Annotated in this window: 87 protein-coding genes and 7 tRNA genes (2 of these 94 cut by a window edge); 64 read left to right on the top strand and 30 right to left on the bottom strand. The window is 44.2% G+C overall.

The genetic code is table 11. The features are described 5' to 3' along the window. The 15 genes from pgm to DXX93_RS12435 form a co-directional block, all read left to right on the top strand. A protein-coding gene (gene pgm / locus DXX93_RS12505) for a phosphoglucomutase (alpha-D-glucose-1,6-bisphosphate-dependent) (protein ID WP_116008387.1) crosses the window boundary here: on the top strand, window positions 1-1,637 show its 3' portion. It extends 10 nt beyond the left edge of the window; 1,637 of the gene's 1,647 nt are visible here — the last part of the coding sequence; its start codon lies off the left edge, out of view; its stop codon occupies window positions 1,635-1,637. A 16-nt stretch (window positions 1,638-1,653) separates the two neighbouring features. Further along, entirely contained in the window at window positions 1,654-1,980 is a 327-nt protein-coding gene (locus tag DXX93_RS12500) for a hypothetical protein (RefSeq protein ID WP_116008386.1), read from the top strand. 373 nt (window positions 1,981-2,353) lie between these two features. After that, a complete protein-coding gene (astE, locus tag DXX93_RS12495) occupies window positions 2,354-3,427 on the top strand; it encodes a succinylglutamate desuccinylase (RefSeq protein WP_116008385.1) in 1,074 nt (357 codons plus the stop codon). Between the two features lie 520 nt (window positions 3,428-3,947). After that, window positions 3,948-5,144 carry a thiamine pyrophosphate-dependent dehydrogenase E1 component subunit alpha gene (locus DXX93_RS12490; RefSeq protein ID WP_116008384.1) on the top strand — a complete coding sequence of 399 codons (1,197 nt, stop codon included), beginning with the start codon at window positions 3,948-3,950 and terminating at the stop codon, window positions 5,142-5,144. 2 nt (window positions 5,145-5,146) lie between these two features. After that, complete coding sequence (locus tag DXX93_RS12485) at window positions 5,147-6,124, top strand: alpha-ketoacid dehydrogenase subunit beta (protein ID WP_116008383.1); 978 nt, start codon at window positions 5,147-5,149, stop codon at window positions 6,122-6,124. A 14-nt stretch (window positions 6,125-6,138) separates the two neighbouring features. Beyond that, window positions 6,139-7,794 carry a dihydrolipoyllysine-residue acetyltransferase gene (locus DXX93_RS12480; RefSeq protein ID WP_116008382.1) on the top strand — a complete coding sequence of 552 codons (1,656 nt, stop codon included), beginning with the start codon at window positions 6,139-6,141 and terminating at the stop codon, window positions 7,792-7,794. A 481-nt stretch (window positions 7,795-8,275) separates the two neighbouring features. Further along, entirely contained in the window at window positions 8,276-10,111 is a 1,836-nt protein-coding gene (locus DXX93_RS12475; protein ID WP_116008381.1) for a protein kinase domain-containing protein, read from the top strand. Between the two features lie 68 nt (window positions 10,112-10,179). Continuing rightward, window positions 10,180-10,563 carry a VOC family protein gene (locus DXX93_RS12470; protein WP_116008380.1) on the top strand — a complete coding sequence of 128 codons (384 nt, stop codon included), beginning with the start codon at window positions 10,180-10,182 and terminating at the stop codon, window positions 10,561-10,563. A 236-nt stretch (window positions 10,564-10,799) separates the two neighbouring features. Then, window positions 10,800-13,802: a TonB-dependent receptor domain-containing protein gene (locus DXX93_RS12465; protein ID WP_116008379.1), complete on the top strand. Its 3,003-nt coding sequence runs from the start codon at window positions 10,800-10,802 to the stop codon at window positions 13,800-13,802. A 128-nt stretch (window positions 13,803-13,930) separates the two neighbouring features. After that, window positions 13,931-15,169: a M14 family metallopeptidase gene (locus DXX93_RS12460; RefSeq protein WP_116008378.1), complete on the top strand. Its 1,239-nt coding sequence runs from the start codon at window positions 13,931-13,933 to the stop codon at window positions 15,167-15,169. Between the two features lie 212 nt (window positions 15,170-15,381). Then, window positions 15,382-18,213: a TonB-dependent receptor domain-containing protein gene (locus DXX93_RS12455; protein WP_116008377.1), complete on the top strand. Its 2,832-nt coding sequence runs from the start codon at window positions 15,382-15,384 to the stop codon at window positions 18,211-18,213. Window positions 18,214-18,681: 468 nt separating this feature from the next. Then, window positions 18,682-19,872, top strand: coding sequence for a M14 family metallopeptidase (locus DXX93_RS12450; protein WP_116008376.1), 1,191 nt, complete (start codon window positions 18,682-18,684; stop codon window positions 19,870-19,872). A gap of 382 nt (window positions 19,873-20,254) precedes the next feature. Next, window positions 20,255-21,682 carry an SLC13 family permease gene (locus tag DXX93_RS12445; protein ID WP_116008375.1) on the top strand — a complete coding sequence of 476 codons (1,428 nt, stop codon included), beginning with the start codon at window positions 20,255-20,257 and terminating at the stop codon, window positions 21,680-21,682. A gap of 43 nt (window positions 21,683-21,725) precedes the next feature. Further along, the gene (locus DXX93_RS12440) at window positions 21,726-23,405 is read left to right on the top strand and encodes an N-acyl-D-amino-acid deacylase family protein (protein ID WP_116008374.1); all 1,680 of its coding nucleotides are present in this window, start codon (window positions 21,726-21,728) and stop codon (window positions 23,403-23,405) included. A 168-nt stretch (window positions 23,406-23,573) separates the two neighbouring features. Beyond that, window positions 23,574-23,831: a hypothetical protein gene (locus DXX93_RS12435; RefSeq protein WP_116008373.1), complete on the top strand. Its 258-nt coding sequence runs from the start codon at window positions 23,574-23,576 to the stop codon at window positions 23,829-23,831. A gap of 39 nt (window positions 23,832-23,870) precedes the next feature. On the opposite strand, the gene DXX93_RS12430 is transcribed toward DXX93_RS12435, so the two are convergent. The 3 genes from DXX93_RS12430 to cmoA form a co-directional block, all read right to left on the bottom strand. Then, window positions 23,871-25,214: an anti-phage deoxyguanosine triphosphatase gene (locus DXX93_RS12430; protein ID WP_116008372.1), complete on the bottom strand. Its 1,344-nt coding sequence runs from the start codon at window positions 25,212-25,214 to the stop codon at window positions 23,871-23,873. 343 nt (window positions 25,215-25,557) lie between these two features. Further along, window positions 25,558-26,523: a tRNA 5-methoxyuridine(34)/uridine 5-oxyacetic acid(34) synthase CmoB gene (gene cmoB / locus DXX93_RS12425; protein WP_116008371.1), complete on the bottom strand. Its 966-nt coding sequence runs from the start codon at window positions 26,521-26,523 to the stop codon at window positions 25,558-25,560. Beyond that, complete coding sequence (gene cmoA, locus DXX93_RS12420; RefSeq protein ID WP_116008370.1) at window positions 26,524-27,267, bottom strand: carboxy-S-adenosyl-L-methionine synthase CmoA; 744 nt, start codon at window positions 27,265-27,267, stop codon at window positions 26,524-26,526. 108 nt (window positions 27,268-27,375) lie between these two features. Here cmoA and DXX93_RS12415 point away from each other — a divergent pair, with 108 nt between their 5' ends. From DXX93_RS12415 to ruvB, 5 genes are all read left to right on the top strand, one after another. Further along, window positions 27,376-30,231 (top strand): diguanylate cyclase domain-containing protein, encoded by a 2,856-nt coding sequence (locus DXX93_RS12415; protein WP_181902216.1) that lies wholly within the window; start codon window positions 27,376-27,378, stop codon window positions 30,229-30,231. A gap of 157 nt (window positions 30,232-30,388) precedes the next feature. Beyond that, window positions 30,389-32,170: an aspartate--tRNA ligase gene (aspS, locus tag DXX93_RS12410; RefSeq protein ID WP_116008368.1), complete on the top strand. Its 1,782-nt coding sequence runs from the start codon at window positions 30,389-30,391 to the stop codon at window positions 32,168-32,170. A 152-nt stretch (window positions 32,171-32,322) separates the two neighbouring features. Beyond that, complete coding sequence (gene ruvC / locus DXX93_RS12405) at window positions 32,323-32,853, top strand: crossover junction endodeoxyribonuclease RuvC (RefSeq protein WP_116009941.1); 531 nt, start codon at window positions 32,323-32,325, stop codon at window positions 32,851-32,853. A 134-nt stretch (window positions 32,854-32,987) separates the two neighbouring features. After that, the gene (gene ruvA / locus DXX93_RS12400; protein WP_116008367.1) at window positions 32,988-33,608 is read left to right on the top strand and encodes a Holliday junction branch migration protein RuvA; all 621 of its coding nucleotides are present in this window, start codon (window positions 32,988-32,990) and stop codon (window positions 33,606-33,608) included. A 65-nt stretch (window positions 33,609-33,673) separates the two neighbouring features. Continuing rightward, window positions 33,674-34,678, top strand: a complete 1,005-nt coding sequence (ruvB, locus tag DXX93_RS12395) for a Holliday junction branch migration DNA helicase RuvB (RefSeq protein WP_116008366.1) — start codon at window positions 33,674-33,676, stop codon at window positions 34,676-34,678. 128 nt (window positions 34,679-34,806) lie between these two features. On the opposite strand, the gene DXX93_RS12390 is transcribed toward ruvB, so the two are convergent. Further along, window positions 34,807-35,676, bottom strand: a complete 870-nt coding sequence (locus DXX93_RS12390; protein WP_116008365.1) for a tetratricopeptide repeat protein — start codon at window positions 35,674-35,676, stop codon at window positions 34,807-34,809. Window positions 35,677-36,415: 739 nt separating this feature from the next. Here DXX93_RS12390 and ybgC point away from each other — a divergent pair. The 18 genes from ybgC to DXX93_RS12300 all read left to right on the top strand — a co-directional run bounded on the left by ybgC (window position 36,416) and on the right by DXX93_RS12300 (window position 47,827). Further along, window positions 36,416-36,826, top strand: coding sequence for a tol-pal system-associated acyl-CoA thioesterase (gene ybgC, locus DXX93_RS12385; RefSeq protein ID WP_116008364.1), 411 nt, complete (start codon window positions 36,416-36,418; stop codon window positions 36,824-36,826). Then, window positions 36,816-37,493, top strand: a complete 678-nt coding sequence (gene tolQ, locus DXX93_RS12380; RefSeq protein WP_116008363.1) for a protein TolQ — start codon at window positions 36,816-36,818, stop codon at window positions 37,491-37,493. The genes ybgC and tolQ overlap by 11 nt, the downstream gene beginning before the upstream one ends. A gap of 14 nt (window positions 37,494-37,507) precedes the next feature. Next, window positions 37,508-37,930: a protein TolR gene (gene tolR, locus DXX93_RS12375; RefSeq protein WP_116008362.1), complete on the top strand. Its 423-nt coding sequence runs from the start codon at window positions 37,508-37,510 to the stop codon at window positions 37,928-37,930. 3 nt (window positions 37,931-37,933) lie between these two features. Continuing rightward, entirely contained in the window at window positions 37,934-38,878 is a 945-nt protein-coding gene (tolA, locus tag DXX93_RS12370; protein WP_258872659.1) for a cell envelope integrity protein TolA, read from the top strand. Between the two features lie 119 nt (window positions 38,879-38,997). Then, window positions 38,998-40,347 carry a Tol-Pal system beta propeller repeat protein TolB gene (gene tolB / locus DXX93_RS12365; protein ID WP_374188945.1) on the top strand — a complete coding sequence of 450 codons (1,350 nt, stop codon included), beginning with the start codon at window positions 38,998-39,000 and terminating at the stop codon, window positions 40,345-40,347. A 42-nt stretch (window positions 40,348-40,389) separates the two neighbouring features. Beyond that, complete coding sequence (pal, locus tag DXX93_RS12360; RefSeq protein WP_116008360.1) at window positions 40,390-40,938, top strand: peptidoglycan-associated lipoprotein Pal; 549 nt, start codon at window positions 40,390-40,392, stop codon at window positions 40,936-40,938. Window positions 40,939-40,978: 40 nt separating this feature from the next. Further along, a complete protein-coding gene (ybgF, locus tag DXX93_RS12355) occupies window positions 40,979-41,746 on the top strand; it encodes a tol-pal system protein YbgF (protein WP_116008359.1) in 768 nt (255 codons plus the stop codon). A gap of 146 nt (window positions 41,747-41,892) precedes the next feature. Further along, window positions 41,893-41,968, top strand: a tRNA-Lys gene (locus DXX93_RS12350). A 54-nt stretch (window positions 41,969-42,022) separates the two neighbouring features. After that, window positions 42,023-42,098 (top strand) — tRNA-Lys (locus DXX93_RS12345). Window positions 42,099-42,163: 65 nt separating this feature from the next. Continuing rightward, window positions 42,164-42,239, top strand: a tRNA-Lys gene (locus DXX93_RS12340). Between the two features lie 45 nt (window positions 42,240-42,284). Continuing rightward, window positions 42,285-42,360 (top strand) — tRNA-Lys (locus DXX93_RS12335). A gap of 146 nt (window positions 42,361-42,506) precedes the next feature. Then, window positions 42,507-42,582 (top strand) — tRNA-Lys (locus DXX93_RS12330). A 902-nt stretch (window positions 42,583-43,484) separates the two neighbouring features. Further along, window positions 43,485-44,525: a quinolinate synthase NadA gene (gene nadA / locus DXX93_RS12325; protein ID WP_116008358.1), complete on the top strand. Its 1,041-nt coding sequence runs from the start codon at window positions 43,485-43,487 to the stop codon at window positions 44,523-44,525. 127 nt (window positions 44,526-44,652) lie between these two features. Beyond that, window positions 44,653-44,740 (top strand) — tRNA-Ser (locus tag DXX93_RS12320). A gap of 31 nt (window positions 44,741-44,771) precedes the next feature. Beyond that, window positions 44,772-44,862, top strand: a tRNA-Ser gene (locus DXX93_RS12315). A gap of 93 nt (window positions 44,863-44,955) precedes the next feature. Beyond that, window positions 44,956-46,026: a hypothetical protein gene (locus tag DXX93_RS12310; RefSeq protein WP_116008357.1), complete on the top strand. Its 1,071-nt coding sequence runs from the start codon at window positions 44,956-44,958 to the stop codon at window positions 46,024-46,026. Window positions 46,027-46,097: 71 nt separating this feature from the next. Beyond that, window positions 46,098-47,173 (top strand): IS3 family transposase gene (locus tag DXX93_RS12305; protein ID WP_116008356.1). Its coding sequence is split into 2 segments (ribosomal slippage): window positions 46,098-46,347 and window positions 46,347-47,173, totalling 1,077 coding nucleotides; the frame shifts between segments, so codons are not numbered across the junction. Between the two features lie 99 nt (window positions 47,174-47,272). Further along, window positions 47,273-47,827, top strand: a complete 555-nt coding sequence (locus DXX93_RS12300) for a hypothetical protein (RefSeq protein WP_116008355.1) — start codon at window positions 47,273-47,275, stop codon at window positions 47,825-47,827. Here the strand turns inward: DXX93_RS12300 and DXX93_RS12295 are convergent. The 3 genes from DXX93_RS12295 to DXX93_RS12285 form a co-directional block, all read right to left on the bottom strand. Next, the gene (locus DXX93_RS12295) at window positions 47,810-48,427 is read right to left on the bottom strand and encodes a hypothetical protein (protein WP_116008354.1); all 618 of its coding nucleotides are present in this window, start codon (window positions 48,425-48,427) and stop codon (window positions 47,810-47,812) included. The two genes, DXX93_RS12300 and DXX93_RS12295, sit on opposite strands and share 18 nt — an antisense overlap. Next, window positions 48,427-50,247 (bottom strand): NACHT domain-containing protein, encoded by a 1,821-nt coding sequence (locus tag DXX93_RS12290; RefSeq protein ID WP_147302687.1) that lies wholly within the window; start codon window positions 50,245-50,247, stop codon window positions 48,427-48,429. The genes DXX93_RS12295 and DXX93_RS12290 overlap by 1 nt, the downstream gene beginning before the upstream one ends. 315 nt (window positions 50,248-50,562) lie before the next feature. Further along, window positions 50,563-51,789, bottom strand: coding sequence for a MerR family transcriptional regulator (locus DXX93_RS12285; protein ID WP_181902215.1), 1,227 nt, complete (start codon window positions 51,787-51,789; stop codon window positions 50,563-50,565). A 192-nt stretch (window positions 51,790-51,981) separates the two neighbouring features. Here DXX93_RS12285 and DXX93_RS12280 point away from each other — a divergent pair, with 192 nt between their 5' ends. The 6 genes from DXX93_RS12280 (at window position 51,982) to DXX93_RS12255 (ending at window position 60,815) form a co-directional block, all read left to right on the top strand. Continuing rightward, on the top strand, window positions 51,982-52,488 hold the full coding sequence (locus tag DXX93_RS12280) for a hypothetical protein (RefSeq protein WP_147302686.1): 507 nt from the start codon (window positions 51,982-51,984) through the stop codon (window positions 52,486-52,488). Window positions 52,489-52,703: 215 nt separating this feature from the next. Then, complete coding sequence (locus DXX93_RS12275; RefSeq protein WP_116008350.1) at window positions 52,704-54,200, top strand: TolC family protein; 1,497 nt, start codon at window positions 52,704-52,706, stop codon at window positions 54,198-54,200. A 20-nt stretch (window positions 54,201-54,220) separates the two neighbouring features. After that, window positions 54,221-55,900 (top strand): efflux RND transporter periplasmic adaptor subunit, encoded by a 1,680-nt coding sequence (locus tag DXX93_RS12270; RefSeq protein ID WP_116008349.1) that lies wholly within the window; start codon window positions 54,221-54,223, stop codon window positions 55,898-55,900. After that, window positions 55,897-59,061 carry an efflux RND transporter permease subunit gene (locus DXX93_RS12265; protein WP_116008348.1) on the top strand — a complete coding sequence of 1,055 codons (3,165 nt, stop codon included), beginning with the start codon at window positions 55,897-55,899 and terminating at the stop codon, window positions 59,059-59,061. The genes DXX93_RS12270 and DXX93_RS12265 overlap by 4 nt, the downstream gene beginning before the upstream one ends. A gap of 118 nt (window positions 59,062-59,179) precedes the next feature. Next, entirely contained in the window at window positions 59,180-60,085 is a 906-nt protein-coding gene (locus DXX93_RS12260; protein WP_181902214.1) for a PepSY domain-containing protein, read from the top strand. Next, window positions 60,072-60,815 carry a hypothetical protein gene (locus DXX93_RS12255; RefSeq protein WP_116008346.1) on the top strand — a complete coding sequence of 248 codons (744 nt, stop codon included), beginning with the start codon at window positions 60,072-60,074 and terminating at the stop codon, window positions 60,813-60,815. Before DXX93_RS12260 ends, DXX93_RS12255 begins: the two co-directional genes overlap by 14 nt. A 2-nt stretch (window positions 60,816-60,817) precedes the next feature. Here DXX93_RS12255 and DXX93_RS12250 read toward each other — a convergent pair whose 3' ends face one another. Next, window positions 60,818-62,227 carry an aminotransferase-like domain-containing protein gene (locus DXX93_RS12250; protein WP_181902213.1) on the bottom strand — a complete coding sequence of 470 codons (1,410 nt, stop codon included), beginning with the start codon at window positions 62,225-62,227 and terminating at the stop codon, window positions 60,818-60,820. An 82-nt stretch (window positions 62,228-62,309) separates the two neighbouring features. Between DXX93_RS12250 and DXX93_RS12245 the strand changes: the two genes are divergently transcribed. From DXX93_RS12245 to DXX93_RS12230, 4 genes are all read left to right on the top strand, one after another. Further along, window positions 62,310-63,308, top strand: coding sequence for a threonine dehydratase (locus DXX93_RS12245; protein ID WP_116008344.1), 999 nt, complete (start codon window positions 62,310-62,312; stop codon window positions 63,306-63,308). 111 nt (window positions 63,309-63,419) lie between these two features. Next, window positions 63,420-63,599, top strand: coding sequence for a DUF2986 domain-containing protein (locus DXX93_RS12240; RefSeq protein ID WP_116008343.1), 180 nt, complete (start codon window positions 63,420-63,422; stop codon window positions 63,597-63,599). 226 nt (window positions 63,600-63,825) lie between these two features. Next, window positions 63,826-65,109 (top strand): FG-GAP repeat protein, encoded by a 1,284-nt coding sequence (locus DXX93_RS12235; RefSeq protein ID WP_116008342.1) that lies wholly within the window; start codon window positions 63,826-63,828, stop codon window positions 65,107-65,109. A 233-nt stretch (window positions 65,110-65,342) separates the two neighbouring features. After that, entirely contained in the window at window positions 65,343-68,555 is a 3,213-nt protein-coding gene (locus DXX93_RS12230) for a beta-galactosidase (RefSeq protein ID WP_116008341.1), read from the top strand. Between the two features lie 75 nt (window positions 68,556-68,630). On the opposite strand, the gene DXX93_RS12225 is transcribed toward DXX93_RS12230, so the two are convergent. Then, window positions 68,631-69,353: an SDR family oxidoreductase gene (locus tag DXX93_RS12225; RefSeq protein WP_116008340.1), complete on the bottom strand. Its 723-nt coding sequence runs from the start codon at window positions 69,351-69,353 to the stop codon at window positions 68,631-68,633. 125 nt (window positions 69,354-69,478) lie between these two features. On the opposite strand from DXX93_RS12225, the gene DXX93_RS12220 reads away from it, so the two are divergent. Then, window positions 69,479-70,381: a LysR family transcriptional regulator gene (locus DXX93_RS12220; RefSeq protein WP_116008339.1), complete on the top strand. Its 903-nt coding sequence runs from the start codon at window positions 69,479-69,481 to the stop codon at window positions 70,379-70,381. A 149-nt stretch (window positions 70,382-70,530) separates the two neighbouring features. Here DXX93_RS12220 and maiA read toward each other — a convergent pair whose 3' ends face one another. The 4 genes from maiA to DXX93_RS12200 are packed head-to-tail and all read right to left on the bottom strand — an operon-like array spanning window position 70,531 to window position 74,460. Next, on the bottom strand, window positions 70,531-71,184 hold the full coding sequence (maiA, locus tag DXX93_RS12215; RefSeq protein ID WP_116008338.1) for a maleylacetoacetate isomerase: 654 nt from the start codon (window positions 71,182-71,184) through the stop codon (window positions 70,531-70,533). 17 nt (window positions 71,185-71,201) lie between these two features. Beyond that, complete coding sequence (gene fahA / locus DXX93_RS12210) at window positions 71,202-72,524, bottom strand: fumarylacetoacetase (protein WP_116008337.1); 1,323 nt, start codon at window positions 72,522-72,524, stop codon at window positions 71,202-71,204. Window positions 72,525-72,583: 59 nt separating this feature from the next. Beyond that, window positions 72,584-73,918: a homogentisate 1,2-dioxygenase gene (hmgA, locus tag DXX93_RS12205; protein WP_374188930.1), complete on the bottom strand. Its 1,335-nt coding sequence runs from the start codon at window positions 73,916-73,918 to the stop codon at window positions 72,584-72,586. 26 nt (window positions 73,919-73,944) lie between these two features. After that, entirely contained in the window at window positions 73,945-74,460 is a 516-nt protein-coding gene (locus DXX93_RS12200; RefSeq protein ID WP_116008336.1) for a MarR family winged helix-turn-helix transcriptional regulator, read from the bottom strand. 329 nt (window positions 74,461-74,789) lie between these two features. Here DXX93_RS12200 and DXX93_RS12195 point away from each other — a divergent pair, with 329 nt between their 5' ends. Next, window positions 74,790-75,038, top strand: coding sequence for a hypothetical protein (locus DXX93_RS12195; protein WP_116008335.1), 249 nt, complete (start codon window positions 74,790-74,792; stop codon window positions 75,036-75,038). A gap of 13 nt (window positions 75,039-75,051) precedes the next feature. Here the strand turns inward: DXX93_RS12195 and DXX93_RS12190 are convergent, their stop codons facing one another. Beyond that, window positions 75,052-76,101: an AraC family transcriptional regulator gene (locus DXX93_RS12190; RefSeq protein WP_116008334.1), complete on the bottom strand. Its 1,050-nt coding sequence runs from the start codon at window positions 76,099-76,101 to the stop codon at window positions 75,052-75,054. A gap of 188 nt (window positions 76,102-76,289) precedes the next feature. Between DXX93_RS12190 and DXX93_RS12185 the strand changes: the two genes are divergently transcribed. The 3 genes from DXX93_RS12185 to DXX93_RS12175 all read left to right on the top strand — a co-directional run bounded on the left by DXX93_RS12185 (window position 76,290) and on the right by DXX93_RS12175 (window position 78,206). Further along, window positions 76,290-77,465, top strand: coding sequence for an alkane 1-monooxygenase (locus DXX93_RS12185; protein WP_116008333.1), 1,176 nt, complete (start codon window positions 76,290-76,292; stop codon window positions 77,463-77,465). A gap of 128 nt (window positions 77,466-77,593) precedes the next feature. Continuing rightward, window positions 77,594-77,866, top strand: coding sequence for a hypothetical protein (locus tag DXX93_RS12180; RefSeq protein ID WP_116008332.1), 273 nt, complete (start codon window positions 77,594-77,596; stop codon window positions 77,864-77,866). Further along, window positions 77,856-78,206, top strand: coding sequence for a DUF6176 family protein (locus DXX93_RS12175; RefSeq protein ID WP_116008331.1), 351 nt, complete (start codon window positions 77,856-77,858; stop codon window positions 78,204-78,206). Before DXX93_RS12180 ends, DXX93_RS12175 begins: the two co-directional genes overlap by 11 nt. Before the next feature lie 35 nt (window positions 78,207-78,241). Here DXX93_RS12175 and DXX93_RS12170 read toward each other — a convergent pair whose 3' ends face one another. Both DXX93_RS12170 and DXX93_RS12165 read right to left on the bottom strand, forming a co-directional pair. Next, entirely contained in the window at window positions 78,242-78,751 is a 510-nt protein-coding gene (locus DXX93_RS12170; RefSeq protein ID WP_116008330.1) for a DUF6436 domain-containing protein, read from the bottom strand. Between the two features lie 42 nt (window positions 78,752-78,793). Next, a complete protein-coding gene (locus tag DXX93_RS12165; RefSeq protein WP_116008329.1) occupies window positions 78,794-80,257 on the bottom strand; it encodes a methyl-accepting chemotaxis protein in 1,464 nt (487 codons plus the stop codon). A 255-nt stretch (window positions 80,258-80,512) separates the two neighbouring features. On the opposite strand from DXX93_RS12165, the gene DXX93_RS12160 reads away from it, so the two are divergent. Next, window positions 80,513-82,153, top strand: coding sequence for a response regulator (locus DXX93_RS12160; protein WP_181902212.1), 1,641 nt, complete (start codon window positions 80,513-80,515; stop codon window positions 82,151-82,153). 97 nt (window positions 82,154-82,250) lie between these two features. Here DXX93_RS12160 and DXX93_RS12155 read toward each other — a convergent pair whose 3' ends face one another. Next, window positions 82,251-82,505 (bottom strand): hypothetical protein, encoded by a 255-nt coding sequence (locus DXX93_RS12155; RefSeq protein ID WP_116008327.1) that lies wholly within the window; start codon window positions 82,503-82,505, stop codon window positions 82,251-82,253. A gap of 15 nt (window positions 82,506-82,520) precedes the next feature. Next, complete coding sequence (locus tag DXX93_RS12150) at window positions 82,521-83,576, bottom strand: hypothetical protein (protein WP_116008326.1); 1,056 nt, start codon at window positions 83,574-83,576, stop codon at window positions 82,521-82,523. A 677-nt stretch (window positions 83,577-84,253) separates the two neighbouring features. Between DXX93_RS12150 and DXX93_RS12145 the strand changes: the two genes are divergently transcribed. The 6 genes from DXX93_RS12145 (at window position 84,254) to DXX93_RS12120 (ending at window position 95,982) form a co-directional block, all read left to right on the top strand. Continuing rightward, complete coding sequence (locus DXX93_RS12145; RefSeq protein ID WP_181902211.1) at window positions 84,254-87,292, top strand: ExeM/NucH family extracellular endonuclease; 3,039 nt, start codon at window positions 84,254-84,256, stop codon at window positions 87,290-87,292. 33 nt (window positions 87,293-87,325) lie between these two features. Beyond that, complete coding sequence (locus DXX93_RS12140; RefSeq protein ID WP_116008324.1) at window positions 87,326-87,955, top strand: hypothetical protein; 630 nt, start codon at window positions 87,326-87,328, stop codon at window positions 87,953-87,955. 557 nt (window positions 87,956-88,512) lie between these two features. Beyond that, window positions 88,513-90,057, top strand: coding sequence for a methyl-accepting chemotaxis protein (locus tag DXX93_RS12135; protein ID WP_116008323.1), 1,545 nt, complete (start codon window positions 88,513-88,515; stop codon window positions 90,055-90,057). Window positions 90,058-90,477: 420 nt separating this feature from the next. After that, a complete protein-coding gene (locus DXX93_RS12130; RefSeq protein WP_116008322.1) occupies window positions 90,478-93,576 on the top strand; it encodes an efflux RND transporter permease subunit in 3,099 nt (1,032 codons plus the stop codon). Between the two features lie 132 nt (window positions 93,577-93,708). Continuing rightward, window positions 93,709-94,815, top strand: a complete 1,107-nt coding sequence (locus DXX93_RS12125; protein WP_116008321.1) for an efflux RND transporter periplasmic adaptor subunit — start codon at window positions 93,709-93,711, stop codon at window positions 94,813-94,815. Window positions 94,816-95,286: 471 nt separating this feature from the next. Further along, the gene (locus tag DXX93_RS12120; protein WP_116008320.1) at window positions 95,287-95,982 is read left to right on the top strand and encodes an SIR2 family NAD-dependent protein deacylase; all 696 of its coding nucleotides are present in this window, start codon (window positions 95,287-95,289) and stop codon (window positions 95,980-95,982) included. Here DXX93_RS12120 and DXX93_RS12115 read toward each other — a convergent pair whose 3' ends face one another. The 4 genes from DXX93_RS12115 to DXX93_RS12100 all read right to left on the bottom strand — a co-directional run bounded on the left by DXX93_RS12115 (window position 95,983) and on the right by DXX93_RS12100 (window position 99,340). Next, window positions 95,983-96,501 (bottom strand): GNAT family N-acetyltransferase, encoded by a 519-nt coding sequence (locus tag DXX93_RS12115; protein ID WP_116008319.1) that lies wholly within the window; start codon window positions 96,499-96,501, stop codon window positions 95,983-95,985. 179 nt (window positions 96,502-96,680) lie between these two features. Continuing rightward, on the bottom strand, window positions 96,681-96,986 hold the full coding sequence (locus DXX93_RS12110) for a putative signal transducing protein (RefSeq protein ID WP_116008318.1): 306 nt from the start codon (window positions 96,984-96,986) through the stop codon (window positions 96,681-96,683). Between the two features lie 126 nt (window positions 96,987-97,112). After that, the gene (ilvN, locus tag DXX93_RS12105; protein WP_116008317.1) at window positions 97,113-97,610 is read right to left on the bottom strand and encodes an acetolactate synthase small subunit; all 498 of its coding nucleotides are present in this window, start codon (window positions 97,608-97,610) and stop codon (window positions 97,113-97,115) included. Beyond that, entirely contained in the window at window positions 97,610-99,340 is a 1,731-nt protein-coding gene (locus DXX93_RS12100; RefSeq protein ID WP_116008316.1) for an acetolactate synthase 3 large subunit, read from the bottom strand. The genes ilvN and DXX93_RS12100 overlap by 1 nt, the downstream gene beginning before the upstream one ends. Window positions 99,341-99,957: 617 nt before the next feature. Between DXX93_RS12100 and DXX93_RS12095 the strand changes: the two genes are divergently transcribed. Beyond that, window positions 99,958-100,533 (top strand): DUF4136 domain-containing protein, encoded by a 576-nt coding sequence (locus DXX93_RS12095; RefSeq protein ID WP_116009938.1) that lies wholly within the window; start codon window positions 99,958-99,960, stop codon window positions 100,531-100,533. A 228-nt stretch (window positions 100,534-100,761) separates the two neighbouring features. Further along, the gene (locus DXX93_RS12090; protein WP_116008315.1) at window positions 100,762-102,321 is read left to right on the top strand and encodes an HD domain-containing phosphohydrolase; all 1,560 of its coding nucleotides are present in this window, start codon (window positions 100,762-100,764) and stop codon (window positions 102,319-102,321) included. An 89-nt stretch (window positions 102,322-102,410) separates the two neighbouring features. Here the strand turns inward: DXX93_RS12090 and DXX93_RS12085 are convergent, their stop codons facing one another. The 6 genes from DXX93_RS12085 to DXX93_RS12060 form a co-directional block, all read right to left on the bottom strand. Next, window positions 102,411-105,518, bottom strand: coding sequence for an efflux RND transporter permease subunit (locus tag DXX93_RS12085; RefSeq protein ID WP_116008314.1), 3,108 nt, complete (start codon window positions 105,516-105,518; stop codon window positions 102,411-102,413). Further along, on the bottom strand, window positions 105,518-106,699 hold the full coding sequence (locus DXX93_RS12080; protein ID WP_116008313.1) for an efflux RND transporter periplasmic adaptor subunit: 1,182 nt from the start codon (window positions 106,697-106,699) through the stop codon (window positions 105,518-105,520). The genes DXX93_RS12085 and DXX93_RS12080 overlap by 1 nt, the downstream gene beginning before the upstream one ends. Window positions 106,700-106,727: 28 nt before the next feature. After that, window positions 106,728-107,453: a TetR/AcrR family transcriptional regulator gene (locus DXX93_RS12075; protein ID WP_116008312.1), complete on the bottom strand. Its 726-nt coding sequence runs from the start codon at window positions 107,451-107,453 to the stop codon at window positions 106,728-106,730. A gap of 526 nt (window positions 107,454-107,979) precedes the next feature. Further along, window positions 107,980-108,576 carry a PEP-CTERM sorting domain-containing protein gene (locus DXX93_RS12070; RefSeq protein WP_147302685.1) on the bottom strand — a complete coding sequence of 199 codons (597 nt, stop codon included), beginning with the start codon at window positions 108,574-108,576 and terminating at the stop codon, window positions 107,980-107,982. 185 nt (window positions 108,577-108,761) lie between these two features. Next, window positions 108,762-109,364: a 5'-deoxynucleotidase gene (yfbR, locus tag DXX93_RS12065; protein ID WP_116008310.1), complete on the bottom strand. Its 603-nt coding sequence runs from the start codon at window positions 109,362-109,364 to the stop codon at window positions 108,762-108,764. Window positions 109,365-109,430: 66 nt separating this feature from the next. Further along, the gene (locus tag DXX93_RS12060; RefSeq protein ID WP_116008309.1) at window positions 109,431-110,648 is read right to left on the bottom strand and encodes a pyridoxal phosphate-dependent aminotransferase; all 1,218 of its coding nucleotides are present in this window, start codon (window positions 110,646-110,648) and stop codon (window positions 109,431-109,433) included. 294 nt (window positions 110,649-110,942) lie between these two features. Here DXX93_RS12060 and DXX93_RS12055 point away from each other — a divergent pair, with 294 nt between their 5' ends. Next, window positions 110,943-111,545 (top strand): hypothetical protein, encoded by a 603-nt coding sequence (locus DXX93_RS12055; protein ID WP_116008308.1) that lies wholly within the window; start codon window positions 110,943-110,945, stop codon window positions 111,543-111,545. Between the two features lie 134 nt (window positions 111,546-111,679). After that, entirely contained in the window at window positions 111,680-113,002 is a 1,323-nt protein-coding gene (locus DXX93_RS12050) for a hypothetical protein (RefSeq protein ID WP_147302684.1), read from the top strand. 191 nt (window positions 113,003-113,193) lie between these two features. Here DXX93_RS12050 and DXX93_RS12045 read toward each other — a convergent pair whose 3' ends face one another. Beyond that, window positions 113,194-114,900, bottom strand: coding sequence for a proline--tRNA ligase (locus tag DXX93_RS12045; protein WP_116008306.1), 1,707 nt, complete (start codon window positions 114,898-114,900; stop codon window positions 113,194-113,196). Window positions 114,901-115,083: 183 nt separating this feature from the next. After that, on the bottom strand, window positions 115,084-115,343 hold the end of the coding sequence (locus tag DXX93_RS12040; protein ID WP_258872658.1) for a Kelch repeat-containing protein. The gene runs 892 nt beyond the window's last position; 260 of the gene's 1,152 nt are visible here — the last part of the coding sequence; its start codon lies beyond the right edge, outside the window — the gene reads right to left on this strand; the stop codon is at window positions 115,084-115,086.

Here is a 115,343-nt window from a genome sequence, read left to right as displayed (position 1 = left end):
ACGAACGAGCAGGTCAGGCGTCACTGCCAGCAGATCGCATTAATATCGCCAAGGTGGTATCCGATTACTTTTTTGTGCAGCCAGATATCGACATAGCAAGCCAAAAGGTAAGCTTTGGGACATCGGGTCATCGCGGCAGTTCACTCAAAGCCAGTTTTAATGAATATCATATTCTGGCGATTTGTCAGGCGGTAGTCGAATATCGCAAAGCGCAGGGGTTTACTGGCCCACTTTACTTGGGAAAAGATACTCATGCCTTGTCTGAACCCGCATTTAATACCGCGCTCAGCGTACTGATTGCCAATGATATTGAGGTGGTTGTTCAACAAGACTTAGGCTATACACCTACACCCGTTATCTCGCGTTTGATCATTAGCCATAATAAAACACAAGACACAGTAGCAGATGGCTTAATTATCACGCCATCACATAATCCGCCGCAAGACGGTGGTATTAAATACAACCCTCCACATGGTGGCCCCGCAGAAGGCGAAATTACCAAACAAATCGAGTCGCGCGCGAACGAAATTTTAGCGGCTGATCTAGAAGATGTGCTCGATTTACCGCTAAGCGAAGCAATGGCGTCTGAGCGCTTAGTCAAACGCGATTTTATTACCGAGTATGTTGAGCAGCTTGACCAAGTGCTTGATATGCAAGCGATAGTGAAAGCTGGTGTTGCCATAGGTGTTGATCCGCTTGGCGGCTCAGGTATCGATTATTGGCCAGCGATTGCCGAGCGCTATGGTGTAAATATTAAGGTTGTCAATGAAGCCATTGACCCGAGCTTTGCTTTTATGCCGCTCGATAAAGATGGCAAAATTCGCATGGACTGCTCTTCTCCTTATGCGATGGCGGGTTTAATCGCTTTAAAAGATGATTTTGATATTGCCGTAGGGAATGACCCCGATTTTGATCGTCACGGTATTGTCACCAAATCAGGCGGGTTGATGAACCCTAATCACTATTTAGCGGTATCCATTCACTATTTGATGACCCACCGCAACTGGCCAGCAACGGCCAAGATTGGTAAAACACTGGTATCAAGTTCGCTGATCGATCGCGTTGCTAAAGATTTAGACAAGCAACTCTCGGAAGTGCCTGTTGGCTTTAAGTGGTTTGTCGATGGCCTGCATCAAGCTGACTATGCCTTTGGTGGTGAAGAAAGTGCGGGGGCGTCGTTTATTGCGCGCGATGGCAGTTGTTGGACAACAGATAAAGACGGCTTCATTATGGCGCTACTGGCGGCAGAAATGTTAGCCGTGACAGGTAAAGACCCTTACCAACAATACCAAGCCTTGGCGGAAAAGTTGGGGACACCAAGTTATGGCCGTGTCGAAGCTGTTGCCAATGCTCAACAAAAAGCGGTATTGACGCAACTGCAGCCGGAATCAATTACTGCGACTGAACTTGCTGGTGAGCCAATTGTCAGCAAACTCAGCCATGCGCCGGGCAACAACGCGGCAATTGGTGGCTTAAAAGTCGAAACCGAAAATGGCTGGTTTGCGGCGCGCCCATCAGGTACCGAAGAGATTTACAAAATCTACGCTGAAAGTTTTATTGATGAGCAGCACTTAGCGCAAATTATTGCTGACGCACAAGTGATGGTCAGCGATGTCTTCGCTAATGCCGGTATCTAAGTAAGGCAGGTATCTAATGTCGCCCAAGCTTTCAGCCTTTGCAGAAATTATTGCCAAAGCCAACGACGCACTGATGGCGAAACATCAGCGCGTCGATACTTTAATGGGTATTATTGACAAAGCGTTGCGCCAGCAGGGGATGGCCGCAGATGCCATCACTATTGATGCGCCTTCACTCGATAAGAAAGTGGTGTTCTTACTGGCGGATGTAGAGCCAGAACACGTCGAAGTGGCATATGGAAACAAGGCGGGTGATATTTTTCGCAAGGCGCGCGTTGAATTAACAAGTTTAGATGTTGAGCAAGTGCAAGAGATGATGGAAGGCTACTTCTTTAGCCATTAACGCTACTTCGTTTATACCTTACGGCGCTTTAATTGACAGTATTCACTATAGCGCTAAAAATACCGCGTAAACTTTTCCGCTCGAAAACTTTACTACCGAACATGAGTCATTTAGTCAGTCAGCTTTCGTCGTTATTGGCTATCGCCTACAATACGTGCCGAAATATACGATGAAGCCAGTTAACTTGGCCTTTACTTGATTGCTTTAAGCGAGTGCTGTTAGCCAATGACGCCAAGAATTAATTGATACAAAAGACTAAACGTGAGCGTGTCACTCAACGCCCGTTTATCAAGGCTTAATTCGACACAAGCAAAGCGCATAAACATTATCCAGAATCATTACCTAAAAACACTATCATAAACTGCGAAAAACAATGCCAACAACAAGCCAACAATTACTGCAAAAAACCGGCGATTTTCTCTCGCTAACACGCCAACATGAATGGTCACTACCAGAGACTTTTAGCTTTGAAGTAGCGCATCAAGCATCAAATACTAAGTCATTAGTGTCTGTACTGGATACCGGAATTATTACTTTTGAGCCATTGGGCAGAGCAACCCAGAAAGACATTATTTTATCGAGCGCAGTGCATGGCAATGAAACTGCGCCGATTGAGATTTGTGCTGATATTATTGCTCAACTTATTAAAGGAGAGTTGCCATTGGCAGAGCGCGTCATGTTTCTGTTTGGTAATCCGGCATCAATGAACATCGCCAAGCGCTTTGTCGAAGAAAATTTGAATCGTCTATTTTCCGGTGCGCATAGCGAAGGTGATGTGCAAAACAAAGAACGCGATCGCGCCAAGGTATTAGAGCAAGCAGTAACCAATTTCTACACTGATTTGGCTGCCCATAACCTTCAAGCAGCTGGCGAGCGCGAGCGTTACCACTACGATTTACACACTGCGATTCGTGGCTCAAAGAACGACAAGTTTGCGGTTTATCCATTTCGTCATGGTAAGCCTTGGAAAAAATCACAACTGTGCTTTTTACAAGCTTGTGATGTCACCACCATTTTGCTTTCCCATTCACCTACAACGACCTTTAGCTATTTTTCATCGAATAACTTTGGTGCTGACGCCTTTACGGTTGAATTGGGTAAAGTGATGCCGTTTGGTGAAAACGACATGACCAAATTTACCAAAGTTAGAGATACGCTAACGCGTTTTGTGTCGGGTCAACCACTTGCACTTGCCGCTTACGATGGAAGCGCATTTGATATTTTCGAAATTGATCAAACCATCAATAAATACACCGAAGGTTTTACCTTGCACTTTGCTGATGATGCTGAGAACTTTACCGACTTTCCTGTCGGTTATGTCTTAGCGACTGATGGTGATGTTGAACACAAAGTGCGTACAAAAGGGGAGGCAATTATTTTTCCCAATGCCAATGTCGCCCTTGACCAACGAGCGTTGTTAACCGTAAAACCGACAACGCTAGACTAGCATTTCAGCACTTACCAGTACTCTAGAAAAAGCCCCAATTTATGGGGCTTTTTTTCATGTTTGACCGTCACCACTCGTTTGCTTGATGGCACGCAAGTGTAAACATTTCTGTTCAAATATTCCGCTCCAAATTACTTCTGCAAAGTCACCAGCTTGAATGAAAGTTTACGTAAAGGTAAATTTTTAGTCATTACAACAAGCGTCACTACTAAGCCCAAACGCAACCCAATACAACTAGAGTGCAACTCAACCATAACTCGGGTACAGCCCAAAAAAATAATATGGGTGCACAGTAATAAGGGGAACGGTAAAGCCTTGTGAAGTGAGTAAGTAAGTTGACTCAAGACTAATAAAAATAGACAGCGACTTACTTAGGCTAACTAAACATTGACAAGTCAACATGTACTTGAGGTTTAGTCGATATTGCAAGGCCATCGCTATACTTATTAAAGCGGCTCAGTAGTGACATGCAAATTATCGCGGGGATTATTGCGATAATTTGCCTAATCAAGAGAACAATATGAACGCTAGAACCAACAAACCTGAAGCGTATACAAATGGGGCAGAGGTGCACACACCAAGCTTTATTGATGGGCATTCGGTCGACATCCCAATTTTAAAGCTACTAAAAGAAGACGGCTCACTGTATCCCAATGCCGAGTTACCTGAACTTGACCAAGCAAAAGCAGAAAAAGTATACCGCGCTTTTGTTTTTCACCGTGTGCTCGACGAGCGGATGACCGCTGCCCAGCGTCAAGGGCGTATCAGTTTCTACATGACAGCGCTTGGCGAAGAGGCGACGACTGTTGGCGGCGCTGCAGCGCTTGCCCCACAAGATATGATCATGGCGCAGTATCGCGAACAAGGCTGCTTGATTTATCGCGGTTTTGCCTTAACCGACTTTATGAATCAAATGTTCTCTAACGAGAAAGACTTGGGTAAAGGTCGGCAAATGCCCATTCATTACGGCTCTAATAAATTGAATTACATGACGATTTCTTCGCCGCTTGGCACGCAGATCCCGCAAGCCGCCGGTTATGCCTATGGCCAAAAGCTGCAAGGCAAAGATGCCGTGACTATGTGTATGTTTGGCGAAGGTGCGGCTTCCGAAGGGGACTTCCATGCTGGCCTCAACATGGCGGCGGTGCATCGTGCGCCCGTCATCTTCTTTTGCCGCAACAATGGGTATGCAATTTCGACCCCGTCAGATGAACAGTACCTAGGTAATGGCATCGCATCACGCGGTGTCGGTTATGGCATAAAAACCATTCGCATTGATGGCAACGATGTGTTGGCGGTAATGAAAGCGGTGCAATTTGCGCGCAATTATGCACTCGAACAACAGGCGCCGGTGTTAATTGAAGCCATGTCTTATCGTCTCGGCGCGCATTCTACCTCTGACGATCCATCGGGCTATCGAAGTAAGGAAGAGGAAGCTAAATGGCAAGCACACGATCCCATCGCGCGTTTTAAAGCCTGGCTAATTCACCAAAAGTGGTGGGATGAAGCGCAAGACAAAGCTCTATTTGAATCCTTGCGAGAAGAAATTCTGGCGGCGGTAAAAGTTGCCGAAAAAGTCGCGAAACCACCGGTTGAGGACTTAGTCACAGATGTTTATGACCAAGTGCCTAAGCACCTTGAAAAACAGTTGTCCGAATTAAAAGAACACATCAACAAATACCCAGAAGCATATCCGTTTACCGCAGGGAGGTTTTAACCGTGGCGCAAATGAATTTATTGCAGGCGATCAATAACGCGCTTGATATCGCCATGGCGGAAGATGATAGCACCTTGTGCTTTGGTGAGGACGTTGGCCACTTTGGCGGCGTTTTTCGTGCAACCTCTGGTTTGCAGGAAAAATATGGCAAAGAGCGCTGTTTTAACACGCCACTAGTTGAACAGGGGATTGTCGGTTTTGCCAATGGGCTAGCAGCGCAGGGCAGTCGGCCAATCGCGGAAATACAATTTGCGGATTATATTTTTCCAGCGTTTGATCAAATTGTGAACGAGTCGGCAAAGTTTCGTTACCGCAGCGGGAACGAATTTAATGTTGGCCGAATGACTATTCGCACGCCGTATGGCGGTGGTATTGCCGGTGGTTTGTATCACAGCCAATCGCCAGAAGCTTATTTTGCCCATACGCCAGGCTTGAAAATTGTTGTACCACGTAATCCATACCAAGCGAAAGGCTTACTATTGGCGTCGATTCGCGACAATAACCCAGTGATCTTCTTTGAACCCAAGCGTCTTTATCGCGCTTCAGTCGGTGAAGTACCAGAAGACGACTATCAATTACCGATTGGCAAAGCTGAAGTGATCAACCAAGGGAACGATATTAGTTTGTTAGGCTGGGGGGCACAGATGGAAGTGATTGAAAAAGCGGCCGAGCTCGCTGCTAATGCCGGTCTTTCATGTGAAGTCATTGATTTGCGCTCAATCCTACCTTGGGATGTTGAAACCGTTGCGCAATCTGTTATGAAAACAGGCCGTTTATTGATCAGCCACGAAGCGCCTATTACTGGCGGTTTTGCTGGCGAAATTGCTGCTACCATTCAGCACGAATGTTTCTTGCATTTAGAATCGCCAATAGCGCGAGTCTGTGGTGTTGATACACCATACCCCTTGTCATTAGAAAAAGAACATATGGCCGATCATCTAAAAATTTTTGAAGCCATTAAACGCAGCGTGCATTACTAAAGGTAGGATAGCAAATGAGCATAGATTTTATTTTACCGGATATTGGCGAAGGCATTGTCGAGTGTGAACTAGTTGAATGGTTAGTGGCAGAAGGCGACAAAATTGAAGAGGATCAGCCGATTGCTGATGTCATGACAGATAAAGCACTCGTGCAAATACCTGCCATGCACGCGGGGGTTGTTGACAAACTTTATTACCAGCAAGGTGAAATTGCTAAGGTGCACGCGCCTTTGTTTTCAATGACTCCGGTTGCGATGACTCCGGCTGGCAGCAAGGAGTCGAGTGTTACTGAAAAAGTTGATGAGCAAAAGTTGACTAAACAAAGCGCTATTGGACAAGAGCTTGCCGAAACACTTGAACCAAAGATAGCCGAAACAACTCAAGATTTTATTCTGCCCGATATTGGCGAGGGGATTGTCGAATGTGAGATCGTCGAATGGCTTGTTGCCGAAGGCGATACGATTGAAGAAGATCAGCCTGTCGCCGATGTCATGACAGACAAAGCGTTAGTTCAGATCCCAGCTATCAGCGCTGGTACTGTCGCTAAACTTTATTACGAGAAGGGGGATATTGCGAAAGTTCATGCCCCCCTTTTTGCGATAACCATAAACTCAGCGGTTAATATCGAGAGCGCCAGTACTCAAAAAGCCGTGCCAGATGCAGAGGCTTCATCAAATTCTGCTAGTCAAGTATCAGAGGTTACGCTTGGCACTAGCGGTACGCCTGATATAGGCGATACGAGCACTGCGCGAGAAGAAATGACTGCTCGCAATGGTCACAAAGCGCTAGCTAGCCCTGCGGTGAGACGTGTTGCTCGCGAGCTGGGTATTAATATTCACCAAGTCTCTGGCTCTGGCAAAAAAGGGCGTGTGTATAAAGAAGACGTTATTCGATTTAGTCAGCAAGCAACATCACAAGAAACTCCTGAAAACAAAGCCACCGCAAACGAACTGACGCTAAGCGCAGGAAAGCGCACTGAACCCATTCGCGGGATTAAAGCGGCAATGGCAAAAGCCATGGTGGCGTCTGTTGCTACCATTCCTCACTTTACTTACTGTGAAGAAATTGATCTTACCGAGCTAATTGCACTGCGCCGAAAACTTAAAGCGCAATATGCTAAGCAAGATATTAAGCTCACTATGATGCCATTTTTTATGAAAGCCATGTCGATGGCATTGGCAGAGTTTCCTGTAATGAATAGCCAAGTGAACGATGATTGCAGTGAAATCACCTATTTTGATGATCACAATATTGGCATGGCGGTAGATGCAAAAGTAGGGCTACTGGTGCCAAATGTAAAACAAGTGCAGAACAAATCAATTCTAGATTTAGCGGCAGATATTACACAACTCACTGACGCTGCACGAGCAGGGCGAGTATCACCTGAGCAGCTATCTGGTGGAACCATTACAATCTCAAATATTGGTGCCATTGGTGGCACCGTTGCAACGCCAATTATTAATAAACCAGAAGTTGCTATTGTCGCCTTGGGCAAAGTACAAAAACTGCCGCGTTTTAACGAACAAGGTGAAGTAGCAGCCAGAGAAGTGATGCAAATCAGTTGGTCTGGTGATCATCGCGTGATTGACGGTGGAACGATTGCTCGCTTTACGAATTTGTGGAAGCGCTACCTAGAAGATCCTCCTCAAATGCTGGTCAATATGAACTAACCTAGGTGTTTTAAACTTGGTCGTAGAAGATGTATGACGATTGAGTTAGAGCGAGGAAGCCAAGCATTGGTTTTCTCTCTTCTATAGCTATTTTGGAGTGAGCGTAAACTGCTCCTAATAATCGAACCTGACGTTAGTTGACGTTAGTAAAGCACAATGGTGACGTTATGCTGTGTTGCGTTTGGGCAAAAAAACGCCTTACCTTGTTAACAATACGTGTCAGCAAGATAAAGCGTAAAGCATCGGTAACGCACTAGTTAAGACAGAAGCATGCGCACAGATATATGTCCAAAAAGAATTAGAGCACGACAGAAAGCGCTATTCTTTGTGGTTGGGAAAGCATTTCATCCAACGGTTGTCATCTTAGTTGCAGTTTGTGACAAAATGATGTCAGTTAGTGTGTATTTTTATGACATGCAACTGTTGGCTAAAACAGGCATGATGACCTTCCGAGTTTAACGCTAATTGATCGTAAATTGCTGTGACAGAAAAGAAATTACAACATTTCTACATTGCCGAAGAACAATCTATTTATTTACTTAGTCACAAAGATGCGACCAAGTTAAAAACATGGGTGGAACTTTGCCAACAACAGCTAGAATTACTGGGCTACAGTGATATCCAGCTGATTGGTAAAGGTGCATATGGTTTTGTTTTTGCTGGTAAAGATAAAGTAAGCCATTCGGTAGATGAAGATTGTGTCTTCAAGTTTTCTCGGCTGACGTTACCTCAACATGTGCAAGACAGGTTTGAGGAAGAAGCGCATATGCAGCGTCAAATCGATCATCCGCAGGTTCCCAAAATTATTGAATATCGCAAGATAAAGCGTCAATCAGTGGTGCAGATGGCGCGTGCACCGGGGATTGATTTAGAGCAGTATTCCTTAAAACACGGCCCATTACCCGCTGAGCAAATAGTGGACTTTGCCATACAGTTGATTGAATTGCTCAGGCATATACGCAACAATAGCCAACAGGGTCAAATCAGGCCAATCGTCCACGGTGATATAAAGCCTTCAAATTTAGTGTTCGACGAAGCAACAGGCAAATTACAATTAGTTGATTGGGGATCTGCGGTATACGCGCAAGTAGATGCAATCGGGCAAAGCACGGCCACCAATGTCATGGATTTAATGAGCGGTGATTTACAGCATACCAATGCTAGGCTAGGTGACATCTACTTTATTGGCCCTGAACAACTCAATGGCGGTTTATCAAGCCCGCGTTTTGATGAACAAGGGGCCGCGGCAACCCTATACGCCTTGGCATCGGGTCAATCGAGTCGGTATGGCAAACAAATTATTCCAACCACGAGCTTAGGCTTGCCTAAGCCGCTAGCGCAAGTACTTGATGGTATGCTCAGTGATGACGCTCAGCTGAGACAAAAAGCTGGCGACTATTTTATTAACCAATTGCGCTTTTTCCGAAATTTAGTCCTGGCTGAAAACCCTACTCACCTTGCAATCGAGCCACTGATCCCGGTTTGGGTAAGAACGAGTTCAGAGCTTATTGATACTGTGGTCTACGGCTCTCGCAAGTCGTTTTTAAGAGCGCAAAGCGATGATGATGCGTTAATGGGGATAGATGATGCTCAACTTGAAAAGTATTATAAAAATTACCTCAGCGGTATGGGCGACAATGAAAAGGCATTTATTGCGGCAGTTAGCCGGCTAGGCAGTTTCCCTGTGGTCGGCGGGCTTGCAGTGCGTTGGCAAAAAGAGGGGGTATATATTGATTCCAATTTAACCTTGTTTGATCCGGCGCTCAAGAAGTCCTTTCAAAGTGCCGTTAACAATATGATTAATTTAGCGCAGGGCATTTTTCGCATTGGTATGTTTAAAAGTTGCTTGTTTAATGCGCGCACAACGTTACACGTTGAGCGAGAGTCTGAGCAGCTGCCGTTTGTTGCTGATACCAGTACTGCGATTCCATTTGACATTAGTGATGTGCCAGAGCTGGATGACGTCACTAAGCTACATTCCTATTTTGAAGATGGTAAAGACCCTGATGAGTATCTGCACCTACCGGATGAAATCATGGCTGAGCTCGCTAAATTAAACCTTATTCACCACACTGGTTGTATTATTTTTGAAGTACTGCCAACCCACCTGAAAATTCATAGTTATCTCATGCTGTTGAACCACGAAAAACACGCAGAATTTAAGCAACATCTTAATAACATACTAAAATTGTTACCAAGCATTAATGGTTTGGGCATATCTGGCTTTATGAAGCTACCTTATAAAGACACGCGTTTTTTCGAACACATTAGCCAGTTGCCAGACAAATTTTACCCCAAAAACCCGAAACTCAGTTGATTGGCTGCTCGACGTTAGGCCATCGAGTAGCGCAGCTATTAACTGATAACAGCTAAAAGGAGCCACAAATGGAGGATTCCTCCTTAGGTACTATCGCTTGGTTAGATCTTACAACGGTACATACCGAGCAAACATTGGCGTTTTATCAACAAGTTGTGGGCTGGTACGCGCAAGCTGTAGAAATGGGGAGCTATCAAGATTTCGCCATTTCACCGACAGAGCATGGTGAACCTGTTGCTGGTATATGTCATGCGCGCGGGTCAAATATTGACCTGCCACCAGTTTGGCTGCCTTATTTTTTAGTTGCCGATGTCGAAAAAGCGGTAACAAATGTGACCGCGCTCGGTGGTAGTTTATATACGCCGATCAAAACCATGGGCAAGGATAGGTTTGTGGTGATTAAAGACCCAGCTGGTGCTGCATGTGCACTATATCAAAAAGGCAAAGAATGAGAGTAGTAGCCCAAAAACTTGATAAGGATTATTCAAATAATTTAGAACACCCATAACCTGATGGTATGGCTTGATAAATTATTCTTATTAGAAAAGTACTTCCTTGTCATCTAATTTTAAAAAAACGAATAAAAATAAAGCAATTTCTTTAATTTTAATTAGATAAGAATTGCACTGCGTTAAAAATCAATAACTAAGAACTCTACAAGAGCGAACAAATGGTGGGAAAGTATCACATGTTTAAGTTAAAGAAAGTCTCAGAATCCTTGTTGCTGGCGCTCGCCAGTTACAGTCTGGCTTCAACTTCGAGCTATGCACAAGAAGCACCGCAAGAAGAAGAGGTTGAACGTATCTCGATTGTTGGTTCAAACATCAAAGGCAGTACCATGACAAGTGCTTTGCCAGTGACTGAGCTAGATGCAGAAGATATTCAAACTACTGGTGCACTTGATGGTGATGAGCTATTGCGCTCTATTCCTCAAATTGGTGCCGTTGGCTTTACATCAACTCGCGGTGGTAACACAGGCGTTAACGCAGCGCGCGGTGATGTTGGCTCTATTAACTTGCGAAGCATTGGTGAAGGTAATACGCTGGTATTGCTAAACGGTCGCCGTATGGTCAACCACCCAATCACACAAACTAGCTTCGGTGTTCCTGTTACTTCGATTAACTCAAATACACTTCCTGTTTCTGGCTTGTCGCGTGTTGAAGTGCTTCGCGATGGTGCTGGTGCACTTTACGGTGCAGACGCGGTTGCAGGTGTTGTCAACTATGTGACCAAAGAAGATTATGCCGGTGGCGAGTTTAAAGTGCGTTACGGTGCGGAAGAAAGCACTAGCCGAAATGATTTCTCATTGTCTGCTAGCAAAGGCTTTGAGTTGAATGACGCGCAAACTTACTTCCTAATCAGTGCTCGCTATGATCGTAAAAAGGGCTTGTTAGCGTCTGAGAAAGACTATGCAAGCAATCAAGACTTACGCTCACGTGCACCCGAAGCGTTCCAAAGTGTGACAGGTTTTGACAACCGCTCGACATTGGAGCCATTAGCTTCACTTAATTTCCTAGGTTTAGGTTCATTTCGCATCCGTCCAACCGAATTTATTCGCGACAACGGTAGCCTGCGTGATGCGTCAGAGTGTGGTGGCCGCGGCGTAACTGCTGAACAGGCGGTTCTAGGCGATGTGTGTTTACAATCTGGTGGTAGCCATGACCGTGCGCTGCGTCCAAACCGCAATGAAGACCGCACACTAGTGCCAGATATTGACCGTTTTAACCTTTACACTAGCTTGACCCACGAATTCGATAACGGTGTCGAGTTTTACAACGAATCAACCTACTATCGCTCAGAGGCCGAGCGTCAGTGGGAGCAGTCGGCTATCTTGAGTAACGGTACTTTTGTAGTGCCAGCAGAAAGTTACTACAACCCATTTGGCCCAGTCACATTTGCTGATGGCCGCGTTAACCCTAACCGTATCCCCGGTTTAGATACGAGTGTTGTCCCTGAAGAGGGGTTAGCATACACCTTGCGCATTCGACCCACCGATGTTGGCCCACGCGAAGTTGAAGTTGAAAGCACAAGCTTCCGATTCTTGAACGGCTTACGTGGCACTTGGGAAGACTGGGACTGGGATACAGGTATTCTTTACAGTGAAGCTGAAACAGAAGATACAGGTTATAACCGCATTAGTTCGCCATTGTTCTTAGCGCAATTAAGTTTAGATACCCCTGATGCTTACAACCCATTTACGGGTGTTAACCCGGGCGTGCTATCAAGCATTCAAGATTTTAGCCCAAATCCGCGTTCAAGCATTGACCCATTTATTGTGAGCGCAACACGTAACGCAAAAACCAAACTAACACTTATTGATTTCAAAGCGTCAAACCCATTCTTCTATGAATTACCTGCAGGTGATGTGGGTATCGCATTCGGTTTAGAGTGGCGTAAAGAAGAACTCGACGAAGATAACAGCGATATTTTTGACGGTTCAGATCCTTTTGTTGAAGGTAACTCAAATCCAACCAATTTAAGTAGCCTTGAAGGTAGTAGTGTTCGCCCTGACGTTTTTGCAGAACGCAAAGTGTTTTCTGCCTATGCCGAGTTAGCGATTCCAATTTTAGCTGATTTGCCTGCAGCCTACAGTTTAGATGCTCAGCTCGCCGTGCGTTACGAAGATTTTGACGATGTCGGTAATATTACTCGCCCTAAACTAGCGCTTTCATGGTTCCCTGTTGAGAACTTCCAAGTGCGTGGTGCGATTTCTAAAGGTTTCCGTGCACCAAACTTAATTCAGTTGAACTCGCCGGGCACTTCTATTACCACAGGTGTTGATGATTTCGCCGAAGGTATTGCATTGGGTACTGGTGATATCAATGGTGAATTTGATGGCCAAGATATCGGTAACGGTAACTACCTGCTTGAAACGTCAGGTAACCAAGATCTAGCACCTGAGAAAAGTGAGAATGTGAGTTTAGGTGTTACTTTTACACCAACGAATAACGTTACATTAACGTTTGACTGGTGGGAAGTGGAAACAGAAGGCACCGTCGGTGTACTTTCCGATGAAAATGAATCTCGCCTAGATGCGGTATTACGCGCAGAAGGTTCATCTAACCCGCGCGTTATTCGCGGTGCACCAGATGCAGATAACCCATTAGGTGCTATTACACAAATCGTCCGTCGCTACGAAAATTTAAACACTCGTACGGTCACGGGTTACGACGTAAGCGCACTTTACAGCATGGACACTGCTATTGGTGAGTTCACCTTTAAGTTAAACGGCGCGCGTACGTTGAAGTTTGACCAAACTGCGGGTGGTGACGCTGCTAGAATCGTTAACTTCGGTGCTGATGAAACCGTATTAGGCTCTGCAGTGGGTAATATTGTTGGTACCAGCAACATTCCTGAGTGGCGCGGTACAGCTTCTATTAACTGGAAAAGTGCTGATGCACTGTGGAATGCGGGTTTATTCGTAAACTACGTTGGTGAAGTGGATGAAACAGGCATTTCTATTACGGTAGGCGATGAGCGTGTGTTCTACACGATTGACGATCACACAACAGCGAACTTCACCTTAACGCGCAAAGAGTTCATGAATAACGAGAACTTGAATGTTACTTTCGGTATTAATAATATCTTTGATCAAGATCCACCGTTAGCGGATACCACATTTGGTTACTCAGGTGAATTGCACTCTAACCGTGCTCGCTACTTTTACTTAGGCGCTTCATACGGCTTCTAATTGACAGTAGATACGAGGCAAAATAGCCTGGCGCTTGCGTCGGGCTATTTTTTTATCCCGCCAATGTAGTATCCAACTACTGCCAATTAGCGAGCAGTTACCATCTAATCTATACACGAGGTGTCGCAATGACTATTCGATCTCACTTAAACGTTTTTTCACGGCTATTTTCCATCGGTGCGGCCATGTTATTACTGTCTCTCAGTAGCTTGGCATACGCACAAAAACTCGACCAACCACAAAAACAAACCCAGCAGCAACGTGACGTATACAGTTTTGCTCAAGACGGGCTGTACTTTAGTAACCAAGCTAAAGGCACACGTTTAAATAAAGTCACCCGATTGGCACAAGATCATTATCAAATGACGATAAGCTCGGCTTTTGTGCCAACCAATACCAGTAGCTTTTTTGCCTTTCAATTGTGGTCGTTAACCAGTAAGAAAGTTAAGCTGAGTTTGAAATACACTGAGCATAAGCACCGTTATGTCCCTAAATTCAGCGTTGACCGCAGGCAGTGGCAGCCAATTTCAGGTTTAATCATGAGTGAGGGGGATACTGTGGCGACATTTGATGTTGACGTATCACCCACTAAACTGTGGCTTGCGGCTCAAGAAATTGAATCGGCGCAAGATACCTACGACTGGTTAGATGCGCTAATGGCAGGCAAACCATTTCTGAAAAAACAAGCTGTAGGTAAATCTGTGCAGGGACAAGATTTATGGATGGTTGCCGCTGAGCAAGAGAAGGTTAAACCGTCATTAGTGTTGATTGCTCGCCAGCACCCACCGGAGATTCCAGGCGGTACGTTTGCGTTTAAAGCCTTTTACGAAGAAGTTGTGGGTAACAGTGAACTAGCCCAGCTATTTAGAACCGCTTTTAACATTTATACGTTTCCTCTGTTAAATCCTGATGGTGCAGACGGTGGCTTTTGGCGACACAATGCTAATGGCTTTGATCTGAACAGAGATTGGCAAGCATTTTCGCAACCTGAAACACGTGCCGTTCGCGATTTTGTGACACAAAAAGTTGCGAAAGAGGGCAAACAGCTAGTATTTGGCGTCGATTTTCATACCTCGTTTAATGGCCCGTATTTATTGATCCTCAACGAACAAAATGAAGCTAATGCCAACACGGCGATAATTCCGCAAGTGATCAAAAATGCCCAGCAAAATGCCCCGATAATGGCGCAATATCGCCGAAGAGAGCAAAACTTACCTTATTGCTACAACTGGTTTTTTAATGAGTTTGGTGCGGAAGCCGTGACTTACGAAGAAGGGGATGAAACGGATCGCCGTGTTATTTATGCAAGAGCCAAGCTTTACGCCCAGTCGCTAATGAAGGCTATGTTGAGTGAGCAAGCACGTTAACAGACACTGTCGTTGTGGCTTTGATGCGATGTAGGTTATATCGATTTTATGAGTTGTGTATAACCTATGGTTATGGGTTAGCAAAAAAAATGTAGTAGTGAAGTCTTTCCTTCTACTTTAGCTTAAAAAGCAATAACAAAAATATAACATCAGTAAAATTCAATACCAAAAAGGTGTGAATTTGTAATGTTGGCACAAGTGGGAAAGTACACATGTTTAAGTTAAAGAAAGTCTCAGAATCCTTGTTGTTGGCGCTCGCCAGTTACAGTTTGGCAACCACTTCAAGCTATGCTCAAGAAGCACCGCAAGAAGAAGAGGTCGAACGCATTTCAATTGTTGGTTCGAATATTAAAAGAGCGTCAGATATTGGTGCTTTACCCGTTACTGCGATGACAGAGCAAGATATTGAAAATACTGCCGCCATCACAGGCGATGAATTACTGCGCTCAATACCGCAAATTGGTGAAGTAAACTTTGGTGCTTCAACCGGTAATGGCGGTGTCAATGATGCGCGTGGTGACGTGTCGTCAATAAACTTACGCGGCGTGGGTACAGGTAACACGCTAACCTTACTAAACGGCCGTCGTTTAGTCACTCACCCTGGCACTCAGTCAGAAAATTTTGTACCAGTATCCACGGTCAACTCAAACACTTTGCCGGTTTCTGGCTTACGTTCACTTGAAATTTTGCGTGATGGTGCCGCTGCCATTTATGGCTCTGATGCGGTAGCTGGTGTAGTAAACTATGCCTTGCAAGATGATTACGAAGGTCACAAGCTGAATTTGTCATATGGTCAATCTGAGGGTACCCCGCTAGACGAGCTAACGTTTAGCTATTTGACGGGTTTTGATTTAAACGATAAAACACATATTACCGCTTCTGTCGCGTATTACAGCCGCGATGGCATGATGGCAAGTGAGCGACCTTATTCTCGCAGTCATGACCTGAGAAATTTTCCGGGCTTACCAGAAGAGTTTGTCGGTGATACTCAATTAGATAACCGCACAACTGCAACACCTTGGGGTGATTTCGTTTCTGACTCTCTGGGTCGTTTCCACTTACAACCCGCAGATATGGACCCTCAAGATTGTGTTGTCGATCTAGCTGGTGGTGTTTGTGCCGACAGTGGCAGCTTCCCGCGTGATTTACGATTTGACCGTGGTACAACGCGCTCACTGGTTTCGGACGTAGATCGTTTTAACTTTTACACATACATTACTCACGACTTGGGTAATGACATGGAACTTTTTGCCGAGGCTATATACTACGAAGCCAATGCAGAGCGTACCCGTGAACAAACGCCTAATTTAACCTCTCAGCGATTCACTGTTGCCGCTGACGCTGCTTTTAATCCATTCGGTGAAGAAGTACTTGTGCGTAGCTATCGCCCAATAGACGCAGGTCCTCGAAATATTGAAGTCGATGACACCAGCTACCGCGCCTTATTTGGTTTAAAAGGTGAGTGGAATGATTGGTACTGGGAAACCGCAGCGTTTTATTCTGCAGCGGAAACGAACGACAAAGCGAATCGCGTTAATGCCATTTTGTTCCAAGAAGCTATCAATAGCACCGATCCTTCGACAGCGTATAATATTTTTACCGGTGGCGACGTTAACAACCCTAATGAAGGCGATTCGACGTTAAATCCACAAAGTGTTATTGATTCCTTTATCACGACTGTGCGTCGTGACTCAGAAACTGAGTTAGCATCAATTGACTTTAAAGCAAGTAATGAAGCTTTATTCAGCCTACCTGCGGGTGATGTGGGTGTGGCATTTGGTTTAGAGTACAGACACGAAGGATTTGAGGACGATCGTGATCCATTACTTGATGGTAGCAGCCCGTTTACTAATTTAGTCACAGGCGCGACTCGCAATGATGCCAGTAGCGTACTTGGCAGTAGTCCAACGCCTGATTCTAAGGGTAGCCGCAATGTTGCATCGGCATTTGTTGAATTTATTGCACCGCTAATTGATAGTGATGAACAGTACTTAGAAATGCAATTAGCTGCTCGTTACGAAGATTTCTCAGATGTTGGCGGCAGTGGCTTGAAGCCTAAAGTGGCTTTATTCTGGGTTCCAGCTGATTGGATTAGCTTACGTGCTTCATATGCTGAAGGTTTCAGAGCTCCAGGGCTACCTCAGGTAACTGCCGAAGGTGTGCCAAGAGCCAATACAATTTATGACCCAGTGCAAGACAGAAGCTACTCAGTGGTTGACGTACGCAGCGGTACAACTGACCTTGAGCCAGAGGATGATGAAAACACCTCATTTGGTATTGTGCTAGAGCCAACAGAAAGCCTGACAATTACTGCTGACTGGTGGAAAATCGAACAGGAAGACCTTGTCGGTATCTTACCCGGTGCATCTCATTTAGCATTAGACTTTGTGCGCCGCTCTCAAGGTTCAACTAACTCGGCTGTTGAGCGAGATCCAGTGAGTGGCGATGTCGTCCGCATTAACAATGAGTACTTGAACTTAGGTAAGCGTGAGATCTCAGGTATTGATTTCAGTGTTATTTACGACGTAGAAACTAGCTTTGGTGACTTTGAATTCACGGTCAATGCTGCTCATTTGAAGAAGTTTGATCAAGAGCCAAGTGACATCGACAGTGAGTTAATTGCCTTTAATGAAGCTGGCGGTTTCCCACAACCAATTGTGATTCAAGGGGCTGGTGATTTGCTTAAACAGAATGGCCGTCCTGAGTGGCGCGGTAGAGCATCAATCAACTGGCGTTATGAGCAATGGGGTGCGGGTATTAATTCAAACTATGTTGGCTCAGTGATTGATACCTCAACAACGGCTACCGTTGATGGTGAAGTTGTTGAGCTACCTGTCGATAGCATGACAACGACAAATGTATATGTTGATTACCGCATTGAAGGCAGTGATACCTTGCTTGATGGCAGTAAGCTCCGCTTCACGGTTCGCAATATTTCCGATCAGGAGCCACCATTAGCTGATGAACTTGCTCATGGCTACTTTGGTGCATTGCATTCGAACCGCGGCCGTTACTTTAACTTGAGCTACTCGAAAGAGTTCTAAAAAAACGGCGAGTTAGACTAGGAAGCGGCCTTGCGAGTAATTGCAAGGCCGCTTTTTTATCCCCTAAGTGGGCAACTTCCTGTTACCACTTCATGTCTTAACGAGATGTCGCGACGAGTAATTGATCTCATTGAAAGGTGGGGGAATAAGGTTTGGCAATGCCGTTGTCAGTATTTTTTATAGCTAAAGGTTATGGCGCGGCCAATAGAATGTACTAGGGAAACTTCTCCTTGTACTTTAGTTTAGAAGTCATTTAGAAGACATAGGCGGCATTTTTACTTTAGCCATTGAAAATGCCACAGCCAATATAGTGTTATGCTCGTTGTTTATGCTCGAGCACAACACTCAGGCGGTAGCCATCGAGCCAGTTTGGCTGGCTAATAATAAACGATTAACATGACTTGAGAGTTGGCACTGTCGAGCCATGTTTTTATCTACCAAGAGATATAAAAAATAAAAGGTAATACCATGAAAAAACTATTACTGACTTGCTCATTGATACTTTCAACTAGCGCACTTTTTGGCTGCGGCAGCCTAGAGACAACTAATAGCAATGTTGCCAGTAGTAATGAGCAAGCTTGTGACTTTGGTGATGTTAAGTTGCTGGCGGATTTCCCAACGTCGAGAATGGATGAATGTCGACGAGTTGGTACCCGTAATTTTGAAATATTGCTTAAACCAGAAAACAGACCGATAAATTCTAGCCCTTGGTACGCGTTTCGTGCTGTTGCTGAGCAGCCGACAACCATTAATATTACGATGAAAGTTGACGGTGATGTTCATCGTTATTTGCCGAAACTCAGTACCGATCTAAAAGCATGGTCGCTAATTGATTATCAAGACAATGGTGATTTGCGCTCTTTTAGCATCGATGCAACAGCCAAACCCAGCTACATCGCGGGTCAAGAAATTATTGATAATCAGTATTACGTCGATTGGGCTAAAAAGCTTCAAGCGATGACTGATATTAGCCATGAAGTACTTGGCAAATCCATTCAAAACAGGCCAATCTACAAACTCGAAAGCAAAGCTGAGACAAACCAATGGTTAGTGTTGCTAGGGCGTATGCACCCACCCGAATTGACTGGCGCATTGGCCTTATTTCCGTTTGTCGAAACTTTATTGGCAGATAACGCTCTCGCCAACGAATTTCGCCGCCAATACAATATTTTACTAATTCCCAATATTAACCCAGATGGTGTGTATGCTGGCAATTGGCGCCACAACATGAATGGTGTTGATTTAAACCGAGACTGGAATAAATTCAAGCAACCTGAAGTTCAACAAATTGATGCTTACCTAGAGCAGTTAGTCGCTGATGGCCAAAAAATAGTGTTTGCCGTTGATTTTCACTCAACACGACGTGATATTTTTTACACTATGCCCTCAGATTACGGGGTGGAAAACCCTTACTTTGTTGAGCATTGGCTAGGCGAATTAGATCGACAAATGCCGGAGTTTGACGTCATCCAAAAGCCGGGTAACAACCCAAACGCTGGCGTTTCCAAGCAGTACTTTGCCGATAAATTTGGTGTGCACGCCATCACTTATGAAATGGGCGACAACACCGATCGAAAATTCATTACTCGTATCGCTGATAAGGCTGCCTCGACATTAATGTCGGTGATGCTTTCTGATCAAAATCACAATAAGCGTTAGGTGATAGCTTCCAAGCGCTATAGCTACTAACTACTGAATAACGTAACTGGCCGTTTTACCATGAGTAAAATGGCTTTTTATTTTGTTAACTTTGTTGGTGGAGTTGTTTAATGTTTTGTCTTGAATACCTCAGAGCGATATCACCTATCACATTGGTTGGTGACTTGCTTAATGTAAGGTATGACCAAAAGACATGAGGTGATACGCTAATCGAGTGAGTCGTTAACCCAAGCAGGTGATGTTTTGCCACAGAAGCAGAGACCTGAGCATTACTTGTTAACACTTGTTCGATTTTTAGAGAGAATAGTTGTGATAACAATTAAGCGCTGCAACTAAAGCGTTTATCCATTAATAATAATGACAATTTTCAAAGGCTAGAAGTATGCGAAATATTGGCTTGGTTTTGGGGATATTGATATTTCTCCTAACGCTCGTCACTCCTGCACCTGCTGGGATGAGTGAAGCGGCTTGGTTAACCGCAGGTGTGGGTTTGTTGATGGCGTTTTGGTGGGCAACCGAAGCCGTCCCTGTGCCAGTAACCTCTTTGGTCCCGATAGTGCTGTTCCCATTACTTGGGCAAGCCAGTGTTAAGGAAATTACTGCCCCTTACGCGCACCCCGTGATTTACTTGCTCTTTGGTGGTTTTATTATTGCTACGGCGTTAGAGCGTTGGCACCTGCATCGCCGTTTAGCGCTTAATGTATTAACCCGAGTTGGTAATCACCCAAGTGCAATCGTTGGCGGTTTTATGGCGGCAACGGCATTCTTATCAATGTGGATCAGCAATACAGCAACTACGATTATGATGATTCCCATCGCACTCTCTATTGCTCATGTCATTACCAATAGTGATGAAAAAGGTAATAGTTTCACTATTTGTCTCGTATTAGGTATTGCCTATGCCGCCAGTATTGGTGGGTTAGGGACTATTATTGGGACACCACCCAATGCCATGTTAGCCGCCTTTATGTCAGAAAACTATGGCGTGGAGATTGGTTTTGTGCAGTGGATGACGTTTGGTGTACCTGCGGTATTACTCTTGGTGCCAGCGGCGTGGTTTGTGCTAACGAAAATCGCGTTTAATTTTAAGTTTAACGCCAGCCAAGAAGCGAACGATTTAGTCGTTAACGAGCTTAACGCCATGGGTAAAATTTCTACCCCAGAAAAGCGCACTGCGTTGGCATTTTTGGTGGTTGCGCTGGCTTGGATCACGCGCCCTTTGTTACAACAGCACCTTGGTATTACCGCATTAAATGACACCATTATTGCAATTGCTGGCGCCGTTATGATGTTTCTTATTCCCGCTGGCGATGACAAAGACGAGAGTGCGCGATTACTTAATTGGCAAACGGCTGAGCGTATTCCTTGGGGCGTGTTAATTTTATTTGGTGGCGGATTAAGTTTAGCAAGCATGGTAAGTAAAAGTGGTCTTGCCGCGTGGATTGGTGATGGTTTGGCTAGCCTAACCGTATTCCACTTACTGATTTTGATCACTAGCATTGTCACGATTGTCATTTTCTTAACTGAATTGACCAGTAACACGGCGACAACAGCGGCATTACTGCCAATTTTAGGTGGTATAGCGGTTAATGCTGGCTTTGATCCTATTTTACTGACGGCTCCAATGGCGCTTGCGGCAAGCTGTGCCTTTATGTTGCCTGTGGCGACAGCGCCTAATGCCATTGTTTTTGCCACGGGTGAGATGTCGATCGCACAGATGGCGAAAGCAGGCGTTTATCTCAATATCGCCGCCATAGCGGTCATTAGTTTATTGTCATACGCTTTAGTAGCGAAGATATTTATCAATTAATAACAGAACTTTTTAGTCTACTTATTTGAACAGTGGAATTAGCATGCTAGATAACCATACACAAAAGCACAAAGTGCTTTTCAATAACACACTTAATCGTAAGGTGTTAAAACGCACAAGTATCGCACTCTCTTTATTGGCCGGATTGACGTTAGCGGCTTGTAATAAGCCAGCACAACAACAAGCTATCAGCGCGAATGAAGGCGCGCCTGCTGTGCTCGAAAACTATGATGTATTGATTATTAACGGCCAAGTTTACAGCGGTGAAAATAAAGCACCTCAACAGCTAGCTGTTGGCATTCGCGATGATCGTATCGCTTACCTAGCCGAGCAAGTGCCACCACTGACATCAGCCGAAACCGTAATCGATGCCACAGGAAAAATGGTGACGCCTGGCTTTATTGACCCACATACCCACAGTTTAGGGGATTTAAAATCTGATAGCCGAAACAGCAATGTTAACTATCTAACGCAAGGCGTGACTACCGTGTTTAATGGCAATGACGGTGGCGGCACTCCTTATGTGAGTGATTTACTGACAGAGCTAGAAGGCAAAGGTATCGGCACTAACAATGGCAACTTTGTTGGCCACGGTACCGTGCGAAAATTAGTAATGGGACGCGAAGATCGCAAACCAACAGAGGAAGAGCTGGCAAAAATGAAAGCGCTTATTTCTGATGCGATGCAACAAGGGGCATTTGGCTTGTCTACCGGCTTGTTCTACGTGCCGGGCACTTATGCAAACACCGAGGAAGTGATTGAATTGTCAAAAGTGGCGGCACAATATGGCGGCGTTTACGAAAGCCATGTGCGTGATGAAAGCACTTATAGCATAGGTGTAAAAGGAGCGATTGCCGAGCTTATCGAGATTGGCGATAAGGCCAAAATCCCTGTTCACATCGCGCACATTAAAGCGCTTGGTGTCGATGTGTGGGGGCAAAGTAAAGACATTATCGACATGGTCGAAGCGGCTCAACAAAGGGGGCAAATCGTGACCGCGGATCAATACCCGTGGCGTGCTTCAAGTACCCGTTTACAAAATACGACTGTGCCAAGGTGGGCGTTAGAGGGGCAAGAAGCAGACGTTCAAGCGCGCTTAAACGATCCTGAGCTGCTGCCTAAACTAAAAGCGGCGATGAAAGAGAACATTCGACGTCGCGGAGGCCCTGATTCTTTACTGATTGTCACGACCCCACACGAAGGTTTAAGGGGCAAAACGATAGCTGATTTAAGTACCCAGTGGGAAATTAGCCCAGTTGAAGCAGTGCTAAGAGTTTTACGTAAAGGCGTGGTCATTAATCCAACCCGCGTTGCTTCGTTCAATATGAACCCAGAAGACATTAAAGCGTTTATGACGCAACCTTGGGTGATGACATCATCTGACGGCACCGACGGCCATCCACGCAAATACGCAAGTTTCCCTGAAAAATATGCCAACTATGTGGTTAAGCAACAGCTTATGCCCGTTGAAACCTTTGTGTACAAAAGCTCTGGGCAAGTGGCGGATACCTTTGGCATTCGCGAGCGCGGTTATTTAAAGGAAGGTTTCTTTGCCGATATTTCAATAATAGACCCAGTAAAATATCGCCCTAAAGCGGATTTTAGCCAATGGAATGTATTAACCCAAGGCGTTGACTATCAGTGGGTAAATGGCGAAATGACTATTGACCAAGGTAAGTACACGGGTAAGCTGCCAGGTAAAGGCTTGCGTTTTCAAAAATAGTTTTCAAACATAGGCTTTCAAAAAAGCGCTTGCCAAATTTTCATCGCCTTAATTACATCGCTTTAACTACATCGCTTTAATTACATCGCGTTAGGCCGCTCAAAATTGAGTTTTCCGCCGCGTTTGCTATAAGTAAATGACATCCAAATGTATATGGAGCAGATGATTATGGCAGCATGTAGCGGAACAGTTCAAAGCAATGGTACGGGTCGGGCATCTGGAAAGTGGAAGGCCTACTCAAAAGCTTTAAATCACTTTATGAGTAACGGTCAGCAACTTTGTTCGACCAAACAATGTCAACAGGGAAACTGTACTTTTCATGTCAGTGCCGCGCAGTTTGAAGCGATAGAAGTACAAGATCCCCAGCAGGTTGGTAACAAAGTGCAAATTAGCGTGCGCGGTGAGGGCTCGTGTACTTGCAGTTAATTTAACTGCGACAAAATAATGAGCTATTGACGCGCATAGTTAGCTATGTGCGTCATAGTTATCACCAGCGCTGATGGGTAAAAACAAGGTTTGATAGAGCCTTGTGGCATAACCGTCCGTCATTCCCGCGACATAATCAGCGATAACACGATAAGCATTTTCACCTTTTTCTTGTGCGAGGCGCCAACGTTTGGCGGTGCTAGTTGGCAGTAGGCGTTCAGGATCTGAAGAGAGCGCCTCAAACAACTCCATCACCACCTGTTGACCGCGATATTCAATACGTTGAATAGCGGGCAGTTTAACGACAAATTGCAGAACAAAATCTTTAAATATTTGTAATACATGTGCTTGCTCATCAGGTAGCTTGGCATTGAATTTCAGCAAAGGCTCACTAAATTCACCCGTTTGTGTTTCAACAGGTAATAACTCAATGGCCGTGATTAAATAGTTTACTAGACCACCAATGGCATCTTTTTGTAAGTAGTGATGCTCGGAAAACAGTTTGTTGGTTAGCTGTTCACTATAATCGCTGAGCCAGTTATCACCAATACTGCGCAGTGGCATTATCACATGATCATCAAAATCGTTACGGTTAACGACACCCGTGACGATAGCGTCTTCTAGATCATGAATGCCGTAAGCAATATCGTCAGCTAGCTCCATAATGGAGCAATCTAACGATTTAAAGCAGGTTTTGCTGTGCTGATTATCGCGCGGCACTATGGTTTGAAACAGGTCTCTATCGGCTGGCGATAAAGGCGCTAACACCCAATCGATAATATCACTATCATCTTGATACAAGCCTTTAGGCGGGTGCCAGTGGCGAGCTTGTAATTGGCGATAATGCACAGGTGCTAAGTTCGGTATTTTGTGCACTAGGTTGTCGAGTAATTGCGGGTATTTGATCAAGCCCAACAAGCTTCGGCGCGTCAAATTCATGCCGTGTTGTTCACTAAATGGCTCTAATCGGGCGACAATACGCAGGGTTTGGCCATTGCCCTCAAAACCACCGTGCTTTCTCATCATGTAATGCAGCGCCACTTCACCGCCATGACCAAAGGGCGGATGACCAATATCATGAGCTAAGCACAAGGCTTCAATAAGTGTGTCATCATCGGGGAAAAGCGCGGCTGCCAGCTCAGGATATTTTGAGCGCAATTGAGCGGTAATGCCCGAGCCAATTTGAGCGGCTTCAAGTGAATGGGTTAAGCGAGTGCGATAAAAATCACTTTGCCCTGAGCTGATCACTTGTGTTTTAGACTGCAAACGGCGAAAGGCCGCTGAGTGTAAAATTCTGGCGCGATCTCGTTGAAAAGGACTGCGATGATCTTGCTGGCGTTTTTGGGCACTTGGTAAACGGCGTGCTAACCAATCTTGGTTCATAGCGCTCCTTACGACACTGGCGAGTAAGTTCTGTCAAGTTGAGTGAATTCTGTCAGGTAATGATGAAAGAAATCAAACCGTAATAGCTCTAGAATGACTTTTTGGCTGCCAAATTGCAAATGAGGGTGAATATAAATCTGATAATTGACAATACCTTAGCAAGACTATGTAAGAATATTCTCGCTTGGTGGGTTTGCTGACCATGTCATTTTTATCATCTACAAAAATAAAGCCGCGCTATCGCGGCTTAGTGATTGGTCAGTAATGAAACGATTGTGAAATAGTTGCGACTAACGTTTAGCGCAGGTAACAGAGGAGCAGGTTACTTCTAGATTTTCGAGTGCTATTTATTGGCAATAAAAATAGCCCGCTTGGGCGCAGGGTAACCCTCAATCGTTTTGCTGGCATCGTTAGGATCAAGGAAATCTTTTAATGATTCGGTGTCAATCCAATCGGTTTTTCGCTGCTCGGCGACATCCGTAATGTCTGTGTTGACCATGCGCACATTGCTAAAACCACAACGCTCTAGCCAAGCACACATTGCTTTACCACTGGGTAAAAACCAGACATTGCGCATTTTGGCGTAGCGCTCACCCGGCACCAGTACGGTATTTTCATCACCATCAACAATTAAAGTTTCTAGCACCAATTCGCCGCCTTTCACCAGTTGGGCTTTAAGTTGGTAAATAAAGTCGATGGGTGAGCGGCGATGATAAAGTACGCCCATGGCGAAAACCGTATCAAAAGCGTTTAATTCTGGCAGCTGTTCAACACCCAGTGGTAATAAATGCACGTTGTTATCTTGAATAAAGTGTTGAACGGCATTGAACTGGGTGACAAAAAGCTGGGTTGGATCAACACCAACAACGAATTTTGCGCCAGCACCTCGCATTCGCCACAGGTGGTAGCCACTGCCACAACCAATATCGAGTACGTAACGGTCTTTCAAATCGCTAGTATGGGGGGCAAGGCGATCCCATTTAAAATCTGAGCGCCACTCAGTATCGATATGTAATCCGTGAATGTGATAAGGGCCTTTGCGCCATGGTTTCAGCCGTTTAAGCATATGTTCAAGGCGTTTAAGTTGTCCGGCTTCAATTTCCTCAGGCAGGCCAACGGTCACGCTGTCTTTAATATTGACATGCTGCGTCTGAGTTACAGGTAACTGCTCTAGCACCTTTTGCCATTGCGCGTATTCGCCATGTAAGTGATTTTTTTGCCAGTCTGTTAACTGTGCTGGCAATGTATCTAGCCAATGGCTTAAACGATTGCCCGCTATTGCTTGGTAGAATGCATTGTAGTGGCTCATTTATAACTCACCTTTAAAAGCAACGATGGATAAGAAATTAAAACACTGGAACCACTGGCTAATATGAACAAACCCCGCGTCAGATAAACGCTCCGTGTGATCCTCTAGTGAGTCAGGGCGCATCACGTTCTCTAGTGCGGTGCGCTTTTGAGCAATTTCCAACTCGCTATAACCGTTTGCCCGCTTAAAGTCGTGGTGTAAATCGATTAATAGCTCATTTGTCTGGTCATTTCGATGAGTAATTTTCTCTGATAATACTAATAACCCACCGGGTTTAAGGCCTTGGTAGATTTTGTTGATAAGCGCTTGGCGTTTGTCTTTTTCAATGAACTGCAGAGTAAAGTTTAGTACCACCATCGACGCATTTTCGATGGCGATGTTTTCAATATTGTCATTGAAAATCTCAACGGGTGTATTGCCTTTAAAAGCGGCAACGTGCATTTGGCAGCGCTCAACCATAGCTTGAGAATTGTCAACGCCAACAATTTTCGCATTGTTCGCTGTTATTGCTCTGCGCATAGCTAAGGTTGCGGCACCCAAAGAGCAGCCGAGATCATAGGCCGTTGAGTCGTCTTGTACATAGCGCTGACTTAATCGGCCAATAGTATCAATGATGGTGTTATAACCCGGAACAGAGCGGCTGATCATATCAGGGAATACTTCGACCACTTGCGCGTCAAAAGTGAAATCTTTGACTTGGCTGTGTGGGTTTGAATAAATTAAATCTGTGTCGTTTTTTTGCATATAACGCAGCTAAGGTCGCTAAAATGGCGGCTATTTTAACCGAATGGATTGATCTTGATAAGATAATATTGCATGGTTGAATGTAAGATTATGGAAGGTAGGGATTTAATGGATTGTAAAAAGGTAATTACTTTTGCTAGTGAAGTACTTTGGTTTATTGCGCTATTGATTGCCTTTTTAAGCACTCCAACTCTCGCATCACAAGTCAGTAAGCCCTCATTAAAAGAACAATATACCATTGCCTTTCATCAGCATAGCTACCCGTACCAGTTTGTGAATGACGACGGTGAAGCGGAGGGAGTTTTTGCCGACTTTTGGCGACTATGGGCGAAAAGGCAAGGCGTTAAGGTAACTTTTAAGCTTAGTCCTTGGGACCAAAGCATTGCCAATGTCACCAAGCATCATGCAGATTTTCACGCTGGTTTAGTGGCATTTGAGGGCGCAGAAAACTTACTTTTTAGCCACTCCATTTACCCCCATGACAGCTTTATTTATGTCGATGTAAACGCTCAAGACATACTCAGCCTTGAGCAATTAGCCCCCTATAAAGTGGGGGTTGTCAAAGGGCTTGCGAATGTCGACGCTATTACCGCTGCAAACAACATCAGCATTCGCTATTTCCCAACACGTGCAGCAATGTACGATGCACTGCTCAATGGCGAGTTATTGGCTTTTGTCGAGCAAGACGAATTTGATCAGCGCTACGCTCGCATTGCCGAGTTACAAGCGATATTTCCAAAATACAAACGGCTCAATTATTTTACTGGAGACCTTCAGGCGGCGGTGGCGAGAACTAACGAGCCGTTATTGGCATTCATCAATCAAGGGCTTGCTAAAATCAATTTATCTGAGCGCGTGGGTATTGAAAAGAAATGGCTTAATATTGCGCCTCATATTGCACCTCAAACTAGTGTCCTTAATTTGGGTTTTGCAAGCAACCTTGCGCCATTTATGGGCTACTCCGCATCTGGCAAACCACAAGGTTTATTTATTGACATGTGGCGTTTGTGGGCGAAGCAAACGGGCACGAATGTTAATTTTGTCGGCGACTCGCTAAATCGCTCTTTTGCGCAATTGCAACGAGGGGCGATAGATGCGCATATCGCTTTTACGGGTACTTTTGACGAAACAAGCGGGCTAAAAAAAGCAACAAAAGTTTATGAGCTTAATTCACAAGTATTTGTGTCCAATCGCTTACCTAATATTACTTCATTGGAACAATTGGCAGGCAAAAGGGTCGGTGTTTTTAAAGCGGCTTTTTATGTTCAGCCATTACTTGAACAGTACCCCGATATTGAATTTCATGTATTCGCCGAGCTAGCGAACATGATAACCGCTGCTGAGCGGGGTGAAATTGATGCGGCAATATCAGAAGTTGAAACTATGCAAGTTAAGCTGGTAACTGCTAACTTACAAAGCCTATTTTACGTATTAGAAACGCCAGTATTTCCTATCGAACTATTTGCTGTTGTTGGCGAAGGTAACAATCAACTTGCCGAGCAAATCAAAAAAGGCTTTGCGGCAATACCCCGCGAAGATCTCCACACACTTGAGTCGATATGGTTAACCAGTCATGAAAACTCCCATTACGCGGTTGCAGAAAAAGGGATACCGTTAACGGATGAACAGCGCCACTGGATTGCGGCTAACCCCGTACTTAAAGTGGGCATAGTCAAAGATTGGGAACCGCTTGAGTTTCTCGACGAAGAAGGGCAGCCAACAGGGATAAATCGCGATGTCGTGGAAGCAATCACTCAAGGTGCAGGCTTCGAGCTGCAATATTTCGCTTATGAAAACTGGTCTGCCCTAATTGACGCGTTTCGACAACAGGAATTAGACATAGTGCTTAGTGTTTCTCGTTCGATTAAGCAAAATATCGACTTCGACTTTTCTGACAGTTACTGGCAAATGCCGTGGAGCATTACTTATCGCCGAATATTAGGCCGTATTGATAGTTTGGCCGATATGAACGGTAAAACACTGGCGGTGGTGAAAGGCTATCAGTTGGTCAACTGGATAAAAACTAACTACCCAGCCATTACGGTTAACTTGGTTAACACAACGTCAGAGGGGTTGATCGCCGTTCAACAAGGGTTTGTTGACGGTTTCCTAGAAGGGTTACCTGTCGCTTCTACCTTCGCCAAGCAAGAGAGCATAGTACCGCTTGAGGTCGCTGTTGTTCCAGAAATTCCTCCACAAGACAGTAGAATTGGCATTCGCAAGGGCAACCTTATGTTGCAGAGTATTCTCAATCAAGGGCTGTCAGTTATCGACGAGACTATGCGGCAAGAAATATTTAATCGCTGGTTTGACGTGAATATTCATACGGGCTGGGATAAAAGGTTAGTGACTCGCATTGCTGCGCAAATTGGTTTTTTAATTATCGTCATTATTCTTTTCGTTTTGCTGTGGAACCGTCGATTACACAAAGAAGTCGATCGACGTAAAGCGTTAGAGCTGCAAATGAAACACATGGCAACACATGACGAGTTAACCGGTTTGGCTAATCGTACCTTAATTAAAACGCAAATGGAGTCTGCGATTGCACTGCATCAGCGACAAGGCTTAAAGCTCGCCGTATTGTTTGTTGACCTTGATGGTTTTAAAGGCGTAAACGATAAATACGGACACGATTTTGGCGACATTGTGCTGCAACAAGTTGCTGAGCGCCTTAGAGGATGTGTACGAAAATCTGATACTATCTGCCGCTTTGGTGGCGATGAATTTGTTATCTTGTTAACCAGCCTGAATAACAAGGAAGAAGCCGCATTTATCGCAGAGAAAATCATCGATGTGGTCAGTAAGCCGTTTCTTGGCGATCAGTATCAAGCAACGTTGGGCTCTAGTATCGGTATCTCAGTATTTCCAGAAGACGCAGACAATGGCGCCGATTTGTTAAAAACTGCTGATAATTTAATGTACCGCGTTAAATCGTCGGGTAAAAATAACTTTAGCTATCGTTAACAATTGTCGCTATTTTCATCGCTTTAAAATGGCAAGCGATAATTTGCCCATGCAGGTCTTGCATCGGGTGACATTGGCGCGCTTTTCTATATAATATCCGCAATTTTATGTATTCCCCGCTAATGATGGCGGGTTTTTCATGTCAGGATATTTCTAGATGCGTACTCTTTATTGTGGTGAGGTTAACGAATCTCACGTTGGGCAAGAAGTCACTTTATGTGGTTGGGTTAATCGTCGTCGCGACTTAGGCGCTGTGATCTTTTTAGATTTGCGTGATCGCGAAGGCATAGTGCAAGTGGTATTTGACCCAGATTTACCCGAAGTACTTGAAACGGCTAACACATTGCGCAATGAGTTCTGTGTACAGGTTAAAGGTAAAGTGCGCGCACGCCCTGAGAGCCAAGTTAACAAAGACATGGCAACAGGTGCCATTGAAGTATTAGGTTTAGAGCTAAACATTTTGAACCGCGCAGCGCCATTGCCGTTAGACTTCAACCAAGATAACTCAGAAGAGCAACGCTTAAAGTACCGCTACTTAGATTTACGTCGCCCAGAAATGACAGAGCGTTTGCGTTTTCGTGCGAAAGTAACCGCAGCGGTGCGTGAATCGTTAGAGTCGCAAGACTTTATGGATATCGAAACGCCAATTCTTACCGCCGCTACACCAGAAGGTGCGCGTGATTACTTAGTACCAAGTCGCACGCACAAAGGCAGCTTCTTCGCCTTGCCACAATCGCCGCAATTATTTAAGCAATTGCTGATGATGTCCGGCATGGAGCGTTACTACCAAATCGTTAAGTGTTTCCGCGATGAAGATTTACGTGCTGATCGCCAACCAGAATTTACTCAAATAGATATTGAAACGTCATTTATGACGGCTGATCAAGTGATGGCAGTGACGGAAAAAATGATCCGTGATTTATTCATTAAATTACTGGATGTTGACCTAGGCGACTTCCCACGCATGCCATACTCAGAAGCGATGACACGTTTTGGCTCAGACAAGCCAGACTTGCGTAACCCGCTTGAAATTGTTGACGTGGCAGACATCTTAAAAGATGTCGAATTCAAAGTATTCTCAGGCCCAGCGAATGATGAAAAAGGCCGCGTTGCGGTTATTCGTGTACCACAAGGTGCAGCCCAGTTCTCTCGTAAGAACATTGATGACCTAACAAAATTTGTTGGCATTTACGGCGCGAAAGGTATGCCGTGGCTGAAAGTGAACGACAAAGCCGCTGGCATGGAAGGTATCCAATCGCCAATTCTTAAATTCTTAGATGAAACAGCGGTTAACGCGTTACTAGAGCGCACTGGCGCAGAAACTGGCGACATTATTTTCTTCGGTTCAGACAGCTACAACGTAGTTACTGAATCTTTAGGCGCATTGCGTTTAAAACTTGGTGAAGACTTGGGCTTAACCACAGACGAGTGGAAACCACTATGGGTTGTAGACTTCCCAATGTTTGAAGAAGTTGACGGCCACTTACATGCACTTCACCACCCATTTACTGCACCAAGTAATATGACGCCAGAAGAGCTTGAAGCAAACCCAATTGGCGCGCTTTCAAACGCTTACGATATGGTACTAAATGGTTGTGAGTTAGGTGGTGGTTCAGTACGTATCCACGACCAAGCAATGCAAGCCGCGGTATTCAGAATTCTAGGTATCAGCGATGAAGAAGCACAAGAGAAATTTGGTTTCTTATTAGAAGCACTGCAGTACGGTGCGCCACCACATGCTGGTTTAGCGTTCGGTCTTGACCGTCTAGTGATGCTAATGACAGGTGCAAGCTCTATTCGTGACGTAATGGCATTCCCGAAAACAACTACGGCGGCATGTCCATTAACCAACGCACCGGGTCAAGCAAACCCGGCGCAATTAGCAGAGTTAAGTATTGCCACGATTGCCAAGCAAGACGAAAAAGCTGAACAAGCATAATAGTTAATGGCAACGGGAAGCTGTGAATTACATTGCTTCCTTAGATCATTTCTGTAAAGTCGTAAAACGCGCTAGGGTTTTAAACAGCATTAATGCTTCAAACCCGCGCGTTTTTTTGTGGAAACTTTTCAACAAGAGATTGGGATAGCGAATTGGCAATCATCTTAGGTATTGACCCCGGTTCACGCTTTACTGGTTACGGTGTTATCGAACAACAAGGGCGAAAATTTACGTATTTAGGGAGTGGCTGTATTAAAGCCATTGCCGCAGGGGAAGACTTAGGCACGCGTTTACAAACTATCTTTGCGGGTGTTTCTGAGCTGATAATTCAATTTAAGCCAGATATGTTCGCCATTGAACAGGTGTTTATGGCAACTAACCCTGATTCGGCGCTAAAACTAGGACAAGCAAGAGGGGCGGCAATTGTCGCCGCAACGAATGCTGGCATGTCGATCGCGGAGTATTCTGCGCGCCAGATCAAACAATCTGTGGTTGGCACAGGTGCTGCCGATAAAACCCAAGTGCAACATATGGTCAAATCCATCCTTAAACTGCCGGGGACACCCCAAGCGGATGCCGCCGATGCACTGGCGGTTGCGCTCTGTCATGCCCATAGTCATGATTCGATTGTTAAAATGGCAGGACAGGTGAGTAAAACGGTGCGAGGCCGCTTACGTAAATAAGTGCTCAGGCAGTGAAATCAGTTTACTGTATATATATCTAGTGTTAAGCTCGCTTTATTAAATAAGTAAGCTAGAAACACTTAGCATAGCTGAACAGTAAGCTGCTCAGCTAGGAGCAGTAAAGAGGATGTGCCGTGATAGGACAATTACGTGGCAAATTATTAGTCAAACAGCCGCCAGATATCATCATTGATTGCAATGGCGTGGGTTATGAAGTGCAAGTGCCGATGACCACGCTATATGCATTACCTGAATTAAATCAAGAAACCACACTTTATACCCATTTTGTCGTGCGTGAAGATGCACAATTGCTTTACGGCTTCGCTACCCAGGTTGATCGCAAACTATTCCGCTTGTTAATTAAAGCGAGTGGCGTAGGTCCTAAGCTGGCATTGGCAATTTTATCTGGTATGTCGGCAGAGCAATTTGTTAGCTGTGTTGCTCATGATGATGTCACCACAATTGTTAAAATTCCCGGTATTGGTAAGAAAACGGCGGAGCGTTTATTGATTGAAATGCGCGATCGCATTAAAGATTGGCAAGCCGATCTCGTTACCCCTGCAACGGATGCTGCGCCGTTTGAATTGGCAGCCGATAACGCGTTGAACGTCAGTGGTGCCAAAGGTGATGCGACTAATGCCCTTGTTTCATTGGGTTACTCGCAAGCGCAAGCTGATAAAGCGATTAAAGCCGTGTATGATGCCAGTAAATCCAGTGAGCAGCTGATTAAAGATGCCTTAAAGGCAATGCTGTAGTTAGTAAAGCATTACGCCTAAAACGTAACTAAGACACAGAACAAGTCAAAAACAGAAGAATATAGATGATAGAAGCAGATCGACTAATCCAGCCAGCGGCAACCATAGAAGACGAAGGGGTAGATCGCGCGATTCGCCCGAAAATGCTGGCGGATTACACCGGGCAAGATCACGTTAAAGCGCAAATGGAAATTTTTATTCCAGCAGCAAAAAAACGCAATGAGCCACTTGATCATCTATTGATTTTTGGTCCACCGGGCTTAGGTAAAACGACACTCGCCAATATTGTTGCTAACGAAATGGGCGTGAGTATTCGCACCACTTCTGGACCAGTATTGGAAAAAGCGGGCGATTTAGCAGCGCTGCTCACCAACTTGGAAGAAAACGACGTCCTCTTTATTGACGAAATTCATCGTTTAAGCCCTATGGTGGAAGAAGTCTTATACCCCGCCATGGAAGACTATCAACTGGATATTATGATTGGCGAAGGGCCAGCCGCTCGCTCGATTAAACTCGACTTACCCCCTTTTACTTTGATTGGCGCAACCACAAGAGCAGGAGCGCTAACGTCACCACTTAGAGATCGCTTTGGTATTGTGCAGCGCTTAGAGTTTTATTCGGCAAAAGATTTAACCGATATCGTTGCTCGCTCAGCACACTTTTTGAATTTAACCATTGATGAAGAAGGTGCATTTGAAGTGGCACGCCGCTCGCGTGGCACGCCGCGAATCGCCAATCGTTTATTGCGTCGAGTACGTGATTATGCCGACATTAAAACTGGCGGCATCGTTAACAAAGAAAGTGCTGCCAGTGCACTTGATATGTTAGAAGTGGATAATGAAGGCTTCGACATTATGGACAGAAAGTTACTGCAAGCTATTATCGATAAATTTATGGGTGGGCCTGTAGGGCTGGATAATCTGGCAGCGGCGATTGGCGAAGAGCGCGAAACCATTGAAGATGTGCTCGAACCTTTCCTAATTCAACAAGGCTTTTTACAACGTACGCCACGTGGGCGTATCGTCACTGAACGAACTTATCACCATTTTGGACTAGCTAAACCCGCTTGATATCAGTTGTAATGGGGCAAAAATCGTCAAAATTGAATAAATAAAGGGTTAACGATCAAGTTAGCCCTTTTTAGTTTCTGAGCGAGCAATAGATTACTTATTTCAGACCTTGTTATTGCATGTGTTGTTTATTTTTGCGACACCCACATACTGTCTTTCATTTCATTAAGCGATTTACGCGTGCAAGCGGCAGTTAGCTGACAGTCGCCACCTAAGCGGCTGCCAGTGGAATTATTTCTGCCACGAAAAGTTGCCAGTAAGTTATCGAACGCTTGAGTTTGGCTGTAGCCTGTAATTGTCATACGTTCATAAGTTTTACCATCCCAGTTACTCAAAGCAACTTCGCTATCACTGTTTTTTGCCAACCACATATTGTGTTCAACTAACTTGTGATAGAGGGAAGGGTAGTTAGTTTCATTGAAGACATTTTTTTTGTGCAACGCTTCAATAAGCGCAGGTAACTTGTTATCACGTGTATCAAACGATCTGCTCAGCCATTTGTCTGATGCTTCATAGTTTGGCGGATTGCCTTTTTCGACATCACCTTGAGCGTGCGCTTTACCCAATAAAAATGATGCGTGAATATGGCCATTAGCAGCGGCTCGCTCTAACCAATAAATACCTTGTTCGTGATCTTGCAAGTCGGGCTCAGAAACGTAAATGAGGCCCGTCATATATTGCGCCTCTTTCGAACCATTAACTGCCGTTTTTCGGTAATATTTTAATGCCAGCGCTTTGTCGATATCGGTGCCATAACCATAGTAGTAAAACTTAGCGGTATTGTACTGCGCTGAAACATAGCCTTTGCGGGCAGCGCGTTTAAACTTTTTAAAATACGACACACATGCTTCACTGTCACAAGCTGATAATTGATTGGCAATGGCAGGCTTTGTCATCGCAGTAAATGTAAATAGGACAGCTACTGCAATACCTGTAATTAGCGTTGAAACACGCATAGAAGTGTTACTTGTGAAAGTGATATTTGTTGATTTAGCCATATTTTCCCTCTCTTGACGTGTTTGATCCGCGATAACGCTAACCACTTATGTGTAGCATAAAACTATTACTAAACATATAGCTTCACTCGTAATATAGGTAGCCACTTAGTTTGCGTTCTAGCCGTTCGCTAGAAGAATCAGCTTACCTACGAAGTAGTTAGTATATGAACGAATATCACTAAACTGTAACAATTACAAACATGCTGCAATAGATAGCCATCATTAACGTGAGAAATAATCGAATTTTAGGCAAAAAAAAGCCCGCTTATTTGAAGCGGGCCAACTTAATAAAGTTGATAGAAGGAAGTTAAAAAATTCCAGGAAACATGTCAGAGAGAAGATGGTGTAAAACCACCTTTTCATAGTATCTGTGCTGGTGAGAAGCTCTCACTGCGCTAGCTCAGAAAACAAGGGTATTCTAATGAACAACTCAGACCACGACAAACTAATAAAATTAAGTCTAATCATTAGAAAAACTAATGTGAAAAGTGGTTTGGTAGCCGCGAATGAATAATGAATGCATAGTTATAGCAGTAGTTACGGTAGTTTGTGAATTTTTATTCGCGAAAAATGAATATTAAGAAATGGTTAAATTTACTAAGGTGTCTGGATGGTTTTTATACGAATGTGTCTTTTTTTACAATTTAATCACGAATAATCGTGGTGAAACCCTTGTCGATACTAGCCTTTATTATTAAGATAATCGCCATAACAACAGTGTAATAATATCTACAAATTAATGGCCTCTCCTTCGTTTCAGTTTCCAGTACGTGTGTTTTATGAAGACACGGATGCTGGTGGCATTGTTTATTACGCCAATTATTTAAAATTTTTTGAACGGGCACGTACTGAGTGGCTAAGAGCCTTAGGTATTTCTCAATCAAGTTTTCTCGAACATTCATTGGGTTTTGTTGTCAGACGAGTTGAAATGGATAACATTGCACCCGCCCGATTGGACGACCTTATTACGGTTCACACCGAGATAAAGCAACTTAAAAAAGCCAGTGTGATGTTTTCACAAACAATAACCCATTCAAACGGCACAGTACTTTGCCGTATGGAAGTTAACGTGGCTTGTGTTGACTTTACAAAGAACAAACCATGCCCAATACCAGCATTTATTCTAGGAGCATTGCAAAGTGTCAGCTGAATTATCAATTTTTGACTTATTCCTTCAAGCCAGCCTGTTAGTAAAATCAGTGATGCTGATCTTACTCGCCTTCTCGGTTGCCTGTTGGGCAATGATTTTTCAGCGCAAAAAAGCGCTTGATCAAGCATCAACGCAATTAAAACAATTTGAAGATAAGTTTTGGAGTGGCGCGGACTTAACCAAGCTATACAACGAAATCTCATCACGCCAACAAGTTCAAGGGATTGAAAGCCTATTTGTTGCTGGTTTTAAAGAATTTGCGCGCTTACGCAAAAGCAATATTCAATCGCCGCAAGCAATTGTTGATGGCACACACCGAGCGATGCGCGTCGCCTTATCGCGTGAAGTGGATAGTTTAGAAACACATTTACCGTTTATGGCAACGGTTGGCTCCATTAGCCCATACATCGGCCTGTTTGGCACGGTTTGGGGGATCATGAACTCATTCATTGCCTTGGGTGCCGTCCAACAAGCAACACTTGCGATGGTTGCACCAGGTATTGCCGAAGCATTGGTGGCAACCGCAATGGGGCTATTTGCAGCTATTCCAGCGGTTATGGCATTTAACCGTTTTAGCCATAAAGTTGAAAAGTTGGAAAACAGCTACGGTAACTTTATGGAAGAGTTTTCTTCAATACTGCACCGTCAATCGGCAATTGAACACTAAGAGCGGAGTACACTATGTATAACCGTGTTAGACGCAGAAAAGTTGCTGAAATTAATGTTGTTCCTTATATCGACGTAATGTTGGTATTGCTGATCATCTTTATGGTCACCGCGCCATTGATCACCCAAGGGGTCAAAGTTGATTTACCCAAGGCAGACTCTGAGCCACTAGATAAAGACAGCAAAACCCCTATTGTTGCCTCTGTTGATGCACAAGGAAATTACTACATCGCCGAAGGTGCCGGTAAGAACAAGCGTGTCAGCGCCGAAGAGCTTGAAATAGAAATTGCCGCGCAATTGCAACTAGACCCGAAAAAGCCTGTCGTTGTGAATGGCGATGGTGCTGTTTCATACGATGCGGTTATCCAATTAATGGTATTACTGCAAAAAGCGGGTGTGCCATCGGTAGGGTTAATGACAGATTCGCCGGAGAAGTAGGGCGTGTCGAGTAAACTGACGTCATCTAAAGTATTACTGAGCAAGCTTAGCTCGCCTCTTGGCTTGAGTGTCACTTTGCATCTGGCACTGGGTATGGTGCTGCTGTTTGGCAACTTTAGCTCTCATTTGCCTAAGCCAAAACCAATGCAGGTCAACTTAAACCCCATTCAGGCGGTTGTGGTTGATAATTCTGTCATTGAAAACCATGCGAAAAAGCTTAGGGAAGAAAAAGCGCGTGCGGAAGCAGCTAGACAAAAGCGCATCCGCGAACAAAAAGAAAAAGCGGAAGCCGCTAAGCGCAGAAAAGCGAAAGAGCAGGCGCGGCTTAAAAAACTTGAGCAACAGCGCAAGCAAAAAGAGCGAGAGAAGCGCGTCGCCGAAGAAAAAGCGCGCCAAGCTAAGCAAAAAGCAATAGCCGCAGAAAAAGCACGTAAGAAAAAAGAGCAAGAGCGCAAACGTAAAGAAAAAGCAGCCGCTGAAGCGAAAAAGAAACGTGAGCGCGAAGAAGCCATTCGCAAGAAAAAAGAGCAAGAGCGCAAACGCAAAGCCGAGGCTGAGCGCAAGCGCAAAGCACAGGAAGCGAAAGAGCGCGCCCAGCAAGAAAAACTACTGGCGGAGCAAATGGCGCAAGAAATGGCGGCAAGGCAACGGGCGCGTAGTCAGCAAATGCAGTCTGAGATTAGCCGCTATACTGCGCTAATTACACAAACGATTCAGCGCCACTTAATTACGGATCGCTCTTCAATGGAAGGAAAGTCTTGTAAATTAACCATAACTCTTGCACCATCAGGCTTTGTCACTAACGTACAAACAGGGCAGGGTAGCGCAGTAGTTTGTAATGCCGCTAAAAACGCTGTGTATAAAGCAGGAACACTACCCGTGTCGAAAGATCCGGATGTCTTCCAGCAGATGCGACGCATTAGTTTAACGGTAGTGCCAGAGTTTTAGCTTGGCTAAACAACTTTCACGCGCGACACCGGTTTTGCAAGCTTGTAAGTCGCGTGAAAAAACGAATAACGAAAGCCATAACGAGTAAAGCAAAAAATATGTTTCAACAATTTCACGCCATGCGCCAGTCGATTAAACTGGCATTGTCATTCGTCTTATTAATCCTTTCAAGTCAAGCGTCTGCAACGCTAGAAATTGTCATCACGGAAGGGGTAGACAGTGCACGTCCTATTGCTGTGCTGCCATTCCAATGGCAAGGCTCTGGCGCTATGCCAGAAAGTATTAGCAAAGTCGTTAGTGACGACTTACTGCGCAGTGGCAAGTTTAGCCCAATTGCTGCCAGCCGATATCCACAACAAGTGTATTCAGACAATGGCGTTGACTACACAGCATGGGCGGCAGAAGGCGTTGAAGCGATTGTGGTGGGCAGTGTTACTGAAACGGGCATTGGCCGCTATCAAGTAAGTTATCAGTTAATCGATGTGATTCGCGGGCAAATTACCGGGGGTAAAAGCCAGATGCTGAGCGGTGGTCGATTAATTGCCGATGACAAACATATACTCATTAGCAGTGGTGCGCAAATTAGTAGCAGCCAATTCCGACGCTTCGGCCACCAAATCAGTAATGCAGTATACGAAAAACTAACCGGTGAACGCGGCGCGTTTTTAACCAAAATCGCTTACGTTATTGTCCGCGATAACGGCGATTTTCCGTATCAGCTCGTGTTTGCCGATTACGATGGTTACAACGAGCAAGTGCTACTTAAATCAAAAGAACCACTGATGTCGCCTGCGTGGCACCCAAGTGGTGAACAAGTTGCTTATGTAACGTTTGAAAATCGCCAAGCACAAGTGCATTTTATTGATATTTACACTGGTAAGCGCCGCTTGGTGAGCTCGTTCTCAGGTATCAATGGCGCACCTCGATTCTCGCCAGACGGTAAAAAACTTGCCATGGTGCTGTCAAAAGATGGCAACCCTGAAATTTATACACTAGACATCGCTTCTAATAAATTGCGTCGCGTGACTCGTCACCGCGCAATCGACACTGAGCCAAGTTGGAGTCCTGACGGTAATTCATTGATTTTTAGTTCAGAACGGGGTGGAAAACCGCAGCTTTATCGCGTAAATTTAGTCGATGGCAAAGTAAGACGCTTAACATTTGATGGCGAAATGAACTTAGGGGGCAGTTTAACCCCAGACGGCCGTCAATTAATTATGGTTAACCGTACGCGCGGTCAATATCACTTAGCGAAACAAGAGTTAGACACTGGTGTATTCCAAGTACTAACCAAAACGCGCTTAGATGAATCGCCGAGTGTATCACCCAATGGTGGCATGATAATCTACAGCACAATGCACAGAAACCGCCAAGTGCTGAGTTTAGTGTCTGTTGATGGCAGATTTAAAGCTCGTTTACCTGCGCTTAATGGTCAGGTTAAATCGCCAGCTTGGTCACCATTTTTATAATAATTATTAGTTAATTCTATTTATATGAATAAGGAAAATAAAATGCGCTTGAATAAAGTAATGAAGAGTGTAGCAATTGCATTACCTATGCTAGCTTTAGGAGCTTGTAGCTCAAGCTCAGATACTGATGGCCAAAGCCAAGTTGATACCAACGCTAGCCAAACGACTACGCAACAAACGCAAACTTCAGACAACGTGCAAGTAACAGCAGCACAACGCGCGGCTGAAATTGAAGAGCAAAAGCGTCGTGAACTTGAGCAACTTCGCAGCAGACACATCGTATACTTCGATTTCGATACCTCTTCTTTATCTGGTCAATATTCAGCAATGCTTGACGCACACGCTAAATACTTGAACAACAACTCAGGCGTTAAAGTACTAGTAGAAGGCCATGCCGATGAGCGCGGTACGCCGGAGTACAACATTGCACTGGGCGAACGTCGTGCAAAAGCTGTTGTAACATACTTAGAAAACATGGGTGTTTCTCCTTCTCAGCTTAGCATCGTAAGCTACGGCGAAGAAAAACCAATGGTAAAAGATCGCACCGAAGCGGCTTTTGCTAAAAACCGTCGTGCTGTATTAGTTTACTAATAAGTAGCTAATTACGAGTAACAAGGTAAATAGGACGGTAATGAAACTCAATAAAGTTTTATTCGGGCTTTTTGCTGCTGCTAGCACCTCTGTTGTGTTAGCTCAGCAACCGGCACCGGTGGTAGATGTAGGTGGTAATACAGGCTCTTTATCAGATCGTGTTGCCAACTTAGAGCGTCAATTGAATGCGCGTAATCGAGCGCAAGTTAACATTCAGCGTCAACTCGACGAGTTGCAAACAGAAATGAGCGAACTGCGTGGTGTGACAGAATTACATTCACACCAACTCACGCAAGTGCTCGAGCGTCAGCGTGAGCTATATCAAGAAATTGAGCGCCGCGTTTCTGAAGCACTCAAAACGCCTGCCCAAGTGCCTGCTGCACTCGCTGCACCTCAAGGTAGTACACCTGCTGCCAACTACAGTAGTAACTTAACTGAAAATCAAGCGTATGATCGTGCAGTTAATATGGTGCTAAAAGAAAAGCAGTACGATAAAGCGATTCCTGAGTTTCAAGCGTTCAACAAAAACTTCCCTAACTCCTCCTACGCACCCAATGCACATTACTGGTTAGGGCAGTTATTATTCAACAAAGGTGAGCTAGCGCAAGCGGCTGCCGAGTTTGATATTGTGGTGCAACGTCATACAACTTCTAATAAACGCCCTGATGCTATGCTTAAACTTGGCATGGTTGCACAAAAGCAAGGTCAAAAAGCAAAAGCAGTTGCTATGTATCAGCAATTGATTTCGCAATACCCTGACGCAACAGCCGCGCAATTAGCCCAGCCTAGATTGCAAAGTTTACAGTAAATTTGTTGGTAACTTATTCTATTTGTTTGCTATTTGGGCAAACGAACTGGAATTACTAAAAAACATCAAAAATGTTGTTGCACTGACAAAAATTATAAGTATCATATGCGGCGCGTTGAACGAGAGGGCAACGCAACAACAAATGTCGGTCGTTAGCTCAGTTGGTAGAGCAGTTGGCTTTTAACCAATTTGTCGAAGGTTCAAATCCTTCACGACCGACCACTTTTCTTACCAAGGAATCGTGCGAGGCAACTCATTTGTGACAACAATTTATATCGGTCGTTAGCTCAGTTGGTAGAGCAGTTGGCTTTTAACCAATTTGTCGAAGGTTCAAATCCTTCACGACCGACCACTCTTTTCGCAGTAATGCGATTACCAAATAAGTAGTGATGTAAATTGTCGTAAAATTTCTGATATCGGTCGTTAGCTCAGTTGGTAGAGCAGTTGGCTTTTAACCAATTTGTCGAAGGTTCAAATCCTTCACGACCGACCACCTTTCTAACCTTGTTAGAGCGGTGACAGAAAATCAAATTTATATCGGTCGTTAGCTCAGTTGGTAGAGCAGTTGGCTTTTAACCAATTTGTCGAAGGTTCAAATCCTTCACGACCGACCACCTTTTTTAGGTGAATGAGTTTAAGTAGAGAGAAAAGCCAAGGCTTTTAACGCTTAAACCCAAAGAATGGTCGAAGGTTCAAATCCTTTACGATCGACCACCTTTCTAAACTTGTTAGAGTGGGTGACAGAAAATCAAATCTATATCGGTCGTTAGCTCAGTTGGTAGAGCAGTTGGCTTTTAACCAATTTGTCGAAGGTTCAAATCCTTCACGACCGACCACCTTACTTCTAAACCTTATATTTAAAATAAATCTCAAAGCCAAGGCTTTTAATGTTCTTGCCCAAATTACGTGTCGAAGACTCAAATTTTTCACGACCGACTACCTTATTTTCAAGCCTAAAAATTACAGGAGAACCCAGAGCCAAGGCTTTTAACGTTTTTTACCTAAATGAAGTGTTGAAGGTTTAAACCCGTCACGACCGCCGACCTTATTCTCAAATCATAATCTACCGTAAAAACTCAAAGCCAAAGCTTTTAACGTTTTTTACCTAAATTATGTGTCGAATGTTTAAACCCATCACGACCGACCACTTTACTTTCTAGCATCAAATCTACTTTAAAAAATAAAGCTAAGGCCGTTAACTTCAATTAATGATCGAATAGTAAAGTTCACTCTGGCTGGCTGCGTATTTCCGCGCTTTAAAATATCAACTCGTTATTTCACTCGTGAACAATCGAATGTACGGATGCGCAATAATACCAATTGAAATAAATACTTAATCATTCAGCGAGAATTAAAAGGTTCAGAGGCAAGGCATTGATTGCAGAGAATGGTCGCTCCCTTGTCAAAATCAATAACGCAGCATATGAACCTTTTAAACTCGCCCTTTGGGAGCGTGTCAGCGTCGCGATAACGGCGCCAAATTGATGAGATGTAGAACAACTATATCAACAAAAATTTGGCTTGTTCTCCCACCGCTGACAGCGCTCTGAATTGATCAATTAATTAATTCAATTGGTATAAAAATTGCTACGAGTAGTTAACGCAAGCCATTGTCGTTATGCAGATTTTAACTAGGATATATGACAACGCCATGACCTTAGGTACACATTCCTACGGCTTTGGCGTATAATCGTCACCCGATTTTGTTCCCGTCAAAAAATTAGTTTAGAGAAAGGTAATGTCACAATCGAACTTAGCAGTTGATATTGATTTTCAATTTCCTGCCAAACCTCAGCCTCTTACTGCTGAGCAAAAAGCGCAGTACAAAGAAAGTATCAAAAAGCTGTTAAAAGAAAAAAATGCAGTACTTATCGCGCATTACTACACAGATCCAGAAATCCAAGCACTAGCCGAAGAAACCGGCGGCTGTGTTGCTGACTCGTTAGAAATGGCTCGTTTTGGTAATCAGCACGAAGCTGACACCTTAATTGTTGCTGGTGTACGTTTTATGGGGGAAACCGCTAAAGTACTTACGCCAGAAAAAACCGTGGTCATGCCAACACTTGAAGCCACTTGTTCGTTAGACTTAGGCTGCCCAATCGACAAATTTGATGCCTTTTGTAACGAACACCCAGATCGCACTGTGGTGGTCTATGCAAACACTTCGACGGCGGTAAAAGCCCGCGCAGATTGGATAGTCACCTCTTCTTGCGCACTTGAAATTGTTGAACATTTAGACGAACAAGGTGAAAAAATCCTTTGGGGCCCAGACCGCCACTTAGGTAACTATATCGAAAAGCAAACAGGTGCCGACATGCTGATGTGGCAGGGTGCTTGTATCGTTCACGACGAGTTCAAAACCAAAGCGTTAAAGGACATGAAAGGTCTGCATCCTGATGCTGCTGTTTTAGTACACCCTGAATCACCTGCGGAAATTGTCGAACTAGCCGATGCAGTCGGTTCAACCAGCCAGTTAATTAAAGCGGCACAAGAGCTACCGAATAAGAAATTTATTGTCGCAACTGATCGCGGAATTTTTTACAAAATGCAGCAACTAAGCCCAGAAAAAGAATTCTTCGAAGCGCCAACCGCCGGCCAAGGCGCGGCATGCCGCAGCTGTGCACACTGTCCTTGGATGGCGATGAATGGCTTACAAGCGATTGAAGAAGCCTTGATTGATCCGTCAGGCAAAGAGATCTTTGTTGATATGGAATTACGTGAAGGTGCCTTGCGCTCTACTAATCGTATGTTAGAGTTTTCGGCGTCTTTAAAGCGCTAAATTGGCGTCAGAATAGCGCTGAATCGAATAATCTGATTAACGACTAATCAGTTAAACTGAAATTGAAAATAAAGCCTTGCTAAAACAAGGCTTTTTTTCTACCATAGCGCAGCTTTTTTAAAGCAAGGGTGACGTGTCCGAGTGGCTGAAGGAGCACGCCTGGAAAGTGTGTATACGGCAACGTATCGAGAGTTCGAATCTCTCCGTCACCGCCATTACGTTGGTAATGGACAACACAAAAAATTAGGTGAGATGGCTGAGTGGTCGAAAGCACCGGTCTTGAAAACCGGCAGGGGTTTGTAGCCCCTCTAGGGTTCAAATCCCTATCTCACCGCCATATTAAGATAACCCGTTGAATTTTATTATAAAGTTCAACGGGTTTTTTCTTATATACGGCTCCGTCACATAACTCTGCCACAAAAGGTGAGTTATGCAGGTTTCAAATCATTACCTCTATCAATACGCAAAATCGAAAAATCTTTATTTTCGCATGCGTATTCCCACTGAATATGTCTATCAGTTTGATTTAACTAAAAAACACTTTACAGCCACCCTGAAAACAGACGATATTACCGATGCGCGTTGGTTAGCGTTGTTTATAAAAAATAAAATCAAAAGGGAGTTGAAGCAGTTGGTTTTAGGTGAAGATAGTAAATATCAGGCGAGTAATTGGGACTTCTACGGTTATTTACGCACAAAGTTTGAAACGTACTTGGGTTGGGGCAAAAAGCTACTCGCTTCTCAATCGTTTGCAGATGAATTAAATCAAATTCCTGCCTTTACCGATGACGATAATGATAGTTATGCTCAGTATCTTGAAAAGTTAATGAGTGGTGATAAAGAGGATTTATTAGCTCTAAATAAACAAATCGCTCATAAACCTTACATGATGAATTATTATGATGCGTACAGCCGATTTTTAACGTCTTCATTCTATACTGATATTCACAAAAAGAACCCTAATACACCTAACATCGATAAACCGTCTGCGGCTGAATCGTTTTTCGGTGAACAACATTACGATGAAGACTTTTATCAGGCATTTCAAGATCCTGAATCTGTCTACGATCCACAAGTAATCAAGCGCTTTATTGCTCGTCATGCATACATTGAATTAGATTTTAAAAAACACTTAATGAAAGAGCTAAAAAGCTTTAAGCAAGATTATAATCCTTTCGCTGATGACGTTAATGCAAAAGCCTTTAACCCTGTTGAGTACAATAGTTTTTTAGAATTAATAGAAACAATCAAAGAAACTCAGCAAGTCATCGCTGATTTTAAATCAGGTAAAATTGCGGAAGCTGAAAAAGAAAACAGCATACCGTTAAAAGAGACGTACGAAGCGTTTATTGCAGAAAAAGCTAAATCAGTAAAATCTAATTCAATCGATTTATACAATATCTCATTTAATTTTTTATATACCTTGATTGGCGAAGACTTTGACATTCAGAAATTTGATAAGAAAAAAGCAATAGAAATTAAAGAAGCCGTATTACTGTGACCTTTCCCCCGAAATTAAGACCATGACTTTGATGAGATTTCCAATAAACTGGAGACAGTGGAGATCTCAAAATGAAAAAACGTTACACCGAAGAACAAATCATTCGAGCCATCAAACAGCATGAAGCAGGCACTAAAGTTGACGATATTTGCCGAGAAATGGGCATATCTACTGGTACGTTTTATAACTGGCGTAGCAAATATGCAGGCCTTGAAGTCAATGAAGCAAAACGTCTTAAAGCGCTTGAAGCTGAAAACAATAAGCTCAAACGGCTATTAGCGGAAAAGCTGCTTGAAGTAGAAGGAATGAAGGATGTACTTTCAAAAAAGTGGTAAAGCCTTCGGATAGAAAGCGGATAGCGAGTCATTTAATCGAACTGTTTAACCTCAGTGAACGAGTGGCTTGCCAACTATCAAGTGTCAGTCGCACTGCATTTCGATATCGTCCAAGAAAGAAGGCTGACACAGTCATAAGAGAGCGTCTAAGGGCTTTGGCAGCAGAATATCCTCGCTATGGATATCTTATGCTGCACGGGTTACTTAGAGCTGAAGGTTTAGTTAAAAACAAGAAACAAACTTATCGAATTTACACCGAAGAAAGTCTGCAAGTTCGTACAAAGAAGCGCAAGAAAATACAGCGGCCTCGACTGCCCATGGAGGTGCCATCAACGTTAAATCAGCGTTGGTCGATGGACTTCGTATGCGATCAGTTGGCAAACGGTAGACGATTTAGAACACTTAATGTTGTCGATGATTACTCAAGAGAAATGGTTGGTCAGCTTGTTTGTGTTTCAATTAGTGGCAGACAAGTCGCTCGTTTCTTATCTCACTTAATTGAAATGCGAGAAAAGCCTAACTCAATCGTTTGTGACAACGGCACTGAGTTTACGAGCAAAGCGATGTTCTTCTGGTCGAAGGAAAGTCATGTGAAACTTAGCTTTATTCAGCCCGGAAAACCTACTCAAAATGCTTTTGTGGAAAGCTTAAATGGCAAGTTCAGAAATGAATGCTTGAACCAGCATTGGTTCAGAACGATGGAAGAAGCTAGGTATGAAATAGATAAATGGCGTGAGCACTATAACCATGTTCGACCGCATAGCTCACTGAATTATTTATCACCTGTTGAGTTCGCGAAACGGGCTGCTTAATATGAATTATCTCATTGAAGAAGCGGTACTAATTCAGGGGAAAGGTCACGTCGAAGACGAAAAGACACCAGTAAACAAGAAAAAAGTAAGGAAACTGACATGTTAAAAGAACAGCAGGCGCTATTAGCGCGCCTCATTACAGAAATAGAAAGCACAATAACAACCGAACAATGTCGTGTTATTTCAGATAAGTATAAAGCGCCAACAAGGGCTGTTTGGACGGTAGACCATAAGCTAGTGCTTGATAATCAATGCTTACCCGTTGAACTCATTAATGAACTTGAATTTTTACTGCAAGAATACGGTCAAGAACTGATGGACTATATCAACAGCAGTTGCCCTCCATTGCCATTAGCTGCGGCTATTTCTAGTTTCGTATTCAATAAAGAAAAAGCCAAATTTAGTGAGCTACAATCCAAGCTCAACCCCAGTAAAGAGCCAGACAAAATTAAAGCTTATAAGCTTAGTGACTACCTGATTTTAGGTTACCAGTTTTACGATGCGTTGTTTTTTTCTCTCTATCACAGTCAGCCATTACTGACTTGGTATTGGGGAGTACCTGTAAAAAACTTATTTGATAAACCCGCATATAAAAACAAAGGGGCTGATAGTAAAGTAAAATATAAACCGAATAAATTAAAGTATTTGTGTTAACACAAATATAAGATTCTTAACTAAAATACCTAATAGTATTGCAAAGCCAATCCCGTAAAAAAAAGTCGCTAATATAAGGGATTTATGGTTTGAAATTTCAGCTAAATTATAGATCTCCCAAAAACTATCACATTGATAATCGTTTTTAATATTAAAGGCTTTACTTGATTTATTTAACTCTATACAGGTAGTTAGATTGTTGTCGATATCTTCTGGTTTAGTTTCCTGAGATATAGACTCGAGCCATTGAGTAATTCCTTTTAGATTATTACTACTCAGTTGACTTACATTATTAAAAAACAAATTTAGTTGATTAAAATTATTTCCATGTTCTTTAAACTTAGAGAAATCATCATAACTTTTTACTATTTTGGGGCACCTTATTAGATATATTGATAACCCAATAGCAAACGATAACGCAGCAAAATAAAGTAAGTACCATGAGAATGGTAGGTTTAAAATGTATTCGCTATCAATTAATTGTAAGCTTTTCTCTGGGTATATAGATAGTTTAACAATTACGGGTACTAAGAATATCCAAATATAGTTTTGTTGAACTAATTTACTATTTCCTAAGAACCTAATTTCTGACCATCTCATTAGAATACATTTCCAATATCTTTCTTGCTTTTGATAAAATTTAATGAGTTGTTAAGGCCTTTAATTAAATCATACAAAGCATCATCATCAATAGATTCATATAATTGATCTATGAAATTAGCATCGCTTAAAAACTCATGAGCTTGAAAAATGAAGAAAGTTACGGAATTTACTTTAAAAGTTTCTGATATTTTCTTTTTATCAACGTATTTTGCTAATTTTTGGCCGTTTGTAAAGTTTTGTTTTACTGTTTTTTCTATGCTTCGTCTAAAAGAGTTTTGCTCAAAATCAAGTTCAAATTTGCATATTAGATCAGAAGCCCAATTTGAAACATATTCTTTCGTAGCCAACAATAAAAACTTTAAGTCTTCTCCTTTTTCTTTATCTTCAAGAAAAATGATGTCAGTCACTAATAGTAAATCAATGAATGATGACTTTTTGAACCTTATTATTTCATTTTCATCATTAACATCACATAGTAACTTTACAGAGGGTACAAAAAAATATTTATTGTATCCGACAGGATCAATATACATTAAAAAGTTTAATTCTGGACTCCAGTGGTGCCAATCAGTTAGATATTTGCTGTAAAACTTCTCTTTTGCTTCCTCTTGATCTCTTACGAATGATGCTGAATAGTACTCTTGCACAGAGTCGTGTATAAACCTGTATTCTAGCCCGTCTTTTAGTAATAGACAGGTAATATTTGACACATCGTATATGAAACTTTCTGATTTCTTTGAATCTAAATTAATGGCGTTTAATGCTAACGTAGCTATATCATTTAATTGTATATCGCTAATTTGCCTAAAAGATGCCTTTCTTGTCTGGTAGCAAAGCGATTGAAGTGCAGCTTTTAGCTCTTTGTCAGTGAATCCGCTCTTAGTTGGTCTATCATATGCTACTTTTAACCCATCGTGACGTGATAGCAGAGTAGAAAACAACTCATCAAAAAATTCTGAATTTGAGTTTGGCAGTTTCCGCCTGTTATTGTATACACTGACAAATAGTGCCATTAATAATGGTGTGGTTAATAAGTCGGTAACACCGCTGCCTGCATTGGAAAGCTTACCTATTAATGCATTTTGATCTTCTGTATTTTTTACTAACTTCTTAATAAAGTTAGCGCGATCAGCCTCATCTAATTGTTTTAATTCATAGTTCTTAAAGATGTGATGCTGATGGATATCAGTATTCGGTCTTGTTGTAACAACAACCTTTGTCTTTTTATATTTTGTTATAACGTTTTCAATTTCATTAACCCAATGTTGGCGCTTCTCATGTTTTAATTCATCAAAGCCATCGAGTAGTAGAGATATAAACCCATTTGCTAATAAAAATTGTACTAACTTTTCAGAACAAGTTAATTTAACTTTTTCTAAGAAGTTTTGTATATGAGTAGTAAGAGGCGTTGAGGAGCGCAGTTTTCTTAACTCTAAAAATACAGGGATTCTTTCAGTTTTACAAAGCTCATAAAAAGATAGATACCTAAGAGATATTGACTTACCTTGCCCAACAGTACCTATTAATAAAGCTGGTTGCTCAATAGCGCTTTCACTAACATTTTCAATAGTTAGATGTTGATTTTCTAGTTTGATTGAGGATGGGTAGTAAAAGTCTAATAAATTTTGCTCATCTTTTTTCGTTAAAATTGTTCTTACATACAGAACTTTTTTTAAATTAGTAGAAATGTCTTTAACTGTGCCATTGTGCATCCATTTCTGCACCTCTGCTTTGTTACTGCCTGTACATTTTAAAGCTATGTTTTCTATTTTTTTCTGAATTAAAGAAGACTTTCCATCTGAATGTTTATTAAGCACTTTGTCACACCATACTACTTTATCAAAATGCAATAGTTATGTAATTGAATATATTCATAATTAATTGCTCATAAAGCTTTAGGTTATATGAAAATTTATGATAAATAAATAATATTTTGTCACAAAGCTCTGTCACATAGAATTTTGTGATGATAGGATGCTGAATATATTCAATCAGTTATGTGATTCGGTGAAGTGTTGGCGTAAAATCCCTATCTCACCGCCATATTTTATAAAACGGGCACTTCTAAAGAGGTGCCCGTTTTTGCTGTTAGCAATACTATTAACAGTAATAAGTTAGGGCTTCGGCACTGCCTATCTTTGTAAGATAAACATCTGGTAGCCATATTCTTTTTGATAACTCAGATAAAAATCTACCTCCCTTGCTATATCCGCCAGCGCTGATGATGATGCCATACTTGCGGACAACTCCTTAATACGTTGCTGCAGCGGCAGATAGTAGTTATCCCATGATGTCTGTTGAAAGGTGAAGTCAGCAATCAACTGATAGCCCGCCTTGGTGATTTGCCCACGCCTAGTGTCAACGGTTTGAATTTCAGGGTAGTCTTTGCGCCAATAGTCAGCTACTTCTTTACTTGGCTTATCCGTTAATAGCACTAGATCACTAAATACCAGTATGCCGTTATCAGTGAGTAGCGGTTGCCACGTAGCCAATGCTTTTTCAACGCCCATAATATATGCCGATGACTCAGACCAAATAAGTTCGAAACTATTCGGCTCAAAGGGCAAACTTGTCATACTTGCGCATAGGGTGTTAACTGAACTTCTTAGCGTTGTTTGAGTTTGGCTTTGGAGCATTTCTTTAACACTAGCCAATGTGGATTCTTCATTATCTACTGCGGTAATGTCAGCCGATAAATGCTGCACGAGCACCTTGGTCGCTAAGCCTTTACCACAGCCAATTTCGAGTACTCTCTTTGGCTTGTCTGTGAGCAGTGAAAGGGCACGAAGTGTTTCACTCTCATCACCCGGTCCCCATCTTTCTAGCCCATTAAAAATGTGCATAAAGTCAGTCATATATTGATCGTGTTGTGTCATATTTTTTGATAACCATTTCAGTCGCAAGGCTTCCTTCTCGTTAAAGCCTTGTGTTAAAAGCCAATTAAAATGCGCTTCTGGTGTGTCGTGAATTGCCTTTTGATGCCAACTTTGCTCGTTAAACTCAGCATTACAGTTACTAGAATCAGTATCACTAGATTTGATCTCAGCGTTTAAGCCAGCCATAGCTGCAAGCATTTCTCGTGCTTGTTGTTTCTGCAATATCTCTTCGTCTAATTTGGCGAGCCGTTGTTTAAGCATTTTTTTGTCAATTTGATGTGCTAAACAGGCTTTACATTCTTTTAACGATAAGCCACCAAGTTGAAGTCGTTGAATAAACTTCACTTGCTCTAGGTCTAACGCTGAATACAGTCGATAGCCATTTGCTTGTCGCTGGCCTTTAATAAGCCCAAGTTTTTCATAATAAAGCAGCGCTGTTCTTGAAAGCCCCACTAGATTTGCTAGTTCAGATATTCGATACACAATTGACGCTTATTTCTGTCTCAGATCCTTACTGTAAACTATAAAGTAATAGACAGGTCAACAGCGAATTTATAGCAGTAGATTAGGCAACTTGTAGCGGTATAGCTTATGAATTTAAGGTCAGGTCGTTAAGGTGAATTTATTGGTGCGCATTTACTTTCGCCCAAGCTGGCGTTATCCTTTGCGCCAATTGTGATCTATTCTTTTGTTATGCAAGCGTTTCTCTCTAAAATTACTTTATGGTTGTTAATGGTGATGGTGCTGTCGGCACAGACATCAGCATTTGCTATGCACAACTGTAATACGAGTCATGCTTCAAGCCCTGAAGAGCACGCTTCACACATGCAAAAAACGGACAATAAAACGAGCCTTGCTGATCATTCACATCACCATCAAGCTCACTACCCTCAAGAAAGTCAAACGCTAGCCAAACCTGAGGGCAACATGAGTTCAGAGCATGCTAAGCATATGGCTAGTATGAACGAAACTATTAGCGAAAGTGATAACGCCAGCATGAGTGATATGGATTGCTGCGGGGCAGATTGCTCATGCCCAACGGCGAGCTGTTCAAGTGTCACGGCTTTTAATGATTATCCGTCATTTTCATTGGCGTTAAACTCAGATAAAGCGTTTGGTCTTACACAAGTCGCCTTGCATGGCATATTCTCTTCCTTGTTTAAACCTCCTATACAAAGCTAATTCTCCTAGGGTTCTTATGCCCAAAATAAGGGTTTATAGGCCCAAAATTCACCTTTTATTGTTGTTTGTGTGCTTCTAACTAGGTTTTTAACTAGTGATTAGTGCATGTTGTTAAAGCTTTTTAGCTGCAAGTTCGCATTGCGTCATTTTAACCGTGATGTTTTTACCTGTAATGCGCTTTCTTGAATGCTAGAGCTAGACACGGGAGTGTCGTTATGAGTGTCGTTATGAGTGTCGCTATAAGTTTCGTTAATTTTTATCATCAAGTTCGCCGTGGCTGTAAGCTGCGTTTTAGCGCTTTGTTACTATCCATGCTGCTGGCCAATGCTATTGCTTATCTGCCTGTAGCAAATGCTAGCAATGTTTCACCTGCTACTCGTGTGTCCTTTACCTTAACCTTGGAAAAGGCAATTTATCTTGCTGTTAGTGCAGATCCTTGGCTGAATCAAAGCCAGTATCGAGAACAGGCAAGCCTTGCCAAAGGCGAAGCCGCGATGAGTTTTTCAGACCCAGTAATTTCGCTTGGGGTGCAAAACTTGCCTACCGATTCATGGGATTTTAACCAAGAAAATATGACGCAGCTAAGGTTAGGTGTCAGTCAGCCACTTCCAAGAAAAGGTGAGCGAGCGATAAGAAAGTCTCAGTTTGATTTAACCGCAGGCAAGCAACCTCTGTTGAGATTAGACAGAAGCGCTCAGCTCAAACGCCAAGTTTCCTTGTTATGGTTAGAAGCATTTCGCGCGCAGCAGGTGATTCAATTTATTGAAGCAGATCGCGCTTTATTTGAAAAATTAGTGGATAGCTCAAAAGCTAGTTATGGCAGTGTTAGCGGTAAGGTGAAGCAGCAAGACATTATTGCGGCGCAGCTCGAATTATTGCAACTGGATGATAAGTTGGCAGCAGAGCAGCAAAAGTATTTAGCGGCACTAGGCGCCTTGTTTGAGTACCTGCCAAGCGATGTAGTGGGGTTAGAATATTTATCAATCCAGTTGCCAAGCCAACTACCTTTGGTTGAATTTAGCGGTCGCAATATAGCTAAGCTAGCTAGACAAAAGCTCACTGAACAAAGCCTGACAGGACAGGTACTTGGCAATAATAGCCATATTCAGGCAAGTCTTATTCAGCGTTTTCTAACGCACCCTAAAATTCGCGTGCAAGGCATAGACGAAAAAGTTGCGCAGCAAGGCGTTAAACTCGCCAAAACTCAGTATCAGCCAAAATGGCAGCTCAATGCGAGCTATGGTTATCGTGACGATGCTGACAACCGCTTTATCAACGAAAGCAATGATGGCGAACGCGCTGACTTTTTCTCCGTTGGTGTAAGTGTTGAAGTGCCACTGTTTACTGAAAAGCGCCAAGATAACTGGCTGTTAGCGGCAACCGCAGAAAGTGAAGCAATAAAAACAGAGCAACGTTTGCTACTACAAAAAATGCTCGGTGAAACTGAAAAAGAGCTAGCAAATGTTGCCGGTTTAAAGAAACGCCAAGCCCTATATCAATCGCAAATTCTTGAACAAACTCTGCAGCAATCAAAAGCAACGTTAACAGCCTATACCAATGCCAACGGCAGCTTTACCGACGTGGTGAGAGCGCGCATTGCTGAGCTTAATGCCAAAGTAACGGCATTAACCATAGATGTTGAGCTACTTAAAGCGGTCAGTCGCTTAAATTATTTCTTCACCACAACGACCGAAAATACGGCAAGTGAATAAGATTGTTGTTAGGAAATTTTATGAATACACAGTTAAAAAAAATAGCGAGTAAGCCGATTGTATTGGTAATTCTGGGCGTAGCCATAGGAATGCTAGGCGGATATTTTTTATTCCCGTCGAGTGGCACTAACCAAGGAGGTACAGCTCAAGGTGAAGCTATTCAAGGTGATACTGCTGAAAGTGCAAGTAAAAAAGCGAAAAAACCATTGTATTGGGTCGCGCCAATGGACGCCAATTATCGCCGTGACCAACCGGGCAAATCTCCCATGGGCATGGATCTTGTCCCCGTTTATGAAGATGAAACAAGCTCGCATGGCCGTGGCAAAGACTATGGTGAAGGTGCGGTAAGTATTGCTCCGCATGTGATTAACAATCTTGGGGTTCGTACCGCTATCGCCAAAAAAGCACCACTTGTGCACCAAATAAATACACTTGGCGTGGTGCAATACGATCAAGATTCCATCGTGCATATTCACCCACGAGTTGCTGGTTGGGTTGAACAACTTTTTGTCAAAGCTGCGGGGGATCAAGTTAAGGCAGAGCAGCCGCTTTATGCCTTGTATTCTCCTGAATTAGTCAATGCGCAAGAAGAGTTCTTAATCGCGCTTAACCGCGCTAATGCTCAAGCCTCCAAAAACTACCCAAATAACAGTTTAGTAAAAGCAGCTAAAGCTCGTTTAAGTGCGCTCCATCTGAGTGAAGCTTTTATTGAACGCCTAGCCAAGTCAAGGCAAGTACAGCAAAACGTTACTTTTTACGCGCCCAAGTCAGGTGTGATCAATAACCTAAAAATTCGTGAAGGTTTTTATGTTGAACCGGGTAATACGCTGATGAGCATTGGCGATTTATCTTCCGTGTGGGTGGAAGCACAAGTGCTAGAAAGTGATGCAAGCTTTATCACGATAGGTAACAACGTCAGTATGTCACTCGATTTTTTACCGGGCCAAGTATGGCAAGGTGAAGTTGATTATCTTTATCCAACCTTACGTGCTGATAATCGCACGCTACGCGCTCGGCTTAAATTTACTAATCCTAACGAGCAGTTAAAGCCGAATATGTTTGCTCAAATTACGATTGATGCAACGCCAAGTGAGCCGACCGTTAATGTGCCATTATCGGCAGTTATTCGCACCGGGCTACAAGATCGTGTGGTATTGGCATTAGGTGACGGACAGTTTAAGTCGGTTGCCGTTAGGTTAGGGCAAGTGAGTGGCGAGCAAGTTGCCATTCTTGATGGCCTAATGGCTGGCGATGAAGTGGTTATTTCCGCTCAGTTTTTAATTGATTCAGAATCCAGTGTTTCATCTGACCTTATGCGTATGTCACCTCTAGCAGAGGGGGCTGGAATGAATGCAAAGGGCTTAACTATGATGGCTGAAGGCTCTAGTCCAATGCATATGGCTGATGACAAAGTACTTACCATCACAGTACCTACCGCCACAGTTAACGGCATTGTTAATGCCATCGTTTATGCTGAAAAAAGCATCGCAGAAAATGCCCAAACAATTATCAATATTTCACGTGACGCGATTGAAAAGTGGCAACGACCAGCCACCACCATGGATTTTACCGTTAGTGATAACTTGGATTTATCAGCAGTAAACATTGGCGATAAAGTGCGTTTTACTTTTGAGATACGTGCTGGTGATTTTGTTGTTACAGAGATAAACGCTATCGGTGCTAGCGAGGCTAGCCAATGATTGCGCGTATAATTTATTGGTCAATTCACAATCGGTTATTGGTTTTCCTATTAACCTTGATGCTTGTCGCTGGCGGGTTGTTTGCACTAAAACAAACGCCTGTGGATGCCATTCCAGACTTGTCTGACGTGCAAGTGATTGTCAAAACCTCATATCCGGGTCAAGCGCCACAGGTAGTTGAAGATCAAGTGACTTACCCGCTAACCACGGCAATGTTATCGGTGCCGGGCGCAAAAACGGTGCGTGGCTATTCGTTTTTTGGTGATTCTTACGTTTATATTATTTTCGACGATGATACCGACTTATACTGGGCACGTTCGCGGGTGTTAGAGTATTTGTCACAAGTAACTCCCAGTTTACCTGCCGCTGCAAAACCACAATTAGGCCCAGATGCAACGGGTGTTGGCTGGATTTACGTTTACGCGCTGCAAGACAAAACGGGTCAGCACGATATAAGCCAGCTTCGCAGTATTCAAGACTGGTTTTTAAAATACGAGCTACAAGCGGTTGCGGGCGTGTCGGAAGTGGCAGCCATTGGTGGTATGGTCAATCAATATCAGGTGGTGGTAAATCCGAATAAGTTGCGTGCCTTCGATATTCCGCTCAGTCATATTCAAATGGCGATACAGCAGGGTAACCAAGAGGTTGGTGCATCCGTCATTGAAATGGCAGAAGCGGAATATATGGTTACCACCAGTGGCTATATTCAATCGAAGCAAGACCTAGCTGCTATTCCCTTAGGTCTTCCTGCCGACAAAAACAATCAAGGTAAACCATTACTGTTAGGCGATATTGCGGATATTCAGCTTGGCCCGCAAATGCGCCGTGGTATTGCTGAGCTTAACGGCGAAGGTGAAACGGTTGGCGGTGTGGTGGTGATGCGTTTTGGTGAAAATGCGGAGCAAACCATCGCTGGCGTTAAAGCAAAGTTTGAAGAGCTAACGCAGGGGCTGCCAGACGGTGTTGAAATTGTCACTGTTTACGATCGCGCTAATTTAATAGAACGTGCTGTTGAAAACCTATGGTCAAAGCTACTGGAAGAGTTGGCGATAGTCGCGCTGGTCTGTGCGGTATTTTTGTTTCATCTGCGTTCTGCGGTAGTGGCGGTTATCAGCCTGCCAATTGGCATTCTAGTGGCCTTTATCATCATGTATTGGCAAGGCATTAATGCCAACATTATGTCGTTAGGGGGTATTGCGATTGCAATTGGTGCGATGACTGACGGTGCTATTGTGATGATTGAAAATATGCACAAACATCTGGAAAAAGCTTCATCAACTGGCATTTTGGATAAGCAAGCTCGCTGGCAGGTAGTGGCAAAATCTGCTGCCGAAGTTGGGCCAGCATTATTTTTTAGTTTATTGATTATTACCGTAAGCTTTTTACCTGTATTTATATTGGAAGCGCAAGAAGGGCGCATGTTTTCGCCACTGGCTTATACCAAAACCTATGCCATGGCCGCCGCAGCGGGCTTGGCAATCACGCTAATTCCTGTGCTGATGGGCTATTTTATTCGTGGCAAGGTAGTGTCTGAGCGCAAAAATCCAATTAATCGTGTGTTAATCGCTATTTACTTGCCTGTGTTAACCGCTGTACTTAAATTTCCAAAATCTACGGTATTAGCGGCCTTGGTGGTAACTTACATTGGTTTTATGCCCGTTAATCAAATTGGTAGCGAGTTTATGCCTTCGCTGGATGAAGGGGATTTAATGTATATGCCAACCACTTATCCGGGGTTGTCGATTGGTAAAGCCAGAGAGCTACTCCAACAAACCGACAAACTTATTCGCACCATTCCCGAAGTGCAAAACGTGTTTGGCAAAATCGGTCGCGCTGAAACCGCAACAGACCCCGCGCCGCTTACCATGATTGAAACTTTTATTCAGCTTAAACCGCAAAGCCAGTGGCGAGCGGGAATAACCACCGATGATTTAATCGCTGAACTCGATCAACTGGTGAAATTCCCCGGATTAACCAATGCTTGGGTGATGCCGATTAAAACCCGTATCGATATGCTTGCCACGGGGATTAAAACGCCAGTTGGCATTAAAATCGCGGGTAGTGATTTAGCGGTGATCGAGCAACTTGGCCAACAAATCGAGCAAGTGTTAGGTGAGCATAAAGGCACAGCCTCTGTTTATGCTGAACGTGTTGCGGGCGGGCGTTACATTGATATCGACATTGATCGCATCAAAGCGTCGCATTACGGGTTAAGTATCGCCGAGGTTCAGCAAGTGGTGGCAATTGCTGTCGGTGGCATGAACATAGGGCAAACGGTGGAAGGGTTAGCGCGCTATCCGATCAATTTGCGCTACCCGCAAGATTTCCGCAATTCGCCAGAGCAGTTGGCGCGCTTGCCGGTAGTGACGAGTAGTGGCTTACACATTGCGCTAGGCGATGTTGCCAATATTGGTATCAAATTAGGACCACCAGCCATTAAAAGTGAGAATGCACGCTTAAATGGTATTGTCTTTGTTGATGTTGACCCAGGTGTTGATCTTGCCAGTTATGTGACTAGCGCAAAAGCTAAGCTTGCCGAAGAATTACCGTTGCCAGCAGGCTATTCGCTCACTTGGGCAGGACAATATGAGTATATGGCCAGAGCACAGGAAAAACTAACTTATGTATTGCCGCTGACGTTAGCGATTATCGTTATTTTGCTGTATTTAAATTTCCGTCAACTCACCGAAGTGGCGATTATTTTGGCAACACTGCCACTGGCAATGATTGGCGGTATATGGCTGATTTACCTAGAGTCGTTTAATTTTTCTGTCGCCGTGGGCGTTGGCTTTATTGCCTTAGCAGGCGTAGCCGTAGAAATTGGCGTAATTATGCTGGTTTATCTTAATCAAGCTTATCAAGCAGCATTTGAGAAATGTCACCAGCGCGGCCTGCTAATGACCAATAACATGCTTATTGAAGCGATTTTGCAAGGAGCGGGAATGCGGGTTCGCCCTGTGGTGATGACGGTCGCTACCATTATCATTGGTTTATTGCCGATTTTATATGGCAGTGGCACTGGGGCTGAGGTGATGCGACGAATTGCCGCACCCATGGTGGGTGGTATGGTATCGGCACTAGTGTTAACCTTGCTGGTATTACCTGTTGTTTACTATCTTTGGCGCAGGACAGGACATAGAAACAAGGGCATAAACAGTTAGTTGCGCCTAAAACCTAAAGCACCCTTTACGTCATCAACCATCATTATCAGTGCAAACTATAAAGAATAATATAGAACCGAGATCGCCAACTTTTAATCATGATAAGTTGGCGACAAAGTTGCCGCCGAGCTGTAAGCAAATTAAGCGCAAGCAAAGCAAGCGCAAGAAAAGCAAGCGCAAGAAAAGCTGGCAGCAGCTCAGCCGAGTTTGGCATAAGTGGCTAATGGTGGTGCTGGGTGTACCATTTTTAATTTGGGCAATCACTGGCCTTTATATGGTGGCAATAAACATTCACTATATTCACGGCGATTCCTTGGTTCACAACCATCAAACGACATTAACGCCAAGCGATATTAAGCTCCCCATTAAAGAGCTAGCTGGGCGTTACCCTAATATTCAATCTTTCAGTATTGCCATGTTAATTGATAAACCTGTTTATCAATTAACAATAGAATCCAATGAAAAGCATGGTAATAGGACGCTACTTGTTGACGCCCAAACGGGTGATCAGTTGTCGCCCCTCTCAAAAGCATTGGCACTCGCTGTTGCTGAACATGAATATACGGGCGATGGTGTGGTAATTAGCACCGAGTTAATCAGCGAGAATGCGTCATTTGAGTTAAGCGCAAGGCATTTACCTGTTTGGCGCATTGACTATCAAGGGGTCGATGCAGCCAGTATTTATGTGTCAGCGTTAACGGGGCAAGTGGTTACCAAACGCCACAACTACTGGCGTATTTTTGATTACTTCTTCCGCTTTCATTTAATGGATTATCAAGACGGTGATGCTGACAACCAATTGCTGTTTTGGACAATTGTCGCAAGCTTGCTGGCCGTACTTAGCGGTATGGTTTTACTGTATTTTCGCATGACATCTCGCATGAAATCCCGTATGACACCTCGTATGACATCTCGCAAGGCATTTCTCGTATTAAAGCCAAATCTTCGACAAGATCACAAGCCAAATACTGATTCTGTGCACTCATCTAGCGCCCAGCAAGGAGAGTCCCATGCGATGGATTAGAACAACGCATAAATGGCTATCTTTGCTATTAGCTCTGCAAGTATTACTTTGGCTACTCTCTGGTTTGTATTTTAATGTCATGGATAGCCACAAGGCACGTGGCAACACCTATCGCGCTAGCAGCAGCGCAGTGCAAGCGCTACATCAACCATCTGATATTGATATAAATCAGTTGATAGCGCCCAATATTATCCTTGGCAAAACGTCACCTGCAACGGATATTCAACTCACGCAATTGCTTGGTGAGCCGATTTACATTGTTCGTCATAAAAAAGGGCTGTATCGACATTTTGTCAATCACTACAGCTTGTTCCATGCTTATACTGGCGAGCCATTTAGCTTGGATGAAAGCCATATCAGCCAAATCGCCAAGGTAAGCTACTCAGGGCAAGGGGATATGGCAAGCGTGAGCTATTTTAAATCAAACCTGCCGGAATTTCCCCATCAGCAAAACCCAAGTTGGCAAGTCAATTTTGCTGATGAACTGGCGACAAGTGTTTATATTGAAGCCGCGACAGGACGAGTAATAGGCCATAGCGATCAACACAAACGCTTAACCGATATCGCTTTTATGCTGCACTTTATAGATTATGGCAAAAGCGGTAATTTTAACCATGGGCTGATTATTTTCTTTGCCTTGTGTTTCGTTTGGCTTGCCATCAGTGGTGTTACTTGGTCAGTGCAACTAGCGGCAAAAGGTGAATATCGAATTGGCAAAAAACGCAGTTAAGCTCATGACTTTTCATTACTTTCAATAAAGCCTGATTGCTTAATAATGTTAAGTGCCTTTACGAGTTCTGTGTGACTCTTTGCCGCGGTTAAGCTCACTCGAATCGCATTAGGGAAATGGTGGCTGACCGCAAAAACGCGCGCCGGAACAACCCGCACGCCTTGTAATTCCAGTTGCTCAGCGACGAAATCAGCGTCTTGATTTACGGGTAGCCAAACATGGGAGCAAAACGGTATTACTTGCTCAGTAAAGTGGTCATGAAAAACCTTGGCAAATAGTTTAAATCGCGTTGCTATCTCTTGCTGTTGTGCTTTAGTTCGAGCATGCGCTGTGCCATCGTCAATCCATAGTTTTGCAATCGCGGCGGTAAGTGGGCTAAGTTGCCAGCTTGTAGCATGGCTTTGTTGGTTAATTTGGTTCAGCACTGGGTGTTTACCGGCAATTACCGCAAAACGAATACCCGGCGATATCGCTTTGGCAAAGCTGGAAATCACAATAGATTGCGATTGAATATCAGCGGAAATAGGCGGCCTGTCAGAGAGCGCACCAATGACATACTCTTCAACAAACAAGATCTTTTCACGGCTAATAATCGCTTTAATATCGTTAATACGTTTGGCGTTCATCGACACAGCCGTAGGGTTTTGATAAAGCGGATCAGAGACCAATACTTTCGCTCCCGTGGTTCGAATAGCAAGTGCTAGGGCTTCAGGCACTAACCCTAAATGATCGCTTTTTACGCCATAAAGCTTGATGCCCATTTGTTTGGCAAGCGCTTTCATTCCGGGGAATGTGAGCTCGTTCACCAATACCACTTCGTCTTTTTGACAACACGCCATTAGGCTTATCATTAGCGCATTTTGTGCCGTATTAGTGATCAAACAGTGCTGGGCGCTGATCGGATAACCTAACTCTGATAGCCACTTTGCCCCAGCCAATTTCAGCTCAGCAACAAAGCTTGGCGATTGGTAATCTAGGTACTCGCTAAGCCCTCCAGCTTGTTCACTGAGTTTGGCAATTGCTAGCTCTAGCGCGTTATCTTTACTGTGTTTGTCGAGCAACTGTGCCGGCTGGTGCGTACTTAAATCGATCACGGTTTGTTCTGCCGATTGTTTTAATAAAAACAGTTCCGCTTCAGCGCTTTGGCCAAGTACATAGGTGCCGCGCCCAACTTCACCAGAAATTAATTGCTGCTTTGCTGCTTGTCGAAACGCCTTAGTCACAGTACTCAGGTTAATATCTAAGTGCCATGCGAGCTGGCGTTGCGGTGGCAGTTTTTCACCAATCGCGAGCTTACCACTGGCGATATCTTGTGCCATGGCATCAACAATTTGCAGGTAAAGTGGTTTATTGGAAGTGCTCGCTGAAAGTGCTTCTTTAAGATTAGGTGCCCAGATTTTATTGTCCGCCATACAATATAATTCTTGAACCATACAATTAAGGCTTCTATGCTTTTTGTCAAGTTTTTAGCCGATTCAGATCAATGAGGCCGTTATGTTTAACCTGTCAGACATCAATCACGCAGCCGATGTTATTTATCAAATTATGCCGCCAACCCCGCAATATAACTGGCCGCAATTGTCAAAGCAATTGGGCTGTGATGTTTGGGTAAAACATGAAAACCACACACCAACCACGGCCTTTAAAGTGCGCGGTGGCATTTACCTACTGAATCAATTGATGCAGCGCGCTGACAGGCCTGCAGGTATTTTGTCGGCAACACGCGGTAATCACGGACAAAGCTTATCGTTTGCTGGTCAAAAAACAGGAATGCCAGTGACTATAGTTGTTCCCGAAGGCAATAGCGAAGATCAAAATGCGGCGATAAAAGGTTTTGGTGCCAATTTAGTGGTGCACGGCAAAGACTTTGAAGCGGCGCGTCAGCACAGTGCCACGTTAGTGGAAAGCAGTGGTTATCAACCTGTAGCACCATTTGCGCCTGAGTTGGTGATTGGGGTTGCGACCTACGCACTGGAATTTTTACAAGCCGTAAAAGAGTTAGATGTCGTTTATGTGCCAATCGGCATGGGTTCAGGTATTTGTGGCTTGATCAAAACCCGTGATTTACTCGGAATAAAAGCTGAAATTGTTGGCGTAGTGGCCGAGGGGGCACCTGCTTTTGCTGAATCATTCAACGCTGGCAAAATCATTCCTGGTCAAGACGTGAATACCTTGGCTGATGGGGTTGCCACTCGCACACCGCTACCTGAGGCGTTTGAGATCATTAAAGGTGGTGCCAGTCGCGTGATAACGGTGACCGAGCAACAAATTACGCAGGCCATGTACTTGTACTTTAAAACAACACACAACCTAAGTGAGGGAGCTGGTGCTGTCTCGCTCGCAGGCTTGATTGCTGAGCAAGGAAAGATGAAAGGCAAGCGTGTCGGGGTTGTGCTTTCTGGTGGTAATATCGACTTTGCTCGCTTTAGTGAATATATTTCGCCTTATCTTTCTGGTGATTTAATGGCAAGCGTGGGGGCTTCTGCGGCCTAGCTTTTAGCAGCTCAGTTTATACCAGTTTAGTTTCAGCTGGTTGGGTAAATCGCTTACAATAGGCACATTATTTCTTACCTTTGATAAGTGCAATGATAAGCACAATCGTTTATGAACCGTAAAAAGAAAATCAAATCGACCTTGTTGGCGAAGCAGAAAAAAGCCAATGCTAAGCTACACAAAAGCAATAAGCCTAAATATATCTCGAAAGCAGAGCGCGCTAAGTTAGCTGAGCAAGTAGAAACAGATACCCTTGAAACCAATGGCTCAGCAGTAGATACTACAGATTAACTCGTCCTTTGCTAGCGCATTAAATGCGCTAATTCTCTTTGTCAAACGCCATTGATAACCATGCTATTGAAGTAACAAAATAGCGGTTTATTTGGCGCTAAGTACTTTTACCGCTTGAATATTATGTAACCAAATGTTGGTAACAGGCATAGTCTGTTGCACTGGTGATAAAGATAAGCTTATATGTCGTAAAACATATAACTCTAAACAAATCTCCCTATTGAAAATGAAAAGAATCATTCAGCTTTGCACCATATTTTGTTGTGGGGCTAGCATCGCACAGCACCATGAACAGGGCGAAAGGTATACCGACAAGCGGAATAACTTCACTCACCAAGCTAGATTGCTGGCTTATGATGGCAAAGCTGGTGATTCATTTGGCTATAGCACAGCAATTGATGGCACCACAATACTGGTTGGTGCATTTAAAGCCGATATTAACAATACTACAGATGCCGGAGCCGCTTACGTTTTTGTAAAAGGCGGTAGTAAACAGCATCAAAATGGCTGGTATCAACAAGCCAAGCTGGTAGCCGAGCCTGCCTTTGCACAAGATACTTTAGGTGGCAAAGTCGCGCTAAAAGGTGATATTGCCATGTTAGGCGTGATGCGACGCGATGATAAAGGGGAAGACGCTGGCGCTGTTGTTTCATTTGAACGTACATCAAGCAATTGGCGGCAAACCAAAATTTTTACCGCACCAGATGCAAAGCCGGGAGATGCCTTTGGTCAAAGCATCGCTCTCACCGACAAATACTTAGTTATTGGCGCGCCGCGTAACGATGCCTTAGGCAATGATTCGGGTGCCGCATACATCTATGTGCGAGAGCGCAACACTTGGCGCTATCAAACGAAAATCATAGCAAGCGATAGTGCAGCGGGCGATTTATTCGGCATAAGCGCAGCAATTGATGGCGATACTGTGCTTGTCGGCGCTGATTTACATGACGCAAAAGCAGAAAATGCAGGTGCCGTATATGTTTATCGGTTCGACGATAATAAGTGGCAGCAAGAAGCAAAATTAATGGCATCAGATGGTGGGAAAACCGATATTTTTGGTGTTAGGGTCGCTATTTCTGGTGATACGGCATTAATTTCGGCACGGCGAGACGATATTGACAGTTTAGGAGTAGATGCTGGCTCTGCCTATATTTTTGTTCGAGAGGGTAAGGCTTGGACAGAGCAGGTAAAACTCACATCGCCAGATGGTCGTGCTGACGACAGGTTTGGCCGTGGTGTTGCCCTCAGTGGCGATACAGCCATTATCAGCGCGATGAACCACGATGCCAATGGCAAAGACACTGGTGCTGTTTATGTCTACAACAAAGGCTCGGATGGTTGGCGTTACACGAACAAGATCATCGCTAAGCAAAGTACGGCAGGTGATAAATTTGGTTGGAATCTGGACTTATCTCATGGCATTGCCGTTATCACTACGCCTTATCATGCCGCTAAGGGCAATGAATCGGGAGCCGTCTTTATCCAAGAGTTAAAGCCCACCGCTAAATAACGCATTTATCAACTCTTTATAGCACTTATTATGCGAAACTAAGGCACCAAACTTTAGTCACTATTTTAAGTTATGATTGACGCTAACTTACCATAGCTTTCTGATTTTGGTGACGATACAATTCAAATTATCGTATTAGTCATACAAATGAGTTTGTTGTGTCTTTAATCCGTGATTTTCAACCCGCGATAATTGCGCGCAACAACCAATAAAACAGCTTTTAAGGCGTGGCCATGACAAGTTTTCAGCAAGTAATTCAACGTCGCGACTGGGAAAATCAGTCGTCTTTTCAAGTTAATCAAGTGCGTGCACATAGTCCGTTAAACGGTTTTAACAGCGTGGAAGATGCGCTATCTAATCAGCATGCTCAAAGACGCTCGTTAAACGGTGACTGGTGGTTTCGTTTGTATGATGCGCCAGAGCTGGTTGAAAGCGGTTTTGTTGAAGCGGGTGACAAAGCGTTTAGTGAAGAATTAGTAGCCAGCCAAGCCTGGTCAATATTACCTGTACCCGCGAATTGGCAGTTGCATGGTGTTGATAAGCCTATCTACTGTAACGTTAAATACCCATTTGAGGTCAACCCACCTTTTGTACCTGCTGATAACCCAACAGGTTGCTACCGCACAACGTTTGAAATGACCGAGGCAGAGCTCGCTAAACAACATTCAGTAATATTTGATGGCGTAAATTCAGCGTTTTACTTGTGGTGTAATGGCCATTGGGTTGGCTACTCGCAGGATAGTCGCCTGCCCAGCGAATTTGATTTAACGCCGTTCTTAAAATCAGGCTCTAATTACCTGTCGGTGATGGTATTGCGCTGGAGCGATGGTAGTTACCTTGAAGATCAAGACATGTGGTGGCTCAGTGGGATCTTCCGTGATGTTACTTTGCTGGCAAAACCTAAGCATCACATTAAAGACGTTTTTATCACGCCTGATTTAGACGCTTGTTACCGCGATGGCAGTTTAGCCATTCAAAGCCGAGTCAGTGCACCTGAGAACTATCAACTACAAGTTCAGTTATTTGATGGAAAAACTGCCGTGACTGAGCCGGTGTTATCAGGCTTTAACGAACAAGTGGTTGACGAAAAGGGCGCTTGGCAAGATGTTAGTTTTAGCGAATTACGGGTAAAGGCCCCTAAGCAGTGGAGTGCAGAGCAGCCAAATTTATATCGCTGTATTATTGCGCTACTTGATGAACAGCAGCAAGTGGTGGATGTGGAAGCGTATAACGTCGGTTTTCGCAAAGTCGAAATGCTTGATGGGCAGTTGTGCTTAAACGGTAAACCACTGCTTATTCGCGGTGTTAATCGCCATGAGCACCACCCAGAGCTAGGCCATGTCGTGACTGAAGCGGATATGATCCGCGACATTAAGTTGATGAAGCAACATAACTTTAATGCGGTGCGCACCGCGCATTATCCAAATCACCCGCGCTGGTATGAACTGTGCGATGAATACGGTTTGTATGTGTGCGACGAAGCCAACATTGAAACGCATGGCATGTTCCCAATGGGGCGTCTGGCGTCTGATCCGCAGTGGAGCCCAGCGTTCTTAAATCGCTACACACAAATGGTAGAACGCGATAAAAACCACGCCTCGATTATTATTTGGTCGTTAGGGAATGAGTCGGGGCATGGTGCCACGCATGATGCCATGTACGCCTGGTCGAAAGACTACGATCCATCGCGCCCTGTGCAATACGAAGGTGGCGGCGCTAATACTAAAGCCACCGATATTATTTGCCCAATGTACGCGCGTGTTGACAGTGATCAGCCCGTTGAGGCGGTGCCTAAATGGTCGATTAAAAAGTGGTTGTCACTGCCGAATGAAAATCGCCCCCTGATTTTATGTGAATACGCCCACGCCATGGGCAATAGCTTGGGTAGCTTTGCTGATTATTGGCAAGCGTTTCGCGCTTACCCGAGATTACAAGGCGGTTTTATTTGGGACTGGGTTGATCAAGGGTTAACAAAAACTATCGAAAGCGGTGAAAAGTTCTGGGCATATGGCGGCGATTTTGGCGATGAAGTCAACGACCGTCAATTCTGTATCAATGGCTTGCTCTTCCCTGATAGAAGCGTTCATCCAAGTATTTATGAAGCAAAATATTGTCAGCAATGCTTCCAATTTAGTTTGACTGAGGCATCAAACACTGCAACCAGCCAACAGTTTGCACTAGCGATTAGTAGTGAGTATTTGTTCAGAGCAACGGACAATGAACAACTGGTTTGGCAAATATTAGAAGACGGTAAGGTGATCGAAAGCCAGCAACTCCCCTTGCTAATTGCTGCCGAGCAAAGCCTTGAGGTAGTCATCAATACTGAATTTACCCGTAAAGCGGGCGCAAAATACCATCTAAACCTTGATGTTGTGCAAATAGCTGATTCAAGTTTTGCAACTGCTGGCCATGTGTTGGCAACCGAGCAGTTCGCGCTGAAAAACCATCAATCTCTAATACCATTTAAAGCGCCATTTGAAGTGACGGAGCCATCAGAGTCAGAGGCTCAGTCGTTAATCATTAACGAAGACCAAGATACTCTGTCAATTTCAGGCGATGGCATCGACGACAATACCAATAGCTTTGTCTTTAGTTGGTCAAAAACCAGCGGTCTACTCAGTGAATGGCATGTGGGCGAGCAGGCGTTGTTAGCCACGCCGCTCAAGGATAATTTCTATCGCGCGCCACTGGATAACGATATTGGCGTGAGTGAAGTCGATAATATTGATCCCAATGCCTGGGCAGAGCGCTGGCAAAAAGCGGGGCTAGGGCATTGGCAACAAAACTGTGTGCATTTGAGCGCAAAACCTTCGGGCAACAGTGTAGTGGTAACGGCGCTTTACCAATTTATCTATGGCGATAAGCTCGTCGCGCAAACTAAATGGCAAGGGCAAGTCACACCAAAAGGTAAGTTAATTGTCGATGTTGATGTGCAATTAAGTGAAGCATTACCGCCATTGCCGCGTATTGGTGTTGAACTAGGGCTTGCCATTTTTACAGATGGTAAGAGTGCAGATGATAAGTTTGCGGATAGTAACGCCGCAGATAAAAAGCGTGTTGAATGGCTTGGCAAAGGGCCGTTTGAAAATTACCCCGATCGTAATGCTGCGGCGCGTATTGGCTACTACCAAGCAACGGTTGATGCGTTACATACGAACTATATTTTCCCTACCGATAATGGTTTGCGCACCGATTGTCAGTCGTTAACACTTGATAAGCTTACTGTCGAAGGGAATTTCCACTTTGCTGTCAGCCAATACAGTCAAGAGAACTTAACCGCGGCAAAACATACGCATGAACTGGTTAAAAGCGATGTGCTACATGTTTATATGGATCATCAACACATGGGGGTTGGTGGGGATGATTCTTGGAGCCCAAGCGTTCATCCTGAATACTTGTTAGTTAACTCAAACTATCGTTATCAATTGGTGCTAATGCCAAATTAAGCCAGTTGATAAACACAAAAAGCCTGTCGCACGCAATGTGTGGGACAGGCCTTTGGAGGTATGGGGTTAGGCCGATTATGGCTGCTGACGCGTTGCTGTGATCACCACGTCACGAATATTAACGCCTTGTGGCTGCGCGTACATAAATTCAGCAGTGCGGGCGATATCGTCAGCGTGCAATACGCCTCCCATTGCATCTTTCCACGCTTGATAACCATCGATAATTTCTTGATCGCTAGTGTGACCTAATAGCTCGGTTTCAACCGCGCCTGGGCAAATTGCCATAACACGAACGCCCGTATCCGCAACTTCTTCTCTAACGTTTTCAGTGATCGCTGAAACGGCGAATTTAGTACCCACGTAGGCAGCGTGATTTGGGAATGATTTCTTACCCGCGATTGAGCTGATATTCATGATGGTACCTTGATTACGAGCCTTCATATCGGCTAGAACAGCTTGCATACCATTTAACAACGCCATTACGTTAACATCGTACATACGTTGCCATTCGCTAGGGTCTTGAGTATCAATTTGACCTAGCATCATCAGACCTGCGTTGTTAATTAAGCAATCAACCGCGCCAAATTTTGCTTCTGCCTCTTTGATTGCCGCCTTGAAGGCTTCGCTGTCGGTGACATCCACTTGGCGACACATCGCATTGGGTAGCTCAAGTGCTTCAATTTTTTCGATGCGGCGTGCGACCAATAACAGTGGGTGTCCTGCTGCTGAAAAACGCTTTGCCATTGCTGCGCCAATACCTGAACTTGCGCCCGTAATTACGATAAGTGATTTCGTCATAATTTTTTCCTCAACACTATTCAAAAAGGTTTGTTGTCTTTCACAACACGACAACAGTGGGATAACTATAGCGTTTCGCTTTATAATGATAAATATAGGTAATTTGAAAACATTGTTAGGTTTACGTGAACAGTATTTCATGGCGAGGCATTCGCGCCTTTTTATTTGTCGCGGAGCATGGCAGCTTTACAACGGCTGCGGAAGTCTCTGGCTTTTCAAAAGCGAATTTGAGCCAGTTGGTGACTGAACTAGAGCGTAGCTTGAGTGTTCAACTTTTGCATCGCACCACTAGGCAGCTGAGATTGACGGAAGTTGGCGAGGGCTATTATCAGCGCTGTAAGCGGGCAATGGGTGAGCTTGATGGCGCCGCAGAGTGGGCGTCGCAAGCAACGGATGAGCTCAAAGGTAAAATTCGCATGAACTCTGTCGGTGGCTTGTTAGGGGAAGAGTTAATCGCCCCGTTAGTCTTGAGCTTTCAGCAGGCGCACCCTGAGGTGCAAGTAAATTTAGACTTTTCTAGTGTTAGGGTTGGCCTGATTGAAGATCACTACGATGTCGTGTTACGTATGGGCTCATTGCCAGATTCGAGCTTAATAGCACGTAAAATCTGTGCGCTTACCACGCGATATATCGCAAGCCCCGAATTTTTAGCACAACATCCTGAAATTAGTAGCCCAGAAGATTTACAGACATTGCCGTTAATCTATGGCTCTGTCGATAACTGGGTAATGAAACGTGGTGATCAGCAAAGTGTCATTCATATTGATAAAGGAATAAAAATTATCAGTGGCCGGGTGATGCACAATGCCGCACTTAGTGGCTTAGGTATTACGCGCTTGGCTGATGTTTACTGTCAGGCCGATATTGCGCAAGGGCGCTTAGTCGAAGTATTGCCGGAATGGTCAGAGCAAACTGATATCTCATTGGTATGTCCGCCGATCAGGCATCAGCTGACCCGGGTGCAAGCGCTGATGAATTGGATTGCGGATCACTTTAATGATAAATATCAACAAATTCTGAGAGGCTAATGGGCAGCTTCGCGTCTATTCGAAATATGGATAATAGCCATTACTGTATGTTAAAGGGAGTTTTTGAGGCATTGAGTTGAGTGATTAGGATATTAAACCGCGCTGGCAAACTTTTTACAGTGTTGCCAGCGCTATGCTTTTCAATAATCCTAGCTAGCATCTGGTTGATTGGCTGGCTGTGCATCAATAAAGGCGGGTAACGTATTGCAGTATTGATAAATCGCCATAATACGTGGAAACGCAGCCATATCGACATTAAATCGCAGTGCATTAAATACCTGTGGTATTAAATAGATATCAGCTAGAGTGAGCTGAGTGCCAAAACAAAAGTTACCTTGGCGTTTGTTCTGGTTGTGGTCATCCACTAGCTGCTGTTCTAACGCACTAAAGCCGGTAGTTATCCAGTGATGCAGCCAAGCCAATTTTCCTTCGTTGCCACCACCGAGCTCGTCAGCAACATAATTAAGTACACGTAAGTTGCAAATTGGGTGAATATCGCACGCGATTTGGTTACACCAACTGCGCACAGTTGCGCGCTCCAGTGCACTGCTGGGCAATAGTGGCGTGTCAGGAAAGGTTTCCTCTATCCACTCCAAAATTGCTGGTGATTGGCTGAGCATTTCGTCATCATCAGTTTTTAGGCTAGGCACTAGCCCTTGCGGGTTAATAGCCAAATAATCCGCTAATTTGTGCTCGCCTTTTAGCAAATTAACGGACACCTGCTGATAGCTCATGCCTTTAACATTAAGCGCAATACGCAGTCGATACGCTGCCGATGAACGAAAATAAGAATAAAGCTCCATAGGGTGCTCCTTTTCTTTTAAACTTTAACGTTGGCTGGCACTTTTGCTGGCAAGATTGTACTGCTTACTTCACCAAAACCGATGCGCTTTGCACCCGCTTTTTCACAGTAACCACGCATAATCACGGTATCACCATCTGCCAAGAAAGTGCGTGACTCGCCATTGGCTAAGGTAATTGGTTGTTTGCCACCATGAGTGAGTTCCAGTAATGAGCCAGCTTCCGCTTTTTCTGGGCCTGATTGGGTGCCAGTGCCAAGTAAATCGCCCGCTTGCAAGTTACACCCATTGACGCTGTGATGCGCCACCATTTGTGCCACTGTCCAATAAGAATGTTTAAAGTTGGACGTCGACACATGATTTTCCTCGGCCGAACTTGACGTTTTTAATAGACAATCAAGTGTGACATTAAATTGGCCTGCTGCTGAGTTTTGCGCAGAGGTCAAGTATTCCATTGGCTGCGGATCAGCTTCACTTCTAGTGAACGCCTCGCGAAACGGTGCTAACGCTTCTGTGGTCACAATCCAAGGTGAAATGGTGGAGGCAAAACTTTTCGCTAAAAATGGCCCTAGCGGCTGGTATTCCCATGCTTGAATGTCGCGTGCTGACCAATCGTTAAACAAACAAAGGCCGAATACGTGATCTTCGGCGTTGTCGATACTAATGCGCTCGCCGAGCTGATTGCCTTGACCAATAAAAATCCCCATTTCCACTTCGTAATCTAAGCGTTTACAAGGGCCAAAGCTTGGCTCAGTGGCATCGGGTGCTTTGGTTTGTCCGCATGGGCGCGGGAAGGTTTGGCCGCTAATATCAATGCTCGAGGCTCGGCCGTGATAACCAATGGGCACCCATTTATAGTTTGGCAGCAATGGATTATCTGGTCGAAATAATGAACCGACCGCGGTTGCATGGTAAATTGACGAGTAGAAATCGGTGTAGTCGTGAATATGACAAGGCAGCTGATACTCCGCCTCTTGCTGAGCGACTAAGCAAGCTTCCACTTGGCTTTGCTCGCTGGCACCTGAGCGCAGGGCTTTTGATAGTGCTAAACGCAAGGCGCTCCAAGCATTTTTACCCATAGCCATAAACTCGTTGAGTTGTGGTTTTGCCGCAACAATTAGTGCTTGCTGAGCAATGCCAGAGAAGATGCCCAGTTCGGCTAATGCGGCAAGGTCGACAATCTGATCGCCAATGGCAACGCCGCCGCGATAGGCTTGTTCCGTGCCTGATGTTCTAAAACTGGCAAACGGCAAGTTTTGAATAGGAAAGTCGGTACTGCCGCTATTCGCAGCTTCAACCCAACTGGTTAACGCAATATCATGTGTTTCGTTTAATTGGCTCATTTTTCTGCTCTATTTACTCTAAGAGTGATGTGGTAATTAATTTGTATCTGTTAGCAAAGTTAAGCTTGGCCAGTATAAAACTTTTTCAGCCCTTGCCAGCAGTCTAAGTAATCGTTTTGTTTGGCTGGTGTTTCCAACGCGAATTTAGTCGGTGCGATGACGTAGCGCGACTCAAACATAAAGGCCAAGGTGTTTTCATAACGCTTAGGTTCAAGCTTTGCATTCGATGCTGCTTCGAAGACATCAGCTTCTGGGCCATGTGGTGTCATGCAGTTATGTAAACTCATGCCGCCGGGTGCAAAGCCTTTTTCTTTCGCGTCGTAAACCCCTTCAATCAGCCCCATAAATTCGCTCATAATATTGCGGTGATAGTAGGGCGGTCGGAAGGTCTCTTCGGCGACCATCCAGCGCGGCGGGAAGATAACAAAATCGACATTAGCGGTGCCAGCCGTGCCTGAAGGTGACGTTAATACGGTAAATATTGATGGATCGGGGTGATCATAACTAACGGTATTGATGGTATTAAACTTGGCTAAATCGTATTTGTAGGGAGCCGAATTACCGACCCAAGCAACGACATCTAGCGGTGAATGATCAAGCTCGGCGCTAAACAGGTTACCGGCAAATTTCGCCACTAGTTCGAATTTATCGTCAATATCTTCAAACCAAGCGACCGGGTACTCAAAATCTCGTTCATTGGCGTAACCGTTAGCCCCCACTGGGCCGCGCTCTGGCAGTTCAAGCGGCGCACCGTAATTTTCACATATATAGCCACGGGCATTGCCTTCTGGCAGGATAATTTTAAATTTAATGCCACGCGGAATAACGAGAATGTCACCGGGTTTGACTAGCAATTTGCCTAGTTCGGTATAAGCCAGCAATTGTCCCTGCTGAGGGACAATAAGCAGCTCACCATCGGCGTTGTAGAAAAAGCGCTTATCCATATCGGTATTCACGCTGTAAACATGAATGCCAATGCCCGTTTGTGTATTGGCATCGCCATTAGCGGCAATCGTGGTTAAGCCATCAATAAAATCCGTTGGTTTACTGGGTATCGGCAGCGCATCCCAACGCATCACATTGGGCGGGGCTGCGACTTCAGTGATTGGCGCGGTGCGAATTAAGCCGTTGTCGATTGGGGTAAAGTCGCCCATGGCAATGGAAGGGCGAATACGGTACGTCCAAGTGCGGCGGTTTTTATCGCGCGGTGCAGTAAATGCGGTGCTATTAAATTGCTCGGCATATAAGCCATACTTGACCTTTTGCGGGCTAAATTGACCTTTCGGCAGGGCATTGGGCAAGGCTTCTGTTTCATGTTCATTGCCAAAACCTGAAAGGTAGCTTAGCTCGTCAGGTATTGCTTTATCGAGTTGTGTCGCCATCATGGTCCCCATGGTGAATCGCTTGTTGTTTTTATTTTTTAATCTGTTTTTGAGTTAGTTGTTTTGTCGGTTGCTGTTTGCGGCAGCTCGATAGACATTTTTTGCAGCAGCTTTTCAGTCAGTATTTTTAACTGTGCCTGCTCTTCACTGGTGAGTAACTGCAATATTTGCTGCTCGGCTACTCGAACTTTCGGTACGATTGCTTGATAGCGAGCAACGCCTTTTGCTTTCAGGGTAAAGTGTGTGAAACGCATGTCGCTAGTACTTTGCTGACGTGCGACAAGGTTGGCTGCCTCTAATTGTTTGAGCGCGCGACTGACCGGCATTTTTGCCAATTTGGTAAAAGTACAAATGTCTTTCGCTGAAATATGCGCCTTGTTATCTCCATCGATGTGCATTGCCAGTACCGCCAGTATTCGCCATTCATTGCGCGTCATACCAAATGCTTGACGATAAAATGCGCCAACATGATCACTTACATGGCTTTGTAAAATCGATAATTGATATGGAAAAAACGCTCTAAGATCGAGTGGTTTTATATTGCTATTGGACATTTTTACAAACTACTGTTGTTCGGCATTGTTACTCGCTTTAAAAAGTGCACAAGGCGAAAATTAAAGTCGTTATTGAATGTTAGTAACAAATGTTACTAAGTGGAAGTGATAGGCCGTTTGCGAGCTTTTGATGCTGTAAATTAGCTTTTACAGCTTGTGTAAATTGAGCGAATTTACTGGCGCGTGTGAGAACGTTGTTGCGCTAGCGATTTTTTCAATGTTGGGTTTAAATGAAAAACACTATAAAACTGAGTGGCTTAGTGCATAATGGAAGGAAAAATAAAGTCAGAAAGATGGAATAACTTCTGTTGAAAAAATGGAGAGTAAAAATGAGCAAGCAAGCACACAATCAACAAAAAAAAGCTGCGCATAAATCTGATCTAAAACCTGAATGCAAAGGCGGAAAACCAAGGTTAAAAGAATCAAACGATCCAATGGATCTTATCAGAATGCAAACCGAGTTTGCTTTGTTTGAGTCTATGTTACAGTCAAAAACACTGACTATTTTAGTGATATTGGCGGTTGTACTCTTTGGCAGTTTTTTCTTATTTCTCTATAAAATGGCTGGCGCAGCGTAATGACAACTTCACGCTAACTCACATGTAGCCGCCGAAATTGTGATGGTGTACAGCCCATCCAGCCTTTAAATACTCGCGAAAAATTGGACGTATCGATAAAACCAACCGCTTCGGCGATACTTTCAATGGACGCTTTACTATTTTGCAATTGCCAGCAAGCTAGCTCTGCTCTGACTTCATTGAGCAGCGCTTGAAAGCTGGTATGTTCACTTTTCAGCTTTCTGATCAAGGTACTCACTGACATCCCCATGGCACTGGCGACTTGTGCTTGCGAGCTACAAAGCACGTTAGCGCTAAATAAATGAGTTTTAATGCGCTCGGACAAGGCGCCGCCTTGCTCACGAATTGCAATTAATTGATGGCATTCACGCAGTGCGTTACGGTAGGCGTAATCGTCGGCGGTGAGTGAGTGGGTGTTGAGTAATTGGTGAGGTATTTCAACAAAAAAATGCTCGCTGCTAAATGTGTAGTCAAACTCAGGAAAGAACTCGCGGTATTTCGCTGACCACTCGGGTTTGGCATATGGCAATGACACCGGAATACTTGCTGCTTTCTTACCTGTCGTTTTTTCCACGATATCGCAGAATGAACCGAGCAACATCGGATACATCACTTGCGTAAGTTCTTGTAGTGGTGACCGTTCATGGATAGTGAAGCGCGCGCCAAAATCAGTTGCCTGATATTCAAAATTAAACAAGGTAATACGCGTTGCCATGGCTTGCTCAATTAGCTTAAACGCACTTTTCACCGTTGGTGCGGTAACTGCGCCATAACCCAATGAACCGTGCACTGAAACTGGCAGTAAACGCGCAACTTCAAGGCCAAGCCAAGGCTTTTGCATGATAGCGAGGGCATTTAACACAAGGCGCCGAAACTGTTCAAAACTGATAAAGCGTTGCTGCTCGAGCAGAGTTTGCCAGGTAAGCGTACTGCCGATAAGTAAGCGCTCGATAGCAAAACCATTATTTTTAATGTAGGCGCATAAAATTCTGGCATAGCTAGGGTGTATTGATGGCTGTAACCACCAATTTTCGCGGTGCAGTTTGTCAATATCACCTGTCATTGCAACCTGTCATTGCAGAGCCACTTCCTGCGCTTTTATCGATAATCGAATTGATCTGGTACTCGCTGAGCCGTTGTCACAGTATTGACAAAATATGACGATTATCGGTGAATTTCAACGGTTATTTTATGAGCAGCAATGGTGTTTGATAGTGCAACGACAATAATAACGCAATAAGTGAGCAGGGCATGCACTTAGGACACACCTTTATTGCTGAAAATGGCGAAGTTTATATCGATAAAAAGCGCTACATGTGGCTGCTTTCACTGCTAACACCAATAATTGCCGTTGCTGGCCCTGTACTGTTTATCGAATTTGGCAGTGAGTGGCTTTTGTGGCTCTATCTGCCGATATGGTATGTGCTGTTCCCGTTGCTAGATATGCTATTAGGTGAGGACACAAGTAACCCGCCCGAGTCAGTTATTGAGCAACTTGAGGCCGATGTTTACTATCGCATTATTACCTTGCTGCACGTGCCTTTAGTGTTAATGACCTTTGTCTTTTTAGGCTGGTTTGTGGCCAATTATGAGCTGTCACCTATGGGCTATATAGCGGCGGCATTACTGTCGGGGTATATAGGCGGCCACGGATTAAATATTGGTCATGAACTTGGTCATAAGCGCTACAAATTTGATCGTTGGATGGCCAAAGTTGTGTTGGCACCAGCGGCCTACGGCCACTTTTTTATTGAGCATAATCGCGGCCATCACAAACACGTGGCAACGCCAGAAGATCCTGCTTCGGCAAAAATGGGCGAGAGTATTTATCGGTTTGCATTGCGTGAATTACCGGGTGGTTTTTTACGGGCATATCAAGTTGAGAAAACAAGGTTCCTCAAAAAAGGGCGGTCGCCATGGACAATGCAAAATGAGTTTATTCAAACCATGGCAATGACAATTGGCTGTTATTTGGCAATGGCTATTTGGCTGGGGACGTCGGTTATCCCGTATTTGCTCATTTCGGCGTTTTGGTCGATGTGGCAACTTACCACAGCAAATTATATTGAACACTATGGGCTCAAGCGTAAAAAGCTGGCCTCAGGTCGTTATGAAAAGCCTCAGCCGAAACACAGTTGGAACAGTAACCACATTTTTTCTAATTGGGCATTGTTTCATTTACAACGCCACTCTGATCATCATGCCAATGCCGCGCGCAGTTACCAGTCGCTAAGACACTTTGACGATTTACCCTCATTGCCCAATGGGTACTTTGGGATGTATATTGTCGCTTTTATCCCATGGCTGTGGTTTAAAGTTATGGATAAACGCTTAGTTGCAGTAACTGGGCAAAAGCTTGATGAGATTAATATCTTGCCAAGTAAACAAGAAGCCTTAGTGCGTAAATATCATTTACAGTCAGATTGACCAGCGATATGCTGTAAAATGCTTGAATTAACTCAGTTAGGCAAAATGAGACAAAGCTAAATAAACGCACAAGCATAGTGCTTTATTTTTCTGTAAAACGATAAGAACGCTACTAGCTCACCAAATTTATGAATAAAAACACGATTCCCCATTTTATTGGCGTGATTGCCAGCGTGATTGTGATCGCTTTTCTAGTTAATCTTACCATTGTCGATGACTGCTTGGATAACGGTGGTGCCTTTAGCTATGAAACAGGCCAGTGTGTATTGGCAAATCAAGAAATATATGTGGCAAGTTATCACACTTATCTTGTTGCCTTGTATTTCTTTATCGGCGTCACAGTTGCGTTTTGTATTTCTAAGCTAGTGCGCAAAATAATAGGAAAGAGAGATGGAATCTAAATTGTTAAAAATAAAGCTGAAAGCGGGATCGAGAGCAGATTTAGACAGCTTAGTTGCTTATATGCGAGAAAACATAGCCCATCCTCGTGATGAAATGTCACAAAAAGGCTACTTTTGGGACTCTATTTTTATTGAACAAACTGACAAGGCAGATTTTCTCTACATTGTGATTAAATCAGAAGACTTTTCAACAATTATGGTGGATGAAAGCGAGCTATCGCTAACACCTTTTCGCCAAGTATATGATGACTTTAAAACCAAGTGTTGGTTGCCAGAGCCTTATGAAGACTTAGAGCCGGTATTCTGCTTTAATTCAGCGATGCAATTTTCAAACAACTAAAGGCCAAATCATTTAGTGTGATATTAAGCTTGTGTTTAGCTGTGGCAATAACAGCCTTTAGCATCACTCACCACTAGGTTAGCGGCATAGCCTTTTTGTAGGTTACTTAACACCGTTTGGGCAAAACCATTGGTTTGCGAACAGGCGATACCTTCACCATAGGGGCCAAAGTACACCAATTGCCCCTTGTCGATAATTGCCACTGCTGGTGTTGATGGCACAAGGGCTTGAAGTTGCCCTGTAAGTGTCAGCTGCTTAATGGCAAAGTTGTCATTAATAGCTTGTTTGTTAATGGCGTTAATATGGCGTTCGCTAACCGTATTACAGTGGCAACCCGCTTGCTGAAAATGAACGATAGCACGCTCACTTGTTTTAAATTCAGGCGTTTTCTGCCAGTTAGCTAACACTTCTTGATGGGATAGGGCGACTAAGAAGCGATTCGGGTCAAATTCAACCACGCGTTTATTGATCAGATAGGCAAAACTGATGATAGTGATAAGCACCCAGCTTACCACTATCAGTATTTGACGCTTTTTAATGGTCATCTTTGCTAATCGCACTAATTAAGCAGCGCTTTACTCAAACGGCTACTTAAAACGCGTGATACAGTCAGCGAGTGACTTAGCCACATGATCAACCGATAGCGCTTCGTTCGCCAATAGCAGAATTTTTTCCTGATCTTGCTGTGCGGTTGCACGCAGGGTTTCAGCGCTTTGTGCGATGCCATCAGTTGTTGATGATTGCTCTTCAACGGCAGCAGCAACACTCATTGATATTGCACTGGCTTGTTCAACCATATTGGCAACTTCCGCGATTTGATCACGCGCAGTGTGGGTTTTATCAATCACTGACTGGACGATATCTATACTCGATGCCATCGCGTCAGTGGTTGACTGTGAATAGCCTTTCAGTAAGGTCAGTGTTTCACTGATTTTATCAGTACTTTCTTTGGTGCGATTAGCCAAGGCGCGCACCTCATCAGCAACTACCGCGAAACCACGGCCTTGTTCACCAGCACGTGCCGCTTCAATCGCGGCGTTAAGGGCTAATAGGTTGGTTTGATCAGCAATGCCCGTAATTTCTGATAATACCGTTGCAATCGCTTCCGTTGAGTTTGCCAGTTCAACAACATGCTCATTGGTTTCGTGCAAAGCCGTGGTTAACGCTTCCGTTTGCTGGTTGATGCCGGAAATATCGTCGTTCGTTGATTGTGTACTGGCATTCGCTGACTGCATTTGATCGCTGAGTTGGTTACTCTCTTGGGCAATTGATTGTACGGTAACGGCCATTTCTTCAGCGGCAGTGGCGATCATCTCGGTTTCTTGCTGGCGTTGCTGTGATGATTGTTCTAATTCTTTTTTGGCGTTTACCAAATTGCTGGCATTCTGCGTTAGCTCCATCACTTGCATCTGGGCGTGGCTGATCAATTGTGAAATTAGTTTTAACAAGCCGTTAAAGCTTGCCAAGGTTTTGTTATTGCCACTGGTATGCATTGATAAATCGATAGCTTGTTCGTCAGCCGTAAGCTTTTCGGTAACATCACAAAGTTCATGGCCAGTGGCACTTGCTTGAGCCATTGATTTTGCCATATAGCCGGCAATAAAGGCCTCTGTAATTGCATATACCGCATGGATAAGCACAGTAGTGAAAGCAAGTCTGTCCTCATCAAAAATATACACGCCAGCATTACTTGACTGCATAAAATAAAACGCCAAATGATGAATAGCGACGCAGCCAATCGCTGTGACGAAAATTCGCCAATCTTGGAAAACGATCAGGAAGGCCATCAAAATAAAAATTTCAAAATGTACTTCAATTAAGCCATAGGTTTGGTGAATGTGTAAGGCTGCGAAGATCATTACGCCAAGTGCGCAAACATGGCGTGTTAATGCTGAATTAGGCGCACTGTTTAGGAAATACAGTGGCACTAGCATTGCTGGTAAACCTATTAAAAACGCTGATACAAAAGATTGATATACAAATCCAAGTATGACGCTCTCGATAAATAATGCTACAACGAGATAGCTAAATAGTTTATGTATGTTATTCATAGGATCCCCCACTTTTGGAGTGATTCCTGTATTTATAATAGGCCCTTCACTGGGCAATCACTACCACTAACCGAACTTAACGTTGTTGTTAGCTCAAATAATAGACAGTTGTAAAAAGGCGTGAATTCTATGTAGGTTAGGTGTTAAATGCAATATAAATTTGATGTTAATCAGCAAGTGTTTAGGGAGTTTGTTATTATAGTGGCGCTGTAAATATTTTCCTTAAATAAATAGTCATTCAAACGAGCCGTAATTTTGGATAAAGAGTTAAAAAATGCACTTGAACACTTTGAACAACTCAATGTGCTTATTATTGACGATAATACGTTAGTTCATGGTGTATTGACTGATGCGCTTAGAGGGCTTGGCATCAGAGAAATTAAGTGTGCGCAAAATGCGTATTACGGATTGCGCCTTTGTGAACAAATGCACTTTCACATAGTGATATGTTCATTCAATGTGCAAAGCGATAAAGATGGCTTTCACTTGCTGGAAGAGCTCAAATTTAGGGGTTTTGTTAAGAAGAGTACTGTCCTGATATTTTTGAGTGCTGAAACGAGCGAAACACTGGTTAACTCTATCGTTGAATTGCAACCGGATGACTTTTGGGTCAAACCGTTATCGCCAAGCAATGTGAAAAAGCGTTTAACTTATGCGCTGCAAATAAAACGAAAATTATTCAGTATTTACCAAGCGGTTGATCACAAAAACTTTGCCAAAGCGATTTATTATGCTGATCGCTTCCTACTAGATTCCAGCTTACAAAAGTATTTTCCCAATATGCTGCGCATGAAAGGTGAGGCCTATTTAAGCCTTCGAGAGTTTGTTGAGGCAGAGCGTTTTTTCAAAGATCTTTTAACTCAGTATCAGTATTCTTGGGTCCATTTAGGTTATGTGCAAGCCCTGTTAAAACAGGGGCGAATTGATGAAATTCACACCCTGCTCGCAGAGCTAGTCGACAAGCCAGATACGCGCTTTGCTACTCATGATATGTTGGCGCAGTATTACATTGAGCAAGAAAACTACGCACAGGCTTACCAAGAAATTAAACGGGCACGTGAATTAGCGCCGCGTAATATTGAACGCAATAAAAAATTCTGGGACTTAGCACGGCTTAATCATGATCACTTAGGTCAGTACCAAGCGACTAAAGCGATTGCCACACACGCAAAAAATTCGGTTCACGACTCGCCAAGGTTATTGTTAAACGTGGTGCGTGCGGGGATCGACCTGGCCAATACACTGGCTGATAGCAATGGTGATAAAGTGTTGGCAGAAGCAGAGCGGTATCTTAAAGCGCTCGAAACTGGCGGTGAAGGCGAGTCATTCCGCGAAGAGATTTTGGTCGCGCAAGCGAGAATTTGCAACGTGCGCAAGCAGGTAGAGCGAGCAACTCGTATAGTGGAAACTCACTTGTCGCTGCGCACCAGCACGGATATTGAAGACAATTTGGACAAGGTAAAGGTCTTCCACGAGCTTGGCATGCGCGAAGAAGCGCTAAAAATTTTACAAGCGATTGGCAATCAAATAGCTGGTGAGAGCTTAACCAGTCAAGTGGTGACTAAGTACATTGAACAAGAAATGGATGAGCGACAAGCAATCTTTTTTACCGCTCGTCAGTTGCATGAAATGGCCGTTGAACATTTTCAAAAGAAGCGATTGGAGCCGGCATTGGCATCGCTTGTTCAAGCGTTACAGTTATCGCCGAAAAATACTAAGTTAGCGATGAACCTAATCAAAGTACTCATAACGATTAAACGCGAAGCGCACTTTACCAGTGAGCATGAAACACTTGCCGAGCAAGGCTTTAACATTCTCAACGATCACCATTTTAGCGGTAGTTCACTTGAAGCGGTCAATAAGCTCAAAGCGCAATGGCAAGCGTCAATGCATTAGCCGTAGACGCGCTAGACATTATTGTTAGTCAAGATTTCGAGACCCACATTCTTTTCGAACTTAACGCTGTCTGGCAATGACGATGCTAGGTCGCTCATCAATAGCTCTTGGCGAAAACAGTGAGGGCAGGAGAACGAAAAAACTCTCTAATTTCAGCTTTATTAGCGACAGACGTCGCCAGCATTTGGTAATGAATATCTTTGGGAAATTGAGCTGCGGTGACAGTCACTAAGATAAGCAGCCATGTTGTTAACAACACATACATTCGCATCATTCCTTCCTTGAAATAGCGTTCTAGTTGCTTTGTTAGTAATAATTGATCATTAACCACACATGAAATCAACTCATTCATTTAGTTATCTTTTAGCTACTTTCTTCGCAGTTTGACTTCCTCTCGGGCGATGTAAAACAAGGTGTCATTGGCAGAAACAGACATCGGCGAATTGACCGCAAAAACAAAGGTCCCTGGTTGGCAAAAAATCTGGCCACTGTCGACGGTAATATAGTTAGACAATTGTTCATCATTGGTTTGATTACGAATTAACAGCTTGGGCTTTTGTTTGTTTGTCCAACCAATTGGTGTCAGTTGCTTGAACACCGAAAAGCTGTGTTTGGTGAGACTATCATTTAACGTGATGTCGGTTAAGGTGATATCGGTTTCACTTGGCGATGTCTGCCAGTTTAAGCTGGTATCTGGTGCAAGGCTGATAAGTTTGGGGTCATGTATGACATCTATTTCGACGGGCAATTCGCGTAACGTGAGATCTTTTTGTTCGATAAAGGCCATCAGTCCGTTTTCGGTCAATTGGTGGCTTTGCTGCTCTTGCCCATCACCACACTGCACAGAAATGATCGGGCAGTTAAATGCCTGCTCAAAAATAGCGCCCAGTTTGAGATTAGAGACAATTAACGTCTGGCAAAACAACGAAGATAGCGCAAGGTGGTCATGGCTTTGTTTAATGCTCATGGCAAATGGTTTGCTTGTTGTTTGGCTGTTTTGCACATCGACGATGGCTTCTGGTTTCACTTGTCGAATGCTACTTGCCAATAATTGCGCACGTAAATAATAGTGGCTGAGGCTAGTTGAGCCGAAACAGCGATCTAAATTAGTCCCATTTGGCAATGTTTGGTTGCCAAAAAAGGGCTTTTGCTGCGCAGCTTCTACTGATGCGATCAGGATACGAATATTCACTTTCAATTTGGCAAACGCATTGGCTTTAATTAAGCGGTGTATCGCAATTAAGCCGGAAGGTGAGTTGCCGTGAAGTAAGGTGGTAACGACACGCCAAGGGTGTTTTTCATGGCCGACAAAGTCAATCACACTGGCCGAGGATAGCGATTGCAGCCACGCGAGGGGGGTTGCTGGTACATCGTCTGCTGCTAAGTTTTGATAATAATCGATTTTACTGTAGTCAATTGTCATAGCTCGCCTCAATTTACTGATATTGCAGGCTAATAATCAGCGAACACTGCCATTAACGCGGTTTTGCTCGCCCGTTTACCGCCTATGCTGTTGTTTACCTTTATGCTGTGTTTGCCTATATGCTTCGCAAGATCTTGGCCTTTTGGTCAATTGGCTGTCGGAAAAAGTGCGAACTCTTTGCCTTAAAGCTATGTTTGCCGTAACTATGTACACCAAAATTTCTAATCAAAGTTAATGTACAGCCAAAACGAAAACTAGGCGGCAAACATCACACATCTGCAATATACTGTCGCAGTTTTCGGCGTTTGGCTTTTTGAGCGAGGTCAATGAATAAGGTTTTTGTACTGTTAATATGTGTTTTTTCTTTAAATATCATGGCCTTATTTATGTTGTAAAGTGAGTATTTTGAACTACTTATTTAGCTCTGCTTAATAAATGTTCGTTTACAACTGAAAAAATTTTAACCATATGGTTATAAAATTCCTTTATTTAATCTTTCTTTAACATTAATTTAACACTTGAGGGTCAAAATTTGACCGTATTTAGTGAGGTCAAATTTTTACATCCGATAACATCCAAGAGTTTCCGAGGAAAATATGAAAGATAATAATGATAAGAAGTTTTCGAAGGGTATGCGGCTTAGCCCTTTACAAAAGGTATTTTTAGCAGCTTTTCCAATGAGTTTAGCAACTGCAGTATCTGCTGAGCAGCAAGAAGTTTGGTTGGAAAATTTTAATGATACTGCGCTTAATAACAAAGGCGCATTGTTTAACACAATTGACATGGAGAATGTAACCAAGTGGTCAATTGACGTTAGTAATGCCAATTTGGAGAATGAGTTTGATTGGTTCAAAGTGACTAATCAACAGTTTGAAGGTAGAGACATAGGCGGTGATTCAGCATGGATGTCTGAGCAGATCAGTATTAGTGATCTCACCAACGTCTCGTTTTCATTGAAGGTAAGTGAATCGGGAACTCACGAACCTTCTGATTATGTTGATATTTTTTATTCACTCGATGGCGGTGACTTCGTTCGCGTTGATAATTGGCAAGAACAAGGTAACAGCGAGCACACGTTAATTGACGACTTTAGTGCGGTCACGGTTTCAGTGGCTGTACCTAGCGCCAACACCCTACAACTTAAAGTTGTGATGGCAAACAGCTCTGGCTCTGAATATACGCGTATTGATGATGTCAGCGTTGTCGCTGGTGAGCAAAGTGGCGGTGGTGAAGAGCCAGATCCTATCGATCCTATGCCGGTTGGTCCCGATTTGTTCTTCTCCGAGTACGTTGAAGGCAGCGGTTTCAATAAGGCGGTAGAAATTTACAACCCTACCGACGATGCAATTTCGCTATCAGGTTATCAGTTTAAGCTCTATTCAAATGGCAGCAGCCAACCGACATCGGTGGCGAATTTGTCAGGAGAGGTGCTCGCTGGTGATGTTATTGTTATCGGCGGTTCGCAAATCTCCAGCGATAGCGATTTATTAAACTATGTCGATGTGCAAGAGAGCGCGATTAACTTTAACGGTGATGATTACTTTGAGCTAGTAAAGCAAGATCAAGTGATTGATTCTTTCGGTCAACGCGGCGTGCGTGAATCGTGGGGAGCCAATAAAACCTTAGTGCGCAAACCAGAGGTAACGCAAGGCGACAATGTGGTCGATAATGCCTTTAACCCTGATGACCAATGGCTTGAGTATGACAGCAATACCTTTACATTCTTAGGCAGTCACAACAGCAGTGGCGGTGGTGATGGCGGTGAGCCGCCAGAGCCGATTGACTTTGGTCAGTGTGGCGATCAAGCAACGCTAATAAGTGCTATTCAAGGTGCTGGTGATGCCTCAGCAGTAGTGAATCAAACTCATATTGTTGAAGCCGTTGTCACTAATGTACTTCCTGATTTACAAGGCTTTATTTTACAAGAAGAGTTAGCAGATAACGACGCTGATACGCAAAGCTCTGAAGCGTTATTTGTTTTCTTAAACAATCGCGTGAACCTACCGACACTCGGCAACAAGGTTCGCGTCCAGGGTAATGTCAGTGAATTCTTTGATCGCACGCAGTTATCACTATCGGCTGAGCTATTAGATTGTGGTCAAGGTGAAGCGATAGCACCGCAAGAGATCACCTTACCGGTAACGGGAAGCGCGCAGCTTGAATCACTGGAAAACATGCTAGTGACCTTACCGCAATCATTATCGGTGACAAACACCTTTAATCTAACGCGTTTTGGTCAATTCGAAGTGTCCAATGGACGCTTGTTTAACCCAACCAATATTTACCCAGCGGGTAGTCCGCAAGCACAAGCATTGGCTGAGCGAAATAGCCGTAATACGCTATTTGTCGATGACAAAAAGTCTTCGCAAAACCCAGATGTTGTGCCTTATCCGAGCCCAGCACTGAGCTATAACACGCCAATTCGCCTTGGTGACAAAGTTGCAAACTTGCAGGGGACGCTAGACTTTAGTTTTGGCAATTATCAACTCCTGCCAACGTTAGCCCCTGTCTTTACTGCCGCTAATCCGCGCAGCGAAGAGGTCATTTCCGCTGCGGCAGACGAGCTGAAAATTGCGAGCTTTAACGTGCTTAACTATTTTAACGGCAATGGCGATGGCACAGGCTTCCCAACGCCACGCGGTGCTGACAACGAGCAAGAGTTTGACCGTCAGCAAAGTAAAATCATTGCTGCACTGGCACAGATCGACGCTGATGTTGTTGGCTTAATGGAAATTGAAAACGATGGTTTTGGGGATAACTCCGCTATTGCCCAGTTAGTGCGTGAGTTGAACGCAAGCGTTGGTGCCAATACTTATGACTTTGTCGCATTACCGGGCGCGGGTATTGGCTCCGATGCTATCGCTGTCGGCATGATTTACAAGCCAAGTAAAGTGAGCCCTGTTGGCAACGCCGCGACGATTAGCACCACGCCATTTGATTTTCGTAACCGCCAACCTTTAGCGCAAACATTTGCCACTAACGTGGGTGGCAATGGCGAAGAGCGATTTACCATCGCGGTTAATCACTTTAAATCTAAAGGTGGCTGTGGCAGTGCAACAGGTGCGAATCAGGATCAAAACGATGGTCAAGGCTGCTGGAACTTACTGAGAACTCAAGCGGCTACCGGCCTAGTTAACTGGTTGGCAACAAACCCAACAGGTATTGATGAAGATGATGTCTTGATCGTTGGTGATTTGAACGCTTATGGCAAGGAAGACCCAATCAATGCTATTACCGCCTCTGGTTACACTAACTTGCTAGCCGCTAAGATTGGCCCAAGTGCTTATACTTACAGCTTTGGCGGTGAGATGGGCTACCTTGACCACGCACTTGCCTCAGGCTCTTTGGCTGCTCAAGTTCAGCAAGTACAAGCATGGCACATTAACGCTGATGAACCACGCGCGTTTGACTATAACTTGGAATTTAAAACGTCTGAGCAACAAACGTCATTCTATGCACCAACAGCATTTCGCGCCTCAGATCACGACCCTGTTATTGTAACGGTACGCTTAGGCGGTGCTGAGCAAAGCTTGGTAGGGGATTTTGATGGCGATCAAGATGTTGATATTAACGATATCCGAGCGCTGTTAACGGCGATTCGTGCCAACAATATTGATTTAGCAACACAAGATATAAATCAAGATGGCACAGTTAACTTCTCTGATATACGAGCAATGTACGGTTTGTGTAGTCGCAATCGTTGTCGTGCCGAATAGCGTTTAACAAGAACAAGAAAAAGAGGAAATATCATGAAAAAAATAAAACAAGCATTAAAAAGCACCCTAATGGCAGGCGTGTTAGCGCTATATAGTCAAGCTAGCTTCGCCACGATGTTAGCGGTTGAAGTGGCTGATCAACCGTATCAAGTCGGTGATTTAGTGACGGCTGATATCGTGATTTCAGACATTGAACAAGTGTTCGGCATTCAACGAGAGATAGGCGCATTCAACGTTGATTTAACGTTTGATAGTAGCGCGGTGGCAAACTCGCAGGTATCATTTGGCAGTTTATTAAATGTTGGCCTGTTCGGTTCATCACAAAATGTCACAGACAATGGTAACTCTTTGACTATTGATGAGTTTTCATTTGCAGATGCATTTGATCTGTTTGGCGCACAAGGCGCAGTAACTGAGTTTGTGTTGGCGTCAGTACAGTTTGAGCTAACAAGCGCGGGTACTGTCGATTTTTCACTGGCCAACGTGAGTCTGAGTGACGCTTTTGGCAGTGCAGATGCCTTCTTGCCGGCATCACTGACACTGCAAGGGGCAAGTGTTAACGTAAATCCTGCGCAAGTACCTGCGCCTGCCAGTGCTGCGTTGATCTTGTTACCACTGCTATTGCTCGGCCGTAAGCGCTTTTCTTTACTAAAGTCTAAGTAAAGCGCTCGGTTGTAATACAGTACTTGCAAACCGCTATTAACCTTTATTAACGTAGTTTAGCCCCAATTTATTGGGGCTTTTTTGTTGCTTCATAAAAAATTATTTATAAAACAAGGTTTTGTGGTTATAGAAAATAGTTCCCAAATTGGTTTAACAATAATCTGCAAGTCAACCAGCCTTAAACGTGATTTGAGTTACAGGCTTCAATAACGGTTAACAATCCGTACTAGCAACACAGCAAATGTGTAAAGCGAAACGTACTGAGTTCTTCCTCTACTTATATAACGTCATTTTTAGACTTATTCGGATAAGTTCTACTGTTTGATTTTAAATTCAGCAGGAATAGATTAAAAAATAAGCTTTTGTCTTGATTGTTTAATTTAGATCAAGTTAACATTAAATTTACAAATGATTCATATATCAATAACTCAAAATAGGGTCTAATGCTTGAGCTTTGCAACAAGTACAAATGCTCTGAATAGCAAAGTAGTCATTTAAATCACAGGCAAATTACAGCAATAAAAATTATCTTAAAGTCATTCAAAACAGAGGTATGAATGAGTATTGAACAGCGCTTTTCTGAGCAAGATATCCTGCTCTCTACAACAGATCTAAACAGTCATATTAAATACGCTAACCAAAGTTTTTGTCATATCGCGGGCTATGAATTAGATGAAATGCTCGGACGACCACACAATATGGTGCGCCATCCCGATATGCCCAAAGCGGCATTTAAAAACATGTGGTCTTATATTCAAAATGGCAAGCCTTGGATGGGGCTGGTAAAAAATCGCTGTAAGAATGGTGATTATTACTGGGTAAATGCCTACGTTACCCCAATAAAAAATGAACGAGGGGAAGTTTATGAGTATCAGTCAGTGCGAACGGCACCCGACCGTCAAGCCGTTGATCGTGCAGAGACCTTGTATCGCCAATTAAATCAAGGCACCTCTCCTCGTAAATTAAATCGTCAAACAGACGCAACCTTATGGTTTCAAATGGCGTTATATGTGATGACGGCCATTTCTTTGTGGTCTGTTGTTAGCGATACGTCAAACCTTTTATCTTGGTTCGGTATGTTAATTGGCGCAGTAAGTTGCGCTGTGTTTACTGCTTGGCGCAAGCGATATGTTGCGATAGTTAATCGAGCAAAAGAAACCTTCGATAATCCGCTAATGAACTTGGTTTATTCAGGGAAAAACGATGACCTTAGCTGTATTGATTTGGCGCTTTGTATGCGCAAGGCTGAGCTAAGAGCCGTGGTGGGTCGAGTGGCCGATGATTCAAGTAATATTGCTAACACAGCCAAAGAGTCTGCACAGCGGGGCAGTAATATTGCCCATATTTTATCTGAGCAAAAATCTGAGACGGATCAAGTTGCGACTGCCATTCATCAAATGTCTTGCACTGTCCAGGAGATTGCCGAAGTTGTGGCTAATGGTGCCAATGTGGCACAGCAAGGGTTAACAATTAATAGCCAAGGACAAGAAGTCGTTAACGCTATGGTGACGGCAATTGGTGAGTTGTCTGATCAACTGGGCAATGTTGATCACGCTATTGAGCGTTTGACCACGGGCAGTCGAACGATTGAGGCGGTGTTGAGCGAAATAAGTAGTATTGCTGATCAAACCAACTTGCTTGCGCTCAACGCTGCGATTGAGGCAGCGCGTGCAGGTGAGCAAGGAAGAGGCTTTGCGGTCGTCGCAGAAGAGGTTAGAGCGTTGGCAATGCGCACTCAACAATCTACCGATGAAATCGCAAATTTACTTGTCCAATTGCGAAATGAGTCAGATGCAGCAACCAATGCGATGGTAAAAGGCAATGAGTTATCGGCAAATTGCGTAGGCTTGGCCAATGACACGGGCGGCGCTTTAGCTCAATTGAATATTGAAGTAACAGAACTGGCTAACCTGAGTGCTCAGATTGCGACAGCGGTTGAGGAACAGTCTGTGGTAGCAGATCAAATTAACCAAAATATTGTTTCTATTACCAGTATGTCGAGCACGAGTGAGCAGCACGGCCAAGAAGCGGTTGCCTACAGTGAAAACTTATTGGCTCGTTTGAATGATCAAAAAAGCCTGATTAGTCAATTCAATGGCTAGTTAAGTAGCCAGTTGAATTGACTGTCTATATTGTGAAAACGCCCACTCTGTTGGGCGTTTTTCTTTTTAAGCTGACTAAAATATACAGGTTATTCATGTTTGCTATTAGGCATGACGTTATGCTTTTCCCAATTTACAGATGTTGCTGAATATGTCGTAAATCATGTCAAAGTATGTCGACTAATTACTAAGCATTTCATGTACGTTACTTATCGTATTTTCTGACAAATTCACCTTTTCCCTACTGGCACTTATCGCGGCTATTGCTACTTTTGACTCATCAAATTAATTGCATTTGCTTGTCGTTTACACGTATCGGCAAACTTGGCATCGACATCAAGGGGCGAGTCGCAAAGCCGCATTAAACTAGAATCAGAATTACCGCGGTGAACAGGCTGGTCAGAAAGAAAAGGGACTCACATGAAACTTACCTCCACAGCACTGCGCAGCCCAGCAGCAGTTTCCGTCGCCGTAGCATTTATCTTATTGGTTGGCTTGCTCAGCCTAATTAAATTGCCGATTCAACTATTTCCTGACATTGAACGCCCGCGCATTTCGATTCAAACCTTTTGGCGAGCCGCTTCGCCGCAAGAAATTGAGTCAGAGATTATTGAGCCACAAGAGCGGGTGTTACGGGGGATACCTGGCCTACACTCGATGAATGCGTTTGCCAATCGCGGCAATGCCTTTATCAATTTGGAATTCGGTGTGGAAACCGATATGGATCAAACCTTGATTGAGGTGATCAGCCGAATGACAAGAGTGCAAAACCAACCGCGAGATGCACGGCCACCCAGAGTTATGTTAGGTGGCTTTGGCGGTGGTACGCCAGCATTAACCTTCTTTTTCCTGCAAGCTCTACCGGGTAACCCTGAGCCAATTGACAGTTATATTGACTATGCCAGTGAAGTGATTAAGCCTCGTATTGAAGCACTGCAAGGCGTTGCTGGCGTGCAGTTATTTGCCGATCGCAATCGCGAAGAGCTGCAAATTCGCTTTGATCCTATCAAGGTTGCGGAATACGGTATTCAAATTCCGCAGCTAGTATCACTGGTGACCGCAACGAATGACGTTACCGGCGGCTTTGTCGATGTCGGGCGCAGGCAATACACACTGCGTTTTAGTGGTAAGTACGATGCGTCAGATCTGGCGAATCTTATTCTTGAATCGCGTAATGGCCGCAATATTCGCCTCGGCGATATTGCCACGGTAGAAGTGCGCAGGCCAGATAAGTCGGAAACGGCCATTCAAAATGGTAATCCGGCTTTTTCGATGCGCATCGACAGAGCAAATGGCGCTAATGTGCTGGAAACGCTGAACCGCGTGAAAACAGAAATTACCGCAATTAATAAAGAGTTACTCGCGCCGAAACAGCTGGTGATGGTGCAATCGTTCGATGCATCTGTCTTTATTTATCGCGCCATAAATCTGGTCAGAAATAACCTGTTTGCTGGTGTCGTGTTGTCGCTTTCTGTGCTTTGGCTATTTGTGCGCCGCATGCGTGCCACGCTCATTATTGCCACTGCCATTCCAATCAGCTTATTCAGCACCTTTATTGTACTGCACATCACAGGCCGCAGTTTAAACGTTATTTCTCTGGCGGGGTTAGCGTTTGCGGTTGGCATGGTGCTAGATGCGGCAATTGTGGTGCTCGAAAATATCTTGCGATTGAGAGATCAGGGCAAAGATAAACACGAAGCGTCTGAGCTAGGCGCCAAACAGGTTTGGGGCGCATTGCTCGCCTCCACAGCAACGACCGTTGCGATTTTTCTTCCGGTGTTTTTCCTCAAAGATATCGAGGGCCAACTTTTTGGCGATTTGGCACTGACAATAGCGATTGCCGTTTCAGTTTCTTTACTCGTTGCTACTGTATTACTGCCGGTATTGGCGAAGTATTTCTTGCGTCAGCAACAAGTTGTCGATCCCAATCAAAGCTTATGGCAATCCATTACCAACAAGGTTATGTCAGCAACCCATACCAAGCGACGCCGTTTAACCATTGCCACTGTGATGTTGGCGGTACCCGTATTCGTTACTTACATCGCCATGCCAAAACTTGATTATTTACCGCCAGTAAAGCGCGATGCTGTGGATGCCCGTTTGCAGTTCCCGCCTGGCTCCAATATTGACACTTTAGAGCGTGAGGTAGTGTCGAAAATTGTTGAGCGTTTACAGCCCTACATGGACGGTGAAAAAGAGCCAGCATTGAAGAACTATTATCTATTTACTGGACCTTTTGGGGGCAATGTTGGTGTCCGAGTTAAAGATCAAACGCGCGTTGATGAATTGTTAGATATTGTCCGTAACGAAGTGCTGGTTGATTTGCCAGACACTAACGCTTTTGCCTTTCAAGGCAACCTATTTGGCGGCTTTGGTGGTGGTAGACAAGTACAAATGCGCTTGCAATCGAAAGACAACCGCGCCTTGCAAGAAGCCGCTAAGCAAGGGTTAACCTTTGTTAAACAAGCCATTCCTGAGGTGAGTGTGCAAGCAAGACCGGGGGTTGAAATGGCTGAGCCTGAGCTTAGGCTAACCCCGGATGACCGCATGATTCTTGAACAAGGTTGGGATCGCCGTGCACTGGGCAGTGTGGTCCGAACGCTAGGTGACGGTTTGTATGTGGGGGAATATTTTAACGGCACCAAACGCATCAATATGATTTTACGTGCCGAAGGTTGGGATGATCCTGATACCTTGGGGGATGTGCCTGTGGTGACTGGCAATGGCAATATTACCCAGCTTTCTGAGCTGGTGCGCATTGATCGCACAGTCGGGCCCTCTCGATTAACACGCGTTGATGGCAAACGCACCATTACGTTGAATATTAATCCCCCACAAGGCTGGTCACTGGAAGAAACCATCGACGCCCTTAAAAACAAGGTAGAGCCTGCGCTTGCTGGTGTTATGCCCGCAGATGGCACGATTCAATATGGTGGCAGCGCGGATCAGTTGGAAAAAGCCATCGGCGTGATGAGTGAAAATTTCGCGTTTGCACTGGTTATTTTATTCTTGTTGATGGCCGCCTTATTTCGCTCGGTCAAAGACAGTTTACTGGTGATTATTACCATTCCGCTAGCAACAGTAGGCGGCATTTTAGCACTACAAACACTGAACCTCGTGGTGTTCCAGCCCTTAGATTTACTGACCATGATAGGTTTTGTGATTTTATTGGGGTTAGTGGTTAACAACGCTATTTTACTTGTTCACCAAACTCGACAAGCAGAGCTTACTGGTATGACCCGTGACGATGCCGTGCAGCAAGCACTGATGTTGCGTTTAAGACCTATTTTTATGAGTACAGCAACCAGCTTCTTTGGCATGTTACCGCTCTTGCTTATGCCGGGTACTGGCAGCGTCATCTATCGTGGCTTGGCATCAGTAATTGTTGGTGGCTTGGCGGTAAGCACCATGTTTACCATTATCCTACTGCCGTGTTTGTTGCGTCTAAATGGTAAAGATTTTCTATTTAGAGCGCCGCAGAGCCCTAAAAAACCGACACATTTGGTTGCCTTTAAATAAGAGCATTAGTATCAGAGCACTAGTGCCGGCGGTAGCTTTTTAGCGCATAAGTGTGAGCGAACCATATTTTAAATAAACAACTGTTGAATAACTAACTTTGACCAATAAAAGAACAGATTACAGGAAGCAATCATGAAAAACTCACTAACAAAAGTAACAAGTACCATGGCTATTATGGCGCTAGCACTCGGTATCTCTGCAACGTCAATCATAGCCAATAAAGCCAGTGCGGCAGAGCCAGAAAAAGCGGCCTTAGTAAGCGTTGATTTTGTCAAAACTCAAGAAGTAAATCCCACCATGTGGTTACCTGCAAACGTGATCAGCAGGCGTAACTCGCCATTATCAGCAGAGCAAACTGGGCAACTGCTATGGATTGAAGAAGTAGGGGTAGAGGTCGCGGCTGGCCAAGTGATTGCCAAGCAAGACAATCGCCATTTAACTTTGCGACTAGCGCAGCAGCAGGCAGAGTTAAAGCAATATCAAGCAGACGTTGTTTACCTGAAAAAGCAGCAACAGCGATTATCGACATTAAATCAAACTAATCATACCGCGCTAAGTGAGTTAGAGCGCACGGTCAAAGACTTGGCTGTTGCCATTAACGAGGTTGACGCCACTAAGCTGGCGATGGAGCAAACCAAATTGGCGATTGATAAATCTCAAATCAAAGCCCCGTTTAGCGGTAGTATTAGCCAGCGCTTTGTCGATGAAGGGGTGTTGGTGATGAGCGGCAGCCCAGTATTGCAACTAGTAGATACACATCACCTCGATGTTAAAATTGCAGCACCCATCGCTATTGCTCCGCACATCAAAGCGGATGATAAGGTACTGGTGAAATGGCAAGGTACTTTGCTTGAGTTACCCGTAAGAACGTGGAGTTTAGCGGGTGATCAAGCCTCACGTACTTTTGATGTGCGCCTGCAAGCCGATGGCAGTGGCATGATGTCGGGCAGTGCGGTCACGGTTTCTCTGCCCAAAGCGGCAAGCGCGCAGGCAACACTGGTTCCGCGTGATGCCTTAGTGCTGCGAGAGCAAGAAACCTTTGTGATGACAGTTGATAACCAAGATATCGCACAAAAAGTGAGTGTGTTAGTAGGACAGGGGATCGGCCAGTGGATTTCGGTAACGGGCAACATCAAAGCTGGCGATGAAGTGATTATACGCGGTGGCGAGCGCTTGCAAGTAGGGCAAAAGGTTCGCCGCGACGAGGCACTAACGCAGGTGGCGGCAATTAATAAATAAGCTTTATTTACAGTAAACAGGCACCAAAGTGAGGTTGACGAGAAAATTGCGATAGACCTTAAAATTTCTATACCCATGCTACTTCAAGGTGCTTGATTTCAGCGCTGTCACAGGGACTCAATATCAAGGCGTAGCTTGCCGGAATGGTCACTCTCGGCAAACAGCTCCTGCGTTGCCCTTATGTTCCACATCCATGTGGAAACCTTTCAATAAGCTGCAACGCAGAGAGTGAGTTCCTGTGAAGCGCCTTCCTTACCTTAAAAATTGGGTTGGTTTAAAAGCGGTTTATGCTGCGTTATTGATTTTGCTTTCCATGTGACAAAAGGAGAGCGACCCTTCTCTGCAATCAATGCCTTGCCTAAACCGCTTTTAATTCCAACTGAAACAAGCACGTTGAAGCAGCATGGGTATGTACACCGACTACGCGAGATGATTTACTGTGGCCATAGATAAACACAAAAAGTGTCGTAAATGAAAAAGTTGGTGGTGTTATCCGGCGCAGGTATGAGTGCCGAAAGTGGTTTACAAACGTTTCGTGATGCCGACGGTTTATGGGAAGGGCACGATGTGATGGAAGTCGCTAGCGTTGAAGGTTGGCAGCAAAATCCATCACTTGTACTCGATTTTTATAATCAACGCAGGCGCCAGCTGTTGTCGGCCGAGCCAAACGAAGGACATAAGCTTTTAGCGGATTTAGAGCAGCATTTTGATGTGACGATTGTCACACAAAATGTCGATGACTTGCACGAGAGGGCTGGAAGTCGCCAAATTATTCACTTACACGGCCAACTGTTAGAGTCTAAAAGCAGTCGTGATGACTCGCTAGTTTACGCATGTCGCGAAGATATTGAAATTGGGCAAACTTGCGAATTAGGCAGTCAACTGCGGCCGAACATCGTTTGGTTTGGTGAAATGGTACCCATGTTAGCGCCTGCGGCAAAATGGGTCGCACAAGCAGATGTATTACTCATTATTGGTACATCAATGCAAGTCTACCCAGCTGCCAGCCTCGCTAATTTCACACCGACAGGTACGCCGATTTACTACATAGATCCTAAGCCTGCGATTAATGAAGCAGTAAGTCAGTTGACTAACTTGACTGTAGTTGCTGATACCGCCAGTCGCGGTCTGGCTAAACTCAAATCCGACTTACTTGCGCTTTGCTAGTTATTTATCGCTAACACCTTTATGAACCTCTTTGATAAATATCTTGAGTTCGGGCTGATGTTTACTGTAGCTAATATACCTATCCCGTAATAGTGACGTTAACTCACACTCCGTGCCAAACGCAAAGCCACAGGCTTGGTAAAGCTTAGCTAAGTTGGCATTGGCAAAACAAACAGTCTGCGTCACCGGCAAGCTGCAATGGTTGAGAGAGTAATTAAGTAGTTGTTTAGCTAGCCCTTGCTTTTGGTGTTGTTTGTTCACGACTAACGCGTGTAATAGGGCTTGTGAGTGAGCTAATTGCAGCTGACTAATTATCACCGCGGCGATAATTTGCTGTTCATGAGCTTGTTCTTGCCTGTTTTTCTCTTCTAGTACAGTGTCAGTGATGATAAAGGCTTGATCATAGCCTTTAAATTTCGCACTGTAGCGCTGCGAACGATAAAACTGTTTCAACGAGGGGTTGTGCCCACATAAACTTAGCTGCGTTGATTGTTTATCTTGGATTTGATGGTTTGACATAAATTGCGCGTCTGCTCTCAATTTTCTACGCTAAATTTTCTAAGCGAGATTGTCTAACGTAAACTGTCTAAGCTAAATTGTCTTAACTGTGCTGTCTTAACTAGGCTGTCTTATCTTTGCTGACTAACCTAGGCCAAGAAAAGTGCTTTATTCAGTGCAGGTGTGATTTAGGACGAACGTTATTCGGGAAAAGGAGTTTCGCACTGCCAGCACACTTCAAAGGCTGCACCATTTTGCTCTTTACAGTGAGGGCAAAACCAATCTTCCCGCTGTCCTTGGCGCTTGGCATTGGCAATTATCTGTTGGGCTTTTTCCGCCTGACGCTCATTCACTAACCACAGCTCAGGCCATGCATCTACGGCCGCTAACTCGCCAACACCGCCGCTGGCAAATTGATTTTTGAGCAATACCTCTATGCCCGCCATGGTTAGCAGGTTTTGCACATTAGCGACAACAACGGGGTTTTCATGGGTGTAGATCAGCAATTTAAGCCCCTAATTAACTTAGGTTATTACAACAGTTTCTAAAGTATAAATAAAAAAGGCAGACTTTATTAGTCTGCCCCTGTACTTAAAAGGTGTAACTTTTCTTGGGTTTAAGGTGTTAGCCGCTTAAACGCGCAGCGCTTTCTCACCGCGAGCAATACCAACACAGCCAGAGCGCACAGACTCAATGACCTCGGTTTCGTTAGAAACCGCGCTGATAAAGGCGTCGAGCTTTTCAGCATCACCAGTCACTTGCACGGTATAAACCTGCTTGCCAATATCAACAATGTTGCCACGGAAAATATCGGCAATGCGTTTGACTTCGGTACGTGTTTTATCGTTCATTGCTAGCAATTTAATCAGTAACAATTCACGCTCAACATGGCTGCGCTCAGTTAAATCGGTGATTTTGATCACATCAATGAGCTTGTTCACTTGCTTAACGATTTGCTCTAACACGCAATCATCGCCAGAAGTGGCAATGGTAATGCGCGATAGGCTTTCATCTTCTGTTGGCGCTACGGTTAAGCTTTCAATATTAAAGGCACGTTGGGAAAACAAGCCGACAATGCGCGATAAGCTGCCAGGTTCATTCTCAAGTAAAATGGCTAAAATACGACGCATTATGCTTTTTCTCCTTTTTTGATCCACATATCATCTACGGCGCCATGACGCACCTGCATTGGGTAAACGTGCTCTTTCTCGTCAACCAAAACATCAACAAAAACTAGACGGTTGCGAATGGCAAATGCCTCATTAAGCTTCTCGTCAAGTTCACTTAAATGATTAATTTGAATACCGACATGACCATAAGACTCGGCTAACTTAACAAAATCAGGTAGCGATTCCATGTAAGAAGAAGAGTGGCGGCCACCGTAAATCATGTCTTGCCATTGACGCACCATCCCCAGAGAACGGTTGTTCAGTGACACGATGACAACAGGTAGGTTGTATTGCAAACAAGTCGACAACTCTTGAATGTTCATTTGAACAGAGCCATCACCCGTAATACAAATTACATGGCTGTCAGGGAATGCAAGCTTGGCGCCCATCGCCGCAGGTAAACCAAAGCCCATAGTGCCTAGACCACCTGAGTTGATCCATTGTCTTGGTTTAGCAAAGGGATAGTATTGCGCAGCAAACATTTGGTGTTGGCCGACATCAGAGCAAACGTAAGCTTCGCCCTTGGTAATTTCGTACATGGCTTCAACCACTTGTTGTGGTTTGATTTTGTCATCTTCCGCTGGAGCTTGGTAACTAAAGCTATTTACACTGCGCCATTCTTCGATTTGTTGCCACCAGTTCGTTAGCGCCGCTTCATTGCGCTCATAACCAGTCGCATCCATTTCTTCCATTAATTGTGCCATGACTTTGTCGACAAGGCCGACGACAGGAATGTGCGCATTAATGGTTTTTGAAATGGATGTCGGGTCAACATCGACATGAATAATGGTGGCGTTAGGGCAGAACTTCTGTACGTTATTTGTTACGCGATCATCAAAACGCGCACCCAGCGCCAAAATAACATCGGCATTGGCCATCGCTTTATTCGCTTCAAGGCTACCGTGCATACCTAGCATGCCCAGGAAGTTGGGGTGCACACCGGAAATGCCGCCAAGTCCCATTAAAGTATTGGTGATCGGGGCATTTAATCGCTCAACTAGCGTTGTTAACTGCTCTGAGGCGTCAGATAAAACAATACCACCACCAGTGTAAACCACTAAACGCTCGGCATTAGCGATAGTTTGTACCGCTTTTTTGATTTGCTTGGGATGACCTTTGACGGTTGGGTTGTATGAGCGTAGCTGTACATCTGTATCAATATGAAATTCCCCTTTGTTTTGCGGGATCAGCATATCTTTTGGCAGCTCAACAACAACAGGCCCCGGTCGGCCAGAATTGGCGATGTAAAATGCTTTGGCAATGATATTTGGAATATCTTCTAGCTTACGGCAATTAAAGCTGTGTTTTACGATAGGTCGAGAGCAGCCAACAATGTCAGTTTCTTGGAATGCATCATCACCAATTAAGCTCGTTGCCACTTGACCTGCGAGTACGACCATAGGAATGGAGTCCATATAAGCGGTCGCAATACCCGTTACACAGTTGGTTGCCCCTGGGCCTGAGGTTGCTAACACCACGCCAACTTCACCGGTTGCCCGGGTATAACCATCCGCCATATGAGTGGCCGCTTGTTCGTGTCGTACCAGAATATGCTCAACATCATCCTGATTGAAAATTGCGTCATAAATATCAAGTACTGAACCACCCGGGTAGCCAAATATGTATTTGACCTTTAGTGCTGATAGTGCCTTGACCACCATTTCAGCGCCGGTATATAGCTCCTTCGTCATTGTCTCGCCCTTAATATGTACTAAATTAATAAAAAACCCCCGGTCTGTGCAGAGCGGGGGTTTTTTGGTGTGTAAACTATGTCTTTCCTATGAATAGCACCAGCCCCGCTGTGGTTTGACAACCACGACGACCACGAGACGTACGATGAGGATAAATGCTGATTTCACGTTAACAAAAAGTTGCATAGCTGATTAAGTTGCCACCATTTTTAAGGGGTTCGGCTTACTTTGTCAACCATTAATTACAATATTCACGAATTAATAAAAAATGCGCATTGCGACGAGCTTGACAAGGCTTTTCTGCGTAATAATCACTATAACTTAAAGTTATTTAAACCTTAATCGTTAACCCTTTGCTTACTGGTTTTGAAGCAAATATTATTTCACTAGTTTAAGGTGATGATTTTTAGTGGTAAATTAAGGCGATAGGGTAGGTAGCAACGTCAGCGGCCGTGTTAATCACGTTTTAATCAACAGACACATAAACGAATAGCTACCTAGAGGGAGTGTTAACACCCCTTTTCGCTGAATTTAGATTCCGCAGGAAACTAGAAAGCAAAGCTGCTTGTCTAAGGTCTAGTTTACTGTAGTTATTTGTCGTATATGGGATGCAACTTATGAAAGTATTTAAGCAAGTCATGTTAGTCGCGCTAGTTGCTGGGCTAGCGGGTTGTGCCACAACCTATAAAGCAAAAGTGAATTTTGATAAAAACGAGCAGATCAGTACCACTGATTACAAGACCTTTGCTTGGCTGAAAGAATCAAAGATCTTATCTGCGCCAACCGATATTAATCCTGTGATGAAAGTACGTGTTGATGAGGCAATTGAGCGCGCTTTTATCGCTAAAGGGTACACCTTAGTTGAATCGCCACAAACGGCTGACTTTACCGTTTCATATACTGTTGGCAGCCGAGACAAAGTTCGCGTAGACAGCTTTCCAACCGCATATCGTGCAGGTTGGGGCTGGGGCCGTGGCTACTATGGCGGTTATTATGGCAACGTAGTTGTGGGCTCTGATACGCATGTGCGCAACTATACCGAAGGGAAATTGGCGATCGACGTGTTCGACGTAAGAACCAAGCAACCCACTTGGCATGGCTGGGCTGTTAAACGTATGTCAAAGGCTGACAACGATGACTCGATGGCCACCATTAAAACAGTTGTTGACGAAGTTGTTGCCAACTTTGAGTAACGCAATTGTGTTTACATAAGGTTATCAGTAAGCGTCCAACCGGGCGCTTTTTTGTGCCTCTTTCTCTTTGAGGCTTTTTGAGGGGGCTGAGCTTTTAGCTCATCGTAAAAAACCACTGGTGATTGCGAGGCAGTGATAAATTATTACGCCGTTTTACTTAAATTTTACGTCAAAATATGCCAGTGTATAGCGCACAAGAATTAGAAGCAGATACATGTGTAGTTAATCATGGATAAATTTATTTTTAAGGACGAACCTGATCAGGAAGATGGCGCATCTAACGCCATCGCAAAAGCTGAAAAGTTTTGGCGTATTCTTATTGTTGACGACGACGAATCAGTTCACCAAGTGACTCACCTGGTATTAGCCGATGCAGAAATTGAGGGGCGTAAGTTAGAGCTGGTTTCCGTCTATTCGAGTGAGCAAGCAAAGCAACTCCTGAAAGACGACGACAATTTCGCGCTCGCATTTGTCGATGTCGTGATGGAAACCGATCACGCAGGGTTAGAGCTGGTTCAGTGGATTCGCGACGACCTAAAAAACCAGGCCATTCGCTTAATTCTGCGCACGGGTCAGGCGGGTAGTGCGCCAGAAGCTAAAGTGATCAAAGAATTTGACATCAACGACTACAAAGAAAAAACAGATTTTACCTCAGGTAAAATGATCACTAGCGTTTATGCGGGTATTCGCGCTTATCGCGACATCATCACCATTCAGCGTAGCTTAGACGGTTTTAAACAACTGATCGCTGCAACTCATGATTTGTTGAAAATCAACCAGATCCGGTCATTTGGTTCAGCGGCATTACAACATTTACTGTCGTTAATGAATGTTGAAAGCTCGGCGCTTTATATTGCTCGCAATCAAGTGGATTTTGACCAAAGTGCGTCAAACATGATTATTGCTTGTACTGGCAAGTACATCAGCGAATCAGACAGCCTTGAAAGTTCGGCAATCGATGGGCACATCAAAACCTTAATCAGCCAAACATTTGAAAATAAAAAGCATTACACTGATGACGATTGTTTTATTGGCTACTATGAAACAGGCAATTCAGGTAGTACTGCTGCTAGTGTGCTTTACATTGAGTTTGAGCAACACGCGGAACATTTTAAAACAAACTTAGCTGAACTCTACGCAACCAATGTCGCTTTGATCCTTGAAGGCTTAACGCAGCGTCACGAAATTGAGCGCACGCAAACAGAGATGTTGTATTTAGTGGGTGAGGCGATTGAAACTCGCAACCAACACATTGGACGACATGCCCAACGGGTCAGTCTGTTAAGTACTTTGTTTGCCCAAAAAATAGGCTTGTCTGAGCGTTATACCAGTGCGATTAGAATTGCTGCGCCCTTGCACGATATTGGTAAAGTCGCAATTCCTGATCATATTTTAAATAAACCAGATTCGCTGACAGACGACGAGTGGAACGTGATGAAAACTCACGCTGTGCTTGGTGGTGAAATATTGGCGCGGTCAAAAGCGAGTATTTCACAGCTTGGCGCGCGCATCGCGCATTCTCAACATGAAAACTGGGACGGCTCTGGTTATCCTGATGGCCTGCAAGGGGAGGAAATACCACTCGAAGCTCGCATTGCTGCCCTTGCCAATGTCTTTGATACGCTGGGCAACGATCGCTGCTACAGTAAAAAATGGCAGGTCGATGAAATTAAAGCGCACATCGCAGCACAGCGCGGCGTTCAATTTGAGCCAAGGTTAGTGGATATTTTATTTGCTAACTTCGACGAATTTGTCTCGATACGTGAGCAGTATCCAGATACTGAGTAATTGTTCAGCAGAGCGTAGCAATCTTTCTCAGTGAAAAAAGGCAATATGCGGTAACTCATATTGCCTTTTTTTAATGTGTCGAGTAGACATTAGCTTATGTTTACCGCTTTAAGCTGGATTGGCGTTGTTGTCATCTCGTCAAGTTTAGTTTCTCCGCGATGATCTTTGGCCAGCCAGTTATACAAAATAGGCAAAACAATCAAAGTAAAGAAAGTGCCGATCAGCATACCTGCCACCAGGATAATACCAATACTATTGCGTGCTTCTGCACCCGCGCCAGTCACTAACACCAGTGGGAAATGACCAAGTACGGTTGCCGCTGTCGTCATTAAAATAGGGCGTAATCGGGTACTTGCTGCGGATTTTACCGCGTTAATTTTGTTGGCGCCTTGTAGCTGCATATGGTTGGCGAACTCCACAATTAAAATACCATTTTTGGCAATTAACCCTATCAAGGTGATCAGGCCGATTTGCGAGTAAATATTGACGGAAGTTAAACCGACAAAAGCAAGCATTAATGCACCGGATAACGCCAGTGGCGCACAGCCTAACAACACAACTAGTGGGTCTCTGAAACTGTTGAATTGGATCGTTAAGACAAAATAAACCACGACCATGGAAATCAGCAGGACACCGACCATAGTATTGCCTTCTTTACGCAGCTGGCGGGACTCACCCGCATAGTCCACTGAGTAATTTTGGGGAACAATATCAGCGGCAATTTGTTCGATACTTGCTAGCCCTTGTTCTTTGGTAACATGCGGCAGGATACCCGCAAAAATACGGAATGATTTTTGTTGGTTAAAAGAGCCTAACACGCGAGGAGCGGTAATCGCGCGAATGGTGGCAAAGCTGGCGACAGGTACAAGTGTGCCGTCTGCCGTAGCAATTTGCATATCCAAAATATCTTCTGGATTGAATTTTTGCTGTGCGCCAACCACAGGGATCACCCGATAGGCTTTACCTTCATTGTTAAAGCGATTGACGTAATTATTACTCATCAATACGCTTAACTGCTGATTAACATCGGCAAGGTTTAAGCCGAGATCTGCCACTAAGGTTTTGTCGATGACCAGCTCTGATTGCGGCAAATCGATTTTGAGATCGGTGTCGACAAACATAAAGTTACCTGATTGATAGGCTTGAGCTATGATCTGTTCGGCATAATCGCGCATCGTACCGTAATCATCGTTGGTACGAATGACTACCTCGACATCGAACTGACCTGCGGTTGGCAAGGCTGCCGGCAGAACAGGGAGTAAATTTAATGCCGAGATTTGCCCAAGTTGACCATATAGCGCTGGTAAGCTCTCGTGCACGCTTTGGTCGCGTTGTTCAAAACTGGCAAGCTCAATGCCACCAAATCCGGCGTTTTTGGTGAGAATTTGCCAAACAAACTTGCCGCCATCGGTGGCTTTAAGGGTATCAACCACTTGGTTCATATTGTTTGTGGTGTAGTCCATTGACGCTTCTGGCGGCGCTTCGACGACAACATTGATACTGTTTTGATCTTCAACCGGTGCCAGCTCTTTTTGCGAAAGCATATAAAAAGGCACAACCAGCAAACTAAAGACGACAGCGACAAAGATAATAGGGGCTTTAAAAGTAAAAATACTGTCGAGTAGTTTCAAATACTTGGCTTGTAAGCGTTCAAAGCCCCCGTTCACTTTTTTCGTTAAGCGTCCTTCTTTACCACCTTGGGGTGACACATAGGCACTCATTACCGGCGAGAGGGTGATCGCCACCAATCCCGAAATAAGCACGGCAACGGCTAACGTAAAGGCAAACTCGCGGAACAAGTAACCGGTTAATCCGGATAAAAAGCCAATTGGTGCGTACACTGCGGCGAGGGTGAGTGTCATCGCAATAACGGGGACTAATAATTGACGAGAGCTGATCAGTGCGGCGTTAAATCGCGACTTTCCTTCACGCATATGGCGAGCGACATTTTCAACCACGACGATGGCGTCATCAACCACTAAACCAACAGAGAGCACGATGGCCAGTATAGTGAGCAGGTTAAGTGAAAAGCCCATTAGTGACATCACCGCGATAGCACCGAGAATTGAAATAGGAATGGTGATCAGCGGCACAAGTGCGGTTCTAAATGAGCCCATCATGGCGATTACTACAATGCCAACCAGCAACACGGTTTCAATTAAGGTGGAGAAAATTTCCTTGATGGCATCACGCATGTATAAGGTGCCATCGTAGCCAATATCGATACTCATACCGTCAGGTAATGTCGCATTAACGCGTTCGAGCTTTTGATAAAGGGCGTCACCAATAGATATTTCATTGGCACCCGGTAGCGGCCAAACCGCAAGGAAAATGGTATTTTGGTGGTCTAAACGCGCGGTAACAAACCCTTCTTCTTCGCCTAACTCAACCGTGGCGACATCACGGATGCGAATGGTCGCGCCGTCCATCTCTTTGATCACTAGCTGCTCAAAGTCTTCAACGGTTTGTAGTGTGGTGTTAGCTAATAAATCAATGCGCTGGCGGCTGTTTTCACTGTAACCAAGCGTTGCAATTGTGTTATTGCCTTGAAGGGCGCGCTGCACATCGTTGGCGCTGAGATTAAACACCGCCAGTTTGTCAGCGTCAATCCAAATGCGCATTGCTGGGTTTCTACCGCCCTCAAGGGTGACTTTTTGAACACCGGGAATATCACTTAACACTGGGGTGATATTTCGGCTTAAATAGTCAGTCACTTGGCTGCGGGCTTTTCCTTCTGCATGCACGTTAAGGTAGAAAATCGCGTAAGGGCTATCGGCGCGGCGCACGGAAACTGCGGGGTCTTCCGCCCCCGTTGGCAGTTCAAAACTAATTTGACCTAAGCGAGTGGTTAACTCGGCTAATGCGTCAGTGGTGTCGTGATTTAGTTGTAGCCAAGCGGTGACTTTGCTGCTGCCAGCCAGTGTTTGTGAATCAACATAATCAACGCCCGGTACCGTTGAAGCAACGCGCTCTATGGGCTCAGTTACATAGCCTTTAACCACTTCTGCCGAAGCCCCGGTGTAGGTGGTATTAATTTCAAGCGATGCGCTTTCTATACGAGGAAATTGCTGCACTGAAATCTTGTAGGCAGCGTTAAGACCCGCCAGTACAATGAGCAAGGACAATACTATCGCAAGCGCAGGACGGCTAACGAAAATATCCATTAGTGATGGTTTGTTCTCATGCAAGGCGCTCATTAGTGTTGCTCCGCGCTATTGCTGTGCGTATGTTTATCGGTATTTCTGTTGGTATCGGTGTGAGTATTGATGTTAAGTAACGCTGCACTTAACTCGCTTTTCGCACTGGCTTCTGGGTAAACCAATAAACCAGAGCGTAACTTAAACGAGCCTTGGGTCGCAATTAATACACCTTCGTCTAAGCCTGAAATAATCACCTGCTCATCGCCTAAACGCTCGCCTAACTCAACCCTCAGCTTTTGTGCGCGATAAGCTTTGCGCTCATCTTTTACTAATTGATAAACAAATGACTCTAGTTGATTTCGCACCACTGCCGAGTTTGGCACCACAACGAGCTGCTGGGCTTGATCATTAATGGTAATTTTCACTAGCTCATTGTGGCGAAAATAGGCGGCTCCATTGATAATTTCGGCGCGATATATCATATGGCGAGAGTTAGCTTGCACTTGGGCATTTTGACCAATAATTTTTGCCGTGTAGCGCTTTGTTTGGCCATCGTTGGCAATGGCTGAGACCACAACTTGCTCACCTATTGCCAAGCGGCGCTTCGTTTGTGGCACCTGAAAATCCACCCAAATATTGGCATCGTTGCCGACAATCGTTGTAATCGCAGAATTACTCGGTAAAAACTGACCCACCTGATAGGTGTCTAGACCGACAATACCGCTAAATGGCGCGATGACCTGTTTTTTCGCAATAATGCTTTGCAGATTTTCAATCGTCGATTTCGCGATGGCCATCTCAGCTTCGGCTAGGTCGTATTCTTGCTGACTGACTTTATTTTGTTTTACCAGCGTTGCCATGCGCGCAAAATTACTTTTGCGCAGTTTCAATGTCGCCTTAGCAGAAGCCAGTTGAGCTTGCTCTTCGCTCGTGTTAAGCGCTAGTAACAAGTCACCTTGCGCAACTTTATCACCACCGGCAAAGTTTACTTGGTAAATAATACCCGGTAGTTCGTTTTGTAATTGAACAATTTGTTTCGCAACGATTTGGCCGTTTACTTGATAATTTGGCACGTATTCACGCGCCTCGGTGATATGTGTTTTCACTGCCGCTGATGGCTCTGGAAATGACGCCGCCATAGCCATTGCCGCTTGAATTTGCTGAAACTTGAAAAAGCCAAGGCCGCCAATCGTTACAGCGATAACCAGTAGGGCGGTTAACCATGATTTAATGTGCATTTTTCTCTTCCTATAAACTGAGTGCTAGTTATCTCAAGCCGAGTTCCACGAGTAAGGCCGCTGCTTTTTCAATACCTGCAGGGCTAAGCGGTGTTTGCCATTCATAACTGTTGAGCAAGCGTGCAATACTTTTTACTATCAATGAGTCTGTGGATGTTGGTTCTTGAAGGGTGTCGGTGCCTTCTGAAATCAGACGCGTTTGTGTTACGCGTTGCACGTACTTGTGGCCTTCCATTAATGCCCAACAGCTTAGGTTGATTTCTTCAATCATCTGTTCAGTGTGGCCATTTAGCTTTAACTCTCCACTGTAGGCCGCTTGGTGCATAAGTTTATTGAAAATCGCCTCGCACTTTTCGTGTGCAGCGATCATCCGATCTGTCCACAATGGTGACGCGCGGCGGATAACGACTTCGTTGGCCGCAAAGCCATCCAAATCGGTGTCGAATGGATAAACCTGTACTTTTTCAGGATCGAATAAACCGATAGCGACAATTTTCTCCGGTGTGGTCAACGGCAATTCAAACACTTGCTCAAACAGTTTGCTCCAATGCGAAAACACACGGGTAGCAAGCGCGAAGATAATGTCTTCTTTACATTGCACGTGTTTATAAATTGATCCCATTGATAAACCGGCGGCTTTCGATACCGCAGACATCGTAAAATCTAATACCGAGGTTTCGGCGATACAGTTTGCCGCCGCATTGAGGATCAGAACCTCTTGTTCTTGCGGGCTATATTTAGGTGCTGGCGCCATAAATTTCCTTAAATTCTTATCAGCTAATGGAGTGCTAGTTGGCGTTTTATCTTTATTGATTGTTATTCGAACACTATACGAATGATGTTCGAATGCGGTTTATTTTAATTGCTGATGGTATTTTGTCAACGCTAGTAATAGGAAAAACAGGTGAGCTGTGAAATTGAAAGCCTAAATCCAAAAAAGTGAAAAGCTAATTTCAATACGATTCAGGAATAGTGACGCTATAAATATATAGCTAATAAAAACAATAATATATATGACTTTAGTCTTGGGGTGTACGCGAGGAGTTGAGCTGACTAGGCATTAAATTTCGAGCAGTTTAGTTGATTTACCGTTACTTGGAAAAACACTTTGTCTGAAAAAATTAATATCTTGTCGGCAGAAGCTATCAAGTACAGAGTAATACCGAGTCCCAGCCTAATATCCTAACTGGCGTTATAACGATTGTAAGTGGCCGAGATTAACTGCCGACATCTTAAATTGAGGGAATTAGTGAGGTGTAAAAGCCACTAACTTAGCTGCTTCAAGTCTTTTGTTGCTTCGAAAGCCTTACGAGCAAAAACAACGCGAGTAAGAAGCTTAACCAAGTTGCTGGCTCTGGCACTGACGTTGGGCTAGCGGTAAATTGCAAGGCATCAATGCCAAATACCGCGTTTGCATTTGATGACGTTGTAAAACCGGTTAAGGTAAACGAGGTCAAGGCAACGTCGCTCGTTACGCCAAAGAAAGTACTGGCATTCCATATATCGGTGACTTTTAAGGCGTCGATTAATTCATTACCAAGATTATCGGTATAGTTTAGGTTGGTTGAGTTCAGCTCGTTCACAAATAACCCAAAAGCAAAAACCTCGTGATTGAAATGAAACGTCACCGAATTTCTTTCTCTAAGGGTTAGTGCGCGTTCACCTTCAGATACTAAACTGCTGTTGGTTCTATAGCGGATATAGCCGGATTCTACTTCAACCAACGCTAAGGGATTGTCGTTAAAGCCCTCGAACGTCATTGGTGAATTAAGTGCGGTTTCAAATGCCCCTTGATCCGAGTAAAACATTACCCCTGCATTTGCTTGGCTTGAAACAAGTAATGCCACACTGAGCACGAATAACTTCAATGTCGTCAAAATAAAGCTCCCTATTAACTTAACCTTGGTTTATCCAAGGCAAGTTGCTAAATAACACAATAAAAACAGGGTAATGATCAAATGTGGGGAAAATATGAGTTTGCGATTTTTTCTGGCAAAACTGTGTTTACGCAAAAAGCTGTGTGCTAGCAAACGGCCAATAGCGCTTGCTTATGAGTACAGGCTTAGTGATCGTCTTGCGCTAATTTATCAACACTGACAAAACAGTGCTCTTCAAAGGTGTCGAGAAAAAAAGCAACTTCTGGCATATCTTGTTTAAATTGCTCAAGCATTGCTAGCAATCGCGTTTTTACGTGGCTAAATTCTTTATTACCGTACGATATTTCATCGTTCGCTTTAAGGTAAGCGGAAATTAAATCCGCAGCTTTAACAATTTTTTTGTAGTCGCTATCGACTTGAGACTGCACGAGTAGCGGTTTAAATGTCTCGCGCAGCGGCTCAGGCAAACTGTGTAAACATTCCAGTTCGGCTAACTCTTCCAACTTTTTAAATTCTTTGGTGAGGGCGGGGTTGTGATACTTAGTAACGTGATTAATGTCTTGCAGCTTGGTTTCTGAAACCTCGTGATAAAGTGCTATGGTTGCGGCACGCTCAGGGCTGAGCGTGCCATTAAAATACTGGTTGCGGATAACCGCCAGTAAATGTGCAATCACAGCGACTTGATGCGAGTGCTCAGCAATGTTTTCCTTTTTTACGGAATGCATCAAGGCCCAGCGTTTGATCAGCGGCATACGTAAAATCCAAGCTAAAAAGGTACTTTTGATCATGAGTGCTTTATTGCTCCTTAATTACTTGGACTTTGGCATAGCTCACGTATGTGCTTCTGTCATTCACTAATCTTGGCGATAGGTATTAAAGAAGTGTCCCAATCGCTCAATCGCTGGCACTAACTCGTCAACATGCGGTAAAAACACTAATCTGAAATAGTTACTTTCTTCAATATTGAACGCTCGACCATGGACTAGCAGAATTTTTTCTTGCTTGAGTAAGTCCAACACCATTTTCTCATCGTCTTTAATATTGAACTTTTCCATATCCACTTTAACAAACAGATACAGTGCGCCCATGGCTGGTTGGCATGATAAGCCATCAATAGCGTTGATCATTTCATGAGCGGTATTGCGTTGTTTTAATAAACGGCCGTCACCATTAATCAGTTCATTAATACTTTGGTAGCCACCCAAAGCGGTTTGAATGGCGTATTGGCATGGCACGTTGGCACACAGACGCATACTTGAGAGCATATTTAGCCCTTCAACGTAATCTTCCGCCAGTAGTTTAGGGCCAGTAATCACCATCCAGCCCGCGCGAAAACCGGCAATACGGTAATTTTTAGACAAGCCGCCCATGGTCATGATTAACACGTCTTCCGCAAGGCGGGCAGTAGGGGTGTGCACGGCACCATCGTATAAGATTTTGTCGTAAATCTCGTCACTAAAAACAATTAAACCGTGTTTACGTGCCAGTGCTAATATCCCTTGTAGTACTTCTTCCGAATACACTGCACCCGTCGGGTTATTGGGATTAATTAACACAATGGCACGCGTTTTTTTGGTGATCTTGCTTTCCATATCGTCAAGATTTGGAAACCAGTGATTATCTTCGTCACATTTGTAATGAACAGGCTTACCACCAGACAAAGATACTGCCGCCGTCCACAGTGGGTAATCCGGTGCTGGAATGAGTACTTGATCACCGTCTTCCAGCAAGGCCTGCATCGCCATCACAATAAGCTCGCTGACGCCATTGCCAATAAAAATATCGTCAACGTTAACGCCTAAAATTCCTTGTTGCTGGAAATATTGCATCACAGCAACACGCGCCGAGTAAATACCTTTTGAGTCACTGTAGCCTTGCGCCGTTGGCAGGTTATGAATCACGTCTTTGAGAATATCGTCAGGTGCTTCAAAGCCAAATGGAGCAGGGTTGCCAATATTGAGTTTGAGTACTTTGTGCCCTTCATCTTCCAAACGCTTGGCTTCGGCGGCGATTTGTCCTCTGATCTCATAACAAACATTGTTGAGTTTTGAGGATTTAGTCACTGTTTTCATTTTTACTGCCACCGATTAGTTATTGATTTAAGAAAATTGGGTAAGGCAGTTAATGTAACAGTATTTGTGGGTTTTGAAACAGTTACTTGCAACTTTTTTATCGCTTTTTACGCGCCCTTATTTCACATTATTAATGAAAGCTGATTATGCTTAATTCAGCTATGTGCTATTTACGTAGACTAAAGTATAAAGCCACATAACTAATCACAAGGAGCAGGTAGCTGTAATGTCTATGGCTGAGTTAATTGATCCATATGATTGGACAAGAGTGAGTAAATTCTTCTTGGAGGTATTATGCCAATTCCGTTTTTTTGGTTAGGCGCGGCAGCAGTGTCTGCTTTCGCGGTCAAAGAGCTCGTCAGCGAAGATAGAAAAAAGCAGCAACAACAGCGGCTAAAGCACCCCAATGGCAAACCGCTTAACAAAGATTTCGCGTCAAATAGCGATACCTCAGCTGTTGCGATTTATCCCTCAGAATTATTCAATACCGAGCAAATCGCGCGTCCAACTATAGGCGCAATAGTATGCTGTGGTATCGGCGGTGTACTTGATCACACAGGGATTTGGATAGGTGACGACACCATTATTGAGCTGGGTGGCAATGGTTTAATCAAACCTGTTTCTCCAGCTCGCTTTACTCAAGAGCGCTCTGGAAAACGGATTTTTGTTGCTTGTGATTCAACTGCGACACCACTTGCGAGTGAAGTGGCAGCACAGCGAGCAATTGCGCAAATATATCAATATCGCGATTATCATTTGATTGAAAACAACTGCCACCAATTTATTTGGCAGTGCATTCAACCCAACGACGAGCCGCTGACCACATTCAGAGAGTTAAACAAACGTATGGCGAAGCGCTACAATAAACAAGTGTATTGGGATTTGTGTCAAGTTTAAATGCCCAGCATTACATCGCACTATCAATGTTATTGATGTTTGAACGGCAATTTGATCATTAAATCTGTACACCTAGGCCAACAACCGCTATAACCTTAGCACTTATAAATTGTCTATCAATTGGTTACCTCTTCTTGAAGCGTTTCGTTAAATTTCTTTTTTTACTGCCGCTAATGTTGCTAATGGGGGCGTTCTCCTTGTTAGTGATGCTCGTTGATAGCGAGCCTTTGATTTACCAGCAACATCAAATTTCTGCCAGTCATGCCGATAACAGTAAACGCTTGGCTAAACGCTTTGCCGATACGTGGCGCAATGGCGAGCAGCAAACCCAATTAGTGTTAACACAAGCTGAAATAGATGGCCTTACAGCACTTTTTCATCGCGCGGTACCAAGCGCTGCGGTTAACATTACCTTGTCTGAATATGGCGCTGTGTTGCTGGGGGCACTTAGCCTTCCCAAGCCGTTAAACCAGCAGTTTGTTAACGTAAGTGCAACCTTATTGCCTTCCAAAACGGGCATCGCGCTGGCTGGTGTGCAAGTGGGCAGTTTATCACTAAGTGGCACTAGCACTATTCGCTTGATGCGTTGGCTGGTCGACTATTACGCGGGCGAAGGGGCAACAGATAAGCTCTTAAAAACGGTGACCAGCGTTGCGACTTCACCCAACCAACTTGTCGTGGGATTGAATGTTGATAAAGACGTGCTCGCGCTGAGGCAAAATGCTTCTTTACTATCAAAACTGCGCGATGAATTAGCGTTATTCGGCGATAAGGAAATGATCACACGCTACTACCAAGCGTTATTGGCTTTTGCCAATCAACAGCCCATTAACGGCAAAGTGAATCAGTACATCAATCATATATTCACCTATGCGATAACTGAAAACAAACAGCAATTGCCTGTCTCCTATATTGAACAAAACAAAGCCGTACTGGTGGCGCTAGTGCTCTATTTTGGTGACAACAGAATGGCGCTCCTCGTTGGTGATGTTGCCAAACTGACCTGGCGACAACGGGTGCGCCAAGCGCGCCATCGCCGTTTGATTACTTTGGCGGGTCGAGGCGATTTACAGCAACATTTTGTTTACTCAATAGCGCTGCAATTACTCAGCAACGATCAAGCGAGTGATGCGTTGGGTGAATTTAAAGAATTTCTAGACACCAACCAAGGCGGCAGTGGCTTTAGCTTTGCTGATCTAATGGCAGACCGAGCAGGCACGCGCTTGGCCATGATGGCAACACATTCAGAAGCACAAGCCAAGCAACTACAAGCGCAACTGGCCAGTGTTAGTGATGGCGAATTAATGCCGACAATTCAAGGGCTAGCGGAAGGGTTGGGGGAGCGGGAGTTTACTCAACAGTTTCAGGGCGTAAGCTCGGCCAACTACCAACAGATGGTTGCTCATATTGATAGCCGATTAAAAGCGCTCAGCTTATATCAGCATCATTGGCGCTAGGCACATTTGGTGATAAGCAAATTGGCGATTTAAGGTAAAGATTAACCAATAAAAAAGCCAGTGTTCACCACTCAGGTGTCGGCTGGCTTTTGTTATGTTTTACGTTTTTGCTTTGCGCTGCTTACTGTGCTTAAAGGGCAGTGCTTACTTGCCTTATCTCGTTACTCGGCAAACTATTTCGTAAATTATTTTTAGAACAAAGACATCACATCAGCAATGGCAATCATCGATTTTTCACCGGTGATTCGGTTTTTCACTTCGATTTCTTGATTGTCTAAGTTGCGCTCACCAATAACCAGTAGTAGCGGCGTCCCCATTAATTCGTGATCTGCAAACATCACGCCCGGGCGCTCTTTGCGATCGTCAAATAGCACTTCAATACCCGCTTGTTGAAGCTGGCTGTAAAGCTGCTCAGCCGTTTCTTGCACGCGCGCTGACTTGTGCATATTCATTGGTACGATAGCAACTTGGAAAGGTGCGATCGCTGCAGGCCATTTGATGCCGTATTTGTCGTGGTTTTGCTCAATAGCTGCCGCAACAATACGTGACACACCAATACCGTAACAACCCATAGTCAGTGTTTCGTGCTTGCCATTTTCAGTCAGTACACCACAGTTCATCGCATCGGCGTATTTCTTGCCCAGTTGGAAGATGTGACCAACTTCAATACCGCGCTTGATCACTATGTTGCCTTGACCACACGGGCTCGGGTCGCCTTCAACCACGTTGCGAATGTCTTCAACTGAGTAGTTTGTTGCGTCGCGATCCCAGTTAGCACCAGTGAAGTGGTAACCGTCTTCGTTCGCACCACAAACAAAGTCCGCTAAATGAGCGGCACTGCGGTCAACAATCACTGGAATGTTAAGGTTTACCGGGCCAATTGAGCCAGCATTACAACCTGCTGCCGCTAAAATCTGCTCGTCTGTGGCAAACGTTAACGGCGCAGCAATTTGTGGTAAGTTTTCTGCTTTCACTTCGTTCAATTCGTGATCGCCACGCACGACTAATGCGATAACAGGTGCTTGTTCGCCTTCTTCTGCCGCGCCTAGTACCAATAAGGTTTTCACGGTTGATGTTGCTGGAACCTTTAAGAATTCAGCAACCGCCGCAATGGTTTTAGCATCAGGTGTTGCAACTTTTGCTAACTCCGCACTTGGCGCTGGGCGCTCGCCCGCAGGTGCAAGGGCTTCGGCTTTTTCAATGTTGGCAGCGAAATCGCTGGCATCACTGAAGGCAATATCGTCTTCACCGCTATCGGCTAGTACGTGGAATTCGTGTGAACCTTCACCACCAATGGAGCCGTTATCGGCAATCACTGGGCGGAACTCTAAGCCTAAGCGCTCGAAAATACGGCAGTAAGCGTCAAACATCACTTGGTAGGTAGCTTTTAAACACTCATCCGTGGTGTGGAATGAGTAAGCGTCTTTCATCAAGAATTCACGGCCACGCATCACACCGAAACGAGGACGAATTTCATCACGGAACTTAGTTTGAATTTGGAATAAGTTCAGTGGCAATTGTTTGTACGAGGCAATTTCATTGCTGATCAGCTTAGTGATTACTTCTTCGTGGGTTGGGCCTAACACGAATGGGCGCTGATGACGGTCGTTTAAGCGCAGTAGCTCTGGGCCATAGTCGTCCCAGCGGCCAGATTCTTCCCATAGATCCGCTGGCTGTACCATTGGCATTAAGGTTTCGATTGCGCCAGCACGTTCCATTTCCTCACGGACGATATTTTCGACTTTACGCAATACCTTTAAGCCGGTCGGCAGCCAAGTGTATAAGCCAGAAGCTACGTTTCTGACTAAACCCGCTCGTAACATTAATTGATGACTGACCACCTCAGCACTGGCTGGGGTCTCTTTTAGTGTAGAAACTAAATATTGACTGGTACGCATTGAAAATTTTTCCGAAAAGCGAGGGTAAAAAAGTGGCGGTTATTCTAGCAGGGCAAACCGGGAAAAAAAATGCCGACAAGGTGATTTATCGGCATTTATTTTACAATCAAGGATTTTGTGGCAAGTGATTGTTGTGGCTATTAATTAAACTATTAACAGTACGCGAAAGGCCGCGACAAAGCCTTAGTGTTGAATTGTCGCCTGCACAATGACGTTATCCGTCACCTGCTGATTGGCAAGCATTCCACCGACCGTGATGAGATTACCGTTGAGCTTGATTAATGCACGGTGATCCATCGTCGCAGTAACTGCTTCACTGAACTGCCATGTTTGGTCAGCAAAATTAAATTGCCAAACTTTGCCATCTGGCTTGCTTGGCACGCCGTTATAGCCGATACCTGAATAATTGTATGGATTGTCACTGCCACCAACAAAATAGGCCG

The sequence above is a fragment of the Thalassotalea euphylliae genome (assembly GCF_003390335.1).
Taxonomy (GTDB): Bacteria; Pseudomonadota; Gammaproteobacteria; order Enterobacterales; family Alteromonadaceae; genus Thalassotalea_F; species Thalassotalea_F euphylliae_B.
This window is presented reverse-complemented; position numbering and strand designations above follow the sequence as displayed.

Coding starts and splice junctions, on each gene's coding strand:
- DXX93_RS12500 (WP_116008386.1), top strand. CDS start 1,654: ATGTCGCCCAAGCTTTCAGCCTTTGCAGAAATTATTGCCAAAGCCAAC.
- astE (WP_116008385.1), top strand. CDS start 2,354: ATGCCAACAACAAGCCAACAATTACTGCAAAAAACCGGCGATTTTCTC.
- DXX93_RS12490 (WP_116008384.1), top strand. CDS start 3,948: ATGAACGCTAGAACCAACAAACCTGAAGCGTATACAAATGGGGCAGAG.
- DXX93_RS12480 (WP_116008382.1), top strand. CDS start 6,139: ATGAGCATAGATTTTATTTTACCGGATATTGGCGAAGGCATTGTCGAG.
- DXX93_RS12470 (WP_116008380.1), top strand. CDS start 10,180: ATGGAGGATTCCTCCTTAGGTACTATCGCTTGGTTAGATCTTACAACG.
- DXX93_RS12465 (WP_116008379.1), top strand. CDS start 10,800: ATGTTTAAGTTAAAGAAAGTCTCAGAATCCTTGTTGCTGGCGCTCGCC.
- DXX93_RS12460 (WP_116008378.1), top strand. CDS start 13,931: ATGACTATTCGATCTCACTTAAACGTTTTTTCACGGCTATTTTCCATC.
- DXX93_RS12455 (WP_116008377.1), top strand. CDS start 15,382: ATGTTTAAGTTAAAGAAAGTCTCAGAATCCTTGTTGTTGGCGCTCGCC.
- DXX93_RS12450 (WP_116008376.1), top strand. CDS start 18,682: ATGAAAAAACTATTACTGACTTGCTCATTGATACTTTCAACTAGCGCA.
- DXX93_RS12445 (WP_116008375.1), top strand. CDS start 20,255: ATGCGAAATATTGGCTTGGTTTTGGGGATATTGATATTTCTCCTAACG.
- DXX93_RS12440 (WP_116008374.1), top strand. CDS start 21,726: ATGCTAGATAACCATACACAAAAGCACAAAGTGCTTTTCAATAACACA.
- DXX93_RS12435 (WP_116008373.1), top strand. CDS start 23,574: ATGGCAGCATGTAGCGGAACAGTTCAAAGCAATGGTACGGGTCGGGCA.
- DXX93_RS12430 (WP_116008372.1), bottom strand. CDS start 25,214: ATGAACCAAGATTGGTTAGCACGCCGTTTACCAAGTGCCCAAAAACGC.
- cmoB (WP_116008371.1), bottom strand. CDS start 26,523: ATGAGCCACTACAATGCATTCTACCAAGCAATAGCGGGCAATCGTTTA.
- cmoA (WP_116008370.1), bottom strand. CDS start 27,267: ATGCAAAAAAACGACACAGATTTAATTTATTCAAACCCACACAGCCAA.
- DXX93_RS12415 (WP_181902216.1), top strand. CDS start 27,376: ATGGATTGTAAAAAGGTAATTACTTTTGCTAGTGAAGTACTTTGGTTT.
- aspS (WP_116008368.1), top strand. CDS start 30,389: ATGCGTACTCTTTATTGTGGTGAGGTTAACGAATCTCACGTTGGGCAA.
- ruvB (WP_116008366.1), top strand. CDS start 33,674: ATGATAGAAGCAGATCGACTAATCCAGCCAGCGGCAACCATAGAAGAC.
- DXX93_RS12390 (WP_116008365.1), bottom strand. CDS start 35,676: ATGGCTAAATCAACAAATATCACTTTCACAAGTAACACTTCTATGCGT.
- ybgC (WP_116008364.1), top strand. CDS start 36,416: ATGGCCTCTCCTTCGTTTCAGTTTCCAGTACGTGTGTTTTATGAAGAC.
- tolR (WP_116008362.1), top strand. CDS start 37,508: ATGTATAACCGTGTTAGACGCAGAAAAGTTGCTGAAATTAATGTTGTT.
- tolB (WP_374188945.1), top strand. CDS start 38,998: ATGCGCCAGTCGATTAAACTGGCATTGTCATTCGTCTTATTAATCCTT.
- pal (WP_116008360.1), top strand. CDS start 40,390: ATGCGCTTGAATAAAGTAATGAAGAGTGTAGCAATTGCATTACCTATG.
- ybgF (WP_116008359.1), top strand. CDS start 40,979: ATGAAACTCAATAAAGTTTTATTCGGGCTTTTTGCTGCTGCTAGCACC.
- nadA (WP_116008358.1), top strand. CDS start 43,485: ATGTCACAATCGAACTTAGCAGTTGATATTGATTTTCAATTTCCTGCC.
- DXX93_RS12310 (WP_116008357.1), top strand. CDS start 44,956: ATGCAGGTTTCAAATCATTACCTCTATCAATACGCAAAATCGAAAAAT.
- DXX93_RS12300 (WP_116008355.1), top strand. CDS start 47,273: ATGTTAAAAGAACAGCAGGCGCTATTAGCGCGCCTCATTACAGAAATA.
- DXX93_RS12295 (WP_116008354.1), bottom strand. CDS start 48,427: ATGAGATGGTCAGAAATTAGGTTCTTAGGAAATAGTAAATTAGTTCAA.
- DXX93_RS12275 (WP_116008350.1), top strand. CDS start 52,704: ATGAGTGTCGTTATGAGTGTCGCTATAAGTTTCGTTAATTTTTATCAT.
- DXX93_RS12270 (WP_116008349.1), top strand. CDS start 54,221: ATGAATACACAGTTAAAAAAAATAGCGAGTAAGCCGATTGTATTGGTA.
- DXX93_RS12265 (WP_116008348.1), top strand. CDS start 55,897: ATGATTGCGCGTATAATTTATTGGTCAATTCACAATCGGTTATTGGTT.
- DXX93_RS12255 (WP_116008346.1), top strand. CDS start 60,072: ATGCGATGGATTAGAACAACGCATAAATGGCTATCTTTGCTATTAGCT.
- DXX93_RS12250 (WP_181902213.1), bottom strand. CDS start 62,227: ATGGCGGACAATAAAATCTGGGCACCTAATCTTAAAGAAGCACTTTCA.
- DXX93_RS12245 (WP_116008344.1), top strand. CDS start 62,310: ATGTTTAACCTGTCAGACATCAATCACGCAGCCGATGTTATTTATCAA.
- DXX93_RS12240 (WP_116008343.1), top strand. CDS start 63,420: ATGAACCGTAAAAAGAAAATCAAATCGACCTTGTTGGCGAAGCAGAAA.
- DXX93_RS12235 (WP_116008342.1), top strand. CDS start 63,826: ATGAAAAGAATCATTCAGCTTTGCACCATATTTTGTTGTGGGGCTAGC.
- DXX93_RS12230 (WP_116008341.1), top strand. CDS start 65,343: ATGACAAGTTTTCAGCAAGTAATTCAACGTCGCGACTGGGAAAATCAG.
- DXX93_RS12225 (WP_116008340.1), bottom strand. CDS start 69,353: ATGACGAAATCACTTATCGTAATTACGGGCGCAAGTTCAGGTATTGGC.
- maiA (WP_116008338.1), bottom strand. CDS start 71,184: ATGGAGCTTTATTCTTATTTTCGTTCATCGGCAGCGTATCGACTGCGT.
- fahA (WP_116008337.1), bottom strand. CDS start 72,524: ATGAGCCAATTAAACGAAACACATGATATTGCGTTAACCAGTTGGGTT.
- hmgA (WP_374188930.1), bottom strand. CDS start 73,918: ATGGGGACCATGATGGCGACACAACTCGATAAAGCAATACCTGACGAG.
- DXX93_RS12200 (WP_116008336.1), bottom strand. CDS start 74,460: ATGTCCAATAGCAATATAAAACCACTCGATCTTAGAGCGTTTTTTCCA.
- DXX93_RS12195 (WP_116008335.1), top strand. CDS start 74,790: ATGAGCAAGCAAGCACACAATCAACAAAAAAAAGCTGCGCATAAATCT.
- DXX93_RS12190 (WP_116008334.1), bottom strand. CDS start 76,101: ATGACAGGTGATATTGACAAACTGCACCGCGAAAATTGGTGGTTACAG.
- DXX93_RS12185 (WP_116008333.1), top strand. CDS start 76,290: ATGCACTTAGGACACACCTTTATTGCTGAAAATGGCGAAGTTTATATC.
- DXX93_RS12180 (WP_116008332.1), top strand. CDS start 77,594: ATGAATAAAAACACGATTCCCCATTTTATTGGCGTGATTGCCAGCGTG.
- DXX93_RS12175 (WP_116008331.1), top strand. CDS start 77,856: ATGGAATCTAAATTGTTAAAAATAAAGCTGAAAGCGGGATCGAGAGCA.
- DXX93_RS12170 (WP_116008330.1), bottom strand. CDS start 78,751: ATGACCATTAAAAAGCGTCAAATACTGATAGTGGTAAGCTGGGTGCTT.
- DXX93_RS12165 (WP_116008329.1), bottom strand. CDS start 80,257: ATGAATAACATACATAAACTATTTAGCTATCTCGTTGTAGCATTATTT.
- DXX93_RS12155 (WP_116008327.1), bottom strand. CDS start 82,505: ATGAATGAGTTGATTTCATGTGTGGTTAATGATCAATTATTACTAACA.
- DXX93_RS12150 (WP_116008326.1), bottom strand. CDS start 83,576: ATGACAATTGACTACAGTAAAATCGATTATTATCAAAACTTAGCAGCA.
- DXX93_RS12145 (WP_181902211.1), top strand. CDS start 84,254: ATGAGTTTAGCAACTGCAGTATCTGCTGAGCAGCAAGAAGTTTGGTTG.
- DXX93_RS12140 (WP_116008324.1), top strand. CDS start 87,326: ATGAAAAAAATAAAACAAGCATTAAAAAGCACCCTAATGGCAGGCGTG.
- DXX93_RS12135 (WP_116008323.1), top strand. CDS start 88,513: ATGAGTATTGAACAGCGCTTTTCTGAGCAAGATATCCTGCTCTCTACA.
- DXX93_RS12130 (WP_116008322.1), top strand. CDS start 90,478: ATGAAACTTACCTCCACAGCACTGCGCAGCCCAGCAGCAGTTTCCGTC.
- DXX93_RS12125 (WP_116008321.1), top strand. CDS start 93,709: ATGAAAAACTCACTAACAAAAGTAACAAGTACCATGGCTATTATGGCG.
- DXX93_RS12120 (WP_116008320.1), top strand. CDS start 95,287: ATGAAAAAGTTGGTGGTGTTATCCGGCGCAGGTATGAGTGCCGAAAGT.
- DXX93_RS12115 (WP_116008319.1), bottom strand. CDS start 96,501: ATGTCAAACCATCAAATCCAAGATAAACAATCAACGCAGCTAAGTTTA.
- ilvN (WP_116008317.1), bottom strand. CDS start 97,610: ATGCGTCGTATTTTAGCCATTTTACTTGAGAATGAACCTGGCAGCTTA.
- DXX93_RS12100 (WP_116008316.1), bottom strand. CDS start 99,340: ATGACGAAGGAGCTATATACCGGCGCTGAAATGGTGGTCAAGGCACTA.
- DXX93_RS12095 (WP_116009938.1), top strand. CDS start 99,958: ATGAAAGTATTTAAGCAAGTCATGTTAGTCGCGCTAGTTGCTGGGCTA.
- DXX93_RS12090 (WP_116008315.1), top strand. CDS start 100,762: ATGGATAAATTTATTTTTAAGGACGAACCTGATCAGGAAGATGGCGCA.
- DXX93_RS12085 (WP_116008314.1), bottom strand. CDS start 105,518: ATGAGCGCCTTGCATGAGAACAAACCATCACTAATGGATATTTTCGTT.
- DXX93_RS12080 (WP_116008313.1), bottom strand. CDS start 106,699: ATGCACATTAAATCATGGTTAACCGCCCTACTGGTTATCGCTGTAACG.
- DXX93_RS12075 (WP_116008312.1), bottom strand. CDS start 107,453: ATGGCGCCAGCACCTAAATATAGCCCGCAAGAACAAGAGGTTCTGATC.
- yfbR (WP_116008310.1), bottom strand. CDS start 109,364: ATGATCAAAAGTACCTTTTTAGCTTGGATTTTACGTATGCCGCTGATC.
- DXX93_RS12060 (WP_116008309.1), bottom strand. CDS start 110,648: ATGAAAACAGTGACTAAATCCTCAAAACTCAACAATGTTTGTTATGAG.
- DXX93_RS12055 (WP_116008308.1), top strand. CDS start 110,943: ATGCCAATTCCGTTTTTTTGGTTAGGCGCGGCAGCAGTGTCTGCTTTC.
- DXX93_RS12045 (WP_116008306.1), bottom strand. CDS start 114,900: ATGCGTACCAGTCAATATTTAGTTTCTACACTAAAAGAGACCCCAGCC.